The sequence below is a fragment of the Streptomyces adustus genome, assembly GCF_009377175.1.
Lineage (GTDB): Bacteria > Actinomycetota > Actinomycetes > Streptomycetales > Streptomycetaceae > Streptomyces > Streptomyces adustus.
On record NZ_VJZD01000005.1, the window covers coordinates 1 to 96,904 of the forward strand.

The 96,904-nt window shown below is 68.2% G+C and carries 58 protein-coding genes and 10 pseudogenes; 40 read left to right on the forward strand and 28 right to left on the reverse strand.

The annotated features are described in order from the left end of the window. Window positions 1-172 precede the first annotated feature (172 nt). Window positions 173-1,249 carry an IS110 family RNA-guided transposase gene (locus tag FNH09_RS02360; RefSeq protein WP_476691263.1) on the reverse strand — a complete coding sequence of 359 codons (1,077 nt, stop codon included), beginning with the start codon at window positions 1,247-1,249 and terminating at the stop codon, window positions 173-175. Between the two features lie 752 nt (window positions 1,250-2,001). Here FNH09_RS02360 and FNH09_RS02365 point away from each other — a divergent pair. After that, window positions 2,002-2,997, forward strand: a complete 996-nt coding sequence (locus tag FNH09_RS02365; protein ID WP_152884581.1) for a WXG100-like domain-containing protein — start codon at window positions 2,002-2,004, stop codon at window positions 2,995-2,997. Between the two features lie 773 nt (window positions 2,998-3,770). On the opposite strand, the gene FNH09_RS02370 is transcribed toward FNH09_RS02365, so the two are convergent. Beyond that, on the reverse strand, window positions 3,771-4,148 hold the full coding sequence (locus FNH09_RS02370; RefSeq protein WP_152884583.1) for a hypothetical protein: 378 nt from the start codon (window positions 4,146-4,148) through the stop codon (window positions 3,771-3,773). A 256-nt stretch (window positions 4,149-4,404) separates the two neighbouring features. On the opposite strand from FNH09_RS02370, the pseudogene FNH09_RS02375 reads away from it, so the two are divergent. The 3 genes and pseudogenes from FNH09_RS02375 to FNH09_RS02385 all read left to right on the forward strand — a co-directional run. After that, window positions 4,405-4,616: pseudogene (locus FNH09_RS02375) on the forward strand (transposase); the annotation flags it as partial. Between the two features lie 233 nt (window positions 4,617-4,849). Then, window positions 4,850-5,596 carry a hypothetical protein gene (locus FNH09_RS02380; protein WP_152884585.1) on the forward strand — a complete coding sequence of 249 codons (747 nt, stop codon included), beginning with the start codon at window positions 4,850-4,852 and terminating at the stop codon, window positions 5,594-5,596. Window positions 5,597-5,729: 133 nt separating this feature from the next. Further along, window positions 5,730-9,509 (forward strand): S8 family serine peptidase, encoded by a 3,780-nt coding sequence (locus tag FNH09_RS02385; protein ID WP_152884588.1) that lies wholly within the window; start codon window positions 5,730-5,732, stop codon window positions 9,507-9,509. 808 nt (window positions 9,510-10,317) lie between these two features. Here FNH09_RS02385 and FNH09_RS02390 read toward each other — a convergent pair. Next, window positions 10,318-10,776 (reverse strand): SsgA family sporulation/cell division regulator, encoded by a 459-nt coding sequence (locus FNH09_RS02390; protein ID WP_238426402.1) that lies wholly within the window; start codon window positions 10,774-10,776, stop codon window positions 10,318-10,320. A gap of 553 nt (window positions 10,777-11,329) precedes the next feature. On the opposite strand from FNH09_RS02390, the gene FNH09_RS02395 reads away from it, so the two are divergent. Further along, a complete protein-coding gene (locus FNH09_RS02395; protein WP_162468007.1) occupies window positions 11,330-13,588 on the forward strand; it encodes a helix-turn-helix domain-containing protein in 2,259 nt (752 codons plus the stop codon). 542 nt (window positions 13,589-14,130) lie between these two features. Beyond that, a complete protein-coding gene (locus FNH09_RS02400; RefSeq protein WP_238426403.1) occupies window positions 14,131-14,541 on the forward strand; it encodes a hypothetical protein in 411 nt (136 codons plus the stop codon). Between the two features lie 230 nt (window positions 14,542-14,771). Here FNH09_RS02400 and FNH09_RS02405 read toward each other — a convergent pair whose 3' ends face one another. Next, on the reverse strand, window positions 14,772-18,836 hold the full coding sequence (locus FNH09_RS02405) for a carboxypeptidase regulatory-like domain-containing protein (protein ID WP_238426404.1): 4,065 nt from the start codon (window positions 18,834-18,836) through the stop codon (window positions 14,772-14,774). A 672-nt stretch (window positions 18,837-19,508) separates the two neighbouring features. Between FNH09_RS02405 and FNH09_RS02410 the strand changes: the two genes are divergently transcribed. Further along, entirely contained in the window at window positions 19,509-19,784 is a 276-nt protein-coding gene (locus FNH09_RS02410; protein ID WP_152884593.1) for a WhiB family transcriptional regulator, read from the forward strand. Window positions 19,785-19,835: 51 nt separating this feature from the next. Here the strand turns inward: FNH09_RS02410 and FNH09_RS02415 are convergent, their stop codons facing one another. Further along, window positions 19,836-20,585, reverse strand: a complete 750-nt coding sequence (locus FNH09_RS02415; RefSeq protein WP_238426405.1) for a hypothetical protein — start codon at window positions 20,583-20,585, stop codon at window positions 19,836-19,838. Between the two features lie 527 nt (window positions 20,586-21,112). Here FNH09_RS02415 and FNH09_RS02420 point away from each other — a divergent pair. The 14 genes from FNH09_RS02420 to FNH09_RS02475 all read left to right on the forward strand — a co-directional run bounded on the left by FNH09_RS02420 (window position 21,113) and on the right by FNH09_RS02475 (window position 33,512). Next, window positions 21,113-22,075 (forward strand): helix-turn-helix domain-containing protein, encoded by a 963-nt coding sequence (locus tag FNH09_RS02420; protein ID WP_162468008.1) that lies wholly within the window; start codon window positions 21,113-21,115, stop codon window positions 22,073-22,075. Between the two features lie 89 nt (window positions 22,076-22,164). Then, complete coding sequence (locus FNH09_RS02425; RefSeq protein WP_162468009.1) at window positions 22,165-23,163, forward strand: helix-turn-helix domain-containing protein; 999 nt, start codon at window positions 22,165-22,167, stop codon at window positions 23,161-23,163. A 264-nt stretch (window positions 23,164-23,427) separates the two neighbouring features. Further along, a complete protein-coding gene (locus FNH09_RS02430) occupies window positions 23,428-24,321 on the forward strand; it encodes an AMP-binding protein (protein WP_162468010.1) in 894 nt (297 codons plus the stop codon). Next, the gene (locus FNH09_RS02435) at window positions 24,321-24,632 is read left to right on the forward strand and encodes a phosphopantetheine-binding protein (protein WP_152884601.1); all 312 of its coding nucleotides are present in this window, start codon (window positions 24,321-24,323) and stop codon (window positions 24,630-24,632) included. The genes FNH09_RS02430 and FNH09_RS02435 overlap by 1 nt, the downstream gene beginning before the upstream one ends. A gap of 22 nt (window positions 24,633-24,654) precedes the next feature. After that, the gene (locus tag FNH09_RS46570) at window positions 24,655-24,825 is read left to right on the forward strand and encodes a hypothetical protein (protein ID WP_156110793.1); all 171 of its coding nucleotides are present in this window, start codon (window positions 24,655-24,657) and stop codon (window positions 24,823-24,825) included. Beyond that, window positions 24,795-24,947: a hypothetical protein gene (locus FNH09_RS46575; RefSeq protein WP_156110794.1), complete on the forward strand. Its 153-nt coding sequence runs from the start codon at window positions 24,795-24,797 to the stop codon at window positions 24,945-24,947. Before FNH09_RS46570 ends, FNH09_RS46575 begins: the two co-directional genes overlap by 31 nt. Window positions 24,948-25,193: 246 nt before the next feature. After that, a complete protein-coding gene (locus tag FNH09_RS02440; RefSeq protein ID WP_162468011.1) occupies window positions 25,194-26,192 on the forward strand; it encodes an alpha/beta fold hydrolase in 999 nt (332 codons plus the stop codon). Between the two features lie 14 nt (window positions 26,193-26,206). Continuing rightward, complete coding sequence (locus FNH09_RS02445; RefSeq protein ID WP_152884604.1) at window positions 26,207-26,686, forward strand: cupin domain-containing protein; 480 nt, start codon at window positions 26,207-26,209, stop codon at window positions 26,684-26,686. 415 nt (window positions 26,687-27,101) lie between these two features. Beyond that, a complete protein-coding gene (locus FNH09_RS02450; protein ID WP_162468012.1) occupies window positions 27,102-27,893 on the forward strand; it encodes an SDR family NAD(P)-dependent oxidoreductase in 792 nt (263 codons plus the stop codon). A gap of 946 nt (window positions 27,894-28,839) precedes the next feature. Then, a complete protein-coding gene (locus tag FNH09_RS02455; RefSeq protein WP_202919573.1) occupies window positions 28,840-29,931 on the forward strand; it encodes a bifunctional DNA primase/polymerase in 1,092 nt (363 codons plus the stop codon). Then, window positions 29,928-31,463 carry a DNA primase family protein gene (locus FNH09_RS02460; RefSeq protein WP_152884606.1) on the forward strand — a complete coding sequence of 512 codons (1,536 nt, stop codon included), beginning with the start codon at window positions 29,928-29,930 and terminating at the stop codon, window positions 31,461-31,463. Before FNH09_RS02455 ends, FNH09_RS02460 begins: the two co-directional genes overlap by 4 nt. Further along, entirely contained in the window at window positions 31,460-31,864 is a 405-nt protein-coding gene (locus FNH09_RS02465) for a DUF6009 family protein (RefSeq protein ID WP_162468013.1), read from the forward strand. The genes FNH09_RS02460 and FNH09_RS02465 overlap by 4 nt, the downstream gene beginning before the upstream one ends. Before the next feature lie 270 nt (window positions 31,865-32,134). Beyond that, complete coding sequence (locus FNH09_RS02470) at window positions 32,135-32,497, forward strand: winged helix-turn-helix transcriptional regulator (protein ID WP_202919574.1); 363 nt, start codon at window positions 32,135-32,137, stop codon at window positions 32,495-32,497. 166 nt (window positions 32,498-32,663) lie between these two features. Beyond that, a complete protein-coding gene (locus FNH09_RS02475) occupies window positions 32,664-33,512 on the forward strand; it encodes an alpha/beta fold hydrolase (protein ID WP_162468014.1) in 849 nt (282 codons plus the stop codon). Window positions 33,513-33,562: 50 nt separating this feature from the next. Here the strand turns inward: FNH09_RS02475 and FNH09_RS02480 are convergent, their stop codons facing one another. From FNH09_RS02480 to FNH09_RS02490, 3 genes are all read right to left on the reverse strand, one after another. Continuing rightward, window positions 33,563-34,150, reverse strand: a complete 588-nt coding sequence (locus tag FNH09_RS02480) for a TetR/AcrR family transcriptional regulator (RefSeq protein ID WP_152884611.1) — start codon at window positions 34,148-34,150, stop codon at window positions 33,563-33,565. Between the two features lie 440 nt (window positions 34,151-34,590). Continuing rightward, on the reverse strand, window positions 34,591-35,385 hold the full coding sequence (locus FNH09_RS02485; protein WP_152884613.1) for an oxidoreductase: 795 nt from the start codon (window positions 35,383-35,385) through the stop codon (window positions 34,591-34,593). Between the two features lie 92 nt (window positions 35,386-35,477). Further along, a complete protein-coding gene (locus tag FNH09_RS02490; protein ID WP_152884615.1) occupies window positions 35,478-36,053 on the reverse strand; it encodes a TetR/AcrR family transcriptional regulator in 576 nt (191 codons plus the stop codon). Between the two features lie 1,090 nt (window positions 36,054-37,143). Between FNH09_RS02490 and FNH09_RS02495 the strand changes: the two genes are divergently transcribed. After that, complete coding sequence (locus FNH09_RS02495) at window positions 37,144-38,721, forward strand: ABC transporter substrate-binding protein (protein WP_162468015.1); 1,578 nt, start codon at window positions 37,144-37,146, stop codon at window positions 38,719-38,721. A 291-nt stretch (window positions 38,722-39,012) separates the two neighbouring features. On the opposite strand, the gene FNH09_RS02500 is transcribed toward FNH09_RS02495, so the two are convergent. Beyond that, window positions 39,013-39,852 carry an MHYT domain-containing protein gene (locus FNH09_RS02500; protein ID WP_152884617.1) on the reverse strand — a complete coding sequence of 280 codons (840 nt, stop codon included), beginning with the start codon at window positions 39,850-39,852 and terminating at the stop codon, window positions 39,013-39,015. A 522-nt stretch (window positions 39,853-40,374) separates the two neighbouring features. On the opposite strand from FNH09_RS02500, the gene FNH09_RS02505 reads away from it, so the two are divergent. After that, window positions 40,375-42,810 (forward strand): SpoIIE family protein phosphatase, encoded by a 2,436-nt coding sequence (locus FNH09_RS02505; protein ID WP_152884619.1) that lies wholly within the window; start codon window positions 40,375-40,377, stop codon window positions 42,808-42,810. A gap of 110 nt (window positions 42,811-42,920) precedes the next feature. On the opposite strand, the gene FNH09_RS02510 is transcribed toward FNH09_RS02505, so the two are convergent. Both FNH09_RS02510 and FNH09_RS02515 read right to left on the reverse strand, forming a co-directional pair. Beyond that, complete coding sequence (locus FNH09_RS02510) at window positions 42,921-44,522, reverse strand: ABC transporter substrate-binding protein (RefSeq protein WP_152884621.1); 1,602 nt, start codon at window positions 44,520-44,522, stop codon at window positions 42,921-42,923. A 656-nt stretch (window positions 44,523-45,178) separates the two neighbouring features. After that, window positions 45,179-46,258, reverse strand: a complete 1,080-nt coding sequence (locus tag FNH09_RS02515; protein WP_152884623.1) for an MBL fold metallo-hydrolase — start codon at window positions 46,256-46,258, stop codon at window positions 45,179-45,181. 927 nt (window positions 46,259-47,185) lie between these two features. On the opposite strand from FNH09_RS02515, the gene FNH09_RS02520 reads away from it, so the two are divergent. Together FNH09_RS02520 and FNH09_RS02525 are read left to right on the forward strand one after the other, a co-directional pair. Further along, a complete protein-coding gene (locus FNH09_RS02520; RefSeq protein ID WP_152884625.1) occupies window positions 47,186-47,980 on the forward strand; it encodes an SDR family NAD(P)-dependent oxidoreductase in 795 nt (264 codons plus the stop codon). Window positions 47,981-48,267: 287 nt separating this feature from the next. Further along, complete coding sequence (locus tag FNH09_RS02525) at window positions 48,268-48,894, forward strand: helix-turn-helix transcriptional regulator (RefSeq protein ID WP_152884627.1); 627 nt, start codon at window positions 48,268-48,270, stop codon at window positions 48,892-48,894. 67 nt (window positions 48,895-48,961) lie between these two features. Here the strand turns inward: FNH09_RS02525 and FNH09_RS02530 are convergent, their stop codons facing one another. Both FNH09_RS02530 and FNH09_RS02535 read right to left on the reverse strand, forming a co-directional pair. After that, on the reverse strand, window positions 48,962-49,459 hold the full coding sequence (locus FNH09_RS02530) for a sigma-70 family RNA polymerase sigma factor (protein WP_338017442.1): 498 nt from the start codon (window positions 49,457-49,459) through the stop codon (window positions 48,962-48,964). Window positions 49,460-49,913: 454 nt separating this feature from the next. Continuing rightward, complete coding sequence (locus FNH09_RS02535) at window positions 49,914-50,225, reverse strand: AfsR/SARP family transcriptional regulator (protein WP_162468016.1); 312 nt, start codon at window positions 50,223-50,225, stop codon at window positions 49,914-49,916. Between the two features lie 345 nt (window positions 50,226-50,570). Here FNH09_RS02535 and FNH09_RS02540 point away from each other — a divergent pair, with 345 nt between their 5' ends. Next, complete coding sequence (locus FNH09_RS02540) at window positions 50,571-51,263, forward strand: SpcZ (RefSeq protein WP_152884633.1); 693 nt, start codon at window positions 50,571-50,573, stop codon at window positions 51,261-51,263. Window positions 51,264-51,337: 74 nt separating this feature from the next. On the opposite strand, the gene FNH09_RS02545 is transcribed toward FNH09_RS02540, so the two are convergent. Then, window positions 51,338-52,210, reverse strand: a complete 873-nt coding sequence (locus tag FNH09_RS02545) for a TauD/TfdA dioxygenase family protein (RefSeq protein WP_152884635.1) — start codon at window positions 52,208-52,210, stop codon at window positions 51,338-51,340. A gap of 114 nt (window positions 52,211-52,324) precedes the next feature. Further along, window positions 52,325-52,742: pseudogene (tnpA, locus tag FNH09_RS02550) on the reverse strand (IS200/IS605 family transposase); the annotation flags it as partial. An 18-nt stretch (window positions 52,743-52,760) separates the two neighbouring features. Here tnpA and FNH09_RS02555 point away from each other — a divergent pair. Further along, entirely contained in the window at window positions 52,761-54,005 is a 1,245-nt protein-coding gene (locus tag FNH09_RS02555; protein ID WP_162468017.1) for an RNA-guided endonuclease TnpB family protein, read from the forward strand. A gap of 13 nt (window positions 54,006-54,018) precedes the next feature. On the opposite strand, the gene FNH09_RS02560 is transcribed toward FNH09_RS02555, so the two are convergent. From FNH09_RS02560 to FNH09_RS02575, 4 genes are read right to left on the reverse strand one after another with little or no spacing between them, the layout of a single operon-like run. After that, complete coding sequence (locus FNH09_RS02560) at window positions 54,019-54,732, reverse strand: hypothetical protein (RefSeq protein ID WP_238426406.1); 714 nt, start codon at window positions 54,730-54,732, stop codon at window positions 54,019-54,021. Beyond that, entirely contained in the window at window positions 54,701-55,741 is a 1,041-nt protein-coding gene (locus FNH09_RS02565; protein WP_162468018.1) for a GSCFA domain-containing protein, read from the reverse strand. The genes FNH09_RS02560 and FNH09_RS02565 overlap by 32 nt, the downstream gene beginning before the upstream one ends. Then, window positions 55,738-65,064 (reverse strand): non-ribosomal peptide synthetase, encoded by a 9,327-nt coding sequence (locus tag FNH09_RS02570; RefSeq protein WP_152884641.1) that lies wholly within the window; start codon window positions 65,062-65,064, stop codon window positions 55,738-55,740. Before FNH09_RS02570 ends, FNH09_RS02565 begins: the two co-directional genes overlap by 4 nt. Next, on the reverse strand, window positions 65,064-69,005 hold the full coding sequence (locus FNH09_RS02575) for a non-ribosomal peptide synthetase (protein ID WP_338017443.1): 3,942 nt from the start codon (window positions 69,003-69,005) through the stop codon (window positions 65,064-65,066). The genes FNH09_RS02570 and FNH09_RS02575 overlap by 1 nt, the downstream gene beginning before the upstream one ends. A gap of 746 nt (window positions 69,006-69,751) precedes the next feature. Here FNH09_RS02575 and FNH09_RS02580 point away from each other — a divergent pair. After that, window positions 69,752-70,590, forward strand: a pseudogene (locus FNH09_RS02580) (MHYT domain-containing protein). Window positions 70,591-70,790: 200 nt separating this feature from the next. Here the strand turns inward: FNH09_RS02580 and wrbA are convergent. Continuing rightward, window positions 70,791-71,411, reverse strand: a complete 621-nt coding sequence (wrbA, locus tag FNH09_RS02585) for an NAD(P)H:quinone oxidoreductase (protein WP_162468022.1) — start codon at window positions 71,409-71,411, stop codon at window positions 70,791-70,793. A gap of 1,751 nt (window positions 71,412-73,162) precedes the next feature. Continuing rightward, complete coding sequence (locus FNH09_RS02590; protein WP_152884645.1) at window positions 73,163-74,263, reverse strand: sugar ABC transporter substrate-binding protein; 1,101 nt, start codon at window positions 74,261-74,263, stop codon at window positions 73,163-73,165. A 591-nt stretch (window positions 74,264-74,854) separates the two neighbouring features. Here FNH09_RS02590 and FNH09_RS02595 point away from each other — a divergent pair. From FNH09_RS02595 to FNH09_RS02605, 3 genes are all read left to right on the forward strand, one after another. After that, the gene (locus tag FNH09_RS02595) at window positions 74,855-75,859 is read left to right on the forward strand and encodes an alpha/beta fold hydrolase (RefSeq protein WP_152884648.1); all 1,005 of its coding nucleotides are present in this window, start codon (window positions 74,855-74,857) and stop codon (window positions 75,857-75,859) included. 471 nt (window positions 75,860-76,330) lie between these two features. Next, entirely contained in the window at window positions 76,331-76,588 is a 258-nt protein-coding gene (locus FNH09_RS02600) for a hypothetical protein (RefSeq protein ID WP_238426407.1), read from the forward strand. Next, the gene (locus tag FNH09_RS02605) at window positions 76,585-76,956 is read left to right on the forward strand and encodes a fic family toxin-antitoxin system, toxin component (RefSeq protein WP_162468019.1); all 372 of its coding nucleotides are present in this window, start codon (window positions 76,585-76,587) and stop codon (window positions 76,954-76,956) included. The genes FNH09_RS02600 and FNH09_RS02605 overlap by 4 nt, the downstream gene beginning before the upstream one ends. 124 nt (window positions 76,957-77,080) lie before the next feature. Here the strand turns inward: FNH09_RS02605 and FNH09_RS02610 are convergent, their stop codons facing one another. Further along, window positions 77,081-78,109 carry a glutathione S-transferase family protein gene (locus tag FNH09_RS02610; RefSeq protein WP_152884650.1) on the reverse strand — a complete coding sequence of 343 codons (1,029 nt, stop codon included), beginning with the start codon at window positions 78,107-78,109 and terminating at the stop codon, window positions 77,081-77,083. A gap of 249 nt (window positions 78,110-78,358) precedes the next feature. Between FNH09_RS02610 and FNH09_RS02615 the strand changes: the two genes are divergently transcribed. Both FNH09_RS02615 and FNH09_RS02620 read left to right on the forward strand, forming a co-directional pair. Then, window positions 78,359-78,967 carry a YceI family protein gene (locus tag FNH09_RS02615; RefSeq protein ID WP_152884652.1) on the forward strand — a complete coding sequence of 203 codons (609 nt, stop codon included), beginning with the start codon at window positions 78,359-78,361 and terminating at the stop codon, window positions 78,965-78,967. A gap of 99 nt (window positions 78,968-79,066) precedes the next feature. Further along, on the forward strand, window positions 79,067-80,251 hold the full coding sequence (locus tag FNH09_RS02620; RefSeq protein WP_162468020.1) for an FUSC family protein: 1,185 nt from the start codon (window positions 79,067-79,069) through the stop codon (window positions 80,249-80,251). A 320-nt stretch (window positions 80,252-80,571) separates the two neighbouring features. On the opposite strand, the pseudogene FNH09_RS02630 reads toward FNH09_RS02620, so the two are convergent. Then, window positions 80,572-80,757, reverse strand: a pseudogene (locus FNH09_RS02630) (family 1 glycosylhydrolase); the annotation flags it as partial. A 58-nt stretch (window positions 80,758-80,815) separates the two neighbouring features. Beyond that, window positions 80,816-80,926, reverse strand: a pseudogene (locus FNH09_RS02635) (carbohydrate ABC transporter permease); the annotation flags it as partial. Between the two features lie 280 nt (window positions 80,927-81,206). On the opposite strand from FNH09_RS02635, the gene FNH09_RS02640 reads away from it, so the two are divergent. The 3 genes from FNH09_RS02640 (at window position 81,207) to FNH09_RS02650 (ending at window position 90,619) form a co-directional block, all read left to right on the forward strand. Further along, the gene (locus FNH09_RS02640; protein WP_152884656.1) at window positions 81,207-84,569 is read left to right on the forward strand and encodes a lonely Cys domain-containing protein; all 3,363 of its coding nucleotides are present in this window, start codon (window positions 81,207-81,209) and stop codon (window positions 84,567-84,569) included. A 119-nt stretch (window positions 84,570-84,688) separates the two neighbouring features. Continuing rightward, window positions 84,689-85,453: a transposase family protein gene (locus FNH09_RS02645; RefSeq protein WP_162468023.1), complete on the forward strand. Its 765-nt coding sequence runs from the start codon at window positions 84,689-84,691 to the stop codon at window positions 85,451-85,453. Between the two features lie 669 nt (window positions 85,454-86,122). Next, window positions 86,123-90,619, forward strand: coding sequence for a toxin glutamine deamidase domain-containing protein (locus FNH09_RS02650; RefSeq protein WP_152884658.1), 4,497 nt, complete (start codon window positions 86,123-86,125; stop codon window positions 90,617-90,619). Window positions 90,620-90,892: 273 nt separating this feature from the next. Here the strand turns inward: FNH09_RS02650 and FNH09_RS02655 are convergent. Next, window positions 90,893-91,282: pseudogene (locus FNH09_RS02655) on the reverse strand (transposase); the annotation flags it as partial. Window positions 91,283-91,504: 222 nt separating this feature from the next. Between FNH09_RS02655 and FNH09_RS02660 the strand changes: the two are divergent. From FNH09_RS02660 to FNH09_RS02675, 4 genes and pseudogenes are all read left to right on the forward strand, one after another. After that, window positions 91,505-92,233, forward strand: a pseudogene (locus FNH09_RS02660) (IS110 family transposase); the annotation flags it as partial. Between the two features lie 69 nt (window positions 92,234-92,302). After that, window positions 92,303-93,772, forward strand: coding sequence for an IS21 family transposase (gene istA, locus FNH09_RS02665; RefSeq protein ID WP_476691264.1), 1,470 nt, complete (start codon window positions 92,303-92,305; stop codon window positions 93,770-93,772). Then, a pseudogene (gene istB, locus FNH09_RS02670) lies at window positions 93,769-94,534 on the forward strand (IS21-like element helper ATPase IstB); the annotation flags it as partial. The gene istA and the pseudogene istB, both read left to right, overlap by 4 nt. 64 nt (window positions 94,535-94,598) lie before the next feature. Next, a pseudogene (locus FNH09_RS02675) lies at window positions 94,599-95,060 on the forward strand (transposase); the annotation flags it as partial. Window positions 95,061-95,071: 11 nt separating this feature from the next. Here the strand turns inward: FNH09_RS02675 and FNH09_RS02680 are convergent. The 3 genes and pseudogenes from FNH09_RS02680 to FNH09_RS02690 form a co-directional block, all read right to left on the reverse strand. Next, window positions 95,072-95,449: pseudogene (locus FNH09_RS02680) on the reverse strand (transposase family protein); the annotation flags it as partial. 16 nt (window positions 95,450-95,465) lie between these two features. Continuing rightward, entirely contained in the window at window positions 95,466-96,176 is a 711-nt protein-coding gene (locus tag FNH09_RS02685; RefSeq protein WP_338017444.1) for a transposase, read from the reverse strand. A gap of 20 nt (window positions 96,177-96,196) precedes the next feature. Next, on the reverse strand, window positions 96,197-96,724 hold the full coding sequence (locus FNH09_RS02690; protein ID WP_338017445.1) for a transposase: 528 nt from the start codon (window positions 96,722-96,724) through the stop codon (window positions 96,197-96,199). Window positions 96,725-96,904 lie beyond the last annotated feature (180 nt).

Sequence of the window (96,904 nt, forward strand, 5' to 3'; positions counted from 1 at the left end):
CCCGTCGCTCCGAAGCAGCCTGCGGAAGGCGCGGCTCTCGCCCTAATGGATCCAGTGCTCACGCCCAACCGCCCGGCGGGCACGCCATCCCATCAGAAGTCAGGCCTCCCGGCCGATCAGCAAGGGCACGGTCTCAAGCCAGAACTCGCACTGGTTCAGGCAACGGTAGTGCTCACCTGCTGACGGCTACGGACCGTAGTCTCTCCCACGACCCGCTGAGCCCCATTAGGCAGCGGATCACTTCACGGCGGGTCTTGCCTTGAGCCAGGCGTCGTTGCATGTAGTCCTGCGTGCGGTGGTCCCAGCGAAGTCGGCTCAGCACGATGAAATGCAAGGCCGCGTTGGCTTGCCGGTCGCCGCCGCGGTTGAGTCTGCGGCGCTGGGTCTTTCCTGAGGATGCCTCGACTGGGCTGACGCCTGCCAGAGCGGCGAAGGCAGCCTCGCTGTGTAAGCGCTCAGGGTTGTCACCTGCGGCGACGAGTAGACATGCCGCGATATCGGGGCCGACGCCATGCTGGTCGAGCAGCGTAGGCGCTGTGCTCTGAACGGCGTGCTTCATGCGGGTGGTGAGGTCGTTGATCTCTTCGCTCAGGTTCTGGACGCGTCGAGCCAGGAGCCGGAGGGTGTGGCGGGCGGCATCGGAGGCCGTGGAGATGGTGCCGGCGTCGAGCTGTGTGCAGGCGCGGACCAGGCGGGCGATACTCAAGCCCGAAAGGTTCTCGCGCAGGGCGGGATCCGTCGCCACCAGGACAGCCTTGAGCTGATTGATCGCCTGAGTGCGGGACTTGATCGCAGATGCCTTGGCCAGCTTGAACAGCCGCAGCATCTCCACGGAACCATGGCCGGCCTTCGCGGTGGCAGTAGCTCGGCCGGACAAGACGGCGTGCGCCGCTGCGTGAGCGTCGACAGAATCCGATTTGCCATGACGTCGGCGCGCTTGCTTGTCGGGTTGGTTCACCTCCGTAACCGAGACATCCTCGGCCTGGAGGTAACGCGTGAGCGCCGCACCGTAGGAGCCGGTGCATTCCACTCCTGCGCGGCGCATCACCCCAAACGAGCGTGCCCAGGAGAGCAATTGGCGGTATCCGTCGGCAGTCGCGGGGAAGCTCCGGCTGTCCAGGACGGTCCCAAGCACGGTCACAACCGCAGCGACGTGGGTGTCTTTGTGGGTATCCACACCGAGCAGGACCTCTTCGGTGGCTGGGAGATCGCCGTGAGGGGCGGCATCGCGGTGAGTCATGCTGAGCACAATCGCTGCCTTCGTGTCGCCGGAACGGAGGAACCACCAGGCCAGAGACGGTCAGGACTGTGAAGGTGCCGGTCGCGAAAGCCCCTATCGGGACACGTCCGCTGGCTTGGAGGCGTGGTGCACCCCGGACGGCAGCCAACGGATCAGTCTCAAGGCACGCAGCCAGTCGGGTGCCGGGTCAGACCGCCGTCCGGGACACCGACATCCTCACAGTCTGGTGCGGTCATCGTGCTGATCTCCTTCGAGCTTCGACATCTCGAAGATCAGCCGGTGGCCGTTCTGATATCCGGGCCCTCACTCCGACGCGGGGACAAACACCCGGATCAGGTGGGAACCGGTACACCACTTCCAAGGACGCAACCCCACCCCATGGGTCACGGCTGCGCCCGCGGTCCTGAGGGGTGCCCATTCGGCCATGCCTGCCTGTCCAGGCGGGCTGACTGAGGGCGATCGAGCCCAGCTGCCCGCTGGTATGCCGACGGGCTGGCTAGGCTCGCGGGACCAAGGCACTCGGCAAGAAGGACCGAGGGTGCTTCTGGTGCGTCCACCGTCGTGTGTGAGAGGCGTGGCCGATTCTGGCACCCCCTGTCCCGCGACCTCCGGGGCCGCACGGCCAGGTCCTGCGGAGCCCGGCGTGTCGCCCAACCTCAGGTCTCTGGTGTGGGTCCTGACGTGGTGCGGGGTGCTGGTGTGCGGCTGGATGGGGGTGGGTTGTTGTGGGTGAGGTGGTGTTGCCGTCGGGTGTGTCGTGGGTGATTGCGGCGTTGGTGGGTGACAACTGGCCCACCGCGCGGGCGGACCGGCTGGAGGACCTGTCGAGGCGGTGGGAGGAGATGGGCCGGCTCGCCTCGGCGGTGCAGCAGGAGATCACGGCCGCGCACGCGGCGCTGCGGTCGGGGGTGGGCGGGGACGTCGCCGATGCCTTCACCGGTTTTCTGGATGAGCTGGGTGCGGCGTTCGGTGCGGTGGTGGATTATACGGGGGAGATGTCGCGTTCGACGTTCAAGTCGGGCCAGGACATCGCCTACACCAAGGCCATGATGCTGCTTCAGGCGTTCGTGGTGCTGTTGCAGGTGTTGCAGTGGATGATCTGGGCGCCCGAGGCCATCCCCGCCCTGCTCACCGCGGGCCGTTACGGCATCCTGAAGGCCGCAGGGCAGCTCGCCGTACAGGCGGGGATCGCTGCCGTGATCGGTGCGGGCATGTCGCTGGCGGTGCAGATCTTCCAGATCATGTCCGGCGAACGCAAGGGCATCGACTGGGACGCGGTCGGCGCCGCCGCGAAGGACGGCGCACTGGGCGGTGCGGTGGTGGGTCTGTCCTTCGGTCTGGCGGGACTGCTGCCGAAGAGCTTCCGGGCGAACATCTTCACCAAGATCGTGGTTGCCGCGGCCGGCGGGGTGGCGGGCGCGGCGCTGACGTGGAAAGTCGACGGAGGCGGCCCCATCAACTGGGGCCTGTCCTTCGTGGCGGGCGCGGCCGGCGGCATCGACGGCGGACGACACGCACGCAAAGCCCTCGGCTCCGACATCAAAGCCCCCCACCTGCTCAACAGCCCCGACGCACTCACCGCCGTGGCGGACATGGTCCAGCACACCACCGACTGGGCCACCCTCGGCGGACAGGCCACCAGCACAGGCACAGGCACAGGCACAGGCAAAAGCAGCAGCGCGGGCCGAGGCACCGGTGCGGACCAGGCCGGCAGTGCAGGCCGGGGCAGGGGGGGCGGGCACCGGCAGCAAGGGTGACGCGGGCACCCGCGCCACCACCCTGGGCCCGGCCACCACCGGCAGGCACGTCAACAACGCCCACGCCTGGACCGCGCACATCGACCGCCTGGCCGCCCGCCCCGGCGGCACAGCCGAACCGGTCCGCACCACAGCCGAGACCACCGTGAGCGGGCGTGGCAGCAGCGAGCTGAACGCCGCCCGCAACCGCACGTCCACCACGACGGTCGTTACAGTAGGAGTATCCGAGGCGGAAGTGGGAGCCGACCCCCGCTTCTGCCAACTGCTCAACGACCCTGAGCGAGACGGGCCCTGGCTCGTCTCGCTCACGGACACCCTTCGTGACGCCCTCACCGCGGCCACCCCGGAGCGCCTGCTGGAAACCGCCACCGCGGGGAGGACCCGGGGCTCATTGCCGACTTCCTGGAACGCCTCGGCGAACTCGCCCGCGACGCCGGGCCGCGACGACGCCTGTACTGCGGCATGTCCCTGTAGGGCGTCACACATTGGGAACAAGTCGGGCGGAATCAGTACCGCCGCGGTGATCAGGGACTCGATACCTCCTGATCACCCGGAGATCGCGCCTGCCTCCGTTCGATGAGGAAGTCAGGACACGGGTGCTGCGCGAGGGTGGGAGTGGATGGGCTGCCCACCCTTTCTGGTCACCGCCAGGGAACCGACATGCCGTGAATTGCTGATCGGGGCCCTGCGCGCTCCCCTTGGAGGAGCGCAACCGTCAGACCGGGACGGTCACGCAGGGGTGTGCTGCAGCCGGTGATCGGCGGTGCCTGTGGTTACCAGGTCTGGATCCACTGGCTGCTGCCTTCCCAGCCTTCGGCCCCTATGCCCAGCCCGGAGACATCGCCCTTGTACCAAGCGGTACCGACAGTCTTGTGCGACCTCACGTCTATGACGTTGACCGGTTCCCAGGTGCCGATGGACGGCCAGTTCCACCAGTTGCACTGTCCGGGGCTGACAATGGTGCTTTCCATACCGCGGTAGGGAAACTGCAGCACGACGGGGTAGTCACCCTGGGCGCACAGTTGGACCCACTGGTTCTGGATCGTCGACGCGGACGCCGAGGGAGCCGTGACGGCGAGCAGGCTGGTGGCCGCGACGCAGACCGCGGCCGCGGAGACGGCGACCTGCCTGGCGTTCTTGAGAAAGCGCACTGGATTCCTCCGGGGATGAGTGCTGAGGGAGGTTGACCCTTGGACTCGGGACGGGGCCCGTTCCAATGGCCCCGGTGCTGCCGAAGCGTAGGAGCGCGGTTGCGTCAACTGGCCGGATGGCAGGCCTCTGTGTCCTTCCGTCACAACCCTCTGCCCTTCTGTCGCCGGTTACGACACGGGAGTTGAGCGGCCGCTCCCTCGGGAGGGACAGATCCAATGTGGCTGTCTTCGACGAAACGTGAGGACGCCGGAGGTAGCCCTCCGCGACCGGCCCCTGGACCACGGCCCTTGCGTACTCGTCCGAGTCGACGCCCTCACGCAGAAGGTCCGGGAGGCGGTCGTATCGTCGACGTCCACGCGCTGATCGCGGTCGGCGTCGACACCGACGGACACCGCGAGATCCTGCTGGACGTCGCCACCCGCGAGGACGGCGCCGGTCGGCTCGCCTTCCTCCGCTCGCTCATCGCACCGCCTGGTCCCGGACGAACTCGGTGGCCCCGGGGCGAGTTGGACCGGTCGCCACAGGTACGGACGGGCTGCGGCGAGATCGATGGGGCATCCCGGGTGCCTCAACAGGAACACCGCACGCGACGGTGTGGTGTTCGCCTCCGCCGTTGCGTTACATGGTCAGTGGTCCCCCGGTACCCCGTTTGCCGGGGGGCCACCAGAGTGTGCGTTCCCGTAGTGAATGAGAGCCATACGTGGTCACCCCAGGTCGTCGGAGCCTGCGTATCCCCGCGGTCACCGTGACCGGCGAGTCGACGGAGAAGACGCGCGCCGCCCGCAGCGCGGTGCGCCGCCGGGCCGTCGGCATGAGCCACGCGGACGTCGTCCGGGTGCTGGACAGCATCGGATCCGGACCGGCGCCCGACCCCGACGGAGCGGACACGGCCGAAGGCACGCGCCAGGCGGTGGAGTTCGGCGAGTGGCGGCGCATCGAGCGACTGCTGGCCGACACGGCCGAGGTGTACGACCCGAAGACGGATCCGATGATCCGCGAGGAGCGCGTCGCGAGCTCGGAGGCCGCGGCCGCGCGCGCGGCGCGGGAGCACCAGGAGCAGCGCAGTTACGACTACCAGGCACATGCCCGGGTCTACGCCCTCCAGGTCATCGAGGAGGCGGGCCTGCTAGAGGAGAGTCTCGGCGAGCGCCTCGGCGCCGAGGGCCCGCTGGTCCTGTTCGAGTCCGGTGATCTGAAGGCCTGGCGGCACGTCAGCGAGCGCACGCGGCACACGTCGGTGTCCCTTCAGGAGCGCATTCCGCACGCCGTCAAGGATCCGGCCGGCTTCCCCCCGTCCGTCAGGGCGCACAGCGCCCTGCTCACGACGATGGCCTGGGTGGGGCCGCTGAAGGCGATCGATCCGGCGTTCGTGGTGCGTCTGGCCCAGGCGGACCCCGAGGCCGCGCTGGCACTCGCCGACTGGCTCAAGGACATCCAGCGCCGCTGATCAGCGCGCCGGGGCAGCGCTCGGTGCCCTTAGGGGCCGCATCGCCGAAGGCAACCCGTCCGTCAGCTCGTTAAAACGTTCAACTAGCTAGCATGCGGCCGACATTGGACGGATCTCATGCGAAGGATCCTTTGTGAGACCGCACTTCCCGGGCCGATCAGGCCTACCGATCGTCGTGGGCGTCGCCGCGATGCTGATGGCGATCCCACCGGCATCCGCGACCGACCTGGCCACGTCCGCCTCTTCGCCGGAGCAGACCTCCTCCGGCAGCGCCCCGCACCCCGCCGGGCCGCGCATCGTCACCCTCATCACCGGTGACCGTGTCACCGTCACGCAGGGCGGCGACGGCCCGCCCACCGTCACCGTGGAGGGACCGGACGGCCACCGCGCCGATGCCCGCGTCACGACGCAGCAGGGCGACACGTACGTCTACCCGGCCGCCGCCGAGCGGTACGTGGCCGCCGGACTCCTCGACGACCGACTTTTCGACGTCACACGGCTCATCGCCGACGGCTACGACGACGCGCACACCGACGGCCTGCCCGTCATCCTGACCTACGCCTCCGACACCCGCAGGAAGCAGGGCGCGCCCTCGCTGCCCGGGGGCTCCACCGGCGCGCGAGCGCTGACCAGCATCGACAGCACCGCGGTCACCCAGGAACACGGCAAGGCCGCGACGTTCTGGGCCGACCTCACCCGGCAGAACCCCGCCTCCCGGACCGCTCGCCCGGCACAGAGGGCACCGGCACTGGCCGGAGGCGTCGAGAAGGTGTGGCTCGACGGAAAGGTCGAGGCCGATCTCGCCGACAGCGTCGCGCAGATCGGCGCCCCCGAGGTCTGGCAGGGCGGCGACACGGGCCAGGGCGTGGACGTGGCCGTCCTCGACACCGGCTACGACACCGCACACCCCGACCTGAAGGGCGTGGTCGCCGACTCCGCCAGCTTCGTGCCCGGCCAGGACGTCGACGACCACCACGGGCACGGCACACACGTGGCCTCCACCATCGCGGGCACCGGAGCGGCGTCCGGCGGCAAGGAGAAGGGCGTCGCCCCTGGCGTACGCCTGCACGTGGGCAAGGTCCTCGGCAACGACGGCGGCGGCTACGACTCCTGGATCATCAGCGGCATGGAATGGGCCGCCCGCGACGCCAAGGCCCGCGTGATCAGCATGAGCCTCGGCGGCGACCGTCCCTCCGACGGAACCGACCCGCTCAGCCAGGCGGTCGACGACCTCAGCGCCGAGACCGGCACCCTGTTCACCATCGCGGCCGGCAACTCCGGTCCCTCCGACGGCACCGTGGCCACCCCCGGTGCCGCCTCCGCCGCGCTCACGGTCGGCGCCGTCGACTCCGCCGACGCCCTCGCCGACTTCTCCAGCCGTGGCCCCCGCTTCCGGGACGACGTCATCAAGCCCGAGATCACCGCCCCCGGCGTCGGCATCCTCGCGGCCCGCTCGCAATGGGCGACCTTCGGCTCCGGCTCGTACGCCGCCCTCAGCGGCACCTCGATGGCCACCCCGCATGTCGCGGGCGTCGCCGCGCTGGTCGCCGCTGAACACCCGGACTGGGACGGAGCCCGCATCAAGGACGCCCTGGTCAGCACGGCTCACGCCACACCCGACATCCCCGCGGACGCCGGCGGCAACGGACGCGTGGACGCCGAGGCGGCCACCGGCCAACTGATCGCCATCGGCACGGCGGACGCCGGCATCCACACCCCGGGCCAGGCGTCCGGCACCGTGACCCGCACGGTCACCTGGACCAACTCGGGCGACACCTCCGTCTCCGTCACTCCGCGCATCGAGGCGTCCGACGCCCCCGAGGGCCTGTTCACCGTGACGGACCAGCCGGTCACCGTCCCCGCGCACGGCACTGCCACCGTCGACGTCACCACCACGCTCGACCGGGCCCCGGCGGACGCCAGATTCACCGGCCGCCTGGAAGGCGTCGTCGACGGCAAGGTCGTCACCCGCACCCTGCTCGCGGTCAGCACCCACGTCGAGTACCACCACCTGCGCGTGCACACCACCGACCGGTCCGGCGCACCACTGCCCGGCGTGGTGATGAACTACCGGCGCAAGGGCGAGGACCTCACCGACACCGTGCTCGACGCCGACCTCGACGGCTCGACCGACGCCGTCGTTCCCCCCGGCACCTACACCGTCTGGACCTGGGCCGCCGTCCAAGGTGTGCACGGCGCCTCCTCCGTCGGCCGGGCACTGATGGCCAAGGCGGACGTCGTCGTCGGCGACACCGACGCCGACGTCACCCTCGACGGGACGAAGCTGCGCCGGACCGAGGTCGTCACACCGAAGACCTCCACCGACACCTACATACGCGCCGACTTCCACCAGTCCTTCAAGGACGGCTCACCGGCCGTCACGGACAGCGACACGCTCGGGGACGCCTTCGACAGCGTGTGGGCCGAGCCCATGCCGAAGCCGTCCGGAAGCGACCTGACCTACACGGTCCGCTGGCGCATGCAGCAGCCCCAGCTCCAACTCTCCTCGGGTGCCCAGGACTTCGACGACCTGTGGCTCCAGCCCGGATCCGGCACCCCGGCCGAGGGCACCCGCAGCCTGCCCGCCGTGTTCGCGGGGGACGGCACCGCCGCTGAGTACGCGGCGGCCGGCGCCCGGGGCAAGGCGGCCGTGGTCCGCTACGTCCCCGACGAGGGCGACGACGATGACGACGACCGGACCGCCGCAGACGCCGACGACCAGTACACGGCCGCGCGCAAGGCGGGCGTCGCACTGCTGGTTGTGGTCAACGACCAGGACGGCCGCCTGCGCGAGCCCACCAGCCGCACCGACCTCGTCATCGCGGGCCTCTCCCGCACCGAGGGCGAGACCCTCATCGCCCGCATCCAGGCCGACCGCACCGGCTCGGTCCCGATGCGGATCGCCGGCCACGCGACGACGGATTACGTCTACGACCTGGTCCACAGCTGGCACGGCACCATCCCGGACACACAGCGCTACGCCCCCGCCCGCAGCGGACTCGCCCGCGTCGACGTCTCCTTCCGCGGCGACACGACAACCGAACTCGACGAGTTCCGCTTCGACCTGCAGCCCTACCTCGGGGTGAAGGTCGGCCTGTCACGGTCGGTCCCGGTCGGCGCCGAGCGCACCGACTGGGTCACCCCGGCCGGGGAGGCGGGCTGGATGGAGGAGGCCGCACGCGGCGTCACCTCGATGCAGTACTCCGGACTGGTCGGCTACCCGGCGGGCCGGACCACCGCCGTCCAGTGGTTCGGCCCCGTCGAACACCCCCGGCTGAACGAGTCCCAGCCACTGCCCCGGCGCATCGGCGACTCCTTCGACATCGTCCTCCCGGCCTTCGGCGACGGCGGCCGTGACCACGCCGGAGTGGTCGGGCCGGGCACCACCCTCCAGGCGACCGAGCTCTACCGCAACGGCCGCCTCGTGACCCGCGCCGACGGCGCCGGCATCCGGGTGGAGGACCTGCCGGCCGGATCGGAGCGGTACCGGCTCGTGACGACGACCGAACGGGTGGCGGGATATCCCTACTCGACGGCCACGCGCACCGAATGGGCCTTCACCTCGACCGCGCCCCGGTCGGACGACCCGCAGGTGCTTCCGCTCCTGCAGTTCGACTACAACATCACGACCGACGCGGACGGCGTGGCCGGCCGGGACGCCGACCTCACGGTGACGGCAGCCGCACTGCCGGGGATCTCGTCCAAGGCGGTGGACACCGACTCGGTCGAGGTGTCCTACGACGACGGCCGCACCTGGCAGCGTCCCGCCCGGCGCGGCACGGGCGAGGGAGCCGGCCGGGTCCGCCTGGACGCACCGAGGAAGGCCCGTTACCTGTCCCTGCGGGTCCATGCGTCGGACGGCCGTGGCGACACGGTGACGCAGACGGTGATCAGGGCCGCCGGCCTGGCCTGACCCGCCCTTCGCCCGGTGCTGGTGGCTCACCTCGCGGTGGGCCACCAGCACCGTCGTTCACACCATGCCTCAGCGGGCACCCCACCGCGGGTCCGCGACGGGCGCAAGAGGAACACCGTTCTCCGAAAAGTCGAACGGATTCCAGTCGAGCGGTGGGCCGGGGTGGGCTTCCTCGCCGGGGACGTGGATGGCCGCTGCGGGTGCGGCGGGTGGGGCAATGTGGGCGACGTCTCTGGTCTGGGCATCGGAGCCGAAGGCTGGGAGGGCGGCAGCCAGTGGATCCAGACCTGGTAACCACAGGCACCGCCGATCACCGGCTGCAGCACACCCCTGCGTGACCGTCCCGACTTGACGGTCGCGCTCCTCCGAGGGGAGCGCGCAGGGCCCCGATCAGCAATTCACGGCATGTCGGTTCCCTGGCGGTGACCAGGAAGGGTGGGCAGTCCATCCACTCCCACCCTCGCGCAGCACCCGTGTCCTGACTTCCTCGATCCCCTCCAGGACGAGGAGGCGGAGCAGCCGACGCGCCCGGTCATTGCCGGCCGGGCGCTACTGCCTCGGTCGGCATGAGTACTGTGAGCGCCGCGGTTCGAAGACCCCGAGCGGACTCGCGGGGCACAGCATGCCAGGCCGACTCCGGCGACCCGTGCGGACGAAAGCCTTCGCGCCCTGCCTCCTGCAGTCCACGCTGCCGACGTAGGACCGGCCAGGTGATGGCCGCCCGTCGCCGCTCCCGCTCATTCGCCGGGTCATGCGCCCAGCGGTCATGACCTCCGTTTGCCCGACGGACGACCCGTCTGTCGAACGGTCATTCGTCGGCGGTCAGGAGGAGAGTCGCGATGTGATCCATGTCGACGTAGCTTCCCTCCGTGCCCGCCGGGACGAGCTCCCGGGCCCTGTCCAGGAAATGAGCGACAGGGGAAGCCTTCATGTCGAGCACTGCAGACCCGAGTCTGGACCGGACGACAATGCGAATGACCGGACCGTGCGACGAGCGCCGGGGCGACACCAGGACGTCCCCTTCTCCCACCGGGCGGCTCATTCCGTCTTGCAGGAGACTGAGCGCGAATACCCAGTTGACCGTGCCGCTCGAGGTCGTCCCGATCGACAGACGTACGGCGTAGGGGTCGGCACGGTGATAGTGAAATGCTGCGGGGAGTGAAACATGCGGCTCACCTCCGACGACCACGTGCACTTCGAGCTCACAAGTGACCGTCGTCTCGGCCGCGCTTGAAAACGGTTGAGTCATTTCCTGCCCGTCCAACATGGTCTGGGGGATGGCACCTCTTGTCCGAAAAAGCCTAGGGCCGCCCGAAGCCACCACTTGCCGGGAAATGTATGAAAGGTTGCCCAGGAGAGAACCACACGCGAGGCAACCTCGAGGCCACGCCTCTGCGGTTCCCCGGCTCCGCGGTCGCCGGAACCACCCCGGTCTCATGGACGCGGCCGACCGTGCCGTCGGGGAACGCCCCGGCAGATCAAGGCCGTTGTGAAGGCCGACCCGTCGTCCACGTGTTCCGCGTGACGGCGAGCGGCCGAAAACGGCAGCGGTATCGCATCGGCAACGAGGGCGGTCCCGGGAAGAGTTGGCGAACGCCGCTCAGTGGCGCACACACGTGCTCCACAGACACTCCGCTCCCGGCACCAGCGCGTATCACCTTCCATCACTCGGCATGATTTTGTGCATATCCTGTAGCCGTAAAACCGTCATGATCGCCAAGCGGCGTTCGTCTCCCCCGGCTTAGTCAGGCGGTCAAACGACCACATACCGTGATGAGCCGGTCGGACACAGAGGGACGCGGCACACGGGGGTGGGTCAGGTGACCGAAGAGAACGGCGTCGGGTTCGGAGCGCTGCTCAGGCAGTTGCGCCTGGAGGCGTCACTGACGATCGAGGCGCTGGCCGAGGCCTCGGGGGTGAGCGGGCGCGGGATCGGAGACCTGGAACGAGGACGCCGGGCGACTCCCCAGCGAGGCACGGTCGCGGCGCTGGCGAACGGACTGAACCTGCACGAGCCGGATCGCGAACGGCTGCTCGCCGCGGCCCGCATCGGCCGCAACCCGCGCCAGAGCCCCGCCGACGTGCGCGCCTTCCCGCGCGGCATCGACGATTTCGTCGGCCGGGAGCAGGAACTCGCCCACCTCACCGCGCTGGCAGGACAGGCCGCCCTCGGCCGGCCACAGGTCGTGGCGGTGTCCGGGCCTCCGGGGACCGGGAAGACCACCCTGGCGCTGCACGCGGCACGCGAGCTGGCGGACCGTTTCCCCGACGGGCAGCTCGTACTCGATCTGCGCGGCATGGACGAGGAGCCCCCCATGCCGGCAGAACTCATGCTGCGCGTGCTCAAGGCCGTCGGCGTCGCCGACCGGGACCTGGCCAAGGCCGGACCGCCAGGTCACCCGGACCTCTACCGGCAGGCGCTCGCCGGGCGCCGCTGTCTGCTGGTGCTGGACAACGCCCGTGACGAGGCTCAGGTCCGCCCCCTCCTGCCGAGTGCGGGCGGGGCGATGGTCCTGATCACCAGTCGAAGGATGCTCACCGGACTGGAGGACGTCGAACGCCTGCCCATCGGCGAACTCTCCCCCTCCGAAGCCGCCGTCTTCCTGACCGGCGTGATCGGCAAGGACCGCGCGGACGCCGATCCCGACGCTCTCTCCGAGGTCGCGCTGCGCTGCGCGTACCTGCCCCTTGCCCTGCGTGTGGCGGGCAACTGGCTGGCGACGCGCACCGGCTGGACCGTACGCCGTCTGGCCGATCGTCTCGCTCTGCAAGAACGCCGTCTGGACACCCTGGCCGCCGGTGACGTCCGCGTGTCCGCCGCCTTCGACCTGTCCTACCGTCAGCTCACCCCCGATGCCGCCCGGCTCTTCCGCCTCCTCGCCCTGGTCGACGGCCCGGACGCCAGCGTCGCCGTCAGCGCCCAGCTCACCGGACAGGAGTGCTTCGACGTCGAAGACACCCTGGAGGAGCTGGTCGAGACCGGACTGCTGGGATCCGACCAGGACCGGTACCGCCTCCACGACCTGCTGAAGCTGTACGCCCGCGACCGGCTGAGAGCCGAGGAGCCCGAGGAGGCCGCCGAAGCGGCCAGGTCCGCACTGCATCACTGGCTGCTGGAGACCGCGGTCGTGGCCGGCCGCTGGTTCGAGCCCGACTACGGTGCCCCGCCTCCCACATGGCAGGGGATCGTCGATCTGTCGACTGCGGACCGCGCCCGCCGCTGGCTCCAGACGGAGAGCATCAATTGGCTTGCGGCCTTCCATTCCGCCGCCCACGAAGAGGACCACGCCGCCGTGGTCGAGGTCGCGGAAGCCCTCCACTGGTTCTCCGACCAGTGGATCTTCTGGGGGCACTGGCCGGAGGTCTCCGCCACCGCCGCCGCCAGTGCTCAGGCCTTGGGCGATCCCCTCCTCGAAGCCACCCACTTGAACCTCCACGCCTGGGCCCTGTTGATCTGCGAAGGCCGGCACCACGCCAGCATGGAGCGGTCAGCCGAAGCACTCGAGGCAGCCCGGCGCGCCCGTGATCTTCCCCAGCAGGCCTGGGCCCACAGCTACACGGCCTGGGCGCTCAGCCACCTCGGTGACTACTCCGCGGCAGCACCGCACAATCGCGAAGCGGCCCAACTGTTCGAAGCCGCGGGTGACATGCACGGGACCCTCCACGCCATGTGCAGCCACGCCGACACCCTGCTGCGAGCGGGACGTTACGAGGAATCCATCGCGGAGCACCTCCGTACGCTCGCCTTTCTCGATCAGGCCGGCGACAGCATCGAGCCGCACAGCGCCGCCTTCAATCGCGCCAACGTGCAGGCTTCCATAGGCCAGGCCCAGACTCTTCTCGAGAACTGGGCGAAGGCCGCCGATCACCTGCGCATCGCGGTGGATCTCGCCCGCGCGAGCGCGAATCCGGGTCTCGAGAGCCGAGCTTTGATCCATCTCGCGGAAGCCCTGCGGGCCGGCGGACATCATGAACAGGCTCGTGAGGTCTACGTCCAATGCGTCGGTCTCGGAGAGTCCGGCAACCCTGAGCATGTGGTGGCGGCCCGGGAGCGCCTGGCGGAACTGGATCGCAGTTGATGCTGTCCTTCCACCGTCGATCGCGGTGTCCGTGCCTGCCGTGGCTCGCGGGCCCGAGCGGACGGCAGGCACGGCGCCCGGTCTCCTTTGCGGGAGGCGCTGTGCGGTTTGCTGCTGATGCATGTCCTCGCCAGGGAGTTCATCGAGGGGCAGGTGCGGAGGTGCGCTTTCCGTGCAGTGGCGGGGTTCGGATGGAGGCTGCCGAGTGGGAGGCGAGAGGCGCTTCGTCCCACTCGGCGGCCAGAAGGAACGCTAGGCCTTCTCGGAGGCCTCAGCGCGTCCAGCAGTGCGCGTCAACTGGTCCATGGGTGCACTCGGCCCCTGAGAATCAGCCCGAAAGTCCAGTGCCGGACTCAATAGGTTTGAGCACCAGAAAATGCGGCCTGTGATCAGCCCGCACGAACGGCGCGCGGTCCAAATGTGAAGACTCGACTTGAGCAGCTCCGGGTCGAACTCGTGTGGATTCTGCACCATGAGGCAGAGCATCCACACCAACGACTCGGCTGATGCGGTCCGGTGATCATTGCGCCAGTACGATTCAAATGACCTACATGCCCGTCTTCGATTTTAGGAGTGCCATGCTCGTGCGACGATGGATCACGGCGACAGCGGCGACGGCGGTTGCTGTCGTGATGACGTTGGCCGGGGCCGGTAGCGCTTCAGCATCCGACTACTTCTATATCGGCGGGTCCGAAGGAGAAGTCGACAACAGCCCTGGAAACGGTGCTCCGGGGTGGATATGGGTATACGCCGGGTCTGATTACAATTCCCTCGACAACGCGTCCGCGACACTGGAATTCCAACTTGCCGACGGCAGCAGCGGAACGTACACCGTACTCAAGGACAAAGCCGGGTCCACGAATCTCTGGTCCGCGGTCTGGGCCGCCAGATTGTGCATCACCACTGCATACAAGAACCATTACAACTGCACCGAGTGGCACGAGTACGCGTAGTCATCGATGTGTGTCGCCCCCTGATCGACTTCTCTTGCCCGACCTCTAATCGCTGAGAGGCCGAACAGCCGGCCGCGGCGAACGGATTCGTCCGCCGCGGCCGACCGTCACCCGCTTTCAGGCTCACCGTCCGGCGCGACTCCGCCGCCGGCGGCAGGTGTCCGAGCGACCTCTCGGGCAGACGTCCCGCGGTGCGACAGCCTCTGTCGCGTCCGATACATGGCCGGTGGTCATGCAACCTTCTTCAGTGTGAAGTCGCCGAGCGCCGAGTCCTGCTCCATCAGTTTCACCCGAGTCGTCTCCGGCTCGTAGCCCTCCATAGAGGTGGTCACCGTGAACGGGCCGCCACTGGCGTCGAGCCACAGGGAGAACGTTCCGTCGTCGGCGGTCGTCACGGTGTGGCTCGACTTCTTGCCGACGATCTGGACGGTGGCTCCGGTGAGGGGGGCTGTACCGCCTTCTCCATCGTCACCGAGCACGGTGCCCGTGTAGGCGCCCCATCCCTTGCGCGGGTCGACGTTCATCGTCACCGGGATCGAGGCGACGTGGTACGGCGTGTCGGTACTCACGCTCAACTTCGCTGCGTAGGCGCCTGGTTGAGTGACCTCGGAGACCGAGGCGTCCAAAGACACCGTGACGGTGGTGCTGGCTCCCGGGCGCAGGGTCGCCCGCTGTCCGTGGAGACCCAGCCATGTCACGTCGTCCGTACGGTCGCCCTGGTCGTATCCGGGCAGCACGCCGACGGCCGCGGTGAAATTGGCGAAGGGCGTGCGCATGCCTCCGACGCTGTAGAAGCCGGGAGCCGCACCGCCCCGGTAGATCGCGGAAGCGGCGTTGGGCAGCGCCGTCCATGTGCCGGACTGAGGGTCGTAGGCGTAGCTCTTGTTGGTGACGCCGGTCGCGGTTCTGCCGCCGACGATGATGAACCGGCCGTTTGCTGCCGCGTAGTTCGGTCCCCACACCGCCAGGGTCATGTCCGCGATCGGTGACCAGCTGTCGGTCACCGGGTCGTAGACATAGGCGTGCTTCGTTATGCCAGCGTTCACCGTCTCGCCGCCGGCGCAGTAGAGCTTGTCGGCGATCTCGCCGCAGGCGGTCCAGCCGATGGGGATGGGGTAGGGGGCCATCGCCGACCACTTGTCGGTGGCCGGGTCGTAGGCGTACACGTCGGTGTTGAGGCAGTTCTTCTTGCCGCATCCGCCGACGACGTACAGCTTGCCGTCCACGACCGCGCTTCCGGAGCCGGCGTAGGGCTTGGGTGTCGGCGCTCCGGTGCTCCAGGTGTCGGAGGCCGGGTCGTATATCTCCAGCTTGGGATCGAGCGTGGAGTCGTTGCGCCATCCGCCCACGGCGTAGAACTTGCCGCCGATGAATCCCTTGGCCGGTGCGTCACGTTCGTCGGCTGCCGACGCCAGTTGCGACCAGGCGTCGGTGCCCGGGTCGTAGACGTACATGTCCGGGGTGTAGCTGCCAGTGCTGGGGGTGAAGCCGAACGCGGAGTAGAGCCGGCCGTCGTACGCGGCGACGGCATTGTCCGCCGTGGTCGTCGGCAGATTCGCCACCGACTGCCAGGCCGTGCCGTCGACCGTTTGCGTATCAGGGGTACTGGCCTGCTCGGCCACGGTGAAGGTGGCGGGAGCCTTGCCGGTGTTCTTTATCGTCAGCTTCGTCGTGGCTCTGCCGCCGAGGGACAGTGTCTTGTCGACGGCTGTCTGTTTGACGGTGAGCTTTCCGGACTGGAGACCGTAGTCGGACTCGGTCACACCGTCCGGTACCACGCGCGCTGTCCTGGTCCCGGTGGCGAACTTGCTCTTGGTCGCCGTGAAGGACTGCTTGCCGAGGGCGTCGGAGAAGAGCCAGTAGAAGCCGTCGTCCAGTTGCGGGTCGTCCGGGGTGGCCGCTGTCAGGCCGATCTGCCCGTGATCACCGGCGTTGCGGACCCTGGCGTTGAGGATCTTGGTACCGGTGTTGGCGTCGGTGACGACACCGGCCACCAGCCCTCCGCTCACGGGGGTGGTGGGGTGGTCGCCGATGAAAAGGTTGTCCAATTCCCAGAAGTTGTCATTGCTGGCGACGAATCGGAACCGCACCTGGACCGTCTTGGCTCCGGAGTAGGCGGCGATCGGAATGTCTATGTGGCCGGACTGGCTCACCTTTGTCCATGTGCGCAGATTGGTCCAGGTCACGCCGCCGTCGGTGGTGATGTCGACCGTGGCGCTCTGCGTGGCATAGGCGGGGTAGTCCATGTCGAAGGAGATCCGCGGCCTGGTGTAATCGCTGAAGTCGTAGACCGGGCTGAACAGTGACGAGTCCTGACGCTTGCCGGGGTAGCTGATGCTGTTGGCCAGGGCGAAGCCTCCGCTGCCACCGGTCCTGTTCCCTTGGTGCGTGGGATCCGAGAACCCCCAGCCGCCCTCGGTTCCGGGGGCGTTGACGACGCTCCAGCCGTCGGGCGGGGAGTCGGTCGCGTCGAACGCCTCGGTGCGGCCGACGGTTCCCACGTCGTAACCGGCGAAGGTGTCCACGTCACGGTCCACGGGGAGGGCGACGTCCGCCTTCTGTGTCGAGGATCCGAGGCTGATGTCCTTCGTTCCGGTCTGGTAGCCGGGGTACTGGGCGACGACCTTCAGCGTGTAGTCGTGGCCTTCCGGCAGTCTCAGCTTGTAGACGCCTGTGTAGGGGTTGGTGAAGACCGGCGCGCCGGGCACGTCCTCGGCGGTCACCGACGCGTAGAGCGGATATCCGTGGCCGGAGCCGTCGGTGATCTTGCCGGTGACGGTCTGGGACGGCGCGGTGTCCAGCGAGACGTCCTGTGTGACCGAGTCGCCGTCGGCCACCGTGACCGTCGAGGTCTTCGTCCGGTAGCCGTAGGCGTCGGCGCGCAGGTCGTACGTGCCGGGCGGGAGCGTGAGGGAGTAGTGACCGTGGGAGTCCACGGTGTCCTGGTAGCCGTCGGCCGTGACGGTCGCCGCGGTCAGCGGAGCGCCGGTGGAGTCGGTGACGGTCCCGCTGACCGTGCCGTGCGGGTAGTTGCGGAAGGCCGCCAGACCGTTGGGGGTGCCGAGGCCCGTCGGTCCGTCGTAGCCCGCGCCGGCAGTGCAGAGATAGGACGGGGTGCACGTGCCGTTGGTGCCGCTGGTGACGTCGTTGAGCGCGGACTTCTTGAAATAGGGGTAGGCGTTCGGATAGGTGCCCGCGTCGGGAGTGGCGGCGGCCGCGTACACACCGGTGATGATGGGGGCGGCGGCGCTGGTGCCGCCCATCTCACCCCAGCCGTAGCCACCGTATGTCTGGTAGAACGCCACACCGGTGTAGGGGTCGGCGACCGCGGCCACGTCCGACACCGAGCGATTGTCACAGCCGGTGTCCCTCTGGAATCCGGGCTTGGGCTCGTAGGCCGAACACCCCGACCCGGTGAGGCCCCACGCCGATTCGGTCCAGCCACGTGACGCGGTCGTGCTCGGCCTGAGTGACGTGCCGCCGACGGCGGTCACGTGCTGCGAGGCGGCCGGGTAGGAGATGCCGTAGCCGAAGTCCCCGGTGGAGGCGACCATGGCGACGCCCGGACGGTCGTAGTGGGCGTCGAATTCGGTGACCTCCTCCGGAACCTCGCCGCTGCCCGCTCCGCCCCTGTAGTCGCTTCCGTAGGAGTTGGAGACGTACTGGGCTCCCTGCGCGACCGCCTGGTCGACGGCGGCGAAGATGTCCTGGAAGTCGGTGCTGTCCGCCTCGACCAGCAGGAGGTGCGCGGCGGGCGCGGAGGCCGAGACCATGTCCAGGTCGAGCGATGCCTCAGCCGCCCAACTGCCGTTGGCTTCGGGGAAATCGGTGCCGCCCCGCTGATCGACTTTTCGGAAGCACCCGTCGGCGGCCGTGCACGCGGGCAGTCCGTACTGCTCACGGTAGACGGCCAGATCGGCCTCCGCCGTCGGATCGTCGTAGGCCACCACGACGGCGACCGTGCGACCGCCGCCGCCGTCCGTCGGCAGGTCGTACGCGCTCTGCAGATCGGACGGGCCGTAGCCGACGGGCGCGGTGTCCGAGACTCCGTGCTTGGCGACGGTGTCGGTGCGCCGGATCGCGAAGCACCCCACCTTGCCGGGTTTCGGCTCCGAGCACACGGACTCGGCGGCCGGCTTGGTGTCCTGCACCGACGCGTCGGCGCTGGGTTTCGCCGACGCCGCCGCGGCGAGCGGCAGGCCGGCGCCCAGCACCGCCATCACGATCGAGGCGACGACCCCCAGGCGTGGGGGCGTGGGCCCGGGTCTCGCGGTGAACAGCCTGGTTATTCGCAACGTGCCACTCCTGTGGGCTTGTACCTCGGACCAACCCTTTGACCACCGGTTGACTACGAACCCCTGTTCGCAACAGACGTTTTTGCAGATGAACTGATGAAAGGTCAAGTAATAATGTTCATGTGCACGTTCCGGGCATTCATCACCGAACCTACGGCCCGGACGACCGGCCGAGCCGTCCGTCGTGAGAAGCGTGAGCCTGTTCACCACGACCGTGAGCCGGGTGGCGACGGCCGCCGGGAGGTGCGGCGCCCGCGGGGTGGTGGGCGACGGCACCGACTAGGAGCGGGACGGATCGAAGAGGAGCCTAGGAGCCGCGAGCCTGCCCGTTTGCCGTTCCGTGCACGGATGTTGTTCCCTCAGCGCACACGGAGTCGCGGAGCGCGCGTCGCCGGCCCCAGTCCGTGAACCCGCTGACCGCGGACGGTTCGTCACACCTGGACCGGCTGGCCGCTCATCGCTCTTCGGCGCGAGCAAGTGCCTCCCTGGGCAAGAGCCCGTGCGTTCCTCGACGCAAAACCGGAAGTGCGAGTTCGTAGGGTTCGGGACGACAATCCCGCTCTTTCGGGTGCGCGCTGCGGCCCTTGTCCGCCGTTCTGCGAGCCGTGGTCCTCCCCATCGGAATGCGCGCGGCTTCGAAGGGCTGCTCAGCCGATCTTCAAAGGGGTGAGCATGAATACGTACACCAAGCCGCTTCTTGGGGTGTGGGCCTGGCAGAAGGACGCCGCATGCCGGGGCATGGACAGCTCCGTCTTCTTTTCACCGGACAGCGAAAGAGGCCGGGCTCGTCAACGGCGGGAAGAAGCGGCACGGACCATCTGCCGCGAGTGCCCGGTGAGCGGTCCCTGCGGCCGGTTCGCGCGGGCGTCGCAGCAGGAGTACGGCGTCTGGGGCGGCTGCACCGAGAACGAGCGGCGTTCCGCCACCGATGTAGCCGACCGGAATTGAGCTTCTCGTATCTGCGGCGGCTCCTCGGCTGTCCTCCGGACGCGAGAAGGGTCAGTCGCCGGCATTCCGTTGCCCCATGACCAGATGCATCCGGCGGATGTCGTCCAGCGTCAGGACGGCTCCTGCCATGGCGCAGGCGACACGCATGCCGATCAGGCTGTCGACCTCGCCGGGTTCGAGGTCCTCCCAATCGGCGATCCCGGCGGCCTCGAACGCGGCGACCAGTTCGGTGGACATGCCGGGAAGTCGTTCCTCCAGGCTGAGTTCGTCGATGACGACTTCCTCGATCTCCTCGCCGTCCACCGCGTAGTGGAGACTGGCGTGCCCGTTGATGGTGTACACCGTCGTGACCGCGGTCCGCCCCCCGCGGGAGAGGACTTCGGCGGCGCCGTCAACGGTGTATCCCAAGTCATCGTAGACGAAGGTCCATTGCCCGATGCGGCCGGCGAGCAGTGTGGCGGCGTCTCCCGTGTCACCGCCGAGGGCCGCACTCGGCAGCGACGTGTACCGGTTCGGCTTCTGGTCGGGAAGCACGCACTGTTGGATCGAAGCGGGCTCGACGCGAAGGGCCTCCAGGGCCCGCACGGGTCCCATGTCCCGTACGACGTGCAGACTGTGGTTGGGGTCTTCGCTGGCGAGGTCGCGTATCCAGACCGGCAGCCCTTCCGAATCGAGCGTGTTGCGCGGAAATCCAGGCGTGACCACGGGCGACCTCTTAACGCTCTTCATCGTGTCCCAGCGCACCGGGAAGGTGCCGCAGGCTGCTCCGGAGAGATCGCGCGCCAGGCGACGGTCGAGCAAGATGGCAGAGGCGGAGTGGCACGCGCAACTCGACGGTGATCCTTGGGTCGGTCGCCGGACACCGTCAACGCCCGGCCTCAAGATGTGCTCGAAAGCGCTGTGACGGCGCCCTGGAGGGCACGCGGTGCTTCAGCTGCTGGCCCGCCGGATCCGCTTCGGCTGAACTGTGGTGAGGGCCAGTCCTGTGCGACCGGAATTCTCCTCCGGTCCGTCGATCACCGGACGAGTCCGCCCAGGTCCATGAGCCAGGGCACGGGGCCGCGGCCGCCGCCCGCCTCCCATGGCCCGCCCGCCGGCCGGGCCCGCGAAGCGGACGGCCTGGCTGCCGGAGCGCCTGTGCTGCACGGCGTACCGAAAATTCTTCCTGGACTTCTTCCTGGTACCTCTCGCGCGGGTGCGATGTGCTGAAAGCGCTCGCCGTAAGCCCTCAAGTCGCTTTGGTCGTCGATGGATCAGGGGGCCGGGAACCGCTCATGCTCGTCGGCCGCGTCGGCTGCACGTCCGCATGACCTCGCCAGGGAGTCGCCGTGTCCGTGGTCCTGTCCACCGCTCCGCTGTCCGTCTCGGATCGAGCCGAGTTCTGGCAGGACGCGGTGTCGCGAACGTTCGTCCCGCTGGATGTCGAGCTGCACGAGGACGAGCCTGCGACGGCGACGATCCTCAGCCGCCGGATGGGCTTCATGCAGGTCTCGACGGTCACGGCCGGACCGCAGACGGTCGCCCGCAGGCCCCGGATGATCGCGAGGGACGGCAAGGAGACCGTGACGCTCACGCTGATGCGCCGGGGGGTCGCCGAGCGCTCGCAGGACGGCCGCGACGCGGTCGTGCACCCCGGGCAGTTCGCGCTCTCGGATTCCCGGCGCCCCTTCGACAAGGCGCTCCGGCAGGCGTTCAACCTCACATCCTTCCATTTCCCCAGGTCCGCGCTCAAGGTGAGCGATCTCGAACTGCGGGCCGTGACCGCCACGTCCTTCGGCTGGGACGAGCCCCTCTCCGCCCTTCTCGCCGGGCATCTGAAGCGTCTCGACAGCAGTGCGGAGGCGGTCGCTCCCACGCAGGGCGACAGACTCGCCACGGTGACCTGCGACCTGCTGGCGTGCCTGATCCAGGAGCGGCACGGGCGGCTGGCTCCCCAGGAGCCTGCCGCGGTCCAGGCGATGCTCCTTCGCGTCAAGGAGTACATGGTGCGGAATCTGGCGGATCCGGACTTGTCCCTTGTGGAGATCGCCTCCGCTCACCAGGTGTCGCTCAGGTACCTGCACAAGCTCTTCGAGACGGAGGGCGTCACCGCGGCCCGGTGGATCCAGCAACAGCGTCTGGAGCGCTGCCGCAAGGAACTGGCACGGACGACGTCCCAAGCCCCGACCGTCACGGTGGTGGCCCACAGCTGGGGCTTCGCCAACGCCTCCCATTTCAGTCGCGTCTTCAGACTCGCCTACGGCATCTCTCCTCGGGAGTTCCAGGCCACGGCGCGCAGGCATTCGAGGTGAAGGTGGCCATGCAAAACTTTGCGCCCACTCGTACGGTGCCGGGGGTCCGTGACGACCGCGAGACGGCCGATACGGCACCACGTTCACCGGTGCAGTCACGCGAGCCGGTCGTGAGCGGCTGCCGTGCAGCCGAGCCGACACCGCGCGGAGCGGGCCACTGGCGCCAAGCTCTCCACAGCACGCTGGGCGTCGTCGATGTCGCGGTGCCCGACGGGCGGGACGTGGAAGCCGTCCGGGCCTTTCGACTGGGCCACTTGAAGCTCGCCACCGCAGAGGGAGGCGGGATGCGGCTGGCGCGGGTCCGACAGCCCATCGAGGAGGACGGCGGCCTGCTGGTCGTCATACTGGTGGACCGAGGCGCCGCTGTGGTCGAGCAGGACGACCGCCAGGTCTTCCTGAAGCCTGGGGAAATGGTCTTCTACGATCTGGCACGGCCCATGTCGCTCGAATTCCCCGACCCGTTCCGTGTGAAGTTGCTCGTCCTGCCTCGCCAGCTCATCGGTCTGAGAGAGGATCAACTTCACCGGATCACGGCGACCTCGATCCGTCCCGACGCGACCATGAGCTCACTGGTCGCCGCGTTTCTGACACACCTGGTCGACACGGCCGCAGACCTCCCCGCGGCCACAGGAGTCCCGCTCGCAAGCAGCGCCATCGATCTGCTGACTCTCCTGGCCGAGGAACACCTGAGCCTGAGTTCGCAGGCGTCGGCAGGTCTCGACCGTCTGCTGGAGATCAAGAGGTTCATCGAACAGAACATCAAAGATCCCGACCTCACGCCGCAGGCCGTGGCCCACGCCAACTCGATCTCCGTCCGCTACCTCCACAAGCTCTTCCGGGCCGACGGCGGAACAGTCGGCCAGTGGATCCAGCGGTGCCGACTGCAGAAGTGCCGTAGTGAACTGGCCGGGCTGGACGCCACGAGGCGCTCCATCTCCGCGGTGGCCCACCAGTGGGGATTCACCAGCGCGCCCCACTTCAGCCGGGCGTTCCGGTCCCTCTACGGGATCTCGCCGGCCGAGTGGAGAGACCCCGGCGCGAAACTCTTCGAGGGGTCCGTGGCAGCATCGGGCACGGCCGCCGCGTAGCGGACCCGCTACCGGCCTCACCCGACACGAGTAGGGGCCGCCGGGCAGTGCACTGACGGACAACGTCCCGTGCACTGTCCGGAATCCCGGGAGAAGCGGCCGGCTCTAGCGTCGTGGTGAACCAGTTGCAACGCAGCTCCCTGCGCGTCTTGTCGACACCTCCGTCGACATCCCACCCGCATCCGATGCGGCGTTGCATGAACCTCACAACCTGCGTCCCGCCAACGCGGCCGACGCACGGGAGTACGACGCATGCATACGCTGATGACTGACGCCGCGCACCCTTACGACCGCCTCCTCGACAGCCTTCGCGGCGCCGCGCCCTGGGCGACGGGCCGGACCGATCCCGCGCCGCAGACCGTCCACGGACCGCAGGACGACGCGGCGACCGAGGGGGAGTCGGTGGGCGCGCTCATCGCTCGGCGGTGCGCGTCCTCTCCCGAGGCCGTGGCCCTGCACACCGACGACGGTGACCTCACCTACGCCGAACTTGGCGCCCGGGCGGACGCGACAGCCGCCGCACTCCTTCGAGCCGGCATCGGCAAGGGGGAGATCGTCGCCCTCGTCTTCGAGCGGAGCGCGGAATTCGTGGTGGCGGTGCTCGCCGTGTGGCGGGCCGGAGCCGCCTGTCTGCCGCTCTCCCCCGGCCGTCCCGAGGCGTGGCTGGCCGAAGCGGCCCACCGGGCGAAGGCCTCACTCGTGCTCGGCCGACCGATCCTCGGCCACCCGAGCCTGCCCGACATGACCGAACACGCCGACCCCGTGCGGGACGTCAACGCGCCCGGTGACCTGGCGTACGGGATCGCCACCTCCGGATCGACCGGGACACCGAAGCTCGTCGTGATCGAGCACCGCGGACTGACCCATCTCGCCCGAGCTCAGCGGGCGTTCTGCGGTCCGCTGCCCTCCCACACCCGCGTGCTGCTGTTCGCGCATCCCGCCTTCGACGCCGCCCTGTCAGACATCGTGCCGACGCTCACGAACGGCGTCCGGCTCGACGTCCCGGACGTGCCGGCCCAGTCCGGCGAGCCCCTCACGATCGTGCTCACGGATCGGCGCACCACCCACGCCGTGCTGCCCGCGGCGGTGCTCCGGCCCCTCACGCCGGGCGGTTTCCCCGACCTGGAGGTACTGATCAGCATCGGTGACGTCTGGTGATGAACCACAACTTCTTCTCCCTCAACGTGCAGGGAAAGGTGGACCTGAAGGCGCTGTCCACTGCGACGAGACCGAAGCCGTCCGGACCATCGAGAGGGATGCTCGACGCCCGGGAGGAGATGATCGTGTCCCTCGTCGCCGGGGTGCGCGGCGTGCGGCCGGGCGCCGACGAGAACTTCTTCGACGCCGGCATGCACTCGCTCCAGGCGCTGCGGCCGGCCCTGTGCGCGACGGCCGCGATCGGCCGGGACGTGGGACTCCCCCTCGTGCTCGCCCATCCCACGGTCCGGACGGAACGACCGCCTACATGATCGGCGTCGCGGTGGCGCGCTGTTGTCGCATCCCAGCCAATTGGCCGCCTGCCGCGCGGCGGACGATCTCACCCCGGCCGTGACCGAACTGCTCTGCTACACCATGATCGCCCACAACACCACGCCGCGCGTCGCGACGGAGGACATCGTCATCGGCACCCTTTGGTACGGGCCGCCGGCGAGGGCGTCCTGATCCAGCTGGACGTCGGCGTCCTCGCCGCCGCCGACGTCCTCACCCGGGACAACGCCTGGGCCCTCCTCGAATCCCTCCGCATCGACACCGGCATCTTCGGCCCCTTCGGCAACCACCCCTGACCCACTGGGGTAGCACCCCGGTGCGAAACGACCATCACTTCCGGTTTCGTGGACACACCGGATCAGCGTCGGCCGCATCGCCCGTGCGGCCGCTGTTACCCGTCGCTCGTTCCAGCTCACTGACCCCGGGCGGCCTACATCACCGGCGCCGCGGTCGTCATCGACCGGCCCCCGTCGAATGCCTCTGACCCGCCGTCACCACACGGCGTCTCAGCCCCGCCCCCCTTGCCCCGTTTGGAGACATCAGTGAAATTCCGTCTGTCCGGATCCCGTGGCCTGGCAGCCGCGGTCCTCGCCCTGGCCGTGGGCCTCGGCTCGATCACCGTCACGGCCGCGGCCTCCGACACGCAGGCAGCCTCGCCCTCGTCGTCCGGCGAGCAGGTCCCGGCCGGTTTCAGCGAGCACAAGGTCAAGGTGGCCGGCACCGGCATCAACTACGTGATCGGCGGCCACGGCCCCACCCTGGTCCTCATCCACGGCTACCCGCAGACCTGGTACGAGTGGCACGACATCATGCCCGCCCTGGCCGAGCACTACACGGTCGTCGCACCCGATCTGCCCGGCGCCGGCAAGAGTGACGCCCCCGCGTCCGGCTACGACAAGAAGACCATGGCCGCCGACCTGCACGCCCTCCTCGCCTCCCTCGGCAAGGACCAGGACGTGAACGTCGTCGGCCACGACATCGGCACCATGGTCGCCTACTCCTACGCCGCCCAGTACCCGCACAGCGTCAAGAAGCTGGTGCTCAGCGAGGCCCCGATCCCGGACTCGGGCATCTACGACTTCCCGTCGCTGACCGCGCAGGGCCCCGGGGCGTGGCACTTCGGCTTCTTCTCGCTCCAGACCGGCCTGCCGGAGTCCCTGATCCAGGGCCGTGAACTGACCTGGACCACCGGCTTCATGCGCGGCATCGCCGTGCACAAGGACGCCCTCACCGACGACGACCTCCAGGTCTTCTCCTCCTACCTGAGCGACTACGCCCACCTTGAGGCGTCCTTCGCCTGGTTCCGGACTTTCCCGCAGGACATCGCCGACAACGCGCGCTTCCAGAAGACGAAGCTGGCCATGCCGGTGCTCGCGATCGGCGCCGACGGCAGCCTCGGCTCCTCGGTCGGCAAGCAGGCCCGCCAGTACGCCACCCACGTCACGCCGGTCGTCGTCCGCGACTCCGGCCACTGGATCTACGAGGAACACCCGAAGGAAATGACGGACCTGCTCCTGCACTTCCTCGGTAGCCGACGATGACATCAGGAGCGAAGATGACGCAGTTCTTCCCGACCTTCGACCAGACAGCCGAGCGTGAACCGTTCTGGTTCCTCGGCGGCCAGGCCCGGATCCTGCTTCCCGGCACCGCCACCGACAACCGGCTCAGCCTCATGGAGTTCGCCGACCCGATCGGCCACGCGCCCCCGCACCACGTCCACGAGAACGAGGAGGAGGTCTGGTTCGTCCTCGACGGCGAGGTGACCTTCTTCGTCGGCGACCAGCGCCACGACCTGGTGCCGGGGCAGGTCGCCTACGGACCGCGCGGGATCCCGCACAGCTACCTGGTGCGCTCACCCGAAGGCGCACGGATAGCGGCACTGTTCAGCCCGGCCCGCATCGAGGAGTACTTCCGGAGCAACGGCATCTCGGTGGCCGAGGCCGGAGACCTGCCACCGGAATTCGACCTCGGAGCGGTCGTGGCCTCCGCCGAGGCCTTCAACCTGCGTGTCACCGGGCCGCCACCGACTCTGTGAAGCAGTCCGCCCCATCGGGCGGAGGCGACCAGATCCGCGACGGGTGCGACTCCGGCCCAGTGGCCGCCCCCCCCCAGACCAGGGCGACCGGGCAGGACTGCGACCCACCACAGCCCGAGTCCACCGAGCCGCACCCGTTCGCGATGCGCACACAAGCCGATCGATCCGCCAGGGAAGGCACCGTGCCGGCCCGTCCGCACGGAACTACGGGGCGCTCACGCGGCCCGGCCTTGGTGTGATTGACACGCCACCCGCGCCCCCTCTTCCGGGATGCGCCCAACGCCCTCGCGCTCTGGCATCACCACGACAACTGCCCCGCCGCGGGCCGCCCCGCCGACTGTCCGCCGAGGTCAAAGCCACGACTTGTGCGGTTGGGAAAGCCCGGACGACTTCCACCGGACCAGGAGAGACATCCGTGAACGCCACGCCACGCCGTACCGTCCTCGTCACCGGCTCCACCTCCGGCATCGGCGAGGCGATCGCCACCGCCTTCGCCCGCGACGGAGCCGAAGTCATCGTCAACGGCCGCGACACCCAGCGCACCAAGAACGCCGCCGAACGCATCCGCGCCGCCGCTGGCGACGGCGAGGTCCGCGCCGTCGCCGGCGACGTCAGCACCACGGCAGGCGTCCGCGCGGTGACGGACGCCGTGCCGGACGTGGACGTCCTCGTCAACAACGCCGGGATCTTCGACGCGAAGCCCGCGTTCGAGATCACGGACGAGGAATGGATCCGCTACTTCGAGACCAATGTCCTCAGCGGTATCCGGCTCACCCGCCACTACGGTCCCGGCATGGTGCAGCGCGGGTGGGGCCGCGTCGTCTTCATCAGCAGCGAGTCGGGCATCAACATCCCCAAGGAAATGATTCACTACGGCGCCACGAAGACGACCCAGCTGGCCGTCGCCCGCGGATTCGCCCAGGAGGTCGCCGGGACCGGCGTCACGGTCAACACCGTCCTTCCGGGTCCCACCCTCACTCCGGGTGTCCGGGTCTTCATCGCCGAGCGTGTCGGCGACGGCATTTCCTTCGAGGAGGCCGAACGCCGCTTCATTGCCGAGGAGCGTCCCACGTCGCTTCTGGGACGGCTCATCCGCCCCGAAGAGATCGCCAACCTCGTCCACTACGTCGGCTCCGACGCAGCTTCCGCTACCACGGGCGCCGCGCTGCGCGTCGACGGCGGCGTGGTGAGCAGCATCATCCCCTGACCCTTGGTCGCCTGAGTTCAGACCTCGTTGCGACGAGGTTCCTGGCGTGCGGCGACCGGATTCGTCGAGCAGCAGGACACCGAACTGGGCAGCGTCCGGGTGTGCCAGGCGGCTGTCCCCGCTGCGGGCCTGGCTGGCCGGCTACGCCTCGCCGTCAGCCACCCCGGTCGAGGAGAGGCAACAGGGTCCGTCTTCAAACGGATCTCGGCCAGGGCGGAAACGACGCGTGACCGGCCGCCGCTTCGTAGGAGGCGGCGGTCTAGTCGTATCTGGTGGCGGTGCCGCGCAGGCTCGCTCAGCCAGGCCGGTGGCTGTCCTGCTCGGTCGGCATGGTGATCGCCGACGCGATCCGCAGCCGCGTGCCCCCGCGTCGGCCTGGACACCGGCGCGACCAGGACAGGCGCTTGCGCAGAGGCACCGGCAGTGCCCTTCGGGGCGGGGGGTCTGTCCTATCGGGCATCGTCCTGTTGTCCGGGGCCTGTGGGGGGTTGGTGCTAGATCGCTGGGGTCGCTCCGTTCGGTCGCTGGCGAAGTCGCAGGTCAGAGCCGCCTGTCCCGGATCAGCGACTGAAGCGACCGAAGGGTGGATATAGGTCGGCGACTTGAAATGCGCGTATGTGCGTCCTGCATCGGAACCAGAGTCGCTTTGGTCGCTCATATGGTCATGGAAGTGGGTCTGACCTGCGCTTATGGCTACGGCTGGAAGGCCGGCGACTCGACGCTCCTGAGTCGCTAGCCCCGTGCGCAGCTGCTGTCGCCGGCCGGACTGCGGGTGGAGGCAATCCGGACGGGTCCTCGGCTACGTTATGTCCACCCCGTTTGGATGTTGAGTCGCTTCGGTCGCTCCGAGAGCAAGCACGACTTACTGACCAGGACTTATTCCCCGGTGTGGGCCGTCGACCGGGTTCACGGGAAGAGCGACTGAACGAGATGAGGTGCTCTGGGCATGGCCGACGACAGCCGTCACGCCGCATGGCGTTTCGACATGCTGAGCATCGCGCGCTGGTGTGCGGCTCAGGGCTGGCCCGTACTTCCGCTGGCCTCCGGGCGCAAGGTGCCCGCAGGGAATTGCCCTCGGTGCCAGGAAAAGGGACACACGCACGCGGACTGTTCCTGCATTGCCGCGGGACGCTGGTGTCACGGATTTCACGCGGCCACGACGAACCCGGAGCGGATCGACCGGTGGTGGTCCGGCGACCCGCAGTTCGGCGTCGGGGTGGCGTGCGGCGCCGCAGGACTGGTGGTTCTCGACATCGATGCCCACGCCGAGTCCGTCCCCAGCAGGGACCGGATTCTCCCCGGTATCGCCATTCACGACCAGGTCGAACTCGAAGGCCTCGAGCATGGTTTCCACACGCTCGCCCTGCTCGCCGCGCTGCGGGGTGAGGAGGATCCCGCACAGGACGATGGGACGCTGAGGGTGCGGACGCCCTCAGGAGGCCTGCACGTCTGGTATCGCGTCGACGACCGGCGTCGTTTCCGGTGCTCCACCGGCTCGGGCTCCACGCGTGCGCTCGCCTGGCAGGTCGACGTCCGCGCCGACGGCGGCTACATCGTGGCCCCTGGCACGACCACCGCCGCCGGTACGTACAAGCCGCTCGGAAGCACGAGAACCCCGCGCAGGCTCCCGGAGTGGCTGGCCGTCGAGCTGACCCGCACCGGTCATCTGGATCTGCCCCAGCAGCGTTCCGTTCCCCGCATGCGGGCGCTGCCGCAGCGTGCCCGGCAAGCGGTCATCGCGGCGGGTGGCGGTCGCGGCCGCGCGGCCCAGATTCTGGAAGCGGCGCTGCGCGAGGTGGCCGCCTGTGCGGTGGTCGCCGAAGGAGCGGGTTTCTCCGACAAGCTCAACCGTGCCGCGTACACCGCGGGTGGTCTGGCTGCCGGCGGCTATGTCTCCATCGCGGACGTGGAGGGCGTTCTGAGGGGTGCCGCGGACTATGCGCGCCCAGGTCAGGAGAGGCGTTCGACCCAGATCATCCGGAGCGGGCTCGAGGCCGGCACCCGGCGGCCGCTGCACATCGAAGGACATCCTGCATGACCGCGACCCGACGTGGTCCGGGTGCGTTCGACCCGGCTGCCGCCGCGCAGCAGATCCTTCAGGGCCCCATTCAGCAAGCTCTGGCGATTCCGGGAGTACCTGCCCAGGCGGCAGCTGGTTCCGTGCACCAGGTCGCCACTTCCGTAGGGCTGCTGCCGGACTCCCTGAGCGACCGGGGCAATGCCAAGCTGTTCGTGGAGCTCTACGGGCGCGACTACCGGCATGTACCGGGTCTGGGCTGGTACCGGTGGGCCGGGCATCGGTGGCAGCTGGACGAGGAAGAAACGGTCCTGTGGGCGGTGGGGGAGATGGCCGAAGCCATCGCCGTCACCGATCCGACCGGGGTGTACACCGCCGCCGAGCTGCGCCGGCACCGTCGTCGTGCGTTGTCCACGTCGGGCATGAGCGCGTTGCTGATGCAGGCGAAGGCGTCTCCGGGCATGGTGATGAATGCGTCGCTGCTGGACGCCGATCCGTATGCCCTGTGCACGCCGGAGGGTGTGGTGGACCTGCGTACCGGTGGTCTTGTGCCCCCGGATCCGGGTACGCAGCATCATTCCCGGTCGACCACGGTCGCACCGCATGTGATGCCCACGCCGCGTTGGCAGCGTTTTCTCGACGACACGTTCGGCACGGATGCCGAGGGCCGTCGGACGGCGGATTTCCTGCACCTGCTGTTGGGGTATTCCATCTCAGGGGATGTGGGTGCCCAGGTGATGCCGTTTCTGTACGGGCAGGGCAAGAACGGCAAGAGTGTGCTGCTGGATGTGATGCTGCAGCTCATGGGGGACTACGCCGATGCTGCTCCGCCGGGCTTCCTGATGGCGAAGGTGTTCGAGGGGCACCCCACTGATCTGGCCGAGCTGCACGGGCGGCGCATCATCGTCTGCTCCGAGCTCAAGCCCGGTGACCGCTTCGACGAGGCCCGGGTCAAGCTTCTGACGGGCGGTGACAAGCTCAAGGCCCGTCGTATGCGGCAGGACTTCTTCTCCTTCCATCCGACGCACAAGCTGTGGCTGCTGGGCAACCACCGTCCCGAGGTCAACACGGGCGGCTTCGCGTTCTGGCGCCGGATGCGTCTGATCCCCTTCGAACAGGTGGTTCCCGAGGAACGCAAGATCGACAATCTGGCGAGCGTCCTGGTGCGGGAGGAGGGCCCGGGCATTCTGGCCTGGCTCGTGGACGGTGCCCGGCGCTACTTCGCGGGCGAGAAGGATCTGGCGGGACCGGTGCGGGTCCAGGTCGCCACGACCGCGTACGCCGAGACCGAGGATCATGTGGGCAGGTTCCTGAGCGAGTCCTGCAAGGTCGAGGACAGCATGCGCGCCGAGCAGGCGCAGTTGTACGGTGCGTACACTCGCTGGTGCGGTTTCGAAGGTGCCAACCCTGTTTCTGCCCGTGCGTTCGCCGCCCGGGTGCGTGAGGCGCTGGGAATGGCCTCGCCGAAGGACATGGTCCTGTCCAATTCACGAAAGTACTATCCGGGCATCGGCCTGGTTACCGACCCGGATATCGAGGAGCGGCAGCCGTGAGCGCGTTGATCGACCCCGAGGAGATCGCCTACGAGACCGACCTCGTGTGGCTCGAGGATCCGACGCTGCTCGACTACGTGCGCCAGTCCCTGGACCGGTTGCCCTCGCGCCGAGGGAAGCCCGCCTACCACCGGGACGGGCGCATGGTCGGCTACGCGATCCTCGGCAAGGACGCCAAGCCGTCCCGGGCGTCGGGCACGTTCCGGCGCCGGGTGTTCTGGCTCCTGCCGCACGATCGTGACCAGCAGCCGGACGGACTGTACGAGACAGGCGCGCCGTCCGAGGCGATCGACCCCCGCACCGTCGCCCCGGGCGTCAAGGGCTACAAGACGGAGCGCTCGGAGGGCGGCCCCGCCTCGCCGGCGATGATCGCCCTGGGCATAGTGCTTCCCGCCGACTGACAGCCGTGGCGGGCGCACTGCCCCCGGGGCGCCTGTTCCTGTCCCGCCGGGGCATTGGCGGCGAGGCGATCCCGAGTCCTCGGGTCGGCCGGCATTCTCCGCCCTTTCGTACCCGCACCTCGGCCTTGTCGTGCACGTCTGGGCGTCGAGTATTGATCGGTGCTCCTGGGCGTTGCGTAACGTGGCAGGACCCCGCTTCGAGGAGTGGTCCGGCTTGGCTGCCACTCCGTCCTGGATGGGCCCATGGCCTGGAGGGTTGCTCTGTGCCACGTGTGTCCCACGACCGATTCCCCTGACGGTGGAGCCCCCCGGGTCTCCTCCATCGCCGACGCGCTGAAGGTCGTCGGTGACCGATGGAGCCTCCTCGTCGTCAGGGAGCTGTGCTTCGGGACACACCGGTTCAACGAGATCCAGATCAATACGGGTGTGCCCGCGGCCACGCTGTCCGAACGGCTGCGCAAGCTGGAGAGGGCCGGTGTCATCGCGCGCCGACGGTATTGCGACCACCCCAGGCGCTACGAGTACGTGCTCACGGCGGTGGGGGAGGACTTGTCTCCGGTCCTTGCCGCGCTGGGGGAGTGGGGGGCGCGGCACGTGACCCGCCCCCGGCGGGCGAACCCGGACATCCTTTAGCGCCCTTCCCGGCCCATGAGGCCGCCGACCGTTCATTCCCGGTTCCGGGTGTGACCTATCTTCCCGTTCCTTCCGTTGCCGGTGCATGGGTCCGGCGCTAGATTCGATAGAGACAGAACGTTCTGTCTGCACTGTCGAGACGGTGTACCACTGAAGGAGAAGACAGGTGTTCCAGCATCGCCCCGGCCGTATCGCGGCCCTCGCCACCACGACGCTCGCACTGGCAGCAGGCGTGAGCACCACCGCTTTCGCCACGTCGAACCATCACGCCGAGCCCGAAGCGAAGCCGACCGTGGTCCTCGTGCACGGCGCATGGGCGGACTCGTCGAGCTGGAGCGGGGTCGTCAAGCGCCTGCAGGCCGACGGCTATCCGGTGACGGCACCCGCGACCCCTCTGCGCGGCCTCGCCAGCGACGCCTCGTACCTGTCCGACTACCTCAAGACCGTCAAGGGCCCGATCGTCCTGGTGGGCCACTCCTACGGCGGCGCCGTCATCACCAACGCCGCGACCGGGAACCCCCATGTGAAGGCTCTCGTCTACGTGGCTGCCTTCGCTCCCGACAAGGGCGAGAGCACCGCGGATCTGCTCGCCAAGTACCCCGGTACCCACCTCGGCGCCGCCCCGGACGCCCCGCTGCCCAGGGCCCTGAACCCGGTTCCGTTCACCCAGGCCGACGGCAGCACCGGCACCGACCTCTACATCAAGGCCGACAAATTCCGCGACGTCTTCCTCAGTAACCAGGTCAACACGGCCAAGGCCGCCGAGCTCGCCGCCACGCAGCGGCCCATATCGGTCCAGGCCGTGGGCGAGCCTTCCGGCACCCCGGCATGGAAGACCATCCCTTCGTGGTACCTGGTCGCCGATGACGACCACACCATCCCCGCGGCCGCCGAGCGGGCCATGGCCGCCCGGGCCCACGCGCACACCGTCGAGGTCGACGGTCCCCACGCCGTGGCCGTGACGGACCCGCACGCCGTGACCCGCCTCGTCGAGCAGGCCGCCACCGCGCGGTGACAGGCCCCACGGGGCAGGCGGTCCCGGTGAGAAGCGGGACCGCCGGCCGTTCAGCGCGCCGCGAGGAGCGCAGACGTTCCATGGACCAGGACGGCACCGGCCGCTCGGGGGTCGCCGAGGTAGCCGGCCACCATCGCGCCGTCGCGCAGCGCCACCATCGAGTCGGCGGACTGCTCGGGGCCGGCCGCTCCGAGTCGCTGGAAGGCCTTCCGCAGCACTTCACGGAACCAGCGCCGGTGACTCAGTACCGCCTGGTGGACCACGCTTTCGGGGTCCGGGTATTCGGCGGCGGCGTTGATGAACGGACACCCGCGGAATCCCGTGCCGCACACCTCGTCGCCGATGCCGTGCGCGACCGCCATGAGAAAGTCGGCGGGCGCCGAGATCGCCTTCTCGGCCGCACCGACCTGCTCCCGGATCTCGAGGTCGGCCGCCTGGAGGTACGCGCGCACCAGGTCGTCCTTGCCGTCGAAGTGCCGGTAGAAGGTGGCCCGTGCCACCTCGGCCTCCGCCATGACTCGGTCCACTCCGACCGCGCGGATGCCTTCGCTGTAGAAGAGCCGGCTCGCGGTGCCCAGAAGCCGTTCGCGCGCTTCGGAACGACGAATCGGCGCGCTCGCATCTGTTGGCTTCGACATGCCAAAAGTGTAGAACGGTCTTTCTTTTCTTGCCTCGGCCGTCCCGATTCGGATCGATCACCGCGCGCCGAGTCCCCGGGGGAGCGGCCCCCGCACGGGCCGGCCCCGCTTTGGGGCAGGTGAATCCTGACCACCACGGTTCCGGCTCCGGCATGGACGTGCTGGATCCCACCGTCGTCGACGCCGTGCCGCCCGGCAGCGCAGGCGGGGGCGCGAGCGCGTCCTTCTGGAGTGTGGTGCTGTGCGGTCGAGGCCGCCCCGGTCTCGGGGCGGCCTCGGTGACGTTCCGGCGAACGGTGGTCGGGGTGGGTGGGGTAGCGGCGTCCGGCTGCTCGGTGCTGCCGTGTGCTTCGCGGAGCCCGGCCCGTGGTCCGCGGGGACTGGTCCGCGGGACCTCGCAGGCCGGGCGCGGCTGTGCCGGTGTGCGCGGGTGCCGGATGTCAGAGCGTCTTGATCTGTCCGCCGTCGATGACGCTCTCCGTTCCCGTGATGTTGGCGGCGAGAGGGGAGGCGAGGAACAGGGTGAGGTCGGCGACCTCGTGCGCCTCGGTGATCCGTCCGGTGGTGATCCCCATGCTCTGCGGCACGACCACGTCGAGCGCTTCCTGGGCGGTGATGCCGGCGCTCGCGGCGGTGGCGTCGGCGAAGCCGCCCGGGGCGGTCCAGAAGGGGGTGCGGACCGGGCCGGGGGCGATCGCGTTGACGCGCACGCCCTGCGGTGCGAACTCCTCGGACAGGGACTTGTTGAGGTTGGTCAGGGCGGCCTTGGCCGCCGAGTAGTCGACCACCATGGGGAAGGGCAGCCGGGCGTTGATCGAGCTGATGTTCACGATGGCCCCGCCGCCCGCCGCGATCAGATGGGGGAGGGCCGCGCGGCTGGTGCGTACGGCGCTGAAGAACGTGAGATCGAAGATCCGCAGCCAGTCGGCGTCGCTGACGTCGAGGAACGACTCCCGGGGCTCGGCCGCGCCGACGTTGTTGACGAGGACGTCGATGCGGCCGTAGCGCTCCACGGCCTGCTGGACCAGCCGCTCGGCCCCTTCCACGGTGGACAGGTCGACCGGTACGAAGGTGACATCGTGCTCGGCTGCCAGGGCGTCCAGTTCGGGCGTGGAGGTACGGCTGCCGGCCACGACCTTGACGCCCTCCCCGGCCAGTTTCTCGACCACGGCCAGGCCGATGCCCTTGCTGGCTCCGGTGACGACGGCGACCTTGTCCGTGAGGTGCAGTTCCATGACGGTCCCTTTTGGAGCGGTCGATACAAAATCAGGGTAGAACGCATCGCGGATGCGGGCATGGCGGCCGACGGTGAGCGGCCCTGCGGCGGTCAGTCCAGTGCGCGCATCGCCGTGGTGAGGGCGTCCTCAACGAACTCCCTGCCCACCTTCGCCTGGCCCACGATCCGTATCCCCTGGATGAACGTGGTGAGGAACCGGGCCAGCTCTCTCGGATCCTTCTCGGGCGAGATCTCACCCCGCGCCTGCGCCTGCTCCAGGGCGCCGGCGATGAACGACTCGACATGCCTGATCGCCGAGTTGACGCGGTCCCCGGCCGCGGGCAGGTTGCCGCACTGCGTGGCGCTGTTGACCACGAGGCAGCCGCGCACGGGGTCGGCCAAGTCCATCTCGACCAGTGAGGCGAGCAGCGTGCGGACGGCCGGCCGGATCTCCGGCGCCCCGTCGAGGATCTTCTTCAGATCGGCGTGCTGCATGGAGACGTAGCGTTCGAGGGAGCGGAGGTAGAGCTGCTCCTTCGAGCCGAAGGCCGCGTAGAAGCTCCCGCTGCCTATCGACAGCTCCTTCAACAGGTCCTGCAGGGACGTCTCGGCATAGCCGCGGCGCCAGAACAGGTCCATGGCGCGGTCCACCGCCTGGTCGATGTCGAACTCCCTGGTACGAGCCATGGCGCCAGGGTAGCGCCCTTTATGGAATAGTCAATCAATTATGGTCGGTCTCACTTGCCGGTGCCGTCTGCGCGGGCGAGGACATGCTTCGGCGCTGCCCGGTCACGACCGGGCAGGATCCGGTGAGGCGGGCGCAAGACTGCCTGACGGGTCATGCGCGCAGTCCATGAGGGCATGATCGGCCGATCACGCTTGCCGGGCCGCGGTCGTCGCTGCGAGGCTCGCAGTGTCGGCCCGGTCGCCCTGGATGGAGGGTGCCGGGTGCGGACTGGCGGAGCGGCTGATCGATCCGGATCGGCTTCCTGCAGCGGTCCAGGCCCTTTGCTCCCCGGCGGAGGCCTGGAGCGCTGCAGGCCGCCTCATACGCCCCCGCTGCCGTCGCGAGAACTCCCCCCCCGTCGGACCGCGCCGCGACGGCGGGACGCAAGCGGACACCTGATGTGCCCTCCCATCCCGGGACAGCCCCTCGCAGAACCCCGCTCGCGCCTCGGCCATGGGGGCGGAGGCGCGAGCGGGACCGAAACCTCTCGGCCCTGGAGCCCCGCGTTCCGATCCTGTCGTCCCCCACGCAGGCGGGAGGCGAAGGAAGGTCCGATCCCCGGTCGGTGCTCCCTGCCGGGTGCGGGCCCGTGTTCCCGGGCACTCCGTATCCCTGTTGCGCACCGAGCCCGGCTTCGCCGGCCGAGGGTCCCGCAGAGCGACGGCCGCCTACGGCTCCGCGCCTGCCGACCGCCTCCGTCGGTCGGCGCGATCGAGAGCGCGCACAGCCGACGCCACTTTTTCGAATAGGGGTGCCATGCCTGATCCCGGGTGCGCCGATGAGACGTGAAAGGCACCCCCTGTCGAGGGGCATTGCTGTTTTATCACATGCGCCACAGCGACTTCGCCGTGAGGTCTTCGATACTGCCTGTGAGTCACCACTTTCTGCCCAAACGATCCTGGCCGGGCTGGCCACGGCCATTTCATGGACGACGGCTGATAGAACCCGATGCTGTAGGCGTCTGTGTCAGGTCTGCTGAGCAATGCATCCGGCATCACGCCCGTTCCGCGGCAAGAGCATGAATAACCAGAGCAGAAGAAGGCATTTCAAGTGATCAAGCACAGCAGGTGGACAACTTTGCCCATCTTGATGGGGCTGACGTCCGCATTGTTGACCGGCTGTGGGTTCGGCATCGGTTCGGACGGCGGTGCCGGCATAGTGATCGGGATGTCCGACGAGGTTATGGCGACCGACCCTGCATCCGGTTATGACCCCGGTTCATGGCTGCTTTTCAACAACGTCTTCCAGTCATTGCTCAGTTTCCCCAAAGGCGGTGCGCCGGATCCCGAACCCGACGCGGCCGAGAAGTGCTCCTTCTCTGATTCTCGTAGCCAAGTCTATCGATGCACCCTCAAGGACGGGCTCCACTTCAGCAACGGTGATTCGCTCACTGCCCAGGACGTGAAGTTCTCGTTCGACCGTCTGCGCAGGATCGACGATCCGGCGGGGCCGGCGGTCATGTTCCAGGGGCTCGACAGAGTGGAAGTGCCGGACGACAGGACCGTGGTCTTCCACCTCGACACGCCGGACGCCACCTTCCCCAGCAAGATCGCATCAGGCGCCGGATCCATCGTCGACCGGCACGAGTATCCGCCCAACGCGATCAGGCAGGATCACGCCGTCATCGGATCCGGGCCGTACACGCTGGACTCGTTCGACAAGAAGCGGGCGACCTTCTCGGTCAACGACTCCTACAAGGGCAACGCGCAGGTGAGGAATTCCGGTGTCACTCTGGAGTTCTTCCACGGTCAGCGGGATACCCTCAAGGAGGCTCTCACCGCCGGAGACGTCGACATCGCCTACCGCGGACTGAGCGCTCAGGACATCGCCAGCCTCGAGAAGCGGGGCGGGAGCGGCGACATCAATGTCGCCGAGGGCAACAGCGCCGAGGTCCAGGACCTGGTCTTCAACATGGACGACCCGGTCGTGGGCCGTCTCGGAGTCCGTCGGGCGATCGCCTATCTGATCGACCGGAACGCACTGGTCGACCGCGTCTACAAGGGCACGGCCCTCCCGCTGTACTCGATCGTTCCGGCCGGTATCACGGGTCACAACACCGCCTTCTTCGACCGTTACGGCGCGAATCCCTCGCGCTCGAAGGCGGCTGAGGCCCTGCGGGCGGACGGCATCACCGGCAAGGTGAAGCTGACCCTGTGGTCCACCCCGACCCGTTATGGATCGGCGACGGACGATGAAGTCAAGGCGATCGCCGACCAGTTGAATGCCAGTGGTCTGTTCGACGCCCAGATGAAGTCCGTCTCGTACGGGCAGTACGAGAAGGGCATCGCGGCCGGACAATATGGGGTCTATGTCAAGGGCTGGCTTCCTGACTATCCGGACCCGGACAACTTCACCGCACCGTTCTTTGGTCCGGAAAACGTCCTAGGCAACAATTTCAATAACGCGACCATCACGCAGCAGCTCATGCCGCGCACGGCGCTCATGAGCGACCGTTCACGCACGGCGTCCGACTTCGGCGCGATTCAGGAGATCGTGGCGGACCGGTTGCCGATGCTCCCGATCTGGCAGGCGAAGCAGTACGCGGTCGTTCGCACCGGCGTCGAAGGCTATGCGTACTGCCTGGACGCCTCGACGGTCTTCCGCTTCTGGGAGCTCTACAAGCCGTGACAGCACGGTGGTTCGCCACGACGGTCCGGCCGGCGCAAGGCGAGACCACGCCGGTCACGCGACGGCTCGATCTGCGCGACCGCACCCATGCGGTGGCCTGCGCGACGCGGATGGGCGCTGCGTGAGCGGGTGCCGGATCTTCGATCCATCCGGCCGACGGGGAGCGGTCCGTTCATGAAGAAAGGTTTCCCTGTCCTTCGTGCCCTGGACTGGACGCGGCTCGTCCGCCGGTCGGCTGCCGACCGGCGGACGGGGCACGGCAATCCATCGCCGCCGTTCCTCACAGCGGTGTCAGCCACCGACGCGCAGCACGGGACCGGCCTCGACGACCAGGTCGTCACCGGTGGTCACGGGGACGGGCAGGCCGACGGCGGGCGCATCACCGGCCTGGCCGTCCATCAGCAGATACTCCGGCATCTCACGCGCGGCCAGTGGCGCGGGGGCGTTCCGCACGTCCTGGGCCGGAGTGATGTACAGGTTGAAGGCCACCGTCAGCGCCACCAGCGCCAGGACGGCCGTCACCGCGATGGTGAGGGTGGGGTCGTTCGGATCAGCGCCGGCCTGAGTGCCCGTGCGTGTGGATGACGCGGTCAACGCGGCGAGGTTCACGTACTGAGCCGCGCACAGCAGTGCCGCTGACAGCGCGGAGACCGCGACGGCCACCCGGTGCGCGACGACCGTCGTCGTCAGCCACAGGACAGCCGCCATGGCCATCGCCGTCAGAGCGATGCCGACCACAGCGATGCCGACGGACGTATGGAACCGCGCGGGCGCGTCGAGGGCGCTCGTGCCCAGAACGAACGCCCCGGTGAAGCCGGCCGTCATCACGGCGCCGGCGGCGACTGCCCCCGGCCGGGTGCGCCGTGTCTCGGCCAGGAGAAGACCGGGCGCCGTCGCGCCGACACAGACCACCGCCGAGAGCTGGGTCAGCAGCGCGTCGTGGCCGATCGGCAGGTCGGACACGCCGAAACCGAGCAGGGCGATCACATTCGTGCCCCACAGGCCGACACCGAGCGCCAGGGCCGCGAGAGCGAGCCATGAGCGCCCTGTCTGCGCCCGGAGTGCCCGGAAGCGAACCATGCAGGCCCACCCCTGGTACGAGCCGACGCACATGGTCGTGAATGCGAGCACGGGAATCAGCACGTGCGCAGAGAAAATTTGGTGGCCCAAGGCCAGACTCCCACTCCGAACGAACAGCGCACCAGAACGGTGACGCGTGAGCCATCCCCTCTCGCCACGGCTGAGAGAGGTCCGCAGGCCCGGGTGGTCGTTGTCTGTTTCGGCCAAGCCGCATATTCGATCCAGAGCTTATGCAATCTGCCCAGGCCATGGACATTGTGACGGGACGGAGGGCGCCCGGAGAATAGCGAAGCGGTCAACAAGACTGCCCCTTGGGGAACTTCGCTCGGGCTGAATTGGCGGCCGGGCTCCGCCGTGACGGGCGACGGGTCCGTCCCGCGGTCTTTCGGCCCGAGGGGGCGTGCTCACCCGTCGTGCCCGGGGAGGCACGGAAGCCGTGCCCGGGGCGCCGACGTGTCGCACGCAGATGTGGCGATCGTTTATCCGGTGACGCAGACTGGGCACGGAGAGGAAATCAGTCTAATTCGTGCGTATTGCACCTACGCATATCGCGCCCATTCGACCGGGAATACCATGACCGCGGTTCAGAATGACAGAAATCCCTCGCCACGGCAGCCGGCCGGGCCCGCGGTCACGCCGGCCACGGCCCTCCTGGACGGCGCGGGCAACGTCATCGGGTGGTCCGAGGCCGCCGAGGCACTGCTGGGCTATCGAGCGGACGAGATCCTGGACCGCCCCGCCGACAGGGTGCTCACGCCCGGCGGGGAAGTGCCACGCCCCGAGAACGGAGACTGGAGCGGGGTCGTAGAGGTCCGCCACCGGGCCGGACACACCCTGCGGCTCGAGGTCCGCATGGGCGCGATGGGCGGCGCCGCGGGCCGTGCGTACTGGCTGATGACGGTCTTCGACCCGGACGAGGGCGCGCTGCCCGGGGTGAACCGGTCTCTGCTGGACGGCCTGCTCTCCCACTCACCCATCGGCATGGCCGTCATGGACACGGACCTGAGATACACCTGGGTCAACGAGGCTCTGGTGCGGACGTCCGGTGCAGCGGACCGGCTGGGGCGCACGCTCAGCGCGGTCTTCCCCTCCCAGCAGGCGGCCGCGGGTGAGGCCGCGATGCGCCGGGTCCTCGAGACGGGCACACCACGGATCGACTACGAGTACAGGGGACCCATCCTGTCCGACCCGACCGGCGAGCACATGTACTCGGCGTCCTTCTTCCGGCTCGAGGACGAGCACGACAAGCCCACCGGCCTGTGCTACCTGGTGATCGACATCACCGAACGGTGGCGCAGGCATCGTCGCGAACTGATGCTGAGCAGAGCCCGTGCGTGCGGAAAGGAGCTCGATCCCGTCCGGGCCGCTCAGGAGCTCGCGGAGATCTGCGTGCCGGACTTCGCGGACCTGGTGAGCATCGACCTCGCCGACGCCGTGCTCCAGGGCAGTGAGATCCCCTGTGCCTCCGCACAGGGATCCGTCTCCCTGCGCCATGCCGGCCACCAGGCCGACGGCGGGGTGTGCGCGAGTTCCCTACGAGGCAGGGGCGACGCGGTGGAGTACGGCCCGCAGTCGCCGGCCGTGCGATGCCTGGAGGACGGGAAGGGCGTCCTCGGGGCACCGGCTCACGCCGCGCCCGCAGCCCGGACCACCGAGAGCGCGCCCGGGCGCCCCCCGACGGGCGAGGAAGACGCGTTCCACCCGCCGATCATGGTCCCGCTGTGCGCGAGCGCTCTCTCGCTGGGCCTCGCCACCTTCCTGCGCGCCCGTGACAAGGAGCCTTTCACACCGGAGGACCTCGCCTTCGCGGAGGAGTTCGCGGTCCACGGAAGTTCCGCGCTGATCGCCGCGCACCGCTTCGCGCAGGAGCGCAGGATCTCGCTGTCGCTGCAGCGGAGCCTGCTCCCGGGGCGGCTCGGCGCGGACGAGGCGGCCGAGATCGCCTGGCGCTACTTTCCCGCCTCGCAGGAGGCGGGCGTCGGCGGGGACTGGGTCGACGCGATCCCTCTCTCCGGAGCCCGGATCGCGCTGGTGGTCGGCGACGTGGTGGGGCACGGCGTCAATGCGGCAGCGGCCATGGGGCGACTGCGCGCCGCCGTCCACACCCTGGCGGCCATGGACCTGCCGCCCGACGAACTGCTCGCCCACCTCGACGACTTCGTGACACGTATCTGCGCGGAGCAGCCATCGGGAACGCGCTGCGGCGAGGAGGGTTCCAGCCTCATGGGGACCCTGGGTGCCTCTTGCATGTACGCCGTCTACGACCCCGTCGACCGGACATGCGCGATGGCGCGTGCCGGCCACCCCGCACCGGTGATCACGCGGCCGGACGGGACGACCTTTGTGCCCGATCTCCCGGTCGGCCCGCTGCTGGGCGTGGGGTCGGTCCCCTTCGAAGCCGTCGAGATGACGTGCCCCGACGGCAGCCTGCTTGCCTTCTTCACGGACGGCCTGGTGGAGGACCGCAGCAGGGACATGGACGAGGGCGTCGCACAGTTGCGTTCCCTGCTGGGCGACGCAGACGCACCTCTTGAACAACTGTGCGACGACGCGGTGGCGGCCCTTGTCTCCCGCCCGCTGAGGGACGACGCCGCCCTCCTGCTCGCCCGCACCGCCTCGTTCCCGTCCTCCGCCGTGGCGACCTGGGAGATCCCCGTCGACCCCGCATATGTCAGTGAGGCCCGGGCCCTGGCGGATCGCCAGCTCGAGGAGTGGGATCTGGGAGACCTGCAGTTCACCACCGAACTCATCGTGAGTGAGCTGGTCACCAACGCCATCCGCTACGGGGCGGCACCGATCCGACTCCGCCTGATCCACCACCGCGTGCTCACCTGCGAGGTGTTCGACGGCAGCAGTACATCACCGAGGCTGCGCCACGCCAGGACGATGGACGAAGGAGGCCGCGGGCTGTTTCTCGTGGCCCAGGCCTCGCAGCGGTGGGGCTACCGGTACACGGGTTCGGGGAAGTCGATCTGGGTGGAGCAGGCGCTGCCCCCACCATGGCCGTGACTTCGGGCGGCGGGGCGGTGGCGGGAGCAGACGAACGACGGGTGCGCGGTATTGCGGTACCGCCCACCCGTCGTCGGGTCGCACTGCGCCGCCGTCGACGCAGTGCGTGCTCAGTCGCTCAGGCCGTGGCCGAGTTCCCACAGCTGTAGCACGGAGGAGGAGTTGATGGCGTAGGCGACTCCGGTGATGTCGTCGCGTGCGGCCACGTACTGCTTGCCCTGCCACAGAGGCAGTACGGGGACGTCGTCGGCGACGGTGTCCTGGATCCGGGTCAGTGTCTTCACGGCCCTGAGACGATCGGCGTCGCGCCTCGTCTCGGGAATCAGTGACTGCTGGATGGTCTTGTTCGAGTACGGCGAGTTGAGGAAGTTGTCCTTGTCGAGGAAGGGTGCGACGAAGTTGTCGGCGTCGGGGAAGTCGGGGAACCAGCCCATGCCGTAGACGTCATAGTCGCCCTTGCGTTCAGCGGTGCTGAAGTCCGCCCAGGGGGTGCCCTGGATGGTGACGTCGAACAGGTGGCTGGCCTCGAGCTGCTTGCGCAGGATCTCGAACTCCTGCTTCGTCGCCGTTCCGTAGTGGTCGGTGGTGTAGTGCATGGTCAGTTTCACCGGAGTGGCGACGCCTGCCGCGTCGAGGAGGTTCTTCGCCCTTGTGATGTCGGGAGTGCCGTACTTGTTGAAGAACGAGTTGGAATGCCCGGTGAGGGATGCCGGAACTAGTGAGTACAGGGGCTCGACTTGAGTACCGTAGACCTTGGAGACCAGCTCGCCGCGGTCGACGATCTGAGCCATGGCCTGCCGGACGGCCTTGGCCCTGACGGTGGGCGCGTCGGTGTTGAAACCCAGGTAGCGGATCTCCAGGCTGGGCATTTCGACGAGATTGACGCTCTTGTCGTTCCCCGCCTCGAGCTGCTTGATCTGGGCGGGTGACATGGTGCGTACCATCACATCGATATCGCCCCGGCTGATGGCGGTGCCCATGGCCTTCGCGTCGTCGAAGACATGCACCACGACCTGGTCGTTGTTCACCTCCAGGCTGCCTCTGTAGAGCGAATTCTTGGTGAAGGTGACGGTCGTGATGGCGTCGTCCTTCACCTCGGCCTTGAAGGTGTACGGGCCCGAACCGTCGACGGCGAAGCCGTCACGGAGCCTGTCTCCGTCGTAATCCCTGGGGTTGACGATGCCCGCGACCGGAGTCGTCAGCTTGTACGGGAAAGTGGCGTCTGCCGTCTTCAGATGGAAGATGATCTCACGGTCGCCCCGGGTCTCGATCGTGCCGATCGTGTTCAGCAGTGCGGAGACGTCGGTGTCGGCCTTGATGCGCAGGGCCCGTTCGATGGAACTCTTCACGATGTCGGCGGTGATCTTGTCGCCGTCGGCGAACTGCAGACCCTCGCGCAGGGTGCAGACGTAACGGTTGTTGCCGCCTCCGTCGAAGCCGCAGCGCTCGGCCGCCTCGGGCACCGGGGCGCCCTCGCCCTTGGGTTCGACCAACAGTGTCTGGACCGTCTGGCGCAGGAGGTTCCAGGAGTTGGTGTCGTAGGTGTAGGCCGGGTCGAGGGGAGCCGGGGCGTCCTTGGTGGCCGTGAACCTGTCGGTGGTGCCGATGACGATGGTGCCGGCCCTATTCCCGCTGTCGGAATCGCTGCACGCGGTGACAACCGGCGTGAGCAGGCCGGCGACTGCTGCCAGCACCCAGGTCTTGCGGTTCATGCTCTGTTCTCCAAGGGGCGTTCCGTTCCAGCCGCCCACATGTGCTGGCGGCGCGGCAGAGTGCCGGGCTGCGACTGTTGTTTTGCGAAACGCTGATGTGCAGTCACAGGAAGGCTCGCAGTCGTGCGAGTTGACCCCTGGGCATGCGGCGTGAGCCGGCATGGGAACGACACCGGCGATGTTTTGTTGATACTTCAACATTAGGGAGGGCTTTGAATGCCTGTCAATGCGCCCAGAGTCATGCCTGATTCGCCGGTCGGATCTTAGAATCGCCGCCGGCCGCAACAGCGGGACAGCTGCTCAATGGTGCTCGATCGGGTAGATGGAAAGCATCAAAGGGCATACCTGCGGACCGGAATCTGCGGTCCCGATTTTTTGGTGACGGCTTTCGACGGAGACCGGGCAGGCCACCTCGGCCAGGGCGTGTTTCGAATGAGGCCCAAGGTGTGTTTCGAAAGAGCGGCGACGGTCTCGCGGTCACCGGCTCGCAGTCCGGCTTCGGCCTGCTGCGCAGCCGGAGTCCGTGGATGAAGACCACGGCAACGGGAAGCGGGGCGGTCGTGGTGGGAGCCTGCTCGCAAGGGAGTGCCGACCCGGCATGTGCCCACGGAAGCGGGAACCCCGGTGCTCTCGCACCGGGGTGACACCCCTGTGATTCAGGGCCGGACGCCGAACGGCCCGAGAACACCCGCGTCGATCCGCAGGGACTCCAGCAGGGTCCAGGCGTTGTCCTTGGTGAAGACGTCGGCGGCGGCGAGGACTCCGGCGTACTTCGCGGCCACCGGGGCGGCCGCGGTCTCCGCGACCGCGTCGAGGAACGTCCTGAAGATCGCCCACGAGTTGCCCTGTGCGCCGTACTTGGCGAAGTACGGGCTCGGGTCGACGGAGTCGATCGCGGAGCGGGTGCTGGCCTCCAGATCGTTCATGTACTGGATCTGCAGGGTGCCGTCCGCGCGGACTCCGAGGCGCCCGAGGTGGCCGCCGACGAAGGTCTGCCACGGGTAGTCCATCGCGATGCTCTGAGCCTTGATCCAGTCGGGGATGTCCTGGGAGACCGCGAGGTTCTTGAAGGGCACCCAGCCCGGATACAGGACGTCGACCAGCATCAAGGTGGCGTACTCGGGCGCGTAGACGAAGATGTTGTCGGGGGAGTGGTTGGGCCCGTGGTATGCCAGCTGAAGGGTCTCTCCGCCGACCTTGAGCTGGTACTTGTCGCGGAACGTGACCGTCGGCTGCGGACGGTTGGGGTCCGCCGCACGGGCCAGCAGGCCGGCCGTCGCGGCGTGCGAGACCCGTATGACGTCTGTTCCGAACAGACCGGCCGCGCCGATGTGGTCGGCGTGCGAGTGCGAGTAGACCAGGTGCGTCACCTTGCCGGGCCGGCCGTTGGCCCGGGTGACGTCGTCGATCGCGCGGAGCAGGTTGTGCCCGATGGTCGGCGGCGCGTCGACGAGGACGACGCCGCGTGTGGTCGTCAGGAACATGGACTGGTAGTAGGAGTCGGTGACCCAGTAGAGGTTTCCGGCGATCCGGCCCACGTAGTAGCCGTCCGCGTTCGGGGTGGGCCCGACCGAGGCGGCGGGGATCGGGGCGAAGTCCGGCAGACCGTTGTCGTCGGCGCGGGCGGGTTGGGCCAGTGCGCCGACGAGACTGGCGGCGGCGGGGACGGCGAGGGCGCCGGCGGCGCCTTTGAGGAATCCGCGGCGGCCGGTCGGAGACGGGAGATTGGCAGGCATGGAGATCTGGTCGCCTTTCGGTTCGATGACAGGGGGAACGGAAGGGATGGGACTGAGGGACTGAAGGGGCGTCGCTCAGTGCGGCGAAGTCGGGGTGGAAGCCAGGGCGGAGGACCCCTTCCTCGAGACGGCCGCCGACGATTCCGCGCCCCTGGCCGCGCACACGGTGATTGCCGACGACGTCAGGACACCACCGTGTGCACAGCGTTCGCACCGGGGCTCCACCCCAGCAGGACGCCCCGTCGACAGCCGCCACGGACTGGGGTGAACACTGTGATGCGAGCCGCGCGGGGCCATGGCCAACACGCATGGCCCGCGTGGCGGTGTGTGTGGTGGGGGGTGAGAACCCGGCATGACGAAGATGCCGGGTTCTCTTCCTGCCGCGCCTTGTCCCCCCACGGGCCAGTGCGCGCCGGAAGCGGGCCGGGGCGGCCGAGTGAGGCGTGGTCCGCTGCCCCTCTTCATCCACGCGTGTGTCAGAAGAGCTCCGCACTGTAAGCACGTAGGAGTCCGGGGAAAAGGTTCACATCATGTGCGCCTGTTGTGCCGGGCGGGCGCGGACGGGGCGAAGGGGGATCCGACGAGGCTCGGGGTGAGCAGCCTGCGAGGGCGCCGACAACCGCAGCCGCGCGCAACGCGCGACTTGGACATGGACTTCAGGCGCGGCCTCGATCCGCCCGATGCCGTCGTGCCTGCCCGAAGGGGTGACGGAGGCCACTTCGGTTGTGGATTGAACGTTAAACAATTTCTGCTAGTATCGCCCTGCGGGGAGCGCCGGAGAGTCCGATCGGGCGGTATGGCGGTCGGGCGGATGTCTCCCGGCGGGAACATGTACGGCCCGAGAAGGGTGTCGACGCATGGCTGTCGACGCCTTCTGCGGGGGCGTACGCGGTAATTATGTATTGATCAATCCAGAAAGGGATCGTCATGGAACTGCACCTCAAGGGCAAGGTCGCCGTCGTCACCGGAGCCAGCAAGGGCATCGGCCTGGCCGTCGTCGAGGGCCTGGTCCGTGAAGGCGCGAAGGTCGTGGCGGGCAGCCGCACCTCCACTCCCGAACTGGACGCCCTGGCCGCCGCGCACGACGTGAGCGTGGTGTCCGTCGACCTGTCCACCGCGGAGGGCGCCGAGGCCCTGGTGCGTGCCGCTGTGGAGCGGCACGGCCGGATCGACATCCTGGTCAACAACGTCGGCGCGGCCGAGCCGCGCGAGTCGTTCCTCAAGGTGACCGACGAGGACTGGCAGAAGGTCTTCGGCGTGACCTTCTTCAGTGCCGTCCGCGCCAGCCGTGCGGCCCTGCCGCACCTGCTCGCCGCCGAAGGAGCGTCGATCGTCAACATCAGCTCCATCAACGCCCGGCTGCCCTTCCCGATGGTCGTGGACTACTCGGCGGCCAAGGCGGCGCTGACCAACCTGAACAAGGCGCTGTCCGAGGAGTTCGCCCCGCAGGGCGTGCGGGTCAACGCCGTCTCCCCGGGCCCGGTCCGCACCCCCTTCTGGACCGCGCCGGGCGGCTTCGCCGACGCCACTGCCGCGGCCGCCGGCACCACCGCCCAGGAAGCGCTCGACGTGGTCGTGCCGCAGAGCATGGGCATCGCTTCCGGCCGGATCACCGAGGCGCACGAGGTCGCCGACCTCACCCTCTTCCTGGCCTCCCCGCTGGCCGGCAACATCACCGGAGCCGAGATCGTCATCGACGGCGGACAGATCAAGACCCTCTGACCGTCCCCCTGACACCCGTGTCATCCCGCCCGGACGCCGTGACGGCCCCATGGCCGAGCGGTCATGGGCGGGACAGCGGTGACGGGGGAACGGGGACCCGGCCGCGCGCGACCGCGCACAACGAGCCGAACACCGTCGGCCGGTCACGGATCGTGGGCCGGGCACGGATCGTCGGCCGGTGCAGTCACCTCGACCGAGCAGTACATCCATGGTCTCGCGCCATGTGAGCAACATCGGAACCCCGAAAGGTAGGACGCCAGGTGAGCGACTCTGGACCGTCGCGCCCCATGCAGGTGACCGTCCTGGCAGAAGACAGGCTGACCGCGCAGGGCGTGGAAGCGCATCTCGCCGCTGACGACCGCGTGCACGTGCTGCCGGTGGGCGCCGAGGAAAGTCCGGATGTTCTGCTGGTCATCACGGCCGAGCTGGAGGAGAAGACGTTCACGGCGCTGAAGCGCTACTGCCCGGAGGACCCCGCAGCGGCACCTCGGCTCGTCCTCGTGGCCGACAAACCGACCGCCCAACAACTCGTCAGGGTGATCAGGCTGGGACTCGTGGCCTTCATGTCCCGCGAGAAGACCACCCTCGCGGACATCACCGAGATGCTGTGCGCGGTGGCCCGCGGCGCCGCGTCGCTGCCGCAGTCGATGCTCGGTTCACTGCTGGAACAGATCCGTACCCGCCAGTGGAACGGCCAGGGCCCCGATACCGAGGACGAGTCGTCGTCCTTCACCGCCAGGGAACTCGCGATACTACGGCAACTGGCCGCGGGCTTGAGTACCACGGAGATCGCCGCCGCTCTGCACTACTCGGAGCGAACCGTCAAATACGTCATCCACGAGATGATCGCGCGGCACGGTCTGCGCAACAGGGTTCACGCGGTCGCCTACGCGCTGCGCCAAGGTCTCCTCTGACGGGCCCGGCCATCGGCCCCCGGCGCCGAACCGTGCTCGGCCGAACCCGGGGCGCGTCCGGGCCCGGTCAGGCCGCCGCACGGTCCGGCGGTCCGGCGGCGGCTCCCGCGTGAATCCGACGACGGAGCTGCCGCAGTGCGTAGTGCTGCCGGGATTTGACGGTGCCCGCGGGGACTCCGAGAATCCTCGCGGTCTCCTGCACGGTTTTGTCGTTCAAATAGGTGTGGACCAGGACCTCCCGATGCTCCCGCGAGAGCTGCCGCAGCAGGGCCGCGGCGTCGACCGAGGCCAGCACCGTGTCGGCATGGTCGCTCTGGAGCACGCCCTGATGCTCCGCGCCAGGGGACTCATGACGGAAGCAGGCGCTGCGGATCCGGTCGATGGCCAGGTTGCGGGCCACGGTAAGCAGCCAGCCCCGTATCGAGCCTTCGTGGGTACACAGCCGTTCCGAGTGGCGCCAGGCGCGTATCAGGGTCTCCTGCACGATGTCCTCCGCCATGTGACGGTCACGCAGCATGCGCTCGACGTAGGCGAGTAGCGGCTTGGTGTGGTCGTCCACCAACACCTGCAGAAGGTGCTCGCAACGTGCTCCCGAAGGCTCGGCCGGACCAACTGCGGAAATCATGTCAATCCCAAAGAGGCCAGGTCACGCCCGTCGGAGCCACTCGCACGGCCGACGCCGGCCGGACAACGGCCGGGCGGGTGCGGGACCGCCGAAGAGCGGGGCAGAGGCGGTGCGCCGACCGAACCGCGCTCTGGGCTCGTTGCCGACGGGCACGACGCATTTCGTGCCTGCTACGGCGAAGTTCCTGTCGGAAGCGACGCGTTCGGTGATCGTAGGCAGACGCCACCACCGGAAAACTGACGAGATTCTGACCGCGCGCATGCCGAGGAGACGAGGGGGCGAGCCGGGCCGGTACCCCGGTCCGCCTCTTCCCGTCGTCCGCGCATTCCGTGACCAGGCGTGCGTTCCCTGCCAACGCCTTCGGGTGATACACGGTCCCGCGCCGCGGCAGGGTTCAGCCGTGTCCCGTAAGCCTGCCGCGGTCTCCGTCGGCATCCGGGTGGCCGATGCCCTCCAGGATGACCACCGCCTGCCTCAACGCCCGGGCCGAACTGTCCGTCCGGCCCGCGGCACGATGCGCGTCGGCGATGTGGACGAGGGCGTCCGCCTCCAGAGACGACTCCTGGATCTGTCGGTGAGCAATGCCGCAGCGCAGATCGGGTTCGAGCAGCCGGCGCAGGGCAGCGACGTGGCGGTGGATCACGTTCACCGCCGTCGCCGGTGGATCCTCGTGCCACAGCGCGTCCACGATCACGGGCAACGGCACCGGTTGACCGGCGTGCGCCGGCAACGGGGCCGGCAGAGCCTGCTGTTTGGGAGGGCCGAGCTTCACGCCGGCAGAACCCCGCCATGCCCGGAGGGGCCCAAGAATCTGAAAACGCACAGCCAGTCGATTCCATTGGCCGTCGGACGCCGGGCACGTCTCCGGCGCTCTCGGTGCGCGAGGTGCGCGGCGGAGTTCACGTGGGCACCCGGGTATGCCGCGGGCGTGGTGCTCACTTCAATTTCAGGACCTGCCCGCGGGTGGATTCCGTGATCTCCGAGACGGAAGAATGCGCCGTCCGACGATTCTTCTGGCCCCCGACCGGGGCCATGTGCCCCGGAGACCGTGATGACGACCCGATTGAGCAGCCCGCCGGAAACCGCCGAGACACCGCCGGTACCCCACTGGACCGTCCAGGTCGCCGGTGCGCTCACCGACGAGGCGAGCGGCGACGAGGGACCGGTGCACCCCGCCGCCGGGACGTCGTTCGCCGCCCTCCATCTCTGGCATGCCGGGACGGTGGCGGACCTGATCGGCGAGGCGGTCGCCCGGCACGGCGGGGATCCAGCTCCGCACGAGGCGCTGCGGGCGGTGCACGCACGCGCGGCGGCCGGCGAGGTGTTCGGCGAGAACGCGTGGTCGGCGGTGCTGGAACCGGCGTTGCGGGAGGTGTACCGGCTGGCCTACCCCGGCGAGCAGGTCCGCGCCAGGGCAGCCGCGGCAGCCTCCTCCTTCGCGCTCTCGCGCGGATGGGCCGAGGAGGACGCAGAGGACTACGGGAACTCCTACGCGCGGATGCACACAGAGGTGAGCGAGCGAGTGCACGCCGGGGCGAACGCCGTCGCGAACGCCGCCGCGTATGCCCTGGCGTTCGCCACCCGGGACGCGTGGGAGTACGCGCATGCCTGGCCGTTCGCTCTGGTGCAGGCGTGGATCGCCGCTTACGCGGGACCGGCCGACTTGGACGGGCCGGTCGCGCAAGAGGCCCGGGCGCGTCTGCGGGGCGGTCTCGCCGAGGCGGTGAGGTGCGCCATCGCGTGAACGGTGACGACGGATGAGGTGTCGTGCGCGGTCCCCCCACGGGCCGTGCACGACGCCTGATCCGCGTCGTCCTGTCAGCCCTTGACGGGGCCGCCGTTGATGGCGACGCGCTGGCCGTAGCGGGAGTAGGGGTAGTAGTCGTAGATCGCGTGGTGCTGGACGCAGCGGTTGTCCCAGAAGACGAGCGTGCCCGGCGTCCAGCGGACGCGCAGGTGCAGGACCGGCCGGCGGGCGATGGTGTCGAAGAGCATGTCGAGCAGGGCTCGGCTCTCCTGCTCGGAGAGCTGTGGGATGCGGCTGGTGTAGGCCTTGTTGACGTACAGCAGCTTGCGGTCGGTCTCCGGGTGCCGGGCGACGAGCGGGTGCTCGCTCTTGGGGATGACGTAGTCGGCCGGCGGGGTGTAGCCCGCGAGGGCCTGCGCGCCGTCGTGGACGGCGGTCAGCGGGTCCAGTAGGGAGCGCATGGCCGGGGAGAGCATCTCGTAGGCCAGGTGCATGTTGGCGAAGAGGGTGTCACCGCCGCAGCCCGGCTCGGGCACCTCGGTGATGTACAGCATCGATCCGAGCGAGGGTTCGGCGTCGGCGGTGCCGTCGGCGTGCCAGCCGTTGCCCGCCACGTTGGCCGCGGCGGAGGGGGTGCGGATCTCCAGGATGTACGGGTCGCCCTCGGGCGGTGGCGGGTTGACGGCCCGCAGCTCACCGAAGGCCGAGGCGAAGCGCTTGTGGTCCGCGGCGGTGATGGTTTGGTCGCGGAAGACGAGGACATGGTGGTCACGGAACGCGGTGCGTATCTCCTCCATCTGCTCGTCCGGGATCTCCTGCGACAGGTCGACACCGGAGACCTCCGCACCCATGACGGGGGTGATCCGCTCGACCGCGAGGGTGCGGTAGTCGTGCACGGGACGCGTGGTCACCGCTTCCAGCGCTGCGCGTTCGTATGACTCCATGACGTCCTTCCAGAAGGGAGTGGATTATCGGGACTCTTGCAGAAAGCCCCGGCGTTCACGCCAGGGATGAATGCATCTCAAGACTGCTCTGACGTGCACGTTAGAGCGGACGTTTTGCTGCTCGATGTACTGGCGCACGATCGCCAACGGTGCTCCCCCGCACGAGGCGGAGAAATACGAGGGCGACCACAGGTGCCCGTGCATGATGGCGCGGTTGATCCGGCCGGTGAACTCCTGCCGTATCCGGCGGGCGGAGACGCCCTTGAGGCTGTTGACCAGCTTGGAGACGGCGACCTTGGGCGGGTAGTACACGAGGAGGTGGACGTGATCGCGTTCCCCGTTGAACTCCTTCAGCTCCGCCTCGAAGTCCTCGCAGACCTTGCGCATGATCTCTTCGCAGCGTGTCAGCATCTCGTCGTTGAACACCCCGCGCCGGTACTTCGTCACGAAGACCAAGTACCAAGTGCACATGCATCGCCGCAACAACGTGCCTGCCACGTCTGTAATCGTTCTGCCCACCAATGAGATTCATCGTCGTAGGGTCTTGGGTGTGCAGCTTCGCTACAACTACCGGGCCTACCCGGATGCCACCCAGCGCCGTGCGCTGGCCCAGGCGTTCGGGTGCGCGCGGGTGGTGTGGAACGACTGCCTGCGTGATCGCAAGGAAGCGCACGCGGCGGGGCTGCCGTATGTGAAGTCGGCCGAGCTGTCCCGGCTGCGCATCACCTTGGCCAAGCGCACCGCCGAACGCGCCTGGCTCGCCGACGTGTCGGCGGTCGTCCTGCAGCAGTCTCTGCGGGACCTGGATGCCGCCTACAAGAACCTCTTCGACAGCCTCAAGGGCAAGCGGCAGGGCCGCAAGGCCGGCCCTCCCCGCTACAAGTCGAAGAAGGACACCCGGCAGTCGATCCGCCTGAACACCAACGCCTTCTCCCTCCAGGACGACGGCACGGTGTACGTGGCCAAGGTCGGCAACCTCAAGGTCAAATGGTCCCGCCAGCTTCCGGCCGCACCCACGTCCCTGACCGTCACCAAGGACAGCTGCGGCCGGTACTTCCTCAGCTTCGTCGTGGACACCGAACCGGACATCCTCCCCGGCGTGGAGAGCGACGCCGGTATCGACCTCGGCCTGTCCGCCTTCGCGATCCTGTCCGACGGCAGCAGAATCGACAGCCCCCGCTTCCTGCGCCGGGCCGAGAAGAAACTCAAGCGCCTTCAGCGCGAGCTGTCCCGCAAGACCAAGGGATCGAAGAACCGGGCCAGGGCCCGTATCAAGGTCGCACGTCAGCACGCCAAGGTGGCCGACCGGCGTCGGGACTTCCACCACAAGGCATCCACACAGATCATTCGCGACAAGCAAGCGGTGTACGTGGAAGACCTCACGGTGTCCGCTCTCGCGCGTACCCGGCTCGCCAAGTCCGTGCACGATGCGGGATGGTCCGCGTTCGTCGGCATGCTGCAGTACAAGGCGGCCCGGCACGGCCGCACCTTCGCCAAGGTGGACCGCGCCTTCCCGTCCTCCCAGGTCTGCTCGGCCTGCGGATTCAGGGACGGCCCCAAGCCCCTGCACGTCCGAAAATGGACGTGCAGCGCCTGCGGCACCGTGCACGACCGCGACCACAACGCAGCACGCAACGTCCTCTTCGAAGGACGCCGCATCGTCGCCACCGGACGGGTGGAGACGCCAAACGCCTGTGGAGCGCCGGTAAGACGGGCACACGTGCCCGCACAGCGCGTTGAAGCAGGAAGCCCCCGGAAGGGTCAGACGACCCAGGCCGGAATCCCTGGACTTTAGGCCAGAGAGCACGTCAAAGGCCTCGGTCGAGCAGTTCGGCGAGGACGATGCGGCCGAAGGCGAGGTTGCCGTGGACCTCGTCGTCGGCCTCGCACAGGTCGGGGCGTTGCAGTCCGTCCGGGCCGGTGGTCCGGTGGCGCAGGTCCACGACGTCGACACCGAGTTCCGTGACGGCCAGCCGGATGCGCTCCTGCGCCGCCAGGAAAACGGCGGCGTCGGACTGGCCCGGGACCCGCTGCGGAGGCATCACCGCAAGGACCCGCAGGCCCAGGTCCACGGCGTATTCGTAGAACGCGAGCGCGTCCCGTACGGCGGCGCGCACGACGGTGTCGAACAGGGTGCCGGCGAGGAGAGCGGGAGGGACGGCGCCGCCGCGGTCGCGGTAGATGTCCCAGTTCTCCCGTAGCGCGACGAAGTGCGCGCAGAACCCGAACGTCGCGACCAGCGGTATGCCCAGCTCGGCGAGGGCGCCCACGCCGAGTTCCTTGAGGAAGCGGCGGTAGTGTTCCTCGGCTTCGCCGGAGTGGAAGACCACGTCGCTGCCGCTGCCGCTGCCGCTGGTGCCGTGGCGGGTGGCGAAGAAGCTGTCGGTGAACTCCCGTCCGGCACCGATGGGGCCGCCCTGGAACGGGATGCCGGCCTGCCGGGCGGCCTGTCCGATCGGTCCCGCGTGGGAGTCGCCGAGCAGCAGGAACCTAGCGGGGGCTGTAGTAGTCAAGGACGGCATCCTCACAGGCGGCATCTGCCGAACGGGCGGGGGCGTTGTGACCGGGCCGCACCTGCGGTGCCCGGTGGTGGAGTCCGGCCACGAAGTGCCGCATCACGAAGTCGACTCCCTCGGGGGTGACGGTGCGGTGGTTGGGGCCGAAGAACCGGCTGCCGAACACGGGGCCGGTGATGAGCTCGTAGGAGGGGAAGTAGTCGATGTCCGGATCCTCGAGTGCGAGTTGCCCGGCGACCGCGCGCAGCACGGACTTGGTGTAGCCGTTGGCGGCCAGCGCGTGAGCGCCGGTGGCGGTCGCGGTCAGGGGCTGCGGTGAGACCGTCAGCAGGATCCGCAGGCCGGGATTGACCAGCCGTGCCATCGCGATCGCCTCGGTCATGTCCCGGTGGGCCTCGGCGAACGTGAAGTTGTGCAGGACGTACCGGGAGGCGTCGAAGGTGCCGCGCACGGTGCCGGGGCAGGTGGGGTGCACCGTGCCGTCGACGGTGTCGAGCCAGGCTTCGGTGAGCCCCATGGTGAAGACCAGGCAGCTCGCCTTCATGACGGCGGTGCGGATGGCGTCGAGCGTGACGTCGCGCGCCAGCAGCATCTCGGCCGGGGAGACGAACCCGTCGGGTTCGATCGCCGGCCGGTAGGGGTCGACGCAGCGCTCCCCGTCGGGCCACGCCTCCTGGGGCGGCTGCGTGTGATCCAGGGCCCACGACAGCCACTGACGCAGGACGGCGGGCGTGTAGATGTTGCCCGTGCGGAACGAGAAGGCGCCGTAGTTGCGGTACCGGCGCTCCTCGCGGGTCAGGCCCGGCGGGGCGGGTTCGGCGTCGAGCCAGTTCATGCCCGAGTCCAGCAGCGCCCGGCCGATCTGCGCGGCGAAGCAGGATCCCGCGGTGACGACCGGGTCGTCCTGGCCGAGGGCGAACTTGGGCCTCCAGACGTCGTCGATGTCCAGCGGGTCCGGTTCGGCGACGGCCGGCCGCCAGAACGACCGGACCGGCAGGTACTGGTAGGGGTTCACAGAGCGCGCTCCGATGTGTGCTCGCGGTCGGGCCGGGGACCGGCTGCGACGTCCGCGAGGGTCGAGGTGATGGTCTCGGCCACGGTGTGGACGTGCGGCGGTGCGACGACGCCGTAGTGGTCGGTGGGAAGCGTTCGCCGCAGGGCGGAGGCGGGCAGGCACGCGTCCCACTGGCGGGCCGTCTCCCGCGGGTCGCCGGGTGCGGGCACGCCCGCCGTGGGCTGTTCGGCCAGCCACAGGAGGGTGGGGGTGAGGGTGAGCGGCCGTACCCGGTGCTCGCCCAGAGCGTGCAGGTTGGCTCGGCAGCAGCGGGCCAGCCGCTCGGCGTACGCCTGCGCGTGCTCCGCCGACGCCGCCGAGGCTCCGGCACCGAGTTCGGCGGCGAACACCGTCTCGAGATGGGTCTCGTCGTAGGCGGCGACCAGCGCGTCCGCCCGCGGCGGCGGGGGATCGAGCAGACAGAGGGCGTGCACCGGGTCTCCCGCGGCCTCGGCGAGGGCGGCCATCTCCATGGCGACGCGGGCGCCGAAGGACCAGCCCGCCAGGTGCAGCCGGTGCTCCCGTGCGCCGAAGCGCTCGCGCAGGGCAGCGTCGTAGAGGCGGGCGCGTTCGGCCAGCGACCAGGAGGGCAAGCCGGGGGAGCGCAGGGCAGGGTCGGCGATCAGGCACACGGTCGGCTCGGGTCCCAGCGCCGCCGCCAGCGACCGGTAGGCCTGGATGTCGCCGCCGACCGGGTGCACCAGGCACAGCACTGCCGAGCCGGTGCCCTCCTGCCAGACGTCGACGGTGACCGGCGACGTGGTGAGGGCCATCCGGTGGGCGGGCGCGGGGGCGAGGGCCTCCTGGAGGTGCTTGAGGATCTCCACGAGACTGACCCGGTGGCTGAAGGTGGCCAGGTCGAACTCGACACCGTAGTCGTCCTCGATCTGCGCGATCAGACTGAGCAGGGTCAGCGAGTCCGCGCCGAGGTCGTACAGCGAGTCGTCCGGGGCGAAGTCGTCCACACCGAGCAGGTCCTGGATCACGCGGGTCATGACAGCGGCGCGCTCGGCGGACTCGGCGGCGTCCGCGGTCGCCGCCTCGTCGGCCGCGTCCCGCGCCGGTCCGGCCGGCACCCCGGCCGCAGGCTCCGTCCGCGCCTGCGGGGCAGGCGCGTAGAAGGCCCGGGAGGACTCGATGTCCGTGGTGGAGACGAGGAGCTGGGGCAGCTGCAGGGCCAGCGCCCGGCCGAAGACCGCCATGCCCTCCTCGACCGTCAGCCCCACCTCCAGGTGGGCCTGGTGGCGGCTGTCCGCGGCCGGCGCTCGCGTCGCCATTCCCGTCTCGCGCCAGATGTCCCAGTCGACGCTGATCCGGACCGTCCTGTCGGTCTCGGCGGCGCGGTGGTGGGCGAAACCGTCGAGAAGGCTCGCGCCGGCGGCGTAGTCCGTGTGGCCGGTGCCTCCGAGCAGAGCGGCCATGGAGGAGCAGTACACCGCGAGATCCGGGCGGAAGGTCTCGATCAGGCGTTCCACGACGAGGGCGCCGTTCTCCCTGGCGGCCGCGCCGGCGCGCATCGCTCCGGCGTCGCGGCGCAGCAGCAGGCTGCCGAAGCCCTGGCCGGCGGCGTGGATCACGCTGTCCAGCCGTGCGGTGTGCGCGGCGACGGCCGCCGCCGCCTCGTGCGGGGGCAGCGCCGCGAGATCGGCTTCGACGAGTGTGATGCGGCCGGCCCAGCGGGCGAGCTCCTCGGGCAGCCGAGGCTTCCTCGACAGCAGCAGGATCCGTCCGTCCGTGTGCTCCAGCAGCCACGCGGCGACGGCCCGGCCGATGCCGCCCGTCCCGCCCAGGACCAGGTGGACCGTGTCGTCGCCGGACGGAACGACCGGCTCGGCGGCGGGCATCGTCGGCACGGGTGCGATGCCCGGTCGCCACCAGTAGCCCTGCCGCAGCGCGAGCTGCCGGGGCAGCGCCGGGCCGGTCGGGTCCTGGGGCGCACGGCGCATCTGGGCGATGACCGAGGCGACGTGGGGTGCCCACCGGGCGAGGCCGCCGTCGGGGAGGTCCAGCCAGTGTCCGGCCAGGACGTTCTCCTGGTGGGCGACCTCGACCGGCCCCGCGAGGAGGGCCAGTTCGGGTCGCTGCACCGTGCCGTTCACCGGACGCGCGCCGTACGACAGCCACCACACACGGGGGGATCCGGTGTGGCCGGACACCGCCTGCGCCAGGGCGGCGGTGGTGTCCAGACAGGCGTGGCGTGCTTCCGCCAGCGCGCCCATACCGACAGGCCCTGCCACCGCCAGAGGCAACGCGTGTACCCACTCGGTGTCGGCGAGACAGTCGCCGACCTCCTCGGACAGCGCGTCGAACAGCAGGCGCAGGGACGCCGGGTCGGCCGGATCGGCCTCGTAGACGTCCGGCCCGCGGCGCGCGAAGGCGTCGGCAGGGCGCACCCGCACCACACGGGCCCCCACCGTCCCGAAGGCGTCGAACGCCTCTCGTGGCACCGTCCACGGAGCCACGACGAACACGACGCGGGCGCGCTGGGACCGTGGGACGGTGCCGTCCTGGGTCGCGCGGCGCAGTCGGACCCAATACGGCTGGTGCAGCCACTCGGCCTGCGGCAGCCTTCGGGGGCCGGTCGGTACGGCCTTCGGCGTACGGTCGAGCTCGTACGGCGCGAGCGCGAAGGACGGGGGTGGGAAGTCCCAGGGAGCCGGGGCCGGGCCCGGCTGCCAGTCGATGTTCCGGCCAGCGTTCCACTGCCGGGCGAGGTCGTGTGCCGCACGGTCCGCCGCGGGAACCGGGGGCGTGTCCGGGTCCAGTACGGCGTGCGGGATCTCGCCGGCGGCCACTGAGCTCAGCCAGCGCACCGCGGAGTCGACGCCGGACACGGGTGCCGCGACCCGCAGGGGGCGTGCCGGGCGCCCGGCCTGAAGGTGGCGCAGCGCCGGCTCGTAGTGTTCGGGACGCAGCCGCAGGTGCTCCGCGATCCGGGCGGCATCGGCCGTGAGGGCCCGGGCACTGGACGCGGAGAGCACCAGGCACTCCGGGACCGTCGCCGACGGATCCGTGCCGGCCCGGGTCTCCGGCTCCAGGACGACGTGTGCGTTCGTACCGCCGATGCCGAAGCTGCTGACCGCGGCGACCCGTGCGCGTCCCGCTGGCCACGCCGTGGCCCGGGTGGGGACGTGGAAGGGAGTGGGGTCGGGGCCGATCTCCGGGTTGAAGGCCCGGAAGTTGAGGTTGGGCGGGATGGTGCCGTGGTGCAGTGCCAGGGCGGCGCGCACGAGGCCGACCACGCCGGCGGCCGCTCCCAGGTGCCCGAGCTGGCTCTTGACCGAGCTGAGCGCGCAGCGGCCGGACTCGCCGACGTCGAACGCCTGGCGCAGCGCGCTCACTTCGATGGGATCGCCCAGCCGGGTGCCGGTTCCGTGTGCCTCGACATAGCCGAGGTCGGCGCCGGTGCGTCCAGCCCGGGCAAGGGCGGTGCGGATCACCTCGCGCTGCCCGGCCAGGGACGGCGCGGTGTAACTCATCTTGGCCGCGCCATCGTTGTTGATCGCGGAGCCGGTGATGACCGCGTAGACGGTGTCGCCGTCGCGGCGGGCGTGCCGCAGCGGTTTGAGGACCACGACGCCGATGCCGCTGGCGCCGACCGTGCCGGTCGCGTCGTCGCTGAAGGGCCGGCAGTCGCCGTCGGCGGAGAAGATGTGCTGCGGGCGGTAGCGGTAACCGCCGGTCAGTCCGGGGTCGATGAGCACGCCGCCGGCGAGCATCACGTCGGCGTCGCCCTGACGGAGCAGACCGGCCGCGAGGTGCACGGCGACCAGGGAGCTGGAGCACGCCGTCTGGGCGCTGAAGGCCGGGCCGGTCAGGCCGAGGTGGTAGGCCGCCTTGGTGGCCAGGAAGTCCTTCTCGTGGTGCAGGGCGAGCTGGAAGCCGTCGGGCAGCCGGGCGGGGTCCGCCTCGCGCAGCAGGGACTGGAAGTACGTGTTCTCCCCGGCGCCGGCGACCAGCCCCACGCGGGTGGCGGAGGTGTCCCGGACACCCGCGTGGGCCAGGGCCTGGACACAGGCCATCAGCAGGTGGCGCTGCTGGGGGTCCATCAGGCGTGCGTCGTGCGGGCTGATGCCGAAGTGGCCCGGGTCGAAGTCGAACATGCCGTCGAGCGTGCTGTGTGCGCCGACGACACCCTCGGGGGCGTCGAAACGGCGGATGCCGGTGCCGCCGGAGACCACCAGGTCCCAGAACGCGGCCAGGTCCGGGGCGCCCGGCACGCGTACGGCCATGCCGACGATCGCGATCGGCTCGGCGGGGTCCGTGCCGACGCCCTCCCCCGTGGCCTCCACGGCAGCCGTCCGGGAGCCGGGGACGTCCTCGGCGGCGAGGTGGCGGGCCAGGGCGCGGACGGTGACGTGCTCGAACAGCTCGGCGACGCCGAAGCGCAGGCCGAGTTCGGTGGTGCAGCGCAGATGGAAGCGCATGAGGGTGAGGCTGGAGGCACCCGCCTCGAAGAAGGTCTGGTCGGGCTCGATGCTCGCCCCGGTGACCGCCTCGAAGGCGGCGGTGAGCCGTGCCTCCTGGGCCGACAGCCTGGCGCGGGCGGCGACCGTGCGGCGAATGTCCTCGCCCGGCGCCCGCAGCGCCGCCTTCCGGTCCAGCTTGCCGCTGGGGGTACGCGGCAGGGCCGTGAGCCGGCGGAAGCGGTCCACGCGGACGTAGGAGGGCAGCAGCGCGGCGAGGTGGGCGGTGAGATCTTCGGCGGTCGGGGTCTCGTCACGGAACTCGAGACAGGCCGTCAGCCTGTCGCCGTCACGGGCCACGACGGCGTTGACCACCGCCGGATGACGCAGCAGGGCCGCTTCGACGGAGCCGAGTTCCAGCCGGTGGCCGCTCAGCTTGATCTGCTGGTCGTCACGGCCCGCGTAGTGCAGCAGGCCGTCGTGGTCGAACCAGGCCCGGTCGCCGCTGCGGTAGAACAGGCCCTCACCGGGCACGTCGAGGAAGCGCTCGTCGTCGAGGACGGGGTCGTCGAGGTAGCAGCGGGTGGTCATGGTGCCGCCGAGCAGCAGTTCGCCGGTGCAGCCGGGCGGGAGAGCGTCGCCGAGGGCGTCCACCACCCGCAGGTCGGCGCCGGCCACCGGCCGTCCGATGGCGGGCCGCTCGGGCCACTGCCGCGGGTCCCCCTCCAGACACAGGGCGCTGACCACGTGCGTCTCGGTGGGACCGTAGTGGTTGAAGAGGCGGGCGCCCGGCAGTCCCGCGAACCAGCGGCGGATGGTGTCGGTGCACACCAGCTGCTCGCCTGCGGTGACCACTTCACGCAGCCGGGACGGGTATCTGCCCAGGCGCACCCCGTACTCGGCGAGCAGTTGCAGCGCCACGTACGGCATGAAGATCCGCTCGGCTCCCGCGGACTCCAGCCGGTCCAGGAGGGCGGGGACGTCCTGGCGCCAGCCGGGTTGTACGAGCTGGAGCCTGCCGCCGGTGCACAGCGTCCCGAAGATCTCCTGGAAGGAGACGTCGAAGGACAGCATCGAAAACTGCTGGGTCGCCGCCGAAGCGGCCAGACCTCCGGGCCCGGACTGCCACTGGATCAGGTCGCACAGGGTGCGGTCGGATATCTGGACACCCTTGGGGGTGCCGGTGGACCCGGAGGTGAACAGCGTGTACAGCGGCCGGTCGCCGTCGTGCGTGCGTCCGTCGTACGGGGCCGTCGCGCTCTCGGCCGGCCGTGGTGCGAGGGCGACGGGATGGCGGACGATGCCGTCCGGGAGCAGAACGTCGAGTGCCGATGCGGGCTCGGAGGCCGTCAGTACGCACAGGGGGTCGACCCGCTCCAGGACGTGGCGCAGCACCTCGGCCGGGTAGGAGGGGTCCAGGGGGACAGCGGTGACGTTCAGCCGGGCCAGCGCCAGCAGCGCCACCACGTGCTCGGCCGACGGGTCCAGGTACAAGGCCGCCCGGCAGGGGGTGCCGTCGACCGGGATCGGGTAGCGGTCGGCCAGGTCCGCGGCGAGGGCCGCGGCGTGGGCGTCGAGCTCCGCGTAGCTCAGGGAGTGTCCGTCCGCGGTCACGACGGCGCAGGCGTGCGGGGTGCGCACGACCTGGTGTGCGAAACCCTCGGCGACGGTGGTGAAGCCCGGTTCGGGGGCGGGCCCGCGTCCGAACCGCGGCAGGGAGCGCCGGTAGGGGGCGACCAGTTCCCGCGGGGTGGAGCGCCCGCCCGCGGCGAGTGCGTCCACGCCCCGCCGCAGCAGGTCGGCCATCGCCTCGACGGCCTCGCCGGTGAAGCGGTCCTCGGCGTACTCCCACAGCAGGTCGAGCCCGTCGGCATGTTCGAGGACGGAGACCGTCATCGGGCACTTGGCCTCCGGGGCGGCCCACCACAGAGGACGCTGGGCACAGCCCGGCAGACGCAGTGCGCCGAAGTCGGTGTTCTCCAGGACGAACAGCACGTCGAACGGGGTGCCGTCGCCGACGGCCTCCCAGCCGGTCAGCACGTCGGCGAGGGCCACGTCCTGGCGCTGTAGCACCTGCCCGGTGTCGGCTCCGGTACGGGTGAGCTGGGAGCGCAGGCCCTCACCCGGTGACACCGTCACCGGCAGCAGCACGGTGTTGGCCAGCATCCCCACGCTGTCCTGGAAGTCGCGGACGGGGCGGTTGGCGACCGGGGCGGCGATGCGGGGGCGGAGCAGGCCGGTCGCGCCGTACAGGCTCCAGGAGAATGCGCCCAGCAGCACCTGGAAGCGGGTCAAGCCGAGCTCGGCGCAGAGCCGGTCGACCTCGGCCCGGCGCACCACGTCGAGGGTGGTGTGGAGGAGCTGAGCCCGCGGTGCCGGACCGCCGGCCCGGTCCAGAAGCGGTTCCTGGGGTTCCTCCAGGCCTCGGTAGTAGGCCAGAAGCTCGTTACGCCGCTCCTGGTAGGCGGCGGTGGCGAACCAGTCGGACTGCCAGGCGGCGAAGTCCAGCGGGGTGGGTGCCGCTGTCCTGCTCTCGCCGGCGTCGGTACCGGTACCGGTTTCGGCGTAGGCGGTGGACAGATCCTGGAGCAGGACGCTCAGCGACCAGCCGTCGACGGCAATGTGGTGCAGGTGCAGCAGCAGGGTGCCGCCGCCGTCGTCGGGCATCCAGCAGGCCCGCAGCATGCGCGGCACGGCGAGGTCGAAGGGTTCGGCGAAGAAGGTGTCGGCGAAGGCGTGCGCCTCCTGCTCGTCCCACGTGCGGCCCTCGCCCGGATCGTGCCAGGGGTCGTACGGCTCGTCGACGGTCTGCCGCAGCCCGTGCGGTCCGAGGGCGAAGCCCGTGCGCAGTGCTTGGTGGCGTGCCACCACGGTCCGCAGCGCCCGCCGCAGCGCGGTGGTGTCGACGGGTCCGTCCACACGGAAGGCCTGGTTGACGGAGTAGGCGCGGGACGAGGGAGTACGACGCTGCAGCAGCCACAGGCGTTCCTGCTCGGCGGTGGCGGCCGCCGACCGGGCGTCGGTCCTCTGCGGCGCCGGGTAGGTGCTCTTCTCGCCCGTCCCGGCCGCGGCGACGGCCCGCGCGATGCCGGCCATGTCTGCGTGGAGGACGTCCGTCTGCGCCACGTCGCAGCCCCATCGCCGGCGGATCGCGAAGCAGAGCCGCAAGGCCTTCAACGAGTCGCCACCACTGGCGATCCACCGGTCGCCGAGCCCGAGGCCCGTCGTCTGCAGGATGTCCTCGGCCAGTTCCAGGACCTCCCGCTCGGTACCCGTCGCGGTGCGGGCGTCCGTCGCGGCGGGCCGCCAGGGCCGGTCGGCCAGCCGCAGCAGGGCGGCCTGGTCGACCTTGCCATTGGCGTTGAGCGGCAGTTCCTTGAGGCGATGAATTTGGTGCGGGCGCATGTAGGCGGGCAGGTGGGCCGTCAGATGGGCGTCGAATTCCTCGTAGGACAGATCCTGTTGCAGGACCACGAACGCCAGCAGTTCGTTCGGGCCCTCTTCGCCCGCGCGCCGGGTGCACACATGGGCCCGCCGGATCGCCGGATGGGACAGGACCCGGCGTTCCACCTCGCCGGGCTCGATCCGGAAGCCGCGGACCTTGACCTGGCGGTCGGTCCGGCCGACGTACTCGATCCGGCCCTCGTCGTCGCACCGCACCAGGTCCCCGGTGCGGTAGTACCGCTCGGCGCCGCCGTCGAGCCATGCCAGTCGTACGAAGCGCCGCTCGGTCTCCTCGGGAAGGTTGCGGTAGCCGGCCGCGAGTCCCTCGCCGCTGAGCAGGAGCTCGGCCACCTCGCCGGGCGCGGCGGTCTTCTCCTGGCCCGGTACGACCAGGACGGCACCGGTCTGCGGCAGGGGCCGGCCGATGGGCACCACGTCACCGGTGAAGTCCCGCGGGATCGGGTGGCACAGGGCGAAGGTGGTGGACTCCGTCGGCCCGTAGATGTTGAAGAGACGGGTGGCGCTGTCCGCGTTGTCCTCGTACCAGCGGCGCATCACCCGGGGGTTGAGCTGCTCGCCGCCCACCAGTACCTCACCGGCCGCGGCGAAGCAGTCCGGCACGGCCGTCACCATCGCGTTGAACAGGGCGGTCGTGATGAAGACGGTGTCCACCCGCTCACGGCGCAGTGCCGCGGCCAGCCGCTCGGGGGTCTGCACGTCGCCGTCGCGCAGGATCACGCAGCAGCCGCCGGTCAGCAGCGGTGCCCAGACCTCGAAGCTCAGCGCGTCGAACGCCGGATTGGCTAGGCAGGAGTAGCGCAGGCCCGGGGCGATGCGGACGTATCCGGGCCGGGCCAGGCGCATGATGCCCGAGTCGCGGACCTCGACGCCCTTGGGCCGCCCGGTCGTGCCGGAGGTGTAGAAGAGGAAGGACACCTCGGGCGCGGCGGGAGGGGCGGACGCGGCGGAGACCGCGGACGCGGCTTGCGTCGGTGCGGGCACCAACCGGTCGACATCGAGCGACGTGACGCCGGGCGGCAGCTCCGTCGCCGTCCACGCGGAGGGGTGCACCAGGGCGGCCGCCGCGGAGTCCTCCAGGATGAAGCGGCGCCGGTCGGCGGGGCTCTGCGTGTCCAGGGGCACCACCTGGGCGCCCAGCCGCAGGACGCCCAGCATCACGCAGACCAGCTGCCATGAGCGCGGCAGCGCCACCGCGACCGCCTGACCGGCGCGCACGCCCTCGCGGCGCAGGGCCTCGGTCACGGCGGCGGCCGTGGCGTCGAGGGTCGCGTAGTCCAGCCGTACCTCGCCGTCGGCGACGGCCTCGGCCTGCGGGGTGCGCAGGGCCTGGCGGTAGACCTCCAGGGCGATCCCGGTCGGTGCGCCGTCGGCCGTCACCGTGCCGGTCGGGGATGCGGTGGCTCGCGTCTCCATCACGCCTCCCGCGCGGTGGTGGGGCGGGAGGACCCGGTGCCGGCACGGCCTGGGCCGGAGGCCAGAAGATCGAGTTCGGCGACGAGGACCGCGGCGACGTGCGGGAGCCCGACGCTCTCCAGCATGTCCCAGTGACCGCAGGCCACCGGCTCGACCAGGAAGTCGCCGCTGACGCGGTGCTGCCAAAAGGCGCGCAGCCGGGCGGCGGCCTGCTCCGCGTCCTCGTCGTCCACGGCCGTCGCCTGCATCAGCACGACACGGGCCGGCGAGTCGGGTACGACGTAGTCGCGGGCCGTCTCGCGGTGGTGGTTGTACACGGTCAGGTAGCGGGCCACCTGGTCGTCGTCGATGCCGGGGTACATGCCGTTGAAGCGGACCAGCTTCTCCCGGAACTCCGCCATGCCCACGGGTGCGAGCGCGGCGTGGCGCTGCGCGTCGTCGGCACCGTGGGTGTCGAGCAGGACCACGCTGACCTTCCGGTGTCCGGTCGCCATCAGACGGCGACCCATCTCGTAGGCGACGAGGCCGCCGTAGGACAGTCCGCACAGCACGATTTCCTCGTCCGGGCGGGCGTCGACGAGCCGCAGATATGCGAGGGCCATCGCCTCGACGCCGGGCAGGGTGGACTCACCGGGATCGATCCCGGGCGCCTGCAGTCCCAGCACGCCCACGTCGTCGGGAAGCGCCGCGGACAGCGGCAGATAGCAGAAGGCGGTACCGCCGGCCGGATGGACACACACCACACGCTGCCGGCCACGGCCGGCGCGGAACTCGACGAGACTGCTGTGCTCCGCGGACCGCGGGGGCCCGGATCCGTCGCCGCGCACCCGTTCGGCGAGCGCCTCGATGGTCGGGTGCAGCATGACGTCCCGTACCGGCAGGCCGACGCCGAACTCCTCCTGGACGGCGGAGGCCATCTTGATCGCGGAGATCGATGTTCCGCCGAGCTCGAAGAAGTCGTCTCCGACGCCGATGTCCGGGTGGACCAGTACGCGCCGCCAGATCCGGTGGAGCGCCATCTCGACGTGGTCACGGGGGGCGGCGGTGTTGACCCGTTCGGCGTGGGCCCCCGCGGTGGCGCGCAGCACGGCCGCGCGGTCCACCTTGCCGCTGCGGTTCAGCGGCAGGCTCGTGAACTCGGCGAACACGGCGGGGATCATGTAGTCGGGCAGGCGGTTCTTCAGGGCGGCGCGCCACTCGTACGCCGTCCGCGTCATGTCGCTGTCGCATCCCACACCCGCGACCAGGCGGGGGCCACCCGGGGTGTCACGGTCGGCCAGGACCACGGCCTGCCGTACCCCGGGCACCGCCAGCAGGGCCGCCTCGACCTCGCCGGGTTCGATGCGGAAGCCGCGCAGCTTGAGCTGGTCGTCGCGGCGGCCGACGTATGCGGCGTTGCCGTCCGGCAGCCAGCGCGCCAGGTCGCCGGTGCGGTAGACGCGCTCGCCAGGCACGAACGGGTCGGGCAGGAAGCGCTCGTCGGTGAGGTCGGGCCGGTGGAGATATCCGCGGGCCAGGCTCGCCCCGCCGAGATAGACCTCGCCGGGCACTCCGACGGGCACCGGGCGCATCCGGTCGTCCAGCAGGTACAGGCGGGTGCCGCGCAGCGGCCGCCCGATGGGGCAGGGGCGTTCGTACGGCTGGGGGTCGGTGTAGGCGGTGGAGTAGAGCGTGGCCTCGGTCGGGCCGTAGCCGAAGCAGATGCGCAGACCGGGCAGCAGCTGGCACATGCGGTGCAGGGCGCCCTCGGGCAGGGACTCCACCCCGGTCAGCAGCCGGCGCAGGCTCAGTCCGGACAGGCGGGTGGCCGGGTCCTCGTCGATCCACAGCACATAGGACGGAGGCAGGAAGGTCTGCGTGACCTTGTGCTCGCGCAGCCAGTCCATGAGCCGCGCCGGGTCGCCGCGCAGCTCGTCGGGGACGATGTGGAGCTCGGCCCCGGTGGTCAGCGGCATGAGGAGCTCGTGCACGGAGGCGTCGAAGCCGATGCTCGACCAGGCCGACGCCGCCTCACCGGGGGCGTCGCCCATGAGCTCGCGCCAGTGGTCGAAGAGGTTGACGACGCTGCCGTGGGTGACCGCGACCCCCTTGGGGCGGCCGGTCGATCCGGAGGTGTAGATGACGTACGCGAGCCGGCTCGGGTCCTCCCCGACCTCCGGTGCGTCGTCGCGGGCTCCTTCGGCCTCGACGTCGGCCAGGGTCTCCCACAGGTCCCGTCCGCCGGCGAGTTCCACCTGGTCGGTGAGGACCAGCGCCGGCTCGGCGTCGTCCACCATGGCCGCGAGCCGTTCCGAGGGCTGTCCCGGGTCCAGCGGCAGGTAGGCGGCACCGGCCTTGAGGATGCCGAGCACCCCGACGACGAGTCCGGCGGTCCGTCCGGTGTGCACGCCCACGACGTCGTCGGGCCGGACGCCACGGGCGATCAGCGCGTGGGCGAGCCGGTTGCTCCTGCGGTCGAGCGTCGCGTAGTCGAGTTCCGTGTCCCCGGCCACCACGGCCGGCTGGCGGGGCCGTTCGCGCACCTGTGCCGCGAACCGCTCCAGCAGGCCCGCCGCCGTGGGCGCGCCCGGTATGTCCGCGGCGGGTCCGTTGCTGAATGCGGTGAGGAGTTCTTGCCGCTCGTCCTCGTCCAGCAGTGTCAGGTCGGCCACCAGGGCCTCGGGGTTCTCGGTCATCAGGCGCAGTACGCGCAGGAACTGGCGTGCGAACCGTTCGACGGTCGCGCGGTCGAAGAGGGCCACGGCGTAGTCGATCTCGCCGCTGAGACGGGTCCCCTCGTCGGCCAGGGCCAGGACCATGTCGAACTTGGCGGGGACGTGTGCGGCGTCCTCCCGCAGTTCGACGTCGAGGCCGGGCAGCCGGAGTTCGTTCCGCATGGAGGGGACCCAGGCGAACATGGTCTGGAAGAGGGCCGTGTAGGCCGGGCTGCGCGGAGGGTTGACCAGTTCCACGACGCGTTCGAAGGGCAGGTCCACGTGCTTGAGGGCCCCGCGGATGCGGTGGTTGACCTGCTCCATCGCCTCGGTGACGCTGGGGCGGCCGGAGAGGTCCGCGCGCAGGGCCAGGGTGTTGACGAAGAAACCGATCAGGCCCTCGACGTCCCCGCGGCGACGGTTCGACGTGGGGGCGCCGACGACCACGTCGTCCTGCCCGGAAAGCAGCGACAGCAGCACCGACCAGCCGGTCAGCACGGTCGCGTACAGGGAGACCCCGGTGCGCTCGGCGAGGTCGCGCAGGGCCTGGGTGAGTTCCTCGCCGACGGTCACGGCCACCCGGTCGCCGTGGAAGACCTGCTCCGGCGGGCGGGGGCGGTCGGTGGGCAGGGAGATCACGGCCGGGACGCCGACCAGCGTGTCGGTCCAGTACTCGGCGTGCGCGGCGGGTTCCTCCCCCGACATCCACTCCCACTGCCAGCGGGTGTAGTCGCTGTACTGCCAGACCAGCTCCGGCAGCGCCGCGTCCTCGCCCTGCCGGAGCGCGGTGTACACCAGGCCCAGTTCGCGCAGCAGCGTCGAACGGGACCAGCCGTCGAAGACGATGTGGTGGGCCATCAGCAACAGGACGTGGTGGTCCGGTCCGAGGGCCACGAGACGGCCGCGCACCATGGGCTCCTCGCCGAGGCGGAACGGAGTGCCCTCCACCGCCCGCCGCGCCTGCTCGAACCGCCGGGCGGCGTCCGGGAGTCCGGTCAAGTCCTCGAAGGTCACCGGGAAACCGGTCTCCGGCGGATCGACGACCTGGAGCGCGCTGCCGCCGGAAGGCACCAGACGCGTGCGCAGGGCTTCGTGGCGGGCGGCGAGCAGATGAAGCGCCTGGATGAGCAGGTCGCGGTCCAGCGGGCCCAGGATGTCGAAGGGCATCGGCTCGTTGTAGGCGGCGCTGGCGTCTCCGTCCATGCGCGCCATGACCCACAGCCGTTCCTGCCCGAGGGACAGCGGCACGGGAGACGATACGTCGTCCGAGTGACGGGTGACTGGGATTCGGGCGGCAGACACGGAAAACCCTTCACGAGAAAAGAACGCGGTTCGGACACCGGATCCAGCGATTCAAGGGCGCCTGGATGCAGGCGCGCAAAGTACGGGGATGCCGGTTCCGCGATGCGGAGGAAATGTTTCCTTCAAGGCCGCCGGGACGCGCGAGGTCGGAATTGCTCGGCCGCGAGGGTTTTCCGGCGGAGCCGCAGCTGCGGCGACAAGGGACAGGTGGCTCGGCATAGGCCCTCAGCGGGCTGCCGGGGATGTATTTGCAGGTCAAACCCGGTCATGAGGCTAGCTGGGTGCGGCCGTCGCTCGCCGGACGCCACGAGGTCGCGTCAGGTGCGGGCGGATGAGCAGGTGAGGGGATATCGCCCTTTCCTGTTCGCCGTTTCGGGGGATCGGTACCGCTGACATTAATTCCAGTCTTGTTTAATGAGCAACGGTGACCCGCGTCACACTGCTATGTGTCGCCCTATCTCGTATGTACGGCGGGCGACTCTAGAGGATCTTGAGAAAAATAGTCGACGGGAATTCTCCGGTGATGGGCATTGGGGCAGTGTGAATGCCCGAAGGGGCATCGGCGCTCGGCGCCGTTCGGCCTCACGGGGGGACTCGCCGCGTCGCCGCGGCCGTGGCTTCAATTGTTGAACTTGAAACTATATGGGTGTGCCTGTAGCTCTGTCTGCACATAATCTCCACGAAGGGGCGACATGCACGGCGCGGTCAATGGATTCAGTTATGGGTGGATCACACCCGTCGTGGCGTACGTCATGGCGTGCCTCGGCGGCGCTCTAGCGCTGCGCTGCGTCGCCCGTTCTCTGCTGGTTGAAGGTTCCTTCAAGGCCGGCTGGCTCGTGCTGGGAGCGGCGGCGCTGGGGTGCGGCATCTGGTCGATGCACTTCATCGGGATGGTCGGGTTCCGCATCGTCGATGTGCCGCTCAATTACGACGTGCCGCTGACGGTGCTCAGCCTGGTCGTGGCCGTCGTGGTGGTGAGCCTGGGCGTCTTCCTGGTCGGATACCGCGGAGCGGGACGCGCCACCCTGGGCCTGGCGGGGCTGAGACAGGACTCGGCGTGGCGGCCATGCACTACATCGGCATGGCAGGCGTGACGTTCCAGGGAGGCCTGGACTACCAGCCCGTCGTCGTTGCGGTCTCCGTCGCCATCGCGGTGGTGGCCGCGACGGCCGCGCTCTGGGCGGCCGTGACCGTCCGCGGCTTCCTGCCCAGTCTCGGGGCCAGTCTCGTCATGGGCGTGGCTGTCACCGGCATGCACTACACCGCCATGGCCGGCCTGTCCGTCCACCTGCACGACCAGGGCGTGGTGGAGTCGGGTTCGTCCCTGGCGAAGATGATGGTCCCGATGCTCATCGGGCCGGTCCTCTTCATTCTGCTCGCCGGCGTCATCGTGATGTTCGACCCGCTGCTCGTCTCCGGCGAGGGCCTCGGCAACGCACCGGCCGGACAGCGGAGCGGCGAAGTCCCTTCGGCCTTCGAGAAGTCCGGCAGCCGCCACCGGCGCGACACGTCCGAGTTCTACGGCGGATAGCCGGCCGATCCGACAGGCGGCCGTTCGACGCCGTCGGCTCCGCCCGTGCCGCGGTCCGCGTGCGACAGCGCGGTCCGGGCGGCTCCTGCACCGCACACGCCTCGGCCCGTCCAGGCGCTGGTCGCACTGGACGGGCCGAGGTCAGTGGCTCGGCACCGCGTGGGGCGGCCGGGTCACGGCGGGGGTGGCGGGCGCCTGGCTCAGGCGGCGGAGAGGCCGGCCTTCAGGGCGGTCGCGATGTGGACGACGCGCTCGGCCTGGATGCGGGCGGCCTCACGGGTCGTGTCGTTCACGGGGTTGTTGCCCTGGGCGTCGACGTGCGAGGTGCCGTAGGGGTTGCCGTCGGCGAACTTGGCGGCGTCGGTGTAGCCGGGGGCGACCACGATGCCGCCGAAGTGGTGGAAGGAGGTGTACAGGGCGAGGAGGGTGGACTCCTGGCCGCCGTGGGCCGTGGCGGACGAGGTGAACCCGCTGTAGACCTTGTTGGCGAGCTTGCCCTGCGCCCAGAGGCCGCCGAGGGTGTCGATGTACTGCTTCAGCTGCGAGGCGATGTTGCCGAAACGGGTGGGGGAGCCGAAGACCACGGCGTCGGCCCACTCGATGTCGTCCGGCGTGGCCTCGCGGATGTCCGCAGTGGCGGCGGCGTTGGCGGCCCACGCGGGGTTGGAGTCGATGGCCGACTGCGGGGCCAGTTCGGCGGCCTTGAGCAGGCGGACCTCGGCGCCGGCCTTCTCCGCGTACTGGGCTATCTCCTTGCCGACCTCCGCGATCGTGCCGGTGGAGGAGTAGTAGATGACAGCTACCTTGATCGGGGTGCTCACGGCTTCGTTCTCCGGTTCGCTGGAGTTGTTCGTTCGGTTGCGGCTGAAGATGCCCATGGCGGGTCGCAATCTTGTGGTTCTGTGCCCGCACTCCGGGCGCTTGTTGAACATTAAACCGAATGATCGTTGAATATTGAACCATGTGAGTCTTGCCACACGACGGGCATGGAAGAGCCGACCCCGGCGAACGGCTCCCGACGAGGTGGCCCGGCGCAGAGTGCCCGATCGACCGGACCGCGGTGCCTCTTCAGGCGTCTTGATCGAATCGAGCTTGCCGCGCGCAGACGGTGGCTGCCACGCTCATGGAGCCGGTTCGCACCGACTGTCCTTGGTGCGGACGGGCAGGCGAACAGCCGGTCGGCATGGGCCGGTTGTCTGCGTGACCCCGGGCCGGAGCCTGTGTTCCATGGGGAGACCCGGGGGAGCAGAGCGCCTTGTCACCAGGACCACAGGCCGGCTGGTGCCCCAGGACCGCCCCTGCGGATCTGGTGCGCCCCCACTTGTTGCGTCCCGGCGGCTGTGGGGCGCAGGTGGCCGTCTCCCGCGATCCGGCGACGGTCACCTGCGCGCGCTCCGTCGTCGTGGCGGCGACGGAGACGTGTTCCAGGAGCGACCGGATTTCCGTGCCCGGGCGAGGTCCGGGTTCATGGTCGGGTGCCGTTGCCGAGCGCCGCCGGCAGCGGACAAGGGCAGATCATGACGGGTAGGCCACTTCCCCAGACGGTTTCGCACTGCCTCTCCCGCTGGTACGCCGGTTCCTCGCCGCTCATGGCGGGGAACCCGGCCGTGCCCGGCCGGTCATCCGGCCGACGGCGCGCCCCCGTTCACCGCGCTGACATGCCGGTCTCTCCTTCCCCCGGCTGCCGGCGCGGTCACCGGTGGTCTCTGCCTCACGCGCCCCCCTGTGCCGAGGCAGGGACCACCATCTGCCGTCGCAGGCCCGCCATTGACGAACTGCGCAGCGGTCTTCCGGGGCGTACCGGCGGACGCTCAGGACGATGCTCAGGTCGGGCGACGCTCCGCCCGCAACTGGCGGCCGACGAGGCCCGGCGTCGGAACCGTCCTCCTTGCAGGAGTTCAGTCGGCCTCGTGGCGCAGCGCGAGAAGCTGCGGGATCCGGCGCGTATGCCGTCCAGTGCGAGCGTGAGGCCCGCCAGGGCGCGGACAGCGCGCATGCAGATCAGGCTGTCGGCCTTGCCGGGCTCGAGGTCCTTGCGCTCGGCGACCCCGCAGTCTCGAACGCGATGCGGAGTTCGGCGGGCATGCCGGGGAGATCCGCCGCCAGGCCGAGGGTGTCGACGATGATCACTTCGACCTTCTCGCCGTCGACGGCATGGGTCCCGAAGACGCAAGGGCGGTGCTTGACGGGACTAGGGGACGCGACGGCCGGAGAGCGGGCACGCCGCTCGACGGGTGCGGCTGACAAGGGCGTCCCCGTCGTCATCTGTGACACACACCGACGCGACGCCGATCGGTGAAGGAACCGCTGATCAGCGCACAGGAACACGCGCCGGCTCCCGAGGAACGCCCCGCCTACCCGGAAACGACGTCCCGGAGGTGACGACGGGCCGCGGCCACGACGGCGAAACCGCGGCCGGCGTCGGACCCGCGAGGTCCGCACGGAACCCGAGGCGGCGGCGCCCACCCGTCAGCGGTTCGGCGAGCGGCTGATCTGCCCGGCCAACAGGTGCTCGGCGCGACCGCCGGTCCGCGACGATCAGTGCTCTGCAACGGGGCCCGCAGGCGGGGGACTACTTGAGGCCGATGTCCGCGCAGGCCGCCTCGTACTCGGCGGTGCAGATGTCGGAGACCTTGTAGAAGCCGTCTGCGATGAGCGTGCTCTTGATATTGTCCTTGGTCACGGCGGTCACGGGGACCAGCTGGGCCGGGATGTGCTTTTCGGTGGGGCTGTCGACACGATCCCTGGTGAAGGAGTCGAACAGGATGTTGTGGCCCTGGACCTTGGCGATGGCCATCTGCGCGACGGTGTCGGCCTCGTTCACGTACGGCTTGTAGACCGTCATGTACTGTTCGCCGGAGACGATCCGCTGCACGGCGTTGAGGTCCGCGTCCTGGCCGGTGATCGGTGGCATGGTGGTGACGCCGGCTTTCTTCAGGGCCTTGACGATGCCGCCCGCCATGGCGTCATTGGCGGAGTAAACGGCGGCGATGTGATCCTTGCCGATCGAGTCGATCGCCTCGGTCATGTGGTCCGCGGCATACTCCGGGCTCCAGTCCTTGGTGTCGAACGACGCCGCGACCGTCACCGTGTTCAGCTCGGTGAGAGCCCCTCGCTTGAACTGGGCGGCGTTCGGGTCCGTGGGCGAGCCGTTCATCATGACGATCTTGGCGGAGAGATCGGCGTTCTTGCCTAGGCCCTCCAGCAGCGTGCGGGCCTGCACCTCACCGACGAGTTCGTTGTCGAAGGAGATGTACGCGTCGATCGGACCCTCCGCCAGACGGTCGTAGGCGATGACCGGGATGTCAGCCCTCTTCGCCTTCTTCACCATGCCCGCGATGGCGTGCGAGTCGACCGCGTCGAGCACGATGACGTCGACCTTGTTGTCGATCATCCGCTGCATCTGCTGGTCCTGCACGCTCGCGCTCGCGTCGGCGTTGGCGTAATCGACCCTGCCCTGCTTCTGGGTGAGCTCGGCGACCTTGCTCTTGATGATCGGGTAGTCGAAGTTCGCGAACCGCGTGTTGGTCGTCTCCGGCATCAGCACCCCCACGGTGATGTGGTTGTCCCTTGTGGTTGGGCCGACGGGGTCCGTCGGCCCGTCCAGAGCGCCGCATCCGGCGAGGGAGAGAGCCATCGCGGGGATGGCCGCGAGGGTGGTGGTACGACGCATTGCGGAGCTCACTTCGGCTGTGTTCGGGACAAGGGGCGGCTTCGGGCCTGGATGTTTCAAGACGAATCGCCGACCGTGCGCGACATCAGGTGAACCACCCGTCAGGTGCCACACGCCGCGCCCTGCCCTGGTGAAGGCGGAAGTCGATCGACTACCGAACAGCCTTCACGAACTCCCCGCCCGATGGGAGCCACCGCAGAGCTCTCGGCCCGAACGGCCAACTACTGTGCCCACGAGCGCACAGAGCCGACCGCACCTCGTCAGGCGCGGACCGTCCGCGCACGCATGGTGGCGGGTCCATCACCATGAGCATGCGGAGACTCGGCCGATGTGGGGTTGTTGAACCATAAACCACGTGCTAGTGTCTTCAATGCGTGATTGCACATGGGATCGCCCAATATTGGATCGGTCGATCCAGTCGGGTTCGCGGCATGCGCCCCCCGGGTGGCGAACCTGCACGCTCGGCGTTCGGCAACGTGTCGTGCGCCCTGAAAATGGAATAACCAATCCATAAATAGGGTCCACAGATCCTGCCCCTGCACCTCAGGCCGCCGAGGGTTGCCGGCCCCCCACATGATGAGGAATCCCCCCATGAAGAAGACCCACGTCGCCGCCCTCGTCGGCGGAGCCGCCGCCGTCACCACGCTCGCCACGACGCTCGTCGGCGTTCCCGCGTTTGCGACGCCTGCGGCACACGTGCCGGCGTCCGCCCAGCGTGCGCACACCGCTGATCCGAAGGTGCCCGCCGGCTTCACGGAGCACAAGGTGAAGGTGGGCAAGGTCGGCATCGACTATGTGGAGGGAGGGCACGGCAAGACTCTGGTCCTGCTCCACGGCTACCCGCAGAGCTGGTACGAGTGGCACAAGGTGATGCCGGAGCTGAGCAAGCACTACCACGTGATCGCCCCCTCCCTGCGCGGCGCGGGGAACAGCGACGCACCGGCGTCCGGCTACGACAAGAAGACCATGGCCGAGGACATCCACGGCCTCCTGCGCAAGCTCGGACGCGACCACGACATCAACCTCGTCGGTCATGACATCGGCACGATGGTCGCCTACGCCTACGCCGCCGCGCACCCCGGCGACGTGTCGAAGCTCGTCCTCAGCGAGGCCCCCCTGCCGGACAAGAACCTCTACAAGTTCCCCTCCCTCACACCGCAGGGGCCGGGCTTCTGGAACTTCGGGTTCTTCAACGTCACCAACGGCCTTCCCGAAAAGACCATCAAGGGCCATGAGACGGAGTGGGTCGACGGGTTCTCCGACCTGCTGGAGCACAACAAGAACGGCGTAACGCACGAGGACGCGGCGGTCTACGGGCACTACCTCAAGGACAGCGCCCATCTGCGGGCCAGCTTCGAGTGGTTCCGGACCCTGAACAAGGACGTCGCCGACAACGCCGTCAACAGCCAGAAGAAGCTGAAGATGCCCGTCCTGGCCCTCGGCGCCCAGTACAGCCTGGGCAACCTCGTCCCGGACCAGGTCAAGCAGTACGGGACCAACGTCACCGGCGAGGTCGTCGCCGGCTCCGGCCACTGGCTGTGGGAGGAGAAGCCCGCCGAGATGACCTCGCGCCTGCTGAACTTCCTGGGCCACTGACCCGGACCAACCGACCCGAGCAGGCTCCCTCCCGTCCTGGACACGGACAGGCCCTGGTCCGGCACCGCTGCAACGGTGCCGGACCAGGGCCTGCGAGCGTGACGGGGACCGAGCGACGGACCCCTTCCCCCTCCGATGCCGGGGCGCTGAGAGAGGACCGCGCGACGATGCGTGGTTCATGCCGGGATACGCGTTGATCGTGCAGAAATCCACTCGTCCTCGACCCGCAGGCTGGGAGGCCGACAGCACCGCGGCGTGGCTGACGACCTGGATCCCCCTGGCATCCGGCCGGGAACCGGTCAGGCCATCGCCTCGGCGACGAATTCGCCGGCGGCATGGCGTGTGCGTTCTCCTCGTGGCCGGGCATCAGTACCGTGCGCACGGCCGGAGGTTCGAGCGTGGAGCTCGCCGAACTGTGGGCTCGCGTGCGGTAGGAGGTCCCTTCTGCTACCACCCTGCTACCATGCAGGAATGGCTACCGCGAAGAAGCAGACTCAGGTCCGGCTGGAGGAGGACGTGCTGGAGGCCGGCAAGGCTGCAGCACGCGCCCGTCAACTGGACTTCAACCGGTACGTGGAGCGGCTCATCATCGAGGACACCACCGGTGCCCGCGCCGCCGGCATGGCGGCCGCGCAGCGGTTCATCGACGAGCACGGCAGCTTCCTCGACGATCTGGAGCAGCACCTCGACGCTCCGTACGCCGATCGGCATCCAGGCGCCGCCGCGTGATCCTGCACGTCGACGAATCCTGGATTCTCGAAGTGGCGGAACGGGCCGGGCGCCGCGATCCGGCCCCCGACGACTACGGTGTGCCCATCGCCGCCGTCGCCCGCCATCGCGGAGAACTCCTCGACACCGCCGTCTACGACGGCCCGTACGCCCGTGCCGCCGCCCTGGTGCACACCCTGGGTCGCTGCCGCTGGCTGGAGCGCTCCAACCTCACCGTCGCCTGCGCTGTTGCCGTCATGTACCTCGAAGCGAGCAACATTCCGGTCGGCCCGACCCGCGAACAGCTCACCGCGCTCGCCCACGAGCTGAACAGTCCGCGCTGCAGCGCCGACCGGATCGCCGTCCTCCTGCGGACCTGGAAGCCATGACCGGGACCGGTCATAGGCGTCGGCAGGGGAGCCTGTCGGTGCGGTGATGAGCCATTCAGGGGCGCGTTCGTCCGTGGGCTTGCGAGGAGCCGTCGGTCGGCGTGCGAACGGCAGGTCCGCACGGTCAGGGCCTGCCGGGAAGAGGCACCTCCTCGTCGGCGCGTACCGGCTTCGGAGGTGTTCCGTCGCCGAACGGGCGGCCGCCCAGCTCCTGTCTGTGATGCGGCATGAGCCATTCGGACAGATCAGGGCCCAGCGGCACGATGCCGCTCGGGTTGATGCCGACATGGACTTGGTAATAATGGCGCTTTATATGATCAAAATTGACGGTATCACCGAAGCCGGGCGTCTGGAACAGATCGCGGGTGTAGGCCCACAGTGTCGGTATCTCTGACAGTTTCCGGAGATTGCACTTGAAGTGGCCGTGATAGACGGCGTCGAAGCGTACGAGTGTGGTGAACAGCCGGATGTCCGCCTCCGTGATGGTGTCCCCGACCAGATAGCGCTGTCGTTCCAGCCGGGGTGTCAGCAGGTCCAGGCGGCGGAACACTCCCGCGCAGGCGGCCCGGTATTCCTCCTGGCCGATGGCGAAGCCCGCGCGGTAGACCCCGTTGTTGACGTCCTCGTAGACGCCGGCGATGACCTCGTCGATCTCATCGCGGTGGGCGTGCGGGTAGAGATCGGGTGCGCCCGGCCGGTGCAGCGCTGTCCACTCGGTCGCGAGATCGAGAGTGATCTGCTGGTAGTCATTTGTCACAAGCTGCCCGCTGGGCACGTCCACGACTGCCGGCACGCTCACCCCTCCCGAGTAGCCGGGCTCCCGCTTTTCATAGGCTTCGCTCAGGAAACGGATTCCGAGGACAGGGTCAAGACCGTCCGGGTCGAGGGTGAACCGCCAGCTCCGGTCGTCCTGGATCGGGTCGGTGACCGCCAAGGACAGAGCGTCCTCCAGGCCGAGCAGACGTCTGGAGACCAGCGCCCGGCTCGCCCATGGACAGGCACGGCTGACCACCAGCCGGTAACGGTTCGCCTCGACGGGCCAACCGTCCCGGCCGTCCGCGGTGATCCGATCCGCGAAGTGGCTCTTCGACCGCTTGAACGGCTTCCTGCCGTACTCGCTGTTGCCGCGTGTCCCGCTGTCGCTGCCGTTCATGGGGCGTGCCCTTCCGCCGTCGCAACGTGTGCCCAGTCTTCTACCGGGATCGCCGGTGAGCTACTCGACGTTCGCGGGGGCGGCATCCTGATCCGCCGGAGCTGCGGTGGTGCGCGATCACAGCGGCCTGCGTGGGGGCCGGGGCGACTGGCGTGGGAATGGGTCGGGGCGCGATGGAGTTCTAGTTGAACATTCAATGAAAGCGGGTCGCTGTGCGGCCCGAGTGACCTTTCTGGGAGCAGACAGATCATGGGCCTCTTCGGACGTAAGACCAGCGCCGCGAACACCGCCACCGCCACCGTTGCCGCGAACCCGCACACCGCCGCAGTCGGCGGCGCGTACACCATCGACCCGGCGCACTCCACGTTCGGCTTCGTCGCGCGGCATGCCATGGTCACCAACGTCAAGGGCAAGTTCAACGACTTCACCGGCAGCCTGCACCTGGACGGCCGCAACCCGGCCGCCTCCACCGCGACCATCGACATCACGATGGACAGCATCGACACGGGATCCGCCGACCGCGACGGTCACCTCAAGAGCGCCGACTTCTTCAAGACCGACGAATTCCCGGTGATGACCTTCCGCTCCACGAAGGCCGAAGCGCTGGGCGGGGACGCCTTCAGGATCACCGGCGACCTGACGATCCTCGGCGTGACCAAGCCGCTGAGCATCGACCTGGAGTTCAGCGGCGCCGCCAAGGACCCGTTCGGCAACGAGCGCGTCGGGTTCGAGGGCAAGGCCGAGATCCTGCGCTCCGAGTGGGGCCTGACCTGGAACGCCGCCCTGGAGACCGGCGGCGTGCTGGTCTCGGACAAGATCAAGCTGCACTTCGACATCTCGGCGATCAAGAACGTCTGACACGTGATGCATCGCGGCCGGACCCGCGCTCGCCAGGTGTCCTCGAAGCCCCGCTCCTGCCGACGCCAGGAGCGGGGGAAGCGGAGGCAGGCCCACCGGATGTCCCCTGATCATCACCTGCTGCCCGTGATACGCAGGGCCCGCCGCCTCGGCGGCAGGTTCCGCCGCCGGCCACCTCGACACCTGGTGTACGGGATCAAGGCCCTGATGGCGGCGCTGCTCGCCTGGACCCTTGCGCGCGCGTGGGCTGCCGATGGGCGCCCGTACCTGGCGGTCGCCACGGCCCTGCTCATGGTCAACGCGGACACGGTGTACCGATCAGTGGCCAAGGCGCTGCAGAATGTCGTCGCGAAGGTCGCCGGTCTGGCCCTGGCCCTCATGACGGTCCAGCTCCTGGGAGCGACAGCGGGTGCCATCGCAGTCATCGTCCTCGGCACCGTCCTGGTGGGTCCCCGCCGCACAGCCGACAGCCGCCGACAGGTCGCCTCCACCGCCGTCGTCGGGCTGGCCGCCACGGCGGGCGATCCCATAGGCGGCCTTGTCTCCCCCCTGCTCCAGACGCTGAGCGGCGCGGTGGTGGGCATCGTCGTCAACGCGCTCGTCCTGCCCCCGCTCCATCTGGACGAGTCCGACTCCGCCGTACAAGAACTCGCCCACGCCATGGGAAACCTGCTGAGCGACATGGGCACCGGTCTGGCCCGGGAGCAGCTCGGATCCAAGGCCCATGTCTGGCTCCACCGGGCGCGCGAACTCGAGAAGCACCTGACGCATGCACAGGAGCAGGTACGGCAGGCTGACGAGAGCCTGCGGTGGAACGCGCGCGGCGTCGCCCGAGCGCGACGCAGCGATGTGACCTATGGAGAACTGTTCGGCGCCCTGCGCGGAGTGCTCCTCCAGGTACGCGGAATCGCCCGGGCCCTAGCCGACAACGCCCACGACCGCCGCGCCGATCACCACCTGGGGCATCAGTTCCTCGATCGCTACGCCGAGACCCTGCAACTGGCCGGTGCGGCGGTCCGGGGACTCGTCGAGCCGTACGCGGCAGGGGACCCGTCGGAGACGGACCCTCGGGAACGGCTGCGCAAGGCGATCGAGGGTGCGCTGACGTGGCACGAGACCATGACGGAACTGATCCACCAAGGGACTCTCACCAAGCCGGGCGCCTGGCACGTCTACGGCTCGCTCATGACGGACGTGGAAAGGCTGCTGTTCGACCTGGACTACGCGGGCACACGCCGGACGCATGGTCAGCGCGACGCCGCGACATGGATCTCGGCAACGTAGCCAGGAGCTCTGCGGTGACGCCATGACGGCCTGCCGAAAGACGACGATCGTTCCGGCTGCTCCCCGTGTCGCTCCGTATCGGCCTGAGCCAGGACAGAGCCACAACGCACGACCCCGTGCAGGCAGGCGCGCACACGATGCGAAATACGACCGGCGCATGACACATGAGTCTTTAGCGGTAGGGCCGGCGTTGTGGGTATGAGTCTTGATGAGCGGGTACGGTCCGCCGCGGCCACGTTCCTGTACGCGGCCGGCGAGTCGCAGACCGGACCCGCCGCTGCTCCGGGGACGAGTCAGGATCAGGTGAGCTGCCGTCAGTCAGTGTCGCCGTTGCGGACCTTTCCGGGGGTGTGGCTGAAGGTGTCCCAGATCGACGGGGCGCGCCCGTCCGCGGCGGCGGCGCCTTCCACCTGGTAGGCGGCTGTGGCCGCGCCCCAGACGAAGTCGGTGGGGAAGGCGGTGGCCGGAGCCGGACGGGTTGCGGTCTCGGGCTGTACGGCAGTCATGGTGAATCGCTCCAAAATTACGGATGGTGGACCGAGGGTTCGGTCGATGACCCTGGTGTCAGCCCTTGACGGCGCCGGCCATGATGCCCCCGACGATCTGCTTGCCGAAGATCACGAAGACCAGGAGCAGCGGCAGCGTGCTGATCAGTGCGGCGGCCATGACCCACGATGGCACCTTCCGTGATGACCGCCCGGCACAATCCACTCCCGTGGCGGTGAGGGGTGACACCAGCACGGTGCAAAACCGTGAAGTCATCGACTCCGGGCGCACAGCTGATCGCACGGAAGGGGCTGGTCGCCCTTACGGGCAGGATTGAAGCACGAAAGACGCCCAGCTTCCGGGACGACGGAAATTATCAGGAATTCCAGATATAATCCGGCGAAAATCTGCGGGCTCTTCCGGGCGCCGTCCGGTGCCGGTACATGGTGACTCGCCGGCCAAGGAGGCGATGATGAACATACAGAGAAAGATCTGCTTTGTTCCCCCGCCCGGAGCTGACGTCTGGCAAACCCTGGCACATATACGCCAAGCCGTCGACGTATATGAAGGTGCCGCCAAAAAGGCGATCATGGGGATGACGTCGGAACAAACACTGGAAACCTTGCGGCTCGTCCCCTCGCACCATGTCACCACGGCCGCCGCGACCCCTGGCGGCCTGGAACGCCTCATCGCCAGCCGCACCACGAGCACCGAACCGACAGCTGAGTGGTTGACCTTGCCGGAAGGGGAGGTCAATCCCGAGCTGCAAGCCGTTGGCTCGCCCGAACGGACAGAAACCGATGCTGTGCAGGGGTACAGGAGGAATTTTTCTTCTCACTCCGGGAAACAACCTCCCGGACAACAGGGCGCAGAAATCGCTCATCACATCGCCAATCGCGGTGAGTCCGACGGCCCTCTCGAGGGAGTTCCCCTGACCTCCGGGGAAACCGCAGCCACCGAACGGTACGACACCATACTGGATGCGATGTCGACGGCCCTCCATGGCAAGCCGGCCAATCAACATGAGGACTATGCGAAGTGGATAGCCGATCTTGAGGGCCTGGAAAAAATCTGGGACACCAGAGCTGGAGAGTTCGACCCCTATGTTTGGACCGATCAAGCGAAACTTCGGCCCGACGACGGCAACTCAGATCATGAGCTCTTGCTTTCCTTGATGAGCACATACAGGGAAGTGGAGGCGGAGGGTGGCGCGATAAGTATCGCGAAAATCGCAGCCAGGTATATCATCCAGGATCTGAAGGCCCTGGACTCGAAATTCACGGTCGGTGATCCAGAAGACAACGACTGGATTGTCCGCAACTGGGATACCGAACTCGACGAACTCGACATGGAATGGGTCGGATTTTCGAAAGCGGACGGCTCCTTGATCGACGGTCGCAAGACTGTAGCCCAATGGGATGGGTCAAAAATCTATGCGGTGCGAACGAGGATGGCCGAGGGGGGTCTCATCTCGGTACGTACAGAGCGAGGCACCATGAATGTGAACCGGTGGGTATTCGCTGAAATCCTCAAATGGGACCTGGATAATGCTCTCGATCGCTTGGACGTACCGGACGCACCGGAAATACCCATTGTTCTGGCCTTCTCTCACGCAGGTTCCGGAGGACTCGAGCTTCCTCGCACGGTTGCCGCCATCACAGGCCGGAAGGTGTGGGCAGCCAGTGGCGAAGTCATCGTCACCAAAGATCCCTTCCCTATGCTTGCCCTGATCGACCATCAATCCATCGACAGCACCCGGGGTGAGTGGATCGAATCCGGCCCCTACGACTTGCTCCAATCGCCGGCGGGCTCGCCTCTTCTGATGGCCACCGGTCATGTGCGTACCGCCGACGGCGACGAAGTAGCCGATGAGGACATTCACAGCCACACAGTCATCGACGAAATCACAAAGGAACTCGTTGGCCGCATGTCCTATGCGGCCTCAGGCGATCTCGCCAGGGCGCGAGAAATTGCCTACGCAAGATGGCGGAACATCACCGACTCCGGGCTTCAAGATGCCGACGGCAAGGCAATAGACCCCCCGCAGACCGCGCCCGTCCCCTGGCTGGGCCAAAAGCCATACTTCTTCTCCGCCCACGGCACACCGGGTTTCGCATACCTAACGCAGCGCGATGGCAGCACCATCCACCAAGTGGACGGCAAGGAACTCGGCGGCTACCTGAAGCGCCGCCCCAGCTTCAGCCAGAACACGAAACCCCTGGTACTCCAGGTCTGCTTTGCGGCTGCTGCCCCCATCGAGGGAGGGCTCGACAATGTGTCCACCGCGCAGCACGTGGCCAACGCGACAGGCCGTAAGGTCTTCGCCCCCACGACGAAGGTCACGGCTTACACCGACAGGTCGATGGTGCTGACCGATAACAGTCCCGACGGGAAGCCACCGCGGTGGGAGGCGTGTCTGCCCGAACCGGAGGGAGTCGAACTGGACAGTGTGGCTCGCGACGCCGGACTCCACAGGGGCACGGGCCGCGCTGATGACACGGTTCGTGCCCAGACTCTGCGCGGAGTCCGAGCCCTGCGCCAGGTCTTCGGCTACAACATCGGTCAGGTGCCCCGCGATTACGCAGCTCTACTGTGTGGTGCTACGGCCGTCGAAACGATGTGGCGCGGCAACGGCCTTACTGAACCGTTCTCATCACAGAAGCTTGAAAACATCCTCGACGGATACGTGCGAACCGTCCTGGGTTCCGGCAAAGTCACCAGCGAACTCCGCAAGAGAGCACTGCTGGCCGCCGCCAAGGACCTCAGCGGGGGCCCCAGAGAACGGCAGCGTCCCCAATCCACGCACAACAGCCAAACCCCCAGGTCCCCGGCTGCCCCGGTTCGTAGGCCGAGCCCGAACACGGTAAAACCCACCAACCGCATCTGGGCCGAGTTGATCAGACAGGCCGACCAGACACGCTCGGCGCACCACCTCCCCAGCGCCGTACGCAACCAGAACGCGAACTCACGCGCCAGCACTCAGGTCCACCCCTCGGCCACACACATCCAGCGCCACAGGGCTGCGCCCTCGCAGGCACACGCAAAAGGCTCTCACGGCGCATCGAAGGCGCACCTCGACGCCCCACTGGGCCGGCGCAACCCGCAGACCCTCTCCGAGGGAGGGCTGGAACGGCCCGCGCCCGGCAGGGAACTCGAAACCGATGTCGACAGGAGCCAGCGCCCCGCAGCAGTGAGAGGGCTCGACAGCGGCAAGCCCGGTGAATCGCCCCGGAATAGCGCGCCGGATGTCACCGAAGCCGTCACACCGGCTCCAGTACCAAGCGCGCAAGAATTGACAACTGCAGAAGCAGCCGCGTCGGCGGCGGTCGCTAGCAACGGTGAGCCTGCAACACACGGGAGGTCACAGTCGCTCGGACCGGCCGAAATCGAGAAGATCACTGTCCCAAAAGCTCCCGGAATTGCTTGGGGAGAACCTTGGCGGACTCTGCCGGTGGCGCCGGTCCTGCACGAGATCAAGTTCCGCATACAGGGCCTGCTCGGCGACCAGGCCACCACCCACACCATGGCACAACTGGCCGATCTACTGAAACAAACGCCAGCCGGTACCGACGTGGCGCGGGAAGCACACACCGGACTGGTCAATCGGACATTCGGTGAACTCGCACAGTTGGCAGCCCAGCACATCCGCCATCACCTCGATGACCGCAGCACTTCCCGGAGCGTCCTGGGCATGGCCAACTCCGATTTCGTCCTCACCGCCATACAGGACCTCTACGTCGGGATTACGTTCGCCCAGAAACTCGCCGACGAACTCAATCACCGCATTATGCTGGAGATTACAGCCACTTCGCGCCTGACCATCTGTCCTTGAGCTATTTCCAACCTGGCTTCGTGTGACGGGAGTTGGGGTGAGGGGCAGTGCGGAGACGTAGAGAAGCTCCTGGTAGACGGGTGATTGTCGAGATCAACTGTCCAGCCAGGAGCTTCCGCGTGCTTGTCTACCCATCGGGGATCGATCTGTCCACCTCGTCCCTGCGATTTCTCGCCCGCCAGCTGAGCACGCGGCATCGAGAGCAGGGCACCCGGTGGCGTCGTCTGTCCGCAGGGCGCCAGGCGCTGCTGGTCCTGGCGCATCTTCGCTGCGGTGACACCTACGCCCGCCTCGCCGCCGGCTTCGAAGTCGGGATCGCGACGGTGTACCGGTACGTGGCCGAGGCCGTCGAAGTCCTCGCCGCGCTGGCTCCCGACCTGCGGACCGCGGCCTGCACCGCCTCCACCAAGGCATTCGTGATCCTGGACGGCACGCTGCTGCCGATCGACCGAATCGCGGCCGACCGGCCCTTCTACTCTGGGAAACATAAGAAGCACGGCATGAACGTGCAGATCATCACCGATCCCGCCGGGCGACTGGTGTGGGCATCGCCTGCACTGCCCGGCGCGGTCCACGACATCAAGGCCGCGCGAACCCACGGCATCATCGACGCCCTGGAGGAAGTCGGCGTGGAGTGCTGGGCCGACAAGGGTTACCGGGGCGCCGGCGGCACCATACGGCTGCCCCATTGGGGTCGCTGGGAGACGCTTTCCGCAGGTCAGCAGGCTGTCAACCGCTCGCATGCGAGGATCCGTGCGCTCGTCGAGCAGGCCATGCCCACCCTCGAGACCTGGCGACTCCTGCGCAAACTGCGATGTTCCACGACTCGCATCACCAGCCTGGTTCAGGCCGTCCTCACCCTGCATCTGACCTGCTCAAACTGAGGTTGGAAACAGCTCACTGCCCGAAATTGCTTCGGAATTGCTCGATCGGGCCAACCATTGGCCTATCGATCCAGGACCGCGCGTCCAGCACCGTACTGTGTCGCGATTCGGGCGAGCCATCGTGCAATATCGATGGTGTAGGACGCTATCAGTGCCACCTTGCAACGAGGCCCTGAGAGTTCGCAGACCTCGGGTGGGCAGGTCTCGAACGGTGAGGATGCAGTGATGATGGCCGAGATTTTCAGTGTCTGTTTCGAGGTGGAGCCTGATGTCGCACGAGAGATGACGACGTTGCGCTACCCCTTGGATCGACTAGCAGTGCTGGCTCCGCACTTCTCAGCCCTGAGATAGACCTGATTGCCTCGATTGACATGAGGCCCCATGGCCAAGTGATTGGCCGGCAGCACACTCACTCAAGTCGACTGGAACGGCAATGTCCGACCAGGTGAGAAGCGCGTGCTGTGTCCTGATTTGAGCACCGGTCTACATGGGGTCCTGGGCTGGAGCCCGGACCATTATTTGAGTGGCTTTACTCCGGTCGGACTTCTCCGTCAATCCTGATTTCCGGTCGTGCCGCTATAGTGTGCATGTCGTGATTATCAGTCGTGTCTGTACGCGACCGTAGAAAATGACCTGGCCTATGAAAAAAATTGAAAGAGGTGTTCTAGCGTGAGTCCTCTCGGTGGCGTCTTCCCTGGTGCCGGTTCTGCTGTCCAAGCGACGCCGAATAAAGTGTGCTTCGACGTCCTGACGGAAATCAGGGATCTGCAGAAAACGGGGGTCCTGGATGCCGCGGATGTCCGCAGGGCTGCTACAAAGGTGATCGACGCATTGCGTTCGACCTACGCTCGCGAAATCCGCCAACTTTCCAAGCCGGGTGCAATGCCGCAAGGGGGCGCTAAAGAAGAAATTCGCCGCGTCGAGTCTGTTCGGCGTCCAGATGCCGAACTCACTGTGCGACTCACACCTGATTCGCGCTCTTTCGACGTCACTGCGATTACAAACCGCCTTGAGCAAGGCAAGGGCGGTGTTGAATCCCCTCTCTTCTCCGAAGCTACTGAGATAGTCCAGCAGTACTTTGGACGGATGCCAGACGCTGACCTCAGGGAGGACACGGGGTTGGAGACGCTGCCGCCGGCGTGGCAGGCGGTGCATTTCGTGATGGCACACCTGGAGGATGCCCAGGACACGAACGCAGCTCGGGAGTCGGCAGCTGATCTCGCCCTCGTCATGTCTGCGCTTATGCCGTCCGACCTTGAGGAGGGATTGCTCCGAGCCGGTGTTTCGGGGACATCTGCGGGTTGGCAGGGACAGCCACAGGTTCCGGCGATCCTGCAGGAGAAGGTTGATGAAGCCATTGCGGAGGCCGTTGCACGCGCTGATGTGACGATGGAGGCTTTCGCTGCTGAACCCACGTTGATCGGCTGTGTCCCGCTCACGGAAGCCGTGATTAGGGTGTTGTACCGGCAGAAGAAAACTCCTGTCGAAGTCCTGCTGCCGGGCCGTTATCTGACCACGCTCGCCGGTGACCTGTCAGCCAAGGTGCCTGGGACCACCGCGGGTGCCGAATGGACCCGAGTTTCGGACTTGCAGATGGTCACGCGAGCTCTGACCAACATCGGCGACGGTGCCAGCGCAGTCGTCCTCACCGAACACCCCACGCGAGCAGGCCACGCCTTCGCAGCAACGAAGACCCCCTCAGGCGTATTCTGGATCGACCTGCAAGCTGACACACGAAACCGCATCACCTCCGACGCACCCCACCGGGCCGCGACCCGCACACGTGCCACGGTCCTCGATCCCGAGGGCCGCGTCGTCGAAAATGCACTCCTCGAATGGCCACCGGCCCGCGCTCACACCCTTGCCGAAGACCTCCTGGACCCCTCACCCACTCCCAACCAATACGGTGCCATCGGCGTGGAGATCGAATATGCGTGGCCCCTCGGAAGGTATAGCGGGAAGTTGTCCGCAGGCCTGCCGTTGGCGTGGAACGACACGTACGGGCTGCGACTGGTGGTAGATCACAAAACCTTTTACCGCGTTACCGATGGTCGACTGTTCCTCACACCACAAATAGCTGAGAAGAAGACCGGCGAAAAGCCAACGAAACAAAAAGAGGCCATCATCGAAGTGGTGACCGATCCGATGCGGGTCTTTAACCAAGAACAACGGTATCCAGGTCGGCAGCTCGTGTTGCCCCAAGCTTTGAGAATCCGCCACCTGCTGAGCAGGACCAACCATGAAAACTCGGAAATTCTGCTGCGAAATCTTCTGCCCGTACAGGAAGGGTGGGTGTTCTCCCCTGAAGGACAGTCTGTATCGGTCCGTCCGTCTCCGGATCCGAGTCACCGCGCCTATACCCAGTTGAATGTCGGTGTTCCCATAGGGGGGGTTCGCCACCTGCTGGAACTGGCGCAAGACCGAAACGGCCTCGACTCCTTGAACGATTCCCTGGGTGGTGCCCGGGCTTTCGCGGCCGATGTTACAACGTTGTACGCAGCACGGACGCTGAAGCGGAGCATAACGGAAGAGAATCTCCCCTTTCTGTCTGAAGTTCGCGGGCTCGACGAATTGTATGGATATGCCTGGCTGACGTTCCACCACGTTGCTGCAGGGCCCATTGTGACACGGTTCTTCCGCCAGCGCCTCACAAAGAACATGCTTATAGTGGCACTACGTAACTCATTTCACGTTGTGCGCCGATTGCTTCTCCCGGAAGCCAGGGAATTCCTTACTGATTATCAAACTCAAATCGCCGAAATGTTCACAGTGCGTCTCGGGCAGGCGATCGCCACGCATGGTGCACGAATGCCGGCGAACATTATGGATGAATCCTTTTCTGGTGGTGCGACATATCGCGACTATCTAATGACGGCAATCGCCGGGAAGACACTGCAAGGTCGTCGGGTGACCCAGGGCGAGTCGGTCGGAGTTGCAGATATGGACGTGGATCAGGGCGATGCCGGGCTGCCGAAGGTCGTGCTGGAATTGAGACAGTTCACCGGGGGACTCCAGAGCGGTGAAAAGTTTGCGGATATTCCGCATATGGATGATCAAACGATCAGCCGTACGGTGGGTGAGCTCGAAGCCGTCTCGCGCGAGGCAAATGCCCTGGCGCAACGCTTCCAGGATCCCCGTGTAGGACTCACGACCCGCGAGGCAACCACAGTTCTCGGCCATCAACTCGTGCGCCATGTGGGACCTCTCTTGCTGAAGCTAACGCCGCTGATGGCGGTTATACCTCAAGTCACCCAAAAGCGGTGGCCGGTGCTGGGGCACTCCGAAGCTCGCAAGATTGCAAATGCGCTCGTCCAACATGTCAAGGCCCCCGAAACAGCGCTGCCGTCATGGGTCCTGACACGGCTCACCCAGGTCCGTGAAACACTGATGGCGGCGGTGAATATGCAGACGCAAATAATGCCGGCGGAGCAGCCGTACTTCGCCGCAGCCGTACTTGACTTGAACGCCGTCCTGCGCGAGCTTACGCCGCGAGCAACTGGCTCGACATCAGCACCTCGAAGCGGTTCACAGCGGAATCCGGAGTATGGCGCGCCGCGAGCGTGGTCTGTCGTCGATGCAACAGCGGTATCGCCGACGGACAGGCCAGCGGATTCGTTGCCTGCCGCATCTTCGGGGCGTGAAAGCTTGGCATGGGGCGTTCGCTGGGATGCCCGGAAGTGGGACGAGTCTGCTTGGCCATACCGATTCGAGCGACTGAGTGAGCAGGATCGGAAAACCGTCGTCAGGCGTGAGGCCGAATTGGCCAGTCGGCGTCCGTTGGCGCGGGCTGCACTGCTGAACACTGATCGCTTCGAAGCATTTAAGGGCAGCACACGCGACACGAGTCGTCTGGACCCGATCGGCTTGGACGGCACGATGACTCACATTCGGGCTGACCTCCGACGGATCTGGATCCCCGACGAGACCAGTCAAGGGAGCGCGACTGGCAAGGCCGGCACGTGGTATCTGGATGTCACCCTACGGCTTCACCTGGAGGCAAAGGAAGGCGTCACACGGCAAACAGTCGAGACACTCGAAGAAGAACTGACAGAGGTGACTCGAGCAAAGCTCAACGCACACGCGTTTGAGCTTCCCAGCGGCGACAAGCTTTTTGTCAATCCCGAGTTCGTTAGTAAGTCAGACAATCCTCACCAAATCGTGAGCGTACACGCTGGCCAGGGCCAGATGACGGCCACCGACTTCTATCCGATAAGCTCCAAAGACGGGTCGCAGACCACCATGGGGCAGGCCCTTCACGAGTTCTTCCATTTGCTCGGAGCAAAAGACGGCTACCAAGACGAAGAAATGGCTCTCGGGCGATCAGCCAGTCCGTCCATCATGACCCATGATTCCCGTTTCGCTGCTTTGCTTAGCAGCGTGGACCTGGAAGTCCTTGGGAACCTGTACAGCTCAGGTCCCGTCATCTACGACTACCGGGACGGCGCACAGCAGCATGGCGAAGGGGCGCCCGGACGTCCGACGGCATTCTTGAACGCCCCACGCGCCAAGACCGACACCCTCCGATCGCCCCAGGTACTCGCCGAGCTTGAGACAACAGGCGAAGCGGCTCTCCGCACCCACTCCCAATCCGGCGAGCTAGCCGTCCCGGCTGAAGCCACCCCAACCAACAACGATGCCATTACTGGTAGTGAGCCCGGGCGGCCGAGCGAACACGAAATGACGCCCGAGACCGCCTCCGAGGTGCATGCAGCAGAAGGGTCCCCATTCCCTCTGGGAGGAAAATGGCAGCGGCAGCCTTTGCAGGTGCAGGCAGTCCTGCATACGAGAAAGTACCCCCTGACCACGCTGCTCGGTCAGGATGCGCCCCAGGTCACCACACAACTGGCAGAAGCCATGAACGCGCCCCAGGGCGATTCTGAAACCGAACGGAAGCAACACATCCAGCGAGTTAAGGCGGCGTTCGCCCCGATCGTGGCAGAGGCAGCCAGCCACATCCGCCGTGACCTCGCCGGCAACAGCACCCCCTCCAGAGTCTTGAGCCTAAACAACAGTCGCCTCGTGATTACCGAAATCCGCGACGCATCCCACGTCGCCCTGGCGCTCACACAAGAAATCGCCGACGCACTCAACAACCGCGTATACGTCGAACACACGCCCGGGCAAAAGATCCCCATCTGCCCCAGCCAAGATCAATCCACCCCCTGAAACCAAACGATTCCAGGGCCAGAGAACATGCCTTACCCCTTACCGGGTCTTCGAAGTTGAGCGGTGTGCTTGGGCTGGACGACTAAGTCCTGTCGCGGTCGGTGATGGAACCGATGGCTGGTAGCCCGGATGCAGGAGGCCCGTGGCCTTGAGTGATCATTTCTGTTCACAGAACTATCATGCAGGAGCCACGGGCTTGCTCAACGATACGACGTTGCTAAGTGTGTCCCGTAAATGATCTTTGACGCGCTGGACGACCTGCTCGCTTCTCCGTCATCCGGTGAGGGTGAGGTTGTGCAGGCGGGCGATGCCGAGCATGGCGTAGTGGACGCCGTCGCCTTTGAGTCGGCAGTCGCGGAGGATCTTCCAGCTCTTCATGCGGGCGAAGGTGTGCTCGACGCGTGCGCGGACCTTGCGGTGGGAGGCGTTGTGTTCCTCTTTCCAGGGCGGAAGTTCGGTCTGGCCGCGTTCGCGTCGGTGTGGGATGACCAGGCCGGTGCCGCGGTAGCCGCCGTCCGCGATGACCGTGGCGCACCTGACGGCGTCCTTCGCGCCGGAAAGCTCCCATGCCTTGCAGTCGTTGCGGTTGCCGGGCAGGGGCTGGCCGACGGCGACGACGAGTCGGGAGTGGGCGTCGATGACGACCTGGTGGTTGGTCCTACGTTGTTGATGGGTCGGATGGGCAGTCGTAGAGTCCGGAAGAGCCAGTGGTCCGGGTAAGGCTTGTGGTTGGTTGCCCGCGATGGCTCGCTCTACCTGGCCGCCCGGTCCACACGACGACTCGACCACTGATGAGGAGCTGCGCACCCCTGGTGATCGCTGAGTAGGACCATGCTGGCGAGGTCGTCCGGATGAACCGTATAGGTCGAACGACCGGAGGCAGCTGTGGCCCAGAACTGGGCGGGAACCGACATCGGCAAGACACACCACTACTGCGCGGTCCTGGACGCGGGCGGCGTGCAGCTGCTCTCGCGCCGGATCCTGAACGACGAGTCCGAGCTGCTGGAGCTCATCGGCGACGTCCTGGCACTGGGCGAGGACGTGGTGTGGGCGGTGGACGTCGCAGATGGCATGGCCGCCTTACTCGTCTGCCTGCTGCTCAACCATGGCCAGAAGATCGTCTACATACCTGGGCTGGCGGTGAACCGGGCCTCGGCCGGCTACCGCGGCATGGGCAAGACCGACGCGAAGGACGCCATTGTCATCGCCAACCAGGCTCGGATGCGTCGTGACCTGCAGATTTTGGAGCCGGGCAATGACTTGGCCGTGGAACTGCGGGTCCTGACCGACCGCCGGGCAGACCTGTCCGCGGAACACACCCGGAAGATCAACCGGATGCGAGCCCAACTGCTGAGTATCTTCCCTGCGTTGGAACGGGCCCTGCAGCTGACCAACATCGGTCCGCTGCTCCTGCTCAGCGGCTACCAGACGCCCTCCGCGCTGCGCAGGGCCGGTCGCAAGCGACTCGAGTTGTGGCTGGCCCATCGGAACGTCCGCAACGCTGAAACCCTGGCTGCCACCGCAGTTGAGGCCGCTCATCGGCAACACACGCAGCTTCCAGGCGAGAGCGCGATCGCTCAGGTAGTCCACGACCTGGCGTTGGAGGTGATCAGCTGTCGGCGTACACAGTTACGTCCCCAGCTTCGTACGGATGAATAGGGACAGTTGTTGGTGCGGTGAGGCGTGTTGCTCGGCACTCTGCTGCTTGTCGGTGTGGCAGTGGAGAGGGGCCTGGCGATGCTCTTGGACTCGGAGCGTTGGTTGGAACTGCGGCGTTTCCGTGGGTTGTTGGAGTCCGGAGCGCTGAGTTTGTCGGAGATCGCCCGGGAGACGGGGCTGGACCGCAAGACAGTCCGGAAGTACCTGTCGTCGGGCTCGGCGACGCCGCCGCGGCGGTCGCCGAACGGACGGTCCCGGGCGAGGGTGATCGACGAGTTCGCTCCGCTGGTCGATGCGATGCTGAGGGCCGAGATCCTGATGAAGGCCGCGGTGATCCATGAACGGCTGGTCGCGGAGTACGGGTTCACCGGGAACTACCAGCGGGTCAAGCTCTACGTTCAGGAAGCCCGCCCCAGGATCGCCGAGGAACTTGGCATCACCCCGAAGGAGCTGGCGGGTCTTCACCGCCGGTTCGAGGTGGTTCCCGGCGCGCAGGCGCAAGTCGACTGGGGTGACGAGGGCAGGATCCTCGCGCATATGGGCATCGGGAAGGTCTATTCGTTCCATATGACCCTGTCGTACTCCCGCGATCCGTTCTGCTGTTTCACCACGAGTCAGGATCTGGAGACCTTCTTCGATTGCCACCGGCGGGCGTTCGCGCACTTCGGCGGGGTGCCGATGACGATCGTCTACGACCGCACCAAGACGGTCGTGCGCCGGCACGTCGCCCCTGGTGAGGCGGTGCCGCTGCATCCGGAAGCGGTCGGATTCTCCGGGCACTACGACTTCGATATCGACGTGCTGGCCGCTTACCGTCCCACCGGCAAGGGCCGGGTCGAGCGCCAGGTGCTGATCGTCCGTGACCACGTTCTCTCCGGGCGGGCCTTTTCCTCGGTCGAGGAGATGGACGCCGCGTTCACGGCTTGGGTGCCCAGGCGGCGGGCTCAGATCCACAAAACCCACCGTGAGGTGATCGGGCACCGGGCCGCCCGGGACCATGCGGCTCTCAAGACGCTGCCGCCGACCCCGTATCTGGTTGCCGAACGGCACCTGCGGCCGGTCGGCAAGGACTGTCTGATCGCGTTCGGCGGCAACCTCTACTCGGTGCCCGCCCGCAAGGTCCGCCCCCGCCAGCTCGTCGAGATCCGGGCCACGAAGTCGCAGGTCATGCTGCATTCCACGGTCTCCGACTCTGGCGGCGAAACGCTGCTGGCCATGCACCCGAGGGCGGTCGGCCGCGGGGTCCGCGTGGTCGAGGAAGCACATTGGGACGGGCTGCCAACTGGCAAGGGACGCCGGACGACCACCGGCGAAGTCCCCTTCCAGCCGCGTCACCATAGCTCCCCGGGCGAGGAGGTCGGGCCCTTGCAGGCCCTGCTGAACCGGGCCGCCGCCGCCCAGGTCGAGGTCGGCCGCCGGCCGCTGTCTGTCTATGACGAGCTGACCGGCACCCGCCCCTTCACCACCCACCGCATCCCGAAGGAATCGTCTTGAGCGAGCTGACCGGCAACCGCATCCGCACCACGGCCGCGAAGCTCGGCCTGCCCCATCTGGCAGAGACCATCAACGAGTTCACCCGTCGCGCGGACGAGGGCAAGCTCGGCTACCTCGACTTCCTCGACCTGGTCCTCTCCGAGGAACTCGCCGTCCGGGACGACCGCCGATTCCGCCAGGGCCTGCGACTTTCCCGGCTGCCGCACCACAAGACGCTGGATGAGTACGACTTCTCCTTCCAACCGGATCTCGACCCGCGCAAGGTCAAAGACCTCGCCACCCTGTCCCTTCGTCGAGGCCAAGGCCAACGCGGCCCTGCTCGGACCGCCCGGAGTAGGCAAGACCCACATCGCGATCGCGCTGGCGGTCGCGGCCTGCCGGGCCGGCTACTCGATCTACTTCACCAGCCTCGACGACATGGTCCGCAACCTCAAAGCTGCCGAGGCAGCCGGACGTCTGACCAGCAAACTCGGCTCCTACCTGCGGCCGAGCGTCCTCGTGGTGGACGAGGTCGGCTACCAGCCTCTCGAACGCGCCGAGGCGAACCTGGTCTTCCAGGTCATCTCCAAGCGCTACGAGAAGGGCTCGATCATCCTCACGTCGAACAAGACCTTCAGTGAATGGGGCCAGGTCTTCGGCGACGAAGTCCTCGCCACCGCGATCCTCGACCGGCTCCTGCACCACTGCGAAGTCGTCCCGATCAACGGCCCCAGCTACCGCCTCAAGAACCGCCTCCAAGCCATCGAGCGAGAGACCGACGTGCCTGACAGGTGGGGACGAGGAAAGGTACGCGACTGGGGATCTAACTTCGTACGCCGACATCAGCCTCCACGAGAAGATCCACGCGCTGGACAAGCTCATTGCAGACCGGTTTCGGGAGCACGAACTCGCCGCAGTGATCTCCAGCATGCCCGGCATAGGTCCACTGCTGGGCGCCGAGTTGCTGGCCGCCACCGGCGGCAATCTCAGCCGTTTCACCAGTGCCGACCACCTCGCGGCCTTCGCCGGCGTTGCGCCGGTGCCGCGCGACTCCGGCAACGTCAGTGGCAACCTTCACAGGCCCCGCCGTTATCACCGAGGGCTCCAGCGCGTCTTCTACACCTCCGCGCAGATCAGCATCCGCAGCTGCCCAGAGTCCCAACACTTCTACGAACGCAAGCGGGCCGAGAAGAAACAGCACAAGCAGGCCGTGCTCGCCCTGGCTCGACGACGTGTCAACGTCCTGTTCGCCATGATCCGTGACGGACAGTGTTACCAAGCCCCAACTCCCGTCACTGCTGCGGCTTGACAACAACATGAGGAGGCCGAGTAACGGTAGTTCTTCGACTGCTCGGCGATGGTGTGATCCCGAGTGGGCACCAAGGTGCCGTCCACGATCAGCACGGCGTCCTTGCGGAACCGCCTGCGCTGTTGCAGAGCCAGCGAGGGCCCGAGGTGGTCGATGATGCGATCCGCTGCCGACTTCGAGGTGCCGAAGTGCAGGGCAAGCTGCCGCAATGTCAGGTTCGTCCGCCAGTATGCGGCGATCAGCAGGACCCGGTCCTCCAGTGGCAGGCTCCATGGCCGTCCCTTGCGAACGGGGTCTGCGCCCTCGCGTCGTAACGCGGTGATCAGCTTGCCGAACTGTCGCGGGCTCAGCCCGCTGAACGGGGCTCTCTTGAAAATCGCCTGACCCAATGTGTGATGGTGGGGGTCAGGCGGTCTCTTCGCGTGGGGTGGCGGTGACGTCGAGGCCGAGGGCCGCGAGTTGGGCGAGTAGACGTCGGGTCTGGCGTTCCTGGCCGAGGCGGTTGGTGAAGTGATCGGGTCCGAGATCGCGATAGGGAACGAGGTCGTGCAGGATGTGCCAGGCGGCGACCAGGATGGAGTGCCCGACCGCGACGGTCGCGCGTTTCGCGCCGCGGTGCGGGACGAGTCGTCGGAACTGTGCGCCCAGGTAGGTGCTCCTGCTGCGGGCGGCACTGGCGCCCGCCATGTAGAGCGCGGTCTTGAGCCAGGTGTCGCCCTGGCGGGTGCGCCCCGACAGGCGCTTGCCGGCCGACTCTTTGTTGCCTGGACACATTCCGACCCAGGAGGCAAGGTGGCCTGCGGTGGCGAAGCGGCTCATGTCCACGCCGACCTCAGCGATCAAGATCTGGGCCAGCGTCAGACTGATACCGGGGATAGTGATCAGTAGGTCGACCTGCTGTTGCAGCGGCTGCAGTTGCCGGTTGATCTCCCCGCTCAGGCGGGCGATCCGGGTGTCGGCTTCGTCGATGGCCCGCAGCATCGAGGCCACCATGAATGCGTGGTGCTGGGTGAAATCGCCGGTCAGCAGGGGGATCTTGCCCTGCAGGCTGCCGAATTGTCGGCGTACTTGCTTGAATGGCCCTGGCAAGATTTCCGTGACGCTGGGGTGTGCCACCGTGCGCCGGTGACACTCCGTCACGGGTAGCGGCGTCGGCGTAGGGCCATGAGGATGACGCGATGGCGGAGCCGCGGGACTCCCGCGCGTCCGGCCGTGATCCGTTTCTGGAGCTTCAGGTCGGTTATGCGGCCTTCGTTGACGCCGGAGTTGAAGGGGGTGGTGATGCCCTGGACAACTGCGGGCTGGTCTTCGCGGATGGCTTTGGCGAGGCTGGACAGGGCCGGGAGGCGGGCAGCCGTGAGTTGGTCGAGCCAGTCCGGCAACGGTGCGGCGTCGCGGGTGTCGAGCATGGCGGCGAACTGACGCACCAGGTCGTGGGTGCGGGCCAGTTCAGGGCAGTGCTCGAACAGTCGTCTGAGGGCCTCGGCTGTGTGCAAGTTGCGGCGGGACGGCGCGGTGGTGATCCACCGGGCGACTTCGCGAGGCGAGGGCGGCCGTTCGCGCGGTGTGTCGATCGGCAGGCCGCGGCGTAGCGGTGCGATGGCCATCTTGACTCGTTGGTCGTGGCCGCTGTAGCCCTTGGCGGCGATCTCCTGGTGCAGCACCGTCGCGGTGTGCTCGCCTTCCTCCCACCGCTGCCGAAGGTACTCCAGGTATGGATTCCCAATGACGTTGTCAAGCGGCGGTAGCGACCCACTGTGGTCGGGTCATATCGCTGTCGCGCCTGCGCGGGCCGCAGCGGTCTCGAAGAGCTTGTGGTCGCGCAGGAGGGCCCAGAGCACGTT

Excerpts from the sequence above, each read along its gene's own strand:
- FNH09_RS02390 (WP_238426402.1), bottom strand. The coding sequence starts at position 10,776 with ATGTTGGACGGGCAGGAAATGACTCAACCGTTTTCAAGCGCGGCCGAG.
- FNH09_RS02400 (WP_238426403.1), top strand. The coding sequence starts at position 14,131 with ATGACCTACATGCCCGTCTTCGATTTTAGGAGTGCCATGCTCGTGCGA.
- FNH09_RS02410 (WP_152884593.1), top strand. The coding sequence starts at position 19,509 with ATGAATACGTACACCAAGCCGCTTCTTGGGGTGTGGGCCTGGCAGAAG.
- FNH09_RS02430 (WP_162468010.1), top strand. The coding sequence starts at position 23,428 with ATGACTGACGCCGCGCACCCTTACGACCGCCTCCTCGACAGCCTTCGC.
- FNH09_RS02435 (WP_152884601.1), top strand. The coding sequence starts at position 24,321 with ATGAACCACAACTTCTTCTCCCTCAACGTGCAGGGAAAGGTGGACCTG.
- FNH09_RS02445 (WP_152884604.1), top strand. The coding sequence starts at position 26,207 with ATGACGCAGTTCTTCCCGACCTTCGACCAGACAGCCGAGCGTGAACCG.
- FNH09_RS02455 (WP_202919573.1), top strand. The coding sequence starts at position 28,840 with ATGGCCGACGACAGCCGTCACGCCGCATGGCGTTTCGACATGCTGAGC.
- FNH09_RS02460 (WP_152884606.1), top strand. The coding sequence starts at position 29,928 with ATGACCGCGACCCGACGTGGTCCGGGTGCGTTCGACCCGGCTGCCGCC.
- FNH09_RS02480 (WP_152884611.1), bottom strand. The coding sequence starts at position 34,150 with ATGTCGAAGCCAACAGATGCGAGCGCGCCGATTCGTCGTTCCGAAGCG.
- FNH09_RS02485 (WP_152884613.1), bottom strand. The coding sequence starts at position 35,385 with ATGGAACTGCACCTCACGGACAAGGTCGCCGTCGTCACCGGAGCCAGC.
- FNH09_RS02490 (WP_152884615.1), bottom strand. The coding sequence starts at position 36,053 with ATGGCTCGTACCAGGGAGTTCGACATCGACCAGGCGGTGGACCGCGCC.
- FNH09_RS02505 (WP_152884619.1), top strand. The coding sequence starts at position 40,375 with ATGACCGCGGTTCAGAATGACAGAAATCCCTCGCCACGGCAGCCGGCC.
- FNH09_RS02510 (WP_152884621.1), bottom strand. The coding sequence starts at position 44,522 with ATGAACCGCAAGACCTGGGTGCTGGCAGCAGTCGCCGGCCTGCTCACG.
- FNH09_RS02515 (WP_152884623.1), bottom strand. The coding sequence starts at position 46,258 with ATGCCTGCCAATCTCCCGTCTCCGACCGGCCGCCGCGGATTCCTCAAA.
- FNH09_RS02520 (WP_152884625.1), top strand. The coding sequence starts at position 47,186 with ATGGAACTGCACCTCAAGGGCAAGGTCGCCGTCGTCACCGGAGCCAGC.
- FNH09_RS02525 (WP_152884627.1), top strand. The coding sequence starts at position 48,268 with ATGCAGGTGACCGTCCTGGCAGAAGACAGGCTGACCGCGCAGGGCGTG.
- FNH09_RS02540 (WP_152884633.1), top strand. The coding sequence starts at position 50,571 with ATGACGACCCGATTGAGCAGCCCGCCGGAAACCGCCGAGACACCGCCG.
- FNH09_RS02545 (WP_152884635.1), bottom strand. The coding sequence starts at position 52,210 with ATGGAGTCATACGAACGCGCAGCGCTGGAAGCGGTGACCACGCGTCCC.
- FNH09_RS02560 (WP_238426406.1), bottom strand. The coding sequence starts at position 54,732 with ATGCCGTCCTTGACTACTACAGCCCCCGCTAGGTTCCTGCTGCTCGGC.
- FNH09_RS02570 (WP_152884641.1), bottom strand. The coding sequence starts at position 65,064 with ATGGAGACGCGAGCCACCGCATCCCCGACCGGCACGGTGACGGCCGAC.
- FNH09_RS02590 (WP_152884645.1), bottom strand. The coding sequence starts at position 74,263 with ATGCGTCGTACCACCACCCTCGCGGCCATCCCCGCGATGGCTCTCTCC.
- FNH09_RS02595 (WP_152884648.1), top strand. The coding sequence starts at position 74,855 with ATGAAGAAGACCCACGTCGCCGCCCTCGTCGGCGGAGCCGCCGCCGTC.
- FNH09_RS02600 (WP_238426407.1), top strand. The coding sequence starts at position 76,331 with ATGGCTACCGCGAAGAAGCAGACTCAGGTCCGGCTGGAGGAGGACGTG.
- FNH09_RS02610 (WP_152884650.1), bottom strand. The coding sequence starts at position 78,109 with ATGAACGGCAGCGACAGCGGGACACGCGGCAACAGCGAGTACGGCAGG.
- FNH09_RS02615 (WP_152884652.1), top strand. The coding sequence starts at position 78,359 with ATGGGCCTCTTCGGACGTAAGACCAGCGCCGCGAACACCGCCACCGCC.
- FNH09_RS02620 (WP_162468020.1), top strand. The coding sequence starts at position 79,067 with ATGTCCCCTGATCATCACCTGCTGCCCGTGATACGCAGGGCCCGCCGC.
- FNH09_RS02640 (WP_152884656.1), top strand. The coding sequence starts at position 81,207 with ATGATGAACATACAGAGAAAGATCTGCTTTGTTCCCCCGCCCGGAGCT.